This window comes from Paenibacillus xylanexedens, assembly GCF_017874615.1.
Lineage (GTDB): Bacteria > Bacillota > Bacilli > Paenibacillales > Paenibacillaceae > Paenibacillus > Paenibacillus xylanexedens.
The window spans coordinates 57,672-173,014 of the sequence record NZ_JAGIKV010000005.1; the positions used below are offsets into that span (position 1 = coordinate 57,672).

Annotated in this window: 83 protein-coding genes and 2 CRISPR repeat arrays (2 of these 85 cut by a window edge); of the genes, 21 read left to right on the top strand and 62 right to left on the bottom strand. The window is 46.9% G+C overall.

Annotation, left to right across the window (positions count from 1 at the left end; translation table 11 throughout):
- Window positions 1-313, bottom strand: the 5' portion of a protein-coding gene (locus J2Z28_RS08060) for an STM3941 family protein (protein ID WP_211081857.1). The gene continues 245 nt to the left of window position 1, outside the view; the window shows 313 of its 558 coding nt (coding positions 1-313); it begins with the start codon at window positions 311-313; the stop codon falls past the left edge of the window.
- A 391-nt stretch (window positions 314-704) separates the two neighbouring features.
- Between J2Z28_RS08060 and J2Z28_RS08065 the strand changes: the two genes are divergently transcribed.
- Window positions 705-2,714: a S9 family peptidase gene (locus J2Z28_RS08065; protein ID WP_211081858.1), complete on the top strand. Its 2,010-nt coding sequence runs from the start codon at window positions 705-707 to the stop codon at window positions 2,712-2,714.
- Window positions 2,715-2,844: 130 nt separating this feature from the next.
- On the opposite strand, the gene J2Z28_RS08070 is transcribed toward J2Z28_RS08065, so the two are convergent.
- The 12 genes from J2Z28_RS08070 to J2Z28_RS08125 all read right to left on the bottom strand — a co-directional run bounded on the left by J2Z28_RS08070 (window position 2,845) and on the right by J2Z28_RS08125 (window position 15,910).
- Window positions 2,845-3,537, bottom strand: coding sequence for a stalk domain-containing protein (locus J2Z28_RS08070; RefSeq protein ID WP_211081859.1), 693 nt, complete (start codon window positions 3,535-3,537; stop codon window positions 2,845-2,847).
- 436 nt (window positions 3,538-3,973) lie between these two features.
- Window positions 3,974-4,576: an ABC transporter ATP-binding protein gene (locus tag J2Z28_RS08075; RefSeq protein ID WP_211081860.1), complete on the bottom strand. Its 603-nt coding sequence runs from the start codon at window positions 4,574-4,576 to the stop codon at window positions 3,974-3,976.
- The gene (locus J2Z28_RS08080; RefSeq protein WP_211081861.1) at window positions 4,566-5,522 is read right to left on the bottom strand and encodes an ABC transporter ATP-binding protein; all 957 of its coding nucleotides are present in this window, start codon (window positions 5,520-5,522) and stop codon (window positions 4,566-4,568) included. Before J2Z28_RS08080 ends, J2Z28_RS08075 begins: the two co-directional genes overlap by 11 nt.
- 1 nt (window position 5,523) lies before the next feature.
- Window positions 5,524-6,531: an ABC transporter permease gene (locus tag J2Z28_RS08085; protein ID WP_211081862.1), complete on the bottom strand. Its 1,008-nt coding sequence runs from the start codon at window positions 6,529-6,531 to the stop codon at window positions 5,524-5,526.
- Window positions 6,528-7,523: an ABC transporter permease gene (locus J2Z28_RS08090; RefSeq protein ID WP_211081863.1), complete on the bottom strand. Its 996-nt coding sequence runs from the start codon at window positions 7,521-7,523 to the stop codon at window positions 6,528-6,530. The genes J2Z28_RS08085 and J2Z28_RS08090 overlap by 4 nt, the downstream gene beginning before the upstream one ends.
- A 42-nt stretch (window positions 7,524-7,565) precedes the next feature.
- Window positions 7,566-9,224, bottom strand: a complete 1,659-nt coding sequence (locus J2Z28_RS08095; RefSeq protein ID WP_211081864.1) for an ABC transporter substrate-binding protein — start codon at window positions 9,222-9,224, stop codon at window positions 7,566-7,568.
- A gap of 287 nt (window positions 9,225-9,511) precedes the next feature.
- Entirely contained in the window at window positions 9,512-10,048 is a 537-nt protein-coding gene (gene nikR / locus J2Z28_RS08100; RefSeq protein WP_211081865.1) for a nickel-responsive transcriptional regulator NikR, read from the bottom strand.
- A 52-nt stretch (window positions 10,049-10,100) separates the two neighbouring features.
- Window positions 10,101-11,126 (bottom strand): alpha/beta hydrolase, encoded by a 1,026-nt coding sequence (locus J2Z28_RS08105; RefSeq protein ID WP_211081866.1) that lies wholly within the window; start codon window positions 11,124-11,126, stop codon window positions 10,101-10,103.
- An 80-nt stretch (window positions 11,127-11,206) separates the two neighbouring features.
- Window positions 11,207-12,310, bottom strand: a complete 1,104-nt coding sequence (locus J2Z28_RS08110) for a hypothetical protein (protein ID WP_211081867.1) — start codon at window positions 12,308-12,310, stop codon at window positions 11,207-11,209.
- A gap of 286 nt (window positions 12,311-12,596) precedes the next feature.
- On the bottom strand, window positions 12,597-14,651 hold the full coding sequence (locus tag J2Z28_RS08115) for an ABC-2 transporter permease (RefSeq protein WP_211081868.1): 2,055 nt from the start codon (window positions 14,649-14,651) through the stop codon (window positions 12,597-12,599).
- Window positions 14,626-15,528, bottom strand: a complete 903-nt coding sequence (locus J2Z28_RS08120; protein ID WP_047841850.1) for an ABC transporter ATP-binding protein — start codon at window positions 15,526-15,528, stop codon at window positions 14,626-14,628. The genes J2Z28_RS08115 and J2Z28_RS08120 overlap by 26 nt, the downstream gene beginning before the upstream one ends.
- The gene (locus tag J2Z28_RS08125) at window positions 15,521-15,910 is read right to left on the bottom strand and encodes a GntR family transcriptional regulator (RefSeq protein ID WP_036606399.1); all 390 of its coding nucleotides are present in this window, start codon (window positions 15,908-15,910) and stop codon (window positions 15,521-15,523) included. Before J2Z28_RS08125 ends, J2Z28_RS08120 begins: the two co-directional genes overlap by 8 nt.
- Before the next feature lie 1,230 nt (window positions 15,911-17,140).
- On the opposite strand from J2Z28_RS08125, the gene J2Z28_RS08130 reads away from it, so the two are divergent.
- Both J2Z28_RS08130 and J2Z28_RS08135 read left to right on the top strand, forming a co-directional pair.
- On the top strand, window positions 17,141-18,046 hold the full coding sequence (locus J2Z28_RS08130; protein WP_211081869.1) for a futalosine hydrolase: 906 nt from the start codon (window positions 17,141-17,143) through the stop codon (window positions 18,044-18,046).
- A complete protein-coding gene (locus J2Z28_RS08135; protein WP_091015692.1) occupies window positions 18,043-18,885 on the top strand; it encodes a 1,4-dihydroxy-6-naphtoate synthase in 843 nt (280 codons plus the stop codon). Before J2Z28_RS08130 ends, J2Z28_RS08135 begins: the two co-directional genes overlap by 4 nt.
- A gap of 1,537 nt (window positions 18,886-20,422) precedes the next feature.
- Here the strand turns inward: J2Z28_RS08135 and J2Z28_RS08140 are convergent.
- On the bottom strand, window positions 20,423-21,046 hold the full coding sequence (locus J2Z28_RS08140) for a pyroglutamyl-peptidase I (protein ID WP_211081870.1): 624 nt from the start codon (window positions 21,044-21,046) through the stop codon (window positions 20,423-20,425).
- Window positions 21,047-21,067: 21 nt separating this feature from the next.
- Window positions 21,068-22,069: a Gfo/Idh/MocA family protein gene (locus J2Z28_RS08145; RefSeq protein ID WP_211081871.1), complete on the bottom strand. Its 1,002-nt coding sequence runs from the start codon at window positions 22,067-22,069 to the stop codon at window positions 21,068-21,070.
- A 489-nt stretch (window positions 22,070-22,558) separates the two neighbouring features.
- On the opposite strand from J2Z28_RS08145, the gene J2Z28_RS08150 reads away from it, so the two are divergent.
- The 7 genes from J2Z28_RS08150 (at window position 22,559) to J2Z28_RS08180 (ending at window position 32,064) form a co-directional block, all read left to right on the top strand.
- A complete protein-coding gene (locus tag J2Z28_RS08150) occupies window positions 22,559-24,289 on the top strand; it encodes an AraC family transcriptional regulator (protein WP_211081872.1) in 1,731 nt (576 codons plus the stop codon).
- Between the two features lie 99 nt (window positions 24,290-24,388).
- Complete coding sequence (locus J2Z28_RS08155; protein WP_081745833.1) at window positions 24,389-25,462, top strand: FecCD family ABC transporter permease; 1,074 nt, start codon at window positions 24,389-24,391, stop codon at window positions 25,460-25,462.
- Window positions 25,463-25,464: 2 nt separating this feature from the next.
- The gene (locus J2Z28_RS08160) at window positions 25,465-26,481 is read left to right on the top strand and encodes a FecCD family ABC transporter permease (RefSeq protein WP_211081873.1); all 1,017 of its coding nucleotides are present in this window, start codon (window positions 25,465-25,467) and stop codon (window positions 26,479-26,481) included.
- 60 nt (window positions 26,482-26,541) lie between these two features.
- Window positions 26,542-27,489: an iron-hydroxamate ABC transporter substrate-binding protein gene (locus J2Z28_RS08165; protein ID WP_211081874.1), complete on the top strand. Its 948-nt coding sequence runs from the start codon at window positions 26,542-26,544 to the stop codon at window positions 27,487-27,489.
- Window positions 27,490-27,936: 447 nt separating this feature from the next.
- Window positions 27,937-28,371: a MarR family winged helix-turn-helix transcriptional regulator gene (locus J2Z28_RS08170; protein WP_036672467.1), complete on the top strand. Its 435-nt coding sequence runs from the start codon at window positions 27,937-27,939 to the stop codon at window positions 28,369-28,371.
- An 83-nt stretch (window positions 28,372-28,454) separates the two neighbouring features.
- A complete protein-coding gene (locus tag J2Z28_RS08175; protein WP_211081875.1) occupies window positions 28,455-30,239 on the top strand; it encodes an ABC transporter ATP-binding protein in 1,785 nt (594 codons plus the stop codon).
- Window positions 30,223-32,064, top strand: a complete 1,842-nt coding sequence (locus tag J2Z28_RS08180; RefSeq protein ID WP_244988177.1) for an ABC transporter ATP-binding protein — start codon at window positions 30,223-30,225, stop codon at window positions 32,062-32,064. Before J2Z28_RS08175 ends, J2Z28_RS08180 begins: the two co-directional genes overlap by 17 nt.
- Window positions 32,065-32,741: 677 nt before the next feature.
- Here the strand turns inward: J2Z28_RS08180 and J2Z28_RS08185 are convergent.
- Window positions 32,742-34,313: an ATP-binding protein gene (locus tag J2Z28_RS08185; RefSeq protein WP_244988178.1), complete on the bottom strand. Its 1,572-nt coding sequence runs from the start codon at window positions 34,311-34,313 to the stop codon at window positions 32,742-32,744.
- Between the two features lie 258 nt (window positions 34,314-34,571).
- Between J2Z28_RS08185 and J2Z28_RS08190 the strand changes: the two genes are divergently transcribed.
- Window positions 34,572-34,907, top strand: coding sequence for a hypothetical protein (locus J2Z28_RS08190; RefSeq protein ID WP_017690325.1), 336 nt, complete (start codon window positions 34,572-34,574; stop codon window positions 34,905-34,907).
- A 280-nt stretch (window positions 34,908-35,187) separates the two neighbouring features.
- Here J2Z28_RS08190 and mglC read toward each other — a convergent pair whose 3' ends face one another.
- The 7 genes from mglC to J2Z28_RS08225 form a co-directional block, all read right to left on the bottom strand.
- A complete protein-coding gene (gene mglC, locus J2Z28_RS08195; protein ID WP_211081877.1) occupies window positions 35,188-36,207 on the bottom strand; it encodes a galactose/methyl galactoside ABC transporter permease MglC in 1,020 nt (339 codons plus the stop codon).
- Window positions 36,208-36,222: 15 nt separating this feature from the next.
- The gene (locus tag J2Z28_RS08200; RefSeq protein WP_211081878.1) at window positions 36,223-37,728 is read right to left on the bottom strand and encodes a sugar ABC transporter ATP-binding protein; all 1,506 of its coding nucleotides are present in this window, start codon (window positions 37,726-37,728) and stop codon (window positions 36,223-36,225) included.
- Window positions 37,729-37,803: 75 nt separating this feature from the next.
- A complete protein-coding gene (locus tag J2Z28_RS08205; RefSeq protein WP_211081879.1) occupies window positions 37,804-38,865 on the bottom strand; it encodes a galactose ABC transporter substrate-binding protein in 1,062 nt (353 codons plus the stop codon).
- A 174-nt stretch (window positions 38,866-39,039) separates the two neighbouring features.
- Window positions 39,040-40,212 (bottom strand): substrate-binding domain-containing protein, encoded by a 1,173-nt coding sequence (locus tag J2Z28_RS08210; protein ID WP_211081880.1) that lies wholly within the window; start codon window positions 40,210-40,212, stop codon window positions 39,040-39,042.
- Window positions 40,190-41,986: a cache domain-containing sensor histidine kinase gene (locus tag J2Z28_RS08215; RefSeq protein ID WP_211081881.1), complete on the bottom strand. Its 1,797-nt coding sequence runs from the start codon at window positions 41,984-41,986 to the stop codon at window positions 40,190-40,192. Before J2Z28_RS08215 ends, J2Z28_RS08210 begins: the two co-directional genes overlap by 23 nt.
- Before the next feature lie 26 nt (window positions 41,987-42,012).
- Complete coding sequence (locus J2Z28_RS08220; RefSeq protein ID WP_211081882.1) at window positions 42,013-43,620, bottom strand: response regulator; 1,608 nt, start codon at window positions 43,618-43,620, stop codon at window positions 42,013-42,015.
- A gap of 337 nt (window positions 43,621-43,957) precedes the next feature.
- Window positions 43,958-44,860 carry a tyrosine-type recombinase/integrase gene (locus tag J2Z28_RS08225; protein ID WP_211081883.1) on the bottom strand — a complete coding sequence of 301 codons (903 nt, stop codon included), beginning with the start codon at window positions 44,858-44,860 and terminating at the stop codon, window positions 43,958-43,960.
- Window positions 44,861-45,028: 168 nt separating this feature from the next.
- Here J2Z28_RS08225 and J2Z28_RS08230 point away from each other — a divergent pair, with 168 nt between their 5' ends.
- Complete coding sequence (locus J2Z28_RS08230; RefSeq protein WP_017690333.1) at window positions 45,029-45,229, top strand: cold-shock protein; 201 nt, start codon at window positions 45,029-45,031, stop codon at window positions 45,227-45,229.
- Between the two features lie 99 nt (window positions 45,230-45,328).
- The gene (locus J2Z28_RS08235) at window positions 45,329-45,601 is read left to right on the top strand and encodes an HU family DNA-binding protein (RefSeq protein WP_036606368.1); all 273 of its coding nucleotides are present in this window, start codon (window positions 45,329-45,331) and stop codon (window positions 45,599-45,601) included.
- Window positions 45,602-45,931: 330 nt separating this feature from the next.
- Here J2Z28_RS08235 and J2Z28_RS08240 read toward each other — a convergent pair whose 3' ends face one another.
- The 11 genes from J2Z28_RS08240 to J2Z28_RS08290 form a co-directional block, all read right to left on the bottom strand.
- A complete protein-coding gene (locus tag J2Z28_RS08240; RefSeq protein ID WP_211081884.1) occupies window positions 45,932-46,576 on the bottom strand; it encodes a Vat family streptogramin A O-acetyltransferase in 645 nt (214 codons plus the stop codon).
- A 201-nt stretch (window positions 46,577-46,777) separates the two neighbouring features.
- Window positions 46,778-48,775, bottom strand: coding sequence for a CotH kinase family protein (locus J2Z28_RS08245; RefSeq protein WP_211081885.1), 1,998 nt, complete (start codon window positions 48,773-48,775; stop codon window positions 46,778-46,780).
- Between the two features lie 137 nt (window positions 48,776-48,912).
- The gene (locus tag J2Z28_RS08250) at window positions 48,913-53,238 is read right to left on the bottom strand and encodes an alpha/beta hydrolase fold domain-containing protein (protein ID WP_211081886.1); all 4,326 of its coding nucleotides are present in this window, start codon (window positions 53,236-53,238) and stop codon (window positions 48,913-48,915) included.
- Window positions 53,239-53,334: 96 nt separating this feature from the next.
- Window positions 53,335-54,885 carry an extracellular solute-binding protein gene (locus J2Z28_RS08255; protein ID WP_211081887.1) on the bottom strand — a complete coding sequence of 517 codons (1,551 nt, stop codon included), beginning with the start codon at window positions 54,883-54,885 and terminating at the stop codon, window positions 53,335-53,337.
- A gap of 399 nt (window positions 54,886-55,284) precedes the next feature.
- Window positions 55,285-57,696 (bottom strand): DUF4962 domain-containing protein, encoded by a 2,412-nt coding sequence (locus J2Z28_RS08260; protein ID WP_211081888.1) that lies wholly within the window; start codon window positions 57,694-57,696, stop codon window positions 55,285-55,287.
- 34 nt (window positions 57,697-57,730) lie between these two features.
- Window positions 57,731-58,498 carry an SDR family NAD(P)-dependent oxidoreductase gene (locus J2Z28_RS08265; RefSeq protein ID WP_211081889.1) on the bottom strand — a complete coding sequence of 256 codons (768 nt, stop codon included), beginning with the start codon at window positions 58,496-58,498 and terminating at the stop codon, window positions 57,731-57,733.
- 31 nt (window positions 58,499-58,529) lie between these two features.
- Entirely contained in the window at window positions 58,530-60,368 is a 1,839-nt protein-coding gene (locus tag J2Z28_RS08270; protein ID WP_211081890.1) for a cache domain-containing sensor histidine kinase, read from the bottom strand.
- Window positions 60,365-61,402 (bottom strand): response regulator transcription factor, encoded by a 1,038-nt coding sequence (locus J2Z28_RS08275; RefSeq protein WP_211081891.1) that lies wholly within the window; start codon window positions 61,400-61,402, stop codon window positions 60,365-60,367. Before J2Z28_RS08275 ends, J2Z28_RS08270 begins: the two co-directional genes overlap by 4 nt.
- A 42-nt stretch (window positions 61,403-61,444) precedes the next feature.
- Window positions 61,445-62,323, bottom strand: coding sequence for a carbohydrate ABC transporter permease (locus tag J2Z28_RS08280; protein WP_036672498.1), 879 nt, complete (start codon window positions 62,321-62,323; stop codon window positions 61,445-61,447).
- Window positions 62,324-62,335: 12 nt separating this feature from the next.
- Window positions 62,336-63,253 (bottom strand): ABC transporter permease, encoded by a 918-nt coding sequence (locus J2Z28_RS08285; protein WP_237176915.1) that lies wholly within the window; start codon window positions 63,251-63,253, stop codon window positions 62,336-62,338.
- Between the two features lie 56 nt (window positions 63,254-63,309).
- The gene (locus tag J2Z28_RS08290) at window positions 63,310-63,519 is read right to left on the bottom strand and encodes a tautomerase family protein (protein ID WP_036672500.1); all 210 of its coding nucleotides are present in this window, start codon (window positions 63,517-63,519) and stop codon (window positions 63,310-63,312) included.
- A gap of 582 nt (window positions 63,520-64,101) precedes the next feature.
- Between J2Z28_RS08290 and J2Z28_RS08295 the strand changes: the two genes are divergently transcribed.
- The gene (locus tag J2Z28_RS08295) at window positions 64,102-65,838 is read left to right on the top strand and encodes a methyl-accepting chemotaxis protein (RefSeq protein WP_211082033.1); all 1,737 of its coding nucleotides are present in this window, start codon (window positions 64,102-64,104) and stop codon (window positions 65,836-65,838) included.
- Between the two features lie 259 nt (window positions 65,839-66,097).
- Window positions 66,098-68,980: direct repeats of the CRISPR family, unit length 33 nt; unit sequence ATTTCAATCCACGCACTCCATACAGAGTGCGAC.
- Between the two features lie 193 nt (window positions 68,981-69,173).
- Here the strand turns inward: J2Z28_RS08295 and cas2 are convergent.
- The 8 genes from cas2 to J2Z28_RS08335 form a co-directional block, all read right to left on the bottom strand.
- Window positions 69,174-69,464 carry a CRISPR-associated endonuclease Cas2 gene (cas2, locus tag J2Z28_RS08300; RefSeq protein WP_026081267.1) on the bottom strand — a complete coding sequence of 97 codons (291 nt, stop codon included), beginning with the start codon at window positions 69,462-69,464 and terminating at the stop codon, window positions 69,174-69,176.
- A 9-nt stretch (window positions 69,465-69,473) separates the two neighbouring features.
- Window positions 69,474-70,505, bottom strand: coding sequence for a type I-C CRISPR-associated endonuclease Cas1c (gene cas1c, locus J2Z28_RS08305; RefSeq protein ID WP_211081893.1), 1,032 nt, complete (start codon window positions 70,503-70,505; stop codon window positions 69,474-69,476).
- Window positions 70,502-71,161, bottom strand: coding sequence for a CRISPR-associated protein Cas4 (gene cas4 / locus J2Z28_RS08310; protein ID WP_211081894.1), 660 nt, complete (start codon window positions 71,159-71,161; stop codon window positions 70,502-70,504). The genes cas1c and cas4 overlap by 4 nt, the downstream gene beginning before the upstream one ends.
- A complete protein-coding gene (gene cas7c, locus J2Z28_RS08315; protein WP_211081895.1) occupies window positions 71,148-72,020 on the bottom strand; it encodes a type I-C CRISPR-associated protein Cas7/Csd2 in 873 nt (290 codons plus the stop codon). The genes cas4 and cas7c overlap by 14 nt, the downstream gene beginning before the upstream one ends.
- Window positions 72,021-72,032: 12 nt before the next feature.
- Entirely contained in the window at window positions 72,033-73,958 is a 1,926-nt protein-coding gene (cas8c, locus tag J2Z28_RS08320) for a type I-C CRISPR-associated protein Cas8c/Csd1 (protein WP_211081896.1), read from the bottom strand.
- A complete protein-coding gene (gene cas5c / locus J2Z28_RS08325; RefSeq protein WP_211081897.1) occupies window positions 73,955-74,677 on the bottom strand; it encodes a type I-C CRISPR-associated protein Cas5c in 723 nt (240 codons plus the stop codon). Before cas5c ends, cas8c begins: the two co-directional genes overlap by 4 nt.
- A gap of 229 nt (window positions 74,678-74,906) precedes the next feature.
- Window positions 74,907-77,348, bottom strand: a complete 2,442-nt coding sequence (gene cas3, locus J2Z28_RS08330) for a CRISPR-associated helicase Cas3' (RefSeq protein WP_211081898.1) — start codon at window positions 77,346-77,348, stop codon at window positions 74,907-74,909.
- 763 nt (window positions 77,349-78,111) lie between these two features.
- The gene (locus J2Z28_RS08335; protein ID WP_211081899.1) at window positions 78,112-78,462 is read right to left on the bottom strand and encodes a hypothetical protein; all 351 of its coding nucleotides are present in this window, start codon (window positions 78,460-78,462) and stop codon (window positions 78,112-78,114) included.
- A gap of 289 nt (window positions 78,463-78,751) precedes the next feature.
- Between J2Z28_RS08335 and J2Z28_RS08340 the strand changes: the two genes are divergently transcribed.
- Window positions 78,752-78,961: a helix-turn-helix domain-containing protein gene (locus J2Z28_RS08340; RefSeq protein WP_017690359.1), complete on the top strand. Its 210-nt coding sequence runs from the start codon at window positions 78,752-78,754 to the stop codon at window positions 78,959-78,961.
- A gap of 598 nt (window positions 78,962-79,559) precedes the next feature.
- Here the strand turns inward: J2Z28_RS08340 and J2Z28_RS08345 are convergent.
- Window positions 79,560-80,243, bottom strand: a complete 684-nt coding sequence (locus J2Z28_RS08345) for a hypothetical protein (protein WP_211081900.1) — start codon at window positions 80,241-80,243, stop codon at window positions 79,560-79,562.
- A gap of 278 nt (window positions 80,244-80,521) precedes the next feature.
- Window positions 80,522-83,327: direct repeats of the CRISPR family, unit length 33 nt; unit sequence ATTTCAATCCACGCACTCCATACGGAGTGCGAC.
- A gap of 343 nt (window positions 83,328-83,670) precedes the next feature.
- On the opposite strand from J2Z28_RS08345, the gene J2Z28_RS08350 reads away from it, so the two are divergent.
- Both J2Z28_RS08350 and J2Z28_RS08355 read left to right on the top strand, forming a co-directional pair.
- Window positions 83,671-84,249, top strand: coding sequence for a TetR/AcrR family transcriptional regulator (locus tag J2Z28_RS08350; RefSeq protein ID WP_211081901.1), 579 nt, complete (start codon window positions 83,671-83,673; stop codon window positions 84,247-84,249).
- 77 nt (window positions 84,250-84,326) lie between these two features.
- A complete protein-coding gene (locus tag J2Z28_RS08355) occupies window positions 84,327-86,513 on the top strand; it encodes a YhgE/Pip domain-containing protein (RefSeq protein WP_211082034.1) in 2,187 nt (728 codons plus the stop codon).
- Window positions 86,514-86,642: 129 nt separating this feature from the next.
- Here J2Z28_RS08355 and J2Z28_RS08360 read toward each other — a convergent pair whose 3' ends face one another.
- The 4 genes from J2Z28_RS08360 to J2Z28_RS08375 all read right to left on the bottom strand — a co-directional run bounded on the left by J2Z28_RS08360 (window position 86,643) and on the right by J2Z28_RS08375 (window position 89,878).
- Window positions 86,643-86,981 (bottom strand): DUF4190 domain-containing protein, encoded by a 339-nt coding sequence (locus J2Z28_RS08360; RefSeq protein WP_211081902.1) that lies wholly within the window; start codon window positions 86,979-86,981, stop codon window positions 86,643-86,645.
- Window positions 86,982-87,546: 565 nt separating this feature from the next.
- Window positions 87,547-88,302, bottom strand: coding sequence for an amino acid ABC transporter ATP-binding protein (locus J2Z28_RS08365; protein ID WP_211081903.1), 756 nt, complete (start codon window positions 88,300-88,302; stop codon window positions 87,547-87,549).
- 33 nt (window positions 88,303-88,335) lie between these two features.
- Complete coding sequence (locus J2Z28_RS08370; RefSeq protein ID WP_036672518.1) at window positions 88,336-88,995, bottom strand: amino acid ABC transporter permease; 660 nt, start codon at window positions 88,993-88,995, stop codon at window positions 88,336-88,338.
- Window positions 88,996-89,107: 112 nt separating this feature from the next.
- Window positions 89,108-89,878, bottom strand: coding sequence for an amino acid ABC transporter substrate-binding protein (locus J2Z28_RS08375; protein WP_211081904.1), 771 nt, complete (start codon window positions 89,876-89,878; stop codon window positions 89,108-89,110).
- Between the two features lie 418 nt (window positions 89,879-90,296).
- On the opposite strand from J2Z28_RS08375, the gene J2Z28_RS08380 reads away from it, so the two are divergent.
- On the top strand, window positions 90,297-90,719 hold the full coding sequence (locus J2Z28_RS08380; protein WP_211081905.1) for a hypothetical protein: 423 nt from the start codon (window positions 90,297-90,299) through the stop codon (window positions 90,717-90,719).
- 118 nt (window positions 90,720-90,837) lie between these two features.
- Here the strand turns inward: J2Z28_RS08380 and melA are convergent, their stop codons facing one another.
- Complete coding sequence (melA, locus tag J2Z28_RS08385) at window positions 90,838-92,343, bottom strand: alpha-glucosidase/alpha-galactosidase (protein ID WP_211081906.1); 1,506 nt, start codon at window positions 92,341-92,343, stop codon at window positions 90,838-90,840.
- Between the two features lie 187 nt (window positions 92,344-92,530).
- On the bottom strand, window positions 92,531-93,544 hold the full coding sequence (locus J2Z28_RS08390) for an AraC family transcriptional regulator (RefSeq protein ID WP_211081907.1): 1,014 nt from the start codon (window positions 93,542-93,544) through the stop codon (window positions 92,531-92,533).
- 181 nt (window positions 93,545-93,725) lie between these two features.
- On the opposite strand from J2Z28_RS08390, the gene J2Z28_RS08395 reads away from it, so the two are divergent.
- On the top strand, window positions 93,726-94,346 hold the full coding sequence (locus J2Z28_RS08395) for a histidine phosphatase family protein (protein WP_211081908.1): 621 nt from the start codon (window positions 93,726-93,728) through the stop codon (window positions 94,344-94,346).
- 218 nt (window positions 94,347-94,564) lie between these two features.
- On the opposite strand, the gene J2Z28_RS08400 is transcribed toward J2Z28_RS08395, so the two are convergent.
- The 8 genes from J2Z28_RS08400 to J2Z28_RS08435 all read right to left on the bottom strand — a co-directional run bounded on the left by J2Z28_RS08400 (window position 94,565) and on the right by J2Z28_RS08435 (window position 107,497).
- Window positions 94,565-96,901, bottom strand: coding sequence for a rhamnogalacturonan lyase (locus J2Z28_RS08400; protein ID WP_211082035.1), 2,337 nt, complete (start codon window positions 96,899-96,901; stop codon window positions 94,565-94,567).
- Between the two features lie 848 nt (window positions 96,902-97,749).
- Window positions 97,750-100,194 carry a glycoside hydrolase family 6 protein gene (locus J2Z28_RS08405; protein ID WP_211081909.1) on the bottom strand — a complete coding sequence of 815 codons (2,445 nt, stop codon included), beginning with the start codon at window positions 100,192-100,194 and terminating at the stop codon, window positions 97,750-97,752.
- 570 nt (window positions 100,195-100,764) lie between these two features.
- Window positions 100,765-101,841: an efflux RND transporter periplasmic adaptor subunit gene (locus J2Z28_RS08410; RefSeq protein ID WP_211081910.1), complete on the bottom strand. Its 1,077-nt coding sequence runs from the start codon at window positions 101,839-101,841 to the stop codon at window positions 100,765-100,767.
- Between the two features lie 28 nt (window positions 101,842-101,869).
- Entirely contained in the window at window positions 101,870-103,240 is a 1,371-nt protein-coding gene (locus J2Z28_RS08415) for an ABC transporter permease (protein WP_211081911.1), read from the bottom strand.
- A gap of 18 nt (window positions 103,241-103,258) precedes the next feature.
- Window positions 103,259-103,942: an ABC transporter ATP-binding protein gene (locus J2Z28_RS08420; protein WP_211081912.1), complete on the bottom strand. Its 684-nt coding sequence runs from the start codon at window positions 103,940-103,942 to the stop codon at window positions 103,259-103,261.
- A gap of 218 nt (window positions 103,943-104,160) precedes the next feature.
- Window positions 104,161-105,324, bottom strand: coding sequence for a hypothetical protein (locus J2Z28_RS08425; protein WP_211081913.1), 1,164 nt, complete (start codon window positions 105,322-105,324; stop codon window positions 104,161-104,163).
- Window positions 105,321-106,787 (bottom strand): sensor histidine kinase, encoded by a 1,467-nt coding sequence (locus J2Z28_RS08430; RefSeq protein WP_211081914.1) that lies wholly within the window; start codon window positions 106,785-106,787, stop codon window positions 105,321-105,323. Before J2Z28_RS08430 ends, J2Z28_RS08425 begins: the two co-directional genes overlap by 4 nt.
- The gene (locus tag J2Z28_RS08435) at window positions 106,784-107,497 is read right to left on the bottom strand and encodes a response regulator transcription factor (RefSeq protein WP_036606313.1); all 714 of its coding nucleotides are present in this window, start codon (window positions 107,495-107,497) and stop codon (window positions 106,784-106,786) included. The genes J2Z28_RS08430 and J2Z28_RS08435 overlap by 4 nt, the downstream gene beginning before the upstream one ends.
- 214 nt (window positions 107,498-107,711) lie before the next feature.
- Between J2Z28_RS08435 and J2Z28_RS08440 the strand changes: the two genes are divergently transcribed.
- Together J2Z28_RS08440 and J2Z28_RS08445 are read left to right on the top strand one after the other, a co-directional pair.
- A complete protein-coding gene (locus J2Z28_RS08440; protein WP_211081915.1) occupies window positions 107,712-108,188 on the top strand; it encodes an RNA polymerase sigma factor in 477 nt (158 codons plus the stop codon).
- Window positions 108,189-108,409: 221 nt separating this feature from the next.
- On the top strand, window positions 108,410-111,196 hold the full coding sequence (locus J2Z28_RS08445) for a DUF5689 domain-containing protein (protein WP_415841514.1): 2,787 nt from the start codon (window positions 108,410-108,412) through the stop codon (window positions 111,194-111,196).
- A gap of 96 nt (window positions 111,197-111,292) precedes the next feature.
- On the opposite strand, the gene J2Z28_RS08450 is transcribed toward J2Z28_RS08445, so the two are convergent.
- From J2Z28_RS08450 to J2Z28_RS08470, 5 genes are all read right to left on the bottom strand, one after another.
- Window positions 111,293-111,553, bottom strand: coding sequence for a hypothetical protein (locus J2Z28_RS08450; protein WP_211081917.1), 261 nt, complete (start codon window positions 111,551-111,553; stop codon window positions 111,293-111,295).
- A 319-nt stretch (window positions 111,554-111,872) separates the two neighbouring features.
- A complete protein-coding gene (phnE, locus tag J2Z28_RS08455) occupies window positions 111,873-112,679 on the bottom strand; it encodes a phosphonate ABC transporter, permease protein PhnE (protein ID WP_211081918.1) in 807 nt (268 codons plus the stop codon).
- Window positions 112,676-113,527, bottom strand: coding sequence for a phosphonate ABC transporter, permease protein PhnE (gene phnE / locus J2Z28_RS08460; RefSeq protein WP_244988179.1), 852 nt, complete (start codon window positions 113,525-113,527; stop codon window positions 112,676-112,678). The genes phnE (J2Z28_RS08455) and phnE (J2Z28_RS08460) overlap by 4 nt, the downstream gene beginning before the upstream one ends.
- Window positions 113,524-114,321, bottom strand: coding sequence for a phosphonate ABC transporter ATP-binding protein (gene phnC, locus J2Z28_RS08465; RefSeq protein WP_211081919.1), 798 nt, complete (start codon window positions 114,319-114,321; stop codon window positions 113,524-113,526). Before phnC ends, phnE (J2Z28_RS08460) begins: the two co-directional genes overlap by 4 nt.
- 177 nt (window positions 114,322-114,498) lie before the next feature.
- Window positions 114,499-115,343 carry the 3' portion of a phosphate/phosphite/phosphonate ABC transporter substrate-binding protein gene (locus tag J2Z28_RS08470; RefSeq protein ID WP_211082037.1) on the bottom strand. The gene runs 106 nt beyond the window's last position, so the window shows 845 of its 951 coding nt (coding positions 107-951); the start codon falls outside the window, past its right edge — the gene reads right to left on this strand; its stop codon occupies window positions 114,499-114,501.

Genomic DNA, 115,343 nt, shown 5'->3' on the forward strand with positions numbered 1-115,343 from the left:
AAATATTCTCAACGTCTCTCCAGGCCACGGCTCCTCCTGCGGTATAAGAAGATGCATCCACAAACCCATCCTCATCGATTACAAAAGAAGGTTCCTTCTTAATCATCTTTACCAGACTGTAGCAGAAACATAGCCCGAAAAACAAAATGGAAAGGAAACCAATCACACCCGAAAGGATGGAATCATTCGTAACTGAAGAACGATCAAAAATCAAAAAAAATCCGGCTGCCACAAAAAGTGCTGCCCCTGCCGTGAGCAACGCCATTCGTTTCCGGTTTGGATATTCCACATGCTGCTCATAGGATGTGCTCAACGTGACGTTCCTCCTCCATTGCGACTGAATCATACAAGTTCTATATAAACGAATGGCTATGAACCAATTACCTGAATGTAGAACAGGAATTGCATTGTACATTAAACCAAATTAACCAATGTTAAACATTGAATTAAGACCATTTTTCGTCATTTCTGCGCTTATTCAACATTAGGATTCGTCATCCTTCGAGCAAATCCTTTAACACACCTATATGAATTGAACAAAGAATATTTACATGGGTCACTCCGATGACAGAACAACCTTCCGATCGCTGTTATAAAACTCCCCTTCCATCCTTAGTCATATTGTCCTGTCACTAGCTTTCCGTTAATATAAATGGAAAGGTTAGGAAATTAACCGATTCTAATTCATGGTGGGAGGACAAACAATGATGAGTCAGCGCGGCATAACATCGGAAGATCTTTATCAGATTACATGGGTTAATGATCCAACTCCGTCCCCTCAAGGTGGACAACTGGTATATGTAAGCCGGAAAACGAATGAAGCACGTGACGGTTATTGTTCTCACCTGAGACTGCTGCATCTGGGGAGTCAGAAGGACAGGCCCTTTACCTCTGGTGAGAAGGATCATTCCCCTGCCTGGTCGCCCGATGGGTCTCAGCTTGCCTTTTTAAGAGAGGTTGATGGGAAATCCCAAGTGTGGATTATCGCATCAGATGGCGGAGAAGCACAGCAAATCAGTCACCTGAAACATGGCGTCAGTTCTCTGCTCTGGTCACCGGATGGTCATACCATACTTGCGAAATCATCCGTGGATATGAGCGGAAATGAAGAATCAGAACATACAGATCCTATAGACGATAAACCCAAACTGCTGCAAGAACATGTCGTAGACCGGATTCGCATGAAGTCAGATGCCAGTGGATTGTGGAACGGTCGACGTTCCCACCTTTTCGCTCTCGCACCGATCGATGCGGAAGCAATTCCTGTAACTACAGGTCATTATGACGTCGGAGACTACGCCTGGTCCCCGGACGGAACATCCATCGCTTGGATTGCGCAGATGCCTGAAGAAGGCGAGGACCATCATGATTACACCCTGACTAATCATGTGTACCTTGCCAAAGCAGACGGATCGGATGTGCAACAGTTGACCCCGGAAGGGTATACGTTCAGCCGAATGGCCTTTGCACCGGATGGACAATCCATTGCACTGCTCGCCAGTGACCGTTCCTATGGAAATGCCACGCTTGTGAAGTTGTACACCCTTCAGATATCAGGTGGTGAACTCGTATGTCTGAGCACGGATTGGGACGTACAGTTGAATCACAGCATTGTTGGCGACATGCGTTCACATCTGACAACCACGGGGCCAGTATTCAGCAGGGATGGTTCTTCAATCTTCTGTCTGGCGACCATCCATGGTAGTGTACGCATCGCCAAATTCGCTCGAGACGGCAGCAGCGCTAACTATATATGGCCTAACGAACGAGAGATTTATCAATTTGCCGAGTTGGAAAACGGGCAGATCGTTGCCGCTGTAGCCGATACACTAAATCCTGGTGATCTATATATATATGAACAACCAGAAGATCCTGAGGTAGAACCGATTCAGCTCACCCGCAGCAATCCACAGCTTGAGGATGAGATCCACCTTAGTACACCGGAAACCTTCTGGTTTAATTCCTCAGATGGCCTGCGGCTGCAAGGATGGATCATAAAACCTCATGGCATGGTTGACGGGGTCAAAATCCCGACCATTCTGGAGATTCATGGCGGCCCGCACATGATGTATGGTTTTACATTTATGCACGAGTTCCAAATTCTCGCCGCACAAGGCTACGCTGTTGTGTATATCAATCCACGCGGTGGCCTCGGATACGGGCAGCAGTTTGTAGACGCCTGTCGCGGAGATTATGGCGGTGGCGATTATCGCGATCTCATGGAGAGTGTGGATTATGCCCTGTCCCAGTATGAGTTTATCGATGAATCACGATTGGGCGTAACCGGGGGCAGTTATGGTGGCTTCATGACCAACTGGATTGTTGGACACACGGACCGCTTTAAGGCCGCTGTTACCCAGCGTTCCATCTCCAATTGGCTATCCTTCTACGGTGTAAGTGACATTGGATATTTCTTCACGGAAGACCAGATTGGCGGTAACGCGTGGGATGACACGGAAAAGCTGTGGAAACATTCCCCACTCGCTTATGTGGGCAACGTGAGTACTCCCCTGCTCATTTTGCATGGCGAACAGGATCTGCGGTGTCCAATTGAACAAGCCGAGCAGTTGTTCATTGCATTAAAACGGCGCAAGCAGACCACAAGACTTGTTCGTTTCCCAGGGGCAAACCACGAGTTGTCCCGTGGAGGTCACCCTCACTTGAGGGTACGCCGTTTGGAGCATATTGCCGGATGGTTCAACGAGTACCTGTAACGGACTAATATTTAGACTATTAATTCAGAGTATAGAACCAGATATGGATTCAACCCTAAAAGCCGTCCAATGAAATCTGTTATGATTTCAACGGGCGGCTTTTGCTGTTCACCTTTTATAGAAGGAAGGATTACTCTTCGCCCCACACTACGGTGATTTCATTCAGATCCTTATTGGTTGCAGACACCGAACCTGTGATTGTCACGGCATATTTGCCATCTTCACGACCCACGATGCTGAAGCCGTCTGCCTGGATATCCTGAGTGTTCTGACTCAAATTTTTGGTCTGGTAGTAGTCTTTGTAGGATGTTCCAACGGCTAGCAACGTTTCTTTGGTTGTGTACGTGAGCAATACTTTTTTGTCGTTGCCGCCTACATTACTCTCAATTAAGCTCGTTGCCTTGGCATCTTTTGGTAATGGGAAATCTGCTGGCAGATACTTGGATTTCACGCCTGCAGCCTGTGTGTTCGTGCCTGTAGATGGTGATGTCGATCCGCTGTTGCCGCTGGATGTTGACCCACCAGAGGAGCTTGAGGAGCCGATGCTTACTTTATTGTTCTGGGAATCATACTTCACTTCGGTCTTCAACGCATCGGCAATTGAACGAACGGGAAGATATGTACTGCCTTGATATGTAATTGGCGCAAGCTTTTTGCCCTGGTCACCTGTCGGTGTAAATTTCTGTCCGTTCACTTCGATGGCGAGCCCATGGTTCAGATAAGCTTTGATTGTCTCCAGTTGTGTACCTGCATATACACCTGCCGATCCGGTTAACACCATGCCAAACACACCCGCAGCAATCAACCACTTTTTGCTTTTCATCCTTAAACGCCTCCTGAGTTCAATGTCAGCCTTATGCATAATACGATTCAAGACGATCGCTCGATGTACGCGAAAGACTCATGTAGTTATGCTCATCATGTATGGGTACGAGCTTATTCGGATAACAGCCCGTTGTTCCACCAAATGTTAGCAATATAATAGCATCTGACGAGAGGTTGTAAACGATAAATGGACAAAACAGGACCAGGGGCGTACAAAAATAGTCTTTGTTGTATCTCCACTGTTCTTTGTCTCGTTAAGTTGTTCTTATATGAATAAAGTCACAAATTCCGGACCATACACTTGATTTCACCCATGCACATCATAGGGCTTGACCTGTACAGTTCGTTGAAAACAAAAGAGGGTGCTCCCATAGTCATGTCCATGATTTTTGTTCATGTTAGACTACCGAGACACCCTTTATCTCTTCATTAAACTATGTTGTTAGCATCGGTGTAATTCTGTCGCACAACCTGTCCAGCAAATCCCGGTCATGGCTTATGACCAGCATTCCAAGATCACGCTGGCGAGCCACTTCCATCACGGTATGCCAGATCTGTGCCTGAGTGATGGCATCCAGCATCGTTGTCATCTCATCTGCGATCACATAACGTGTCGCTGCACCGAGCGCTCGCGCTACACAGAAACGTTGCAGTTCTCCACCAGATAATTCACTCGGCCTACGATCCAACCAGGTTTGCTGAATACCCAAAGCTTCGAGCAACTGTTTATCCTGCACAGACGCCTCCTGCAACACGCGGCGCATTCGCCAGCGTGGATTCACAGCTTTCTCCGGATGCTGGAATACCAGCTGAACCGGACATACTCCTGTACGAGGGAGTGGTTTCCCATCCAAAAGGACTTGCCCTGCCACAGGTTCTGCATATCCTGCAAGGATGCGTCCAAGGCTTGTTTTTCCACAGCCACTTGGTCCCCACAAGCCAATGACTTCGCCTTGTTGCACCTGCATATTCATCTGTTGGAATACCCATGATTTCTGATCATAACGGTAACTCACGTCCCGTGCTTCAAGTGACATAGAAACACCTCACTTCTCCGCCCCGTACCTTACGAAGCTCTGGACGTTCGCGGGTACATACAGCGGTTGCTGCATTACATCGGGGAGCAAATGAACATCCTGTCGTAATCTCTTGACCCGCCAACGGCTGGGAGCCCGGAAGTGGCTGAAATCCGTTCTGTGGCAACGCATTCCAGAGTGCTTTCGTATACGGATGGCGCAGACGTTCCCCCGTTCCCGTAAAATCATCCACCTGCGCCGTCTCAACATTGGCACCCGCGTAAAATACAGCGACGCGATCAGCAGCCGTCAGGGCTGTCGTGACATCATGGGTGATCCACAGGATACCTACACCTTCATTAGCAAGTTCGCGAAATTGCTTCATCGTCTCGGCCAGTACTTCGGGATGAATGCCTGGTGTCGGCTCATCTGCAATGATCAGCTTGGGCTGACCTGAGGTCGCTGTAGCCATCAACACCCGCCTTGCCATACCTCCGGACAACTCAAACGGGTATTTTCCAGCTGTTCCTTGAGGAAGATGATAACGCTCCATTAGCTCCTGCTCCGTCTTTTTCATATGAGATCGAGTTATGAAGCCTCGTTTCCGTCCGGAATCTCGGGTTACCGGCTGAACTTGCCTTCCCACCCTCATCAGCGGGTCCAAATAACTAACGGATTGCGGAATCAACACCAGTTCGTCTCCACGCAGATGAACCTGCCGCTCTGGAGTCAAAGGCTCGCCATTATAGCTAATTCTACCTTCCAACTTGGCATTGGCAGGCAGAATGCCCATAATGGCTTGCGCCAGCACACTTTTACCCGATCCACTTGCGCCTACAACAGCCATGATCTCGCCCTCGTTTATGGAAAGATCCAGATTCTGAATGACATAAGTCTGTTCGTGCCCAAACCAACCGCGAGCGCGCCGAAATGACACCGACACTCCCTCAATATCAAGAAGAGCCATATTACCTCACCTCCCTTGAACTACCTGTACCCGTCAATGTCTTCAGACTGTTGCCCAATACATCAAACGCACGAACAACCACCAACAATGCCAGTCCCGGGAAAAAGGCGAGCCACCACATGCCAGCAGATAAATATCTCATCGACTCGGACAAAATAATTCCAATTGCCGGTTGTTGCGGGGACAACCCCAGCCCTAGAAACGTAATGGCTGCCTCATGCAGAATGGCATGGGGAAAGATTAGCAGTACGCCAACGAACAGCTGCGGGACCAGATGTGGCAGCATATGCTGCACCGCAATCTGTAACCGCGATTGACCCAACTTGTGTGAAATCTGAATGTACTCTGCGGATTTCAGTTGGATCATCTCCGCTCGTACAATCCGGGCCAGATTCGGCCAGTGTGTCAGCGCAATCGCTGCCGCAACTCCTGCCAAACCTCCACCGAATACAAAGGCCAACATAACCAGCGATACCAGATGAGGTACACTGAGGAACAAGTCGATAATCCATGAGATTACCCGGTCAGCAGCCTTGCTTGAAGCGGCAGCCAAACCCAATAGCAGTGCGATCAATCCGCCACCACATGCAGCAAGCAATCCCACTTGAATGCTGGTTGCCAATCCTTTTAACGTACGCATGAACATATCTCTTCCGAGCCAATCTGTGCCAAATGGGTGCGCCCAGGTTGGAGCCAAATTCCGATCCATTAGTGAAGTCAGCGTAGAACCAGCCGGAAGCAGCCTGCCCGTCAACCACACAACGGCAATCCAGATTACCGCGAGGCTTCCCCAGATCACCGCTCTTTGGCGAGGATTTCGGAAACGTTGATTGCTGGCAGCCGTATAATCTTTTCTCGTTGGGGGTGTTGTTCCTGTTCCTGTTCCAGTCTCAGCTTGTAGAGACCCCGTATTAACGTTGTACCGTACCTTTTGAGTCGCAGTTTTCACTTTCTGTACTTCGGCTATTTCTGCCGTCTGCTCGGAGGAGCGTTCTACCGTCTGCTTCATGACATCAGCTCCTCCTTCATCCGTGGATCGATCATACGATACAGAATGTCTGCAACCATATTACCTGTAAAAACAAAGATTGCACTGCACATCACAAGTCCGAGCAGCAGTGGAACATCTCCACGCAACCCCGCCTGAACCGTTGCCTGACCAAGGCCGGGGTATGAAAATACCTGTTCTGCAAGCACAGCCCCACCAAACAGTTCACTGAACGAAGCAAACTGCAGTGTTATGGCTGGCAAAACAACATGTCTGAACCCATGTCGACGGAACAGCTGAAATCCACGCTCACCCCGCGCTCTCGCAAACAGAATATAATCTGACTCAAGCACATCCGTGAGCTTCTGCCGGGTATGCAAAGCGATTGAAGCTACCCCAGTCAAACTGAGGGTCAACGCTGGCAGAATCATATGAATAGCCCGATCTCCCCAGGTCACCTGATCAGCTGACATTCCTGCGGGTACCCCAAGGCCAACTGGAAGCCATCCGAGCCACACCCCAAATACCATCAGCAGCAACAGCGCAATCCAGAATACCGGCGTGGAGGCCAGCGTATAACAATACCAACAGATCAGGCGATCCAGCTTCGAATTCCGTCTCATGGCAGCAACTACACCAAGAGTGAAACCAATGATGCCGGATAATATCCAAGCTACAGCCATAAGTGCGACAGAATTCATGAATCGTTCCTGGATAATATCCGCTACAGGTTGTCTGTAGATCATTGATGTCCCCAGATCTCCCTGAATCAGCGCTTGTCCCCAGGTCAGTAATCGTTCCACGGGAGATTCATTCAATCCCCAACGTTCTTCGATTAAACTGCGCTGTTCAGCGCTTACCCTGATCATGTCTCCACCAATGTAGGCTTCGATCGGATCAACAGGAGAGAATTGCATTAATATAAAAGACAACACACTGACTCCAACCAATAGAGATACAAGTCGCAACATTTTAAAACCAACAAATCTGGCCCATCCATTCCTGCCTGTCATCCAATCTCTCCCCAATTCAGGCTAAAGCTACCGGTACGTTTCCTACTTTGTACTGTTATCCCAGGACCATTCCTCCAGATTGGTTGTCACCGGCCAGCCGTGACCATGAGGATGGATCTGCTGCTCACCAATGTTCAGTCCATTCGTAACCAGATACAGATGATCTATATTTACGAGCCATGCCCATGGCGCATCACCCTGATAACTGAAACCTGTTGTTCCATCCCATTCCGCTTTCTGCCAGAACGGCAATGCCTCTTCTTCACTTGTTGCCTTAAGGGCTTTGTCCATCCAAGAATCCACGACAGGATTACTATACAGCCCCACATTGTAATACCCTTCTCCTTTGTGAGTACTGCTATAGAGGTTATAGGTTTCCAAAGGGTCATGACTGCCCCAACCAAATAATACAGCGTTGGAGTAAGCCATCTTTTTTGTCTCTTCACGGCTTTTGCCTTCAACATTGATTTTGATTCCCGCCTGGGCTACCATATCCGCAGCAGCCAGTGCCAGAGATTGTCTTGTTAAATCACCTGCAAAATAAAGCAGATTGAACTCGGCCTTAACGCCGTTTTTCTCGACGATACCATCACCATCCGCATCCACCCAGCCACCAGACGCTAGAATGCGCTTCGCTTCTTCTAGATTGGCATCTGTAAATACAGCTTCTGCATTGCTCCAAGGCAGATCATCACTGACGGAATACGCTGGACGACCGTATCCTTCCAGTACACCCTCAACCAAAGCCTCACGATCAATCACAACATTCACCGCTTGGCGAATCGCCAGATCAGATGTCACATCATTCCCTGCGGGAAGACCAGCGCCCGACTTGGCACCAGCAGGTTGCATGGGGAACATGATGCCCCGGTTATCTACGGTTTTCACGGCCTCTAATGTCATGCCATTCACCTGTTGTTTGCTAAACGCTGCCGGGATAGCAGCGATATCCACCGTACCTGCCTGCGCAGCGGCGTAGGCTGCATCTTCATCCAGATAGAGGAAGGTGAGTTTGTGGAAGGCAGACTTGTTACCATAATATTCTTCATTCGCTTCCACGATGGCCTGTTGTCCTTTGTCCCACTGAACCAGCTTGTACGGTCCCGAACCGACCGGATGTTCTGCATAATCGGCACCATAGGCGTGTTCAGGCACAATGCCAAGTGTCGTCAGCAGACTGATGAATGTAGACTGCGGCGACTTCAATGTGAATACAACCGTGCTATCATCAGGTGCCTGTACATCAGCCATATTGGTCAGATCAATCACGGACCCACTCTTGGCAGCTGTTTCAAACGTAAATTTTACATCCTCAGCCGTCAGGGGTTCCCCATCAGAGAATTTCACATCGTTCCGAAGCGTAACCGTCCAGGTCAGGCCATCTTCACTAACTGAGTATGCCGTAGCCAGATCGTTAACTAGTTGTAACTTGGCATCCCGCTTCAGCAAGGTACTCTGGAAAAGTGGTGACCCATATTGCCCCCATCCGGTTGTTGGATCAAACCCGCCTTCCGGCTCGGTGCCAACCGCCAGCACCAATTCGTCTTTGGTTGACGTTGTAACTGACTGTCCATTCTCTGCTGATGAAGCTATTGGCGCTGTGCTCTGTGCACAACCAGATAAACCAATGGAACATACAAGCAAAATGCCTAATCCTGTTCTACCTTTTCGTTTTCCCCATCTCCATGAAAATCTGCCCATTCTGGTCGTTCCCCCTCTAAATATGTGCTGCACTCCCTTTTATCGTGTTACTTTTTAGAGAAATTGTAGCACAAAACACAAATCATATGTCAACAAAGTTAACTTCATAATCCATATTTTTTCATATTTCAGAATTAATAAATAAAAAATTGTATAACCGAGCATTTGTAGCGCTCTATAAAGTCAGGTATTATAACAAACAAAAAAAACAGACGGTTGGCATCTAACCAATGGTCTGTTTTTTTAGATTTGCTATATTTTTTGGAAGATTACACTCTTATTTCATCTTAATCCGCAGAGCGATGATGATGGCTGTGACCATGCTGACCCGCACTGTGATTATGATCTGGACTTTGATCTGGATTGTGATCCTGACCGCTACTCTGAGCATGAGCCAGTTTGTTGAGTTCATCTACATAAGTCACGGAGAGCTCCGCATACAATACCCCTTTTTGCACCTGGATCTGTTGATGCAAATGACGCAATCGTCCCAGGTTACCCCGTACGGCAATTACCTCCAGGCATTGGTCATGGTTCAGGTGCACGTGCATATTGGAAATGATGTCATGATGCGCCTCATGCTGCAGCTCCATCAAACGAATGGGAAGATCACTGATATGGTGATCGTAGACCATCACAATGGTACCAGCCACATCCTGGTCGGATTGCAATGCAGAAGGTTGCAGTAATGTTTTGCGAACAAGATCACGGAAAGCCTCAGATCGGTTTTTGTATCCCTGTTCCTCAATATACTGGTCAAACTGCTCAATCAGAGGTGTAGGAAACGCCACCCCGAACCGGGTCAAATCTTCTTTGTCTGCCATACTTCTCCTCCTGCGCCCTCATTTGCTTCGAGTGTACCACAGACTTGTCTGCTCATCGACTATACTGTTGCATGAATCGTACTGCCGAATGTATCGCCTGTTGTCCAGCGTCACTCTCCAGATCAAATTGATAATCATGACCCAGCTTCTCTGACGAGTTCGAGAAAAACAAGGTTTCCACCTCAACATCAAGGCGCTTCAAGACTTGTGCCAGCTCAATCGATTGACTGGTCAACGGGTCATCATTGCCTGAGGTAATAAATGCAGGCGGGTACGCTGCTGTGGCCTGAAGCACGGTCGACATTTCATCCAGTCGTGGATAGTCTTCAAATGTTTTGACTCCCGTATATGACCAGAGAAATGTCCGTATGAGTGGAAAACCTGTATTGGCTACCGTACTTAGATTGTAAGGACCACAGAATAGAAGAACCCCACGCAGCTCTTCCGGCTGGGCGGCTGGTGTTATATTCATCAGTTTAGCCAGAGATGGATTGGTCACCACTGCCGCAGTCTGACTTGCAATCTGGGCACCTGCCGAATTGCCTGCGAGAAATATGTTTTCCGGGTCACCCTGATACTCACTGACATGGTTCTTCACGTAGGTCAAGGCCTTATTCGTCTGGATCACGGGAATGGGATATTTCGTATCCGGTGCAAGCGCATAATTCATACTGACGACAACGTAACCCTTTTTGACTAATTGTACGGCATAATCTGTGATGTCCTCTTTGTCACCCAAAACCCATCCACCACCATGAACCCACAGCACCACAGGCAAAGGTTCCGATGTTACGGAAGGATAATAGATATCCAGCGTACTGTCATTACGCCCTTCGTCTGCATAGGGTACATCCGCAACACGAGTTACGCCTTCCGAGATCATGCTGTCCTTGCTGTTCGTGTCTGGATTAGCAATCTCAATAAATGATTTTAATAAAAATACCGTTATTTTTGGTGTCCATTGTGTACCAATCCCAATAACACCTATGATCAAAATTAGTACAACGCTGGGAATCCAGTAACGTTTACGTTTAGAACCTTTTGCCCCCGTACGTTTCGTTTCCAACTTGGACTGCAATAGTTCCACCTCGTTCCATCATCATCGAAGTGTCTTTACATCTAAAGTTGTGTACGTTGCGAAGAGGACCAGGTTTCCTCTTATTTGAATCTTTTGGCAATTTCCTGTCTGACTTTCACATATGTAGTGGACACTTTTTGCTCCAGTGTATGAATATTTTGTTTTGAACCTGCCCACTTCTCTGCTGCAGAAGCCAAGGTGCTCAATGAGCTGAGTACACGTGACGTTTGGCCTTGCTTTGTATTCTGTTTGAACTGTTGTAGAGCGTTGGAATATCGTTCTTTTGCCAGACTCGCCTGTTTTTTAGCCGTTTGAATCTGTTTCTTCGCGGAGTCGGCCCCTGCTAGCATGGCTCGTAAACGTTTTACTTCCGTCGTCTTCCGTTTACGCGCTTCGGCAAGTTCCTTTTTCTTGATCCGGATGTCTTCTCTGGCAAGTTTCACAACGGGTCTCAACGTCTCTGCCTGAGTGCGGATCGCTGCACTCCATTCCTTATTTTTGATGGCTTTGGCTGCATCCAACTGTCTATTGACTGAACTGTATAGGGCAAATAGCGGTTCATATCGTGCTTGTGTTTGCTTCACCTTTTCAGCTAGAGCTGCGACCTTCGCATCATCGATTTGTCTTATTTCTACACGTAATCGCTCCAATTCCGCGGTATTGGCGGCATGAAGTGTCTTTATCTTTTGTTCCCAAGCCTGCTCTTGTGTCTTCCAGTTCCCCACTTTCTCGTACGCTTGCTTCAACGTTAACTTGGTTTGTGCGTCGGCTTTGTTCAAAACGGAATCCCATGCTTTTTGCGCGGTTACGCCAAGATCTACGCCCGCAGCCTCGACTGAAGAAGCAAAATAGATCGTGCCTGCACTGAACAGAATCACAAGCCCTATAAGCAGGCGTGATCCGAAAATAAGATGAGTCATCAATGGCAATTGACGATGCCGTACGTTACTTTGTTCCATCATGTGACTATGGCTACCTACTATTGGAGAAGGGAATAGAATGTCACTCGTCTCCATTAAAGCTATATCTTCTGTAGCTGTATCTTCGCTATGCTGTCGCCCCTTCTTTCCTTCTAATAAACCGTGATGTTCTATGAAGTTATGAGAGCTTGATCGTTCCAATAGGAAACAACACTCCATTGTCTCCTGTTCACTTACCGTTTCCTTCCATGCTTCTGTTTGCATCCGTCTCTACACCCTTTCTTCTAAAATATTTAGCAGAATAGCCAACGAAATCAGCGAACGACAAAAAAGCACCCGCAAGTCAGGCATTTGCCTGCTCTTACGGGTGCTTCCCTCATAAGCCGTTCCATATGAGATTCGATTGAACGAGTCGCTCGAACCTTTCCTTTTTCTAATATATTCCATTCACTGTGTCTGGTCAAGTAAATCTGGTTTCACTGGTTGAATAGAACTTTCAATCAACGGGAGAACCCTTCCCGCATATAGTTAACAACTGATACAACTCAGCTTATTGATTGACCAAAATAGCTTTCATTTCCTCGGTCAGATCCTCTTCTTTCAACATCATATAGATGTTCGGTCCCCTTACCGAGTTAAGCTTAATTTGGTAGACCGTATCCTGATCGGTGTAAAAACCGGTTCTTTGTCGCAGTAGCAGATCGCTGATTATTTTTTTATTTTTGGTAGCGACCTGTCTGTTACCATCGATATTTACATCCACAAAATTAGGCTCAGGATACACCATTCTGTATTTACCTGGATTATCAATCTCCTGTTTAACAAATTGGGCAGAAGCCATATCCTCAGCCGATACCGTAAGTTGATCATAGAGATTGTTCTGTTTGAGCCATTCCATCAAGCGGCCATAGCTTGCCTTGAACTGATAACTCACACTGTGGCTCGGTCGATCCAGATTTTCTTTGGAAGATGCTTCATCAAGATAATCCTGATAGACTTCTATCGAAGCGAACGATTCCCATGAGGATAGCTGGTCCTCATATGTCTGATTGAGTATTTCAGACTTCAAAAGTTCCTTGAATTCACGAATCAGCTTAGGATCGCTAATGAATACTTTACGCTCCGAGTTGAGACTGGATCGAATACCAATACTGCGAACATCTTCATCCAGTGCATAGGTGTCATAAGTCGTTGATTTATAATCTTCCCACTGTTTCACCTCTGCTAATTCCTGCCTGAATTCTTCTTCGGGAATCTGATACCTACGTGTCATCGTTTTCCCATTATTGAGTTGGTAGTCGATCAATACATATTCATCGTTGCTTCTGTTCTGACCGCTGTTCTGATTACGTACTCTTTCGAGCAAAGGCAGATCAGAGTGTACAATTTTCTGATGCAGTGCAAGCACAGCATCCACATAACCCGGGGTATCTGAATAAAATGGGCTATCATCCAGTTTTACACTTTTATCATTCACATAGATGTAATGGTCTCCTCCCAGTCGTACCATTTGTACATTTTCCTTTGAGGGCACATTATTAGCGTAACCGTTCCAATCGGCTACAGGGATATACAAAATTAATCCTACCACGATACCATATACTGCAAACCGGGGGAGTAACCTGCTGCTCCAGATGAGCCATGTTTTACGTATAATCATCTCAGCACCAATATAACCAACCACACCACCTAGCAGATAACCAAAGATACCCCATACACCTGATCCTTCAGGAGCAATTCTGGTAAAGTAGGCACCTCCTAATAATACCAATGTGAACATGAATCCAAAACGGAAGATGGGTTTGACGATCCTGAACGTAATTGCTTGTGTCGCCGACTCTACATGTCTTCTCGCATACAGCACATAACACAACACGAAGAGTATACAAGTTATAGCCGCATAAATTCCCAATTCCCCCCATTCTGGAGGATAATAACCCATAGAGCTCATTCGGAAGAGCAGGGATGTTTTTTCCATGTTAAAGTTACTCGAATTATTGTACGTAAAGCCAAGCAAATAACGTTGTAAATGAAGCTCATAAACTCCCCAAAAGATCACCGGAATTAATATTAGACCAAAAACTGTAAGTCCTTGCAGAATAGATTGGCCTATACACATTCCCACGGCAACCGTCAGGGTAAACATAAACAATGAGAAGATGCTCATCGTCACGCCCCACATCCAGATATCATGACCACTGAAAATATAGGATGGTTGATCGAGCACCGCCCATACCCACCCGGTAATCCCGGTGGTTATCCAGATCGGAAGCAGAATCATGACATATCCAGTCAACAGATTCATCGTTAACAGATGTTTACGCTGTAATGGCAGACTGTGGTATAAGTCCGCAGGTGCACCAGTTTGAATATAGCGGAAGAGTAGCAGAGCTATGGCGACAGGAAAGGTCAGCGCAAATACCAGATGAATTTCATTGGCCTGAAACAGACTGGTGATTTCCAGAGGCACTTCTATATATTGTGTTCCAATATATAAAGGTAACGAGAACAACAATGTGACGAGAAATAAAATGCCTATCCATCCATGCTGTCTGAAATTTTGGATCAGGATGCCCCGGTTACAGAACAATCGGTTGAATATCATACCCTGCGTCCTCCATTTCGTAAATAAAGATTTCTTCGAGCGTCAAAGGCAGTACATCCAGCAGATACGGATCATGTACACGGAATTGATCCGTTACCTGTTGTCGGTTGCCTTTGACAATGTACAGGGATACACTTCCCCGTTTCTCTTCATGCAAAATATCAATCTGCTCATCCATGGCTTTGGCATGGTCCGGGTGGCGGAATGCGACTTGGATTTTATGCGTATCGGCCTTCAGATCATCAAGATCCTTCTCTACAATAATTCGGCCTTTGTGCATAATCGCTACATGGTCACACAGATCTTCGATCTCACGTAAATTGTGAGACGAGATAACAATAGTTACTTGACGCTCAGCTGCTTCCTGGAAAAGCAAGTTTTTGATCTGCTGGCGCATGACCGGGTCAAGGCCGTCAATCGGCTCATCCATCAGCAGCACTTCAGGCATACAGCTAAGTCCCAGCCATACGGCTGCCTGACGGCGCATGCCTTTGGACATGCGATGTAACTTGCGTTTCACATCCAGTTTGAACACAGTAGCCAGTTGCTTGAATCGTTCCTCATTCCAGCGCGGATATACCGAACGATAAAATGCAGCCATCTGAGTTATTGAAGATTGCGGGAAAAAGTAGGGTGAATCTGCCATAAAAATTGTGCGGCCTTTGAGATCCATATTTTCATAAATCTCATTATCTTCGATACGAACAGTCCCGCTGTCCTGACGGTAAATACCAGCCATCATTTTGAGCAGCGATGTCTTGCCTGCCCCGTTGGAACCGAGCAAACCATAGATCGACCCCTTATGTATGTGCATCGTTACGCCATCCACTGCCTTTTCCTGTTCAAATGCTTTGACGACTTGATTCAGCTCAATCATGAGGCTCCTCCTTCTCTATACGGGCCATCGCTTCCTCAAACAAAAGCGTCATATCCGCTTTGGTCAAACCGGAATACGAAGCCTCTGCAATCAACTTCACCAGAGACTCTCTGATCTCATCTCTCATGGCTTCATTCGGATGTTCCACTGACGATGATACGAAGCTCCCTTTTCCCTGCAAAGAATAAATGTAACCTTCACGTTCAAGCTCACGATACGCTTTCTGAATCGTATTTGGATTCACGGTCAGCTGCGTGGATAATGCACGAACGGAAGGAAGCTGCTCGTCGGGCTTTAGAATACCGTATACGATCATTTCTTTGACTTTGTCCACTAGTTGCTCGTAGATCGCCTTACGGCTGCGTACATCTAATTCGAACATCCCGCACCTCCTTTCTGTAAATGTGTGAAATAACCCATGGGTTTTAAATGACTGTATCTGAGGTGTATGTGTAGTTATCTAAGTGTAAAAAGGTATTACCTAAGCTGTACAGCTGTACGTATTCAACTCTTAGGTGTATTAACTGTACTACTATTATTAATACAGTTAAAACGAATTGTCAACCGTTGACTTTGACTTCTTGTTTTATTGAGAGTACGTTAATAAAGATAGGTTATATGGTTTAAATGACATATATAATTTGGGAAGCAGGTCCATTCCGGCTTAGGACGGGGCACGATCAGGGTGGCGTTCACATGAAGTGAAGCAAAACGACTATCTGAAGCGATGTGGCTAGATGTGGCTACTCGAAGTGATACGGCTACCCGCAACCTTTGCTTGATTGCTTTTGACAGAATTACATGCAAAGGTTGTTCAGGTCTTTCCCCTTCCGTTATGATGGAGATGAAATATTGTTCAATAATCACTATATCTTTGTTACTTTTTGTGCGCGTTTAACCTGATTGATTGTTAGGTCTGTTATGCGTTAGTTGTGTTGTGTTGTGTTGTGTTGTGTTGTGTTGTCTCGCGTTATAGATCTATTGTCTGCACAAACGGTAGGCCGTACAGTAGCAGCTAAATTAGAGTTAGCGAGACTTTGTATTTGCTTTAAATTCGGGTTTGCACAAATAAGCTACTATGCAGTGGTCGAGTGTAGACTGGGCCCGTTATTCATTTGGCTTGTTGGTCTAAAATTCTAAGGCTATATATGATTCGCGTTGGATGGGTCGGGCAGACTCCAGCCTTTTTAATCGTTTATCTGTTCGTTTGGAGGGCCAACTCGTGCTGTCCGCACTGAGCATACATATTGTAGATATGTCTTTCAAAGGGTGGACACGGACATGAGAAAGCACTTCGGAATTGATATTCTACATATAGATCATTTTTAATTTTATATCCAAAAACATCTATATGTAGTGTTTCATATTCCTGGATGGATATAGTATCTTTTTAGAAAAAGTGTCCACTCTTTGAAAGACAAAATGAAGATAAATGTCCTTTTGTAGTGGACAAATATATCCCCGAATTCCATTTATATAAGCTGAACTATACATTTACAAGGAAATATAAAAGTCAGTAATAACCCTAAGAAGTGTAACTAGAAGCTTGCTGTAAGAAAGATACTATGGAAGCATATGTTACACTGCTAATACCTCACAAGGAGAATCCGAGATGAATGAACATAGACAGGATGAAGATCAGAATAATAAACCAAACGCATCATTCGAAAATAGTGGACACCACGGGGATTTAACTGGGGAAATAAACACTTCAGATACTAGTCCGGTACAAGCAAATTTATCACAACGTGTGTTAATTGTAACCGCGGTTGATGCGGAAAAAGATGCGGTCCTCCGTGGTTTGGGAGACATGGCCGCGGAACGATTTGACGTCATCGCTGCGGGCGTTGGCCCAGCCTCGGCCGCAGCAGGAACAGCCGCTACATTGGCATATGCCGTAGCGGCTGCGAGCACTAGGGCGTTGGCGCAGGGTTCCACTGCGCCAAGCCCATCCGATGTGGCACAGGCATCTGCCACATCTTCAAGGCCGGGGCCCCTTGCCGGGACCGGTAGTTCACCAGCCTACATGCTGGTGATCAGTGCCGGCATCGGCGGCGGGTTCCCCGGCCGGGCAGACGTCGGCTCCCTCGTGGTAGCCGACGCCATGGTTGCTGCCGATCTGGGCTCGCAGACGCCAGACGGCTTCCTTAGTGTGGACGAGCTCGGATTCGGCTCGTCCATTGTGGCGGCGGACGCAGAGCTTGCCGCTCGCCTGCGCCATGAACTGCAGCGGGCTGGGCTCGCTGTCAGCGGAGGCACTGCGGTCACCGTGTCCACGGCGACCGGAACAGCGGAGACGGCCGCGGAGCTATTGCGCCGTGTGCCCGATGCCGCCGCCGAAGGTATGGAAGGCTTCGGCGTGGCAACAGCTGCCCAGCAGTTCGGCGTGCCAGCACTCGAACTGCGGGCCATATCCAACGCGGTCGGTCCACGCGACCGCGACGCTTGGCGCATCAAGGATGCCCTCGATGCGCTACAGGCTGCAAGTTCCATTTTACGGGAGGTTATTACATCATGAAAATTGCATTTTCCCCTTGTCCAAATGATACATTTATCTTTCACGCGTGGGTACACGGTTTGATCCCGGGTGCACCTGAGCTGGATGTCCGTTATGCTGATATTGATATTACCAATGGTCTGGCCGCAAATCCAGATGGACCCGACACACCTGAAGTGATGAAAATATCTTATGCAGCACTGCCATACGTGTTGTCTGACTATGCTCTGCTTCCTGCTGGAGGCGCACTTGGCAGAGGATGTGGTCCTTTGGTTCTGACCGCAAACGGCACGACCGATCCAGCATATCTGTCTGGACGACGGGTCGCTGTACCAAGCGAGCGCTCGACAGCATATATGTTATTCCGTCTGTGGGCAGCGCAAAATGTTCCTGGCGGTGTAGGCGAGATTGTTGTTATGCCATTCGACCAGATCATGCCTGCTGTTCGTGACGGCAAAATCGATGCCGGACTTGTCATCCATGAAGCACGCTTCACGTACCAGAACTATGATCTCAAACTAATGACAGATCTCGGGAACTGGTGGGAAAGCGACACAGGCCTTCCGATCCCGCTTGGAGCGATCATCGCACGTCGCAACATGGACGCTCATGCCCTCGCTGGATGGGCACGCGCCTCCGTTGAATATGCATGGGCGCACCCGGATGAGTCGAGAGCATACGTTATGGAACATGCCCAAGAAATGGACCCTGACGTAGCTGCACAGCATATCGGCCTGTACGTTAATGAGTTCAGCGCCAACCTGGGCGATGATGGTTACGGTGCAATCACTGCACTGCTTGGTCGTGCCATGAAAGAAGGACTCGTTCCCGAGTTCGACCTTGATCTGTTGCGGATATAACATCTATATCTCTTCGCTCTATATCTAAAGAACACAGCGCATCTTATTTAGCCGAATAACGTGGTATGAGAATTCTAAAGAATCTCAGACACCGTATTCGGCTAGAATTCGTTCATATCGTCAACAAACTCGCCTAATTCCACACAATAACGCTTCTACGATTCGTTAGAAATTGGTATGTGCAGATTTTCCTAGAATAGCGTGTGCTCGGTTCGTTAGAGTCCGTTCCAAGGCGTTCTGAGGAGCAAGCTTTGTAGAAGCCTATTCGGGGATTCGAAATTTAAGTGGTTTGTAAAAGTAGACTTAGGGTGCTACAAATTCGCAGTTTTTTTCTCTTACGAACCCAGCGCACCTTATTTAGCCGAATATCATGCTACGAAAATTCTAACGAATCCCAGACACTCTATTTAGCTAAAAAGCGGCCATATCACCAACAAACTCGCTTCATTCCACACAATAACGATCCTACGATTCGTTAGAAATTGGTATGTGCAGATTTTCGGCGAATAGCGTGTGCTTGGTTCGTTAGAGTCCGTTCCAAGGCGTTCTGAGGAGCAAGCTTCGTAGAAGCCTATTCGGGGGATTCGAAATTTATATGGTTTGTAAAAGTAGACTTAGGGTGCTACAAATTTCGCAGGTTTTCCTCTTACGAACCCAACACACCTTATTTAGCCGAAAATCATGCTTCGAAAATTCTAACGAATCCCAAACACTTTATTCAGCTAGAAATCGGTCATATCGCCAACAAACTCGCTTCATTCCACACAATAACGCTTCTACGATTCGTTAGAAATTGGTGTGTGCGGATTTTCGGCGAATAGCGTGTGCTCGGTTCGTTAGAGTCCGTTCCAAGGCGTTCTGATGAGCAAGCTTTGTAGAAGTCTATTCGGGGTTTTCGTGGATACAAACCACTTAGCTAGCCAGGGTGATGGTGGTGTCCTTGCGTCTTGTTTCTTAAGAGCTTAGTTACTTAGGGGTAGTAAAGGTCGCATCCAGGAGGGCAACGAATCGGAGTCTGTCCTTTGACTGCCCCGTACCTGTTTTGCTGAATTCCTACCTTCCAGCAACAGTTATATAAGCCTTACCGGGTTTCGGGTTTCGGGTTTCGGGTTTCGGGTTTCGGGTTTGCGATTTGCGGTTTGCGGTTTGCGGTTTGCGGTTTTAGAGTCTATTTTTTACCTAGGCAAAAAACTTTCATCAAGATACTTGCTGCAAACTAGTGACCTCACTAACCATGTTGGACTACACTACCCATGACACGAAATAGAAAGAGCTGTCCCCTAACGTCAGACTTAAGACGATGGGATAGCTCTTTTTTCACTCTATGTTCAACTTCATATCTATACTCATATCTATCACTCTGCTCAACCCAAGATCGAAGCAGACAAAAACCATGCAACTCCACGCTCTCCACGTCATCTTGAACCCTACTGTAACCCTTCCCAACCCAATGCTCTCCCTCTCACAACGGTGGTCTACGAATTCAACCGTCGCCTACGATCTGCTGCAACCGCAGCCGAACGATCGCAACCATCTCCTACGAATCAGCCACAACCGTGCGGATCATGATTCGCAGAGCATCCAGCATCATGGGAATAGGCAGCGAAGGGACGGAAGGCTGCAACACCGCCATCTCTGTGGAGGCTGGAAAGTGTACAAATCCGGCACGGATCGGAAGCTGCCCTATACGAATATAATCCAGTACCCGGTACATCGTGTTGTTGCAGATATATGTACCTGCTGTATTGGACACGGCAGCGGAGATACCTGCTGCGGACATGTCATCCACCATGGCACGTATGGGCAAAGTGGAAAATAGGCCGTCTGGGCTGCCGTCTACAATTGGCTCGTCCACAGGACGTTGTCCTTGGTTATCCGCGTAGGAGCCTGGCGGAATGTCTTTGACATTCACGGCGATCCGCTCCGGTGTGATGCATGTTCTGCCCTTGGCCAGCCCACAGGCGATGACGACATCTGGCCGATAGGCTTCCATCTCTGCGATTAGCAGGTCTGCACATTCATCAAAGTGCACGGGCAACAGTACTGTTTTTAGCTCAGCACCCTCGATCACTTCGTTTGCAAGAGCCTCCATTAACGCCCCCGTCGGATTCACTGCATCCCCGCCAAAAGGTTCAAACCCGGATATCAGAATCTTCACCATCACACGTCAGCTCCTGTCTATTTACTCCGATTTGTAACGTAATCCCCACTGGCCCCGAATCGTGTCCATCAGCTTCATGATTTCCAAGGATTCGTCCAGTCTAATGGTGTTGCTCTCCGTCCGACCTTCGAGGATACAACGTCCCGCTTCTTCTGCCTCAAAAGCATAACCAATGCACGTTCGATCATCCGTGAACTTCTCAGGCTCGTCCTGACCATTCACATGCAGATAGGCTTCTTTGCCCGCCAGGAATAAAGGGAGACGAATCTTGCCTTCTGTACCGTATATGACCGCTTCATTGCTGAGGTTCAGACGAATGGCAGCACTCAGTGATGCAGAACGTCCCTCGGAATAGGACAACAATACGGAAAACTGCTCGTCCACACCCGTCTCACCGATATTGGCCGTACTCCATACATGCTGGGGCTGTTCGCCAAAGATCATCGACGCAAAGGAGATCGGGTACACCCCTGCATCCAGCAACGCTCCCCCACCCAGATCCGGATTAAGCAATCTTCCTTCCGGCTCCCAGCCGACACGGAATCCAAAATCTGCCTGAAGCAAACGCACTTCACCGATTCGTCCTTCTGCAATCCATGCTCTGGCTTGAGCGATCGGTGGCAAAAAGCGTGTCCACATTCCTTCCATCAGGAAAAGGTTGCGATCCCGTGCAGTCTCCACCAGTTGCTCCAACTGACGCGTATTCATGGTAAACGGCTTTTCACAGAGAACCGCCTTGCCTGCCTCCAGACAAGCCATTACATTCTCCTTATGTACAGGATGCGGTGTTGCCACATAGATAATATCTACCTCAGGATCTTGCAGCATCTCATCATACGAGCCGTAAGCGCGTGCAAAACCATATTCAGCTGCAAACTTCTCCGCGCTTCCCGCTGTCCGTGAACCTACTGCTGCTTTCACTGCGTTCCCGGCATGCTCCAAATCCCTTGCAAACTGGGATGCAATCCATCCCGTGCCCATAATGCCCCAGCGTACTTTGTCCCGTCCCACTACTTCTGTCATATTAAAGCCTCCCTACTGCAATTTGAGTTGAAAAGGTTCATGATTCAGATCAGGCCAACATGTTATCCCCTTTATTTTACCAAAAAGAAACGCTTGCGTCAGAAAACGATTTCGATTATGTGCTTTCAATAGACTTCAAGCTCATCAGGGCCTCGAACATATCTGTGTACATTTCAATTCTCCAGTAGATTTGCTAAGATTATCAGCAGACTAGGGCCAAGAAGTCTTGTCCGTAAACATACTTGTAACTAGCGACAATCTGGTTAAACTATCGATCACATCTGATAACGGGATCATATACCCTGTGCTATTCATAAAACATCTGACTTTACTGCAAACGCGCTTTTGACAAGACAGCCAGTAATCATAACATCATGCAAAACGCATCAATACACGTTCAAGAAAGACCTTCAGGTCCGAGAAAATATGGTACGTTCCAGATTCAATTATTACCTAAACTGTTCATAAGAGAGGAGGTCACATAGCAACATGACTACCATCCCCGGTACCGCCCACAGCAGCATGAATCCACACACGTTGCACCAGCAGACAAGTCCCAATTCAGAAAAGGAATCCTCCACCCGAGCAGACCTGGATGCATTCTTGAATGATACCCTGATCGAACTTCGTCAGGCAGAACATATTATAACCCGTGGGAAATGGCGCTGGTCCACAACTGAGCTAGCTCATCATACCTTCATATACATGCACAAATTCACAGGCCAACTGATCATAAATGGAACCAAATCTCACGTGGTTCGCAAATCAGCTTGTCTGTCCCTACCAGGAACTGCAATTGAACTGATTAGTGATGAAAACCATGATATTGAACTGTATATCATTCACTTTGATCTGTATCGGGCTACGGAGAAAACAAAAGCCAGACGAATCTACGAACGTGAGCTCAGTTCACCTGTTACAGGCTGGATTCAGGGCCCATTTTACGGTATACAACGCATTGCTGCACAGCTTACACAACTGACTAACGAAGGTTTGGAAACAGGCTTGAAGGCACAGCTCTTCCTGACGGAACTGTTACATATGCTCTGGCCTCAAGAAGACCAGACTGACGTAGGGGCTGGGCAGGATGAACCCGAACAGTGGCTCAGGTCCACCCTGCAATACATGCGCGAAAACTACATGCACGAGATCAAACTGGAAAAGCTGGCTGAACTGGCTGACATGCACCCGTCCTATTACTCACAGCTATTCAAGAGCCGCATGCAGAAAAATCCGATTGAATACATCACTCATCTGCGTATGAACCGAGCCAAGGAATTACTGCTTACTTCAGATCTGCGTATCCGTGATGTGGCTCGTGAAGTGGGTTACCGTGACGAATTTTATTTCAGCCGACGTTTCCGAAACCATGCCGGTTATGCGCCAACTTCCTATTCGAAGCAGGTCCACCGAAATATCGTGTCGCTCTCCTATCCATACACGGACCACCTGATGACACTTGGTATCACGCCATGCGCAGCTCAGATCCAAGGCCATCTTCCTCATATGCCCAAATCGCTGACGCTGCCCTTCCACGCCTATGAACCTTGGGAACAGGGACGTCAGGCTTTCCTTGATGTGAATCCTGAATTGATTCTGACCAAGGACAATGCAGCTGCCAAAGCGATGGAGCATATTGGCGATGTCGCCCCCATCATCACGATTCCCTGGAACCAGACAGACGTCTTTGGTCATCTGCATCAGATTGCATCCATTGTGGATCGTACCCAAGCAGCGACAGATTGGCTGGATCGACATGAACGCAAGGCAGAGCGTGCACGCAAAAAAATCAAGGAATTCGTCGGGGACATCACCGTTGCCGTTGGCACGTTAACGCCTAAAGGTCCACGGATGTACAGCCATCGGAACTTTGGACATGTCTTTTATCGAACCTTGCAATTGGCCGCTCCTCAGCGCATTCAGACCGAACTGGCTGGCAAATCTCCCGGCGTTGGATTCAACTGGCTGCCCTTCACACCAGGAGAATGGGACGGACTGGAGGCAGATGTGCTGGTACTGGCGATTAATTCTATGCATGAAAAGGCAACACTGTTGAAAGAGATGGCTTCGAATCCACTGTGGAACAGCCATCCTGCGGTAAAAAACGGACGTGTACATCTCATCGACTGGAACTCGTGGGTCGTATATGCTCCATATTCCATCAACATCCAGCTCGATGAAGCGCTCTCTATGTTGACGAACAAACCTTCACTTTTGTAATCTAAAAAATGTCCATCTCCAAAATCTTAATTTATGCCATGTACGGGCCTGAATTAAGATTCTATAATGATCACTAATTGATAATGATAATCAATAACAATGAAATACGTTGTTGGAACCAAAGGAGTGACCCGTATTCAACATCCGGGACTGCCACATCGTCCGTCTAATTCAAGAAAATCTGCAGTGACCGTTGGGCTGACGTTTTTGTCTGCCATAGCCATACTGCTGCTAAGTATGTTTGTCGCAATCTCTTTAGGTGCCAAAGGGTTAACGCTGGAAACCGTATGGGCTGCCATATTTCAGTACAACCCAGCTTTGACACCACATCAGATTATTCATGAGCTGCGGCTGCCTCGTGTCCTTGCCGCGGTGATCATCGGCGCTGCCTTTGCGGTTGCCGGAGCTTTAATGCAAGGCATTACGCGTAATCCGCTGGCAGACACGGGCATTCTGGGCATTAATGCTGGAGCCACTTTTGTCGTAGCACTGAGCTTTGCCTTTTGGCCCGGACTGCCATATGGCTGGATTATGTTTTTATCATTCGTGGGAGCTGTTCTGGGCACACTGCTTATCTTCCTGCTTGGAATGGCAGCACCTGGTGGTCTGAATTCCATCAGACTGACCGTTGCCGGGGCGGTTATTGCAGCCATGTTAACCTCGCTCAGCACAGGAGTTGCCATTTATTTTGACCTGAGTCAGGATCTGGCCTTCTGGTATGCGGGTGGTTTTGGCGGAATTGAATGGCGGCATCTGAAGTTAATTCTTCCCGTGCTGCTCGTGACGCTGGTGCTGATCATGCCACTCGCCCGGCGTGTATCGCTTATGTCACTCGGTGAAGAAGTAGCGATTAATCTCGGGATCAACTTGCGCTGGACGAGGTTTCTCGCCCTCGCAGCGGTTGTTGTGCTGGCTGGTGTGTCCGTGTCGGCAGTAGGCTCGATTGGATTTGTCGGACTTGTCATCCCTCATATCTCCCGCAAACTGGTGGGTGTGGATTATCGACTCATCATTCCGATGTCTTCTCTGCTTGGAGCGATTTTACTGGTGCTCGCCGATCTGGGCTCACGCATCGTGAACCCGCCCGAGGAGCTCGCGGTAGGCATTATGGTCGCTTTTGTCGGTGTACCGTTCTTCCTCTATCTGGCCCGCAAAGAAAGGAGGGCCTTGTAGCGATGAATTTTAATACACCTTCACGAGGTAAACGTTCGATAGTTGTCAGTATCACGCTGCTCTGCATCGCGATTGCCGTTATTGTGATCAGCCTGAACACGGGAACCATTCGTCTCTCCCCAGCGGCTGTGTTACAGACTTTGCTTGGTAATGGTAGTTCGGATGATCAGATTGTACTGTTTGATTACCGACTGCCTCGCATCCTGGTAACTGTACTGGCCGGAGCGGGACTTGGTATTGCCGGAGCAGCCTTGCAAGGGATCACCCGCAATCCATTGGCGGACCCGGGCATTCTGGGATTACATGCAGGGGCAGCATTTGGACTAATGGTGTTTGTTAGTCTCTCCTTTACGATGGATGGTTCTGTGGCCTTGCTGATTCCATTGTTTGCTTTTGCAGGCAGTGTGGCCGCCGCCCTGATCATCATGCTGTTATCTTACGATCGCCATAACGGCGTATCACCTATTAAGCTGATTCTGGTGGGAATCGCGGTAGCGGCCGGGTTCCATGCGTTAACACTCTATCTATCCCTGCGTCTGGATGAAGACACTTATTCCTTTGCCGCTCGCTGGCTGGCAGGAAGCGTCTGGGGCCGGGATTGGATTCATGTGCAAGCTTTGCTTCCTTGGGTGGTGTTATGTATCTCGTACATTTGGAGTCGATCCAAAACGCTCGATGCCTTCAATCTTGGAGATGCTGCCGCAACCAGTATCGGGACACCTGTCCGATCCCAGCGTATTATTTTGCTGCTCTGTGCCGTTTCTTTGTCTGCCGTTAGTGTATCGATGGCTGGTGGAATCGGCTTTATCGGTCTGGCGGCGCCGCATCTGGCGCGTAGACTTGTCGGTCCGATGCATCGGCATCTGATTCCAGCCGCCGGGCTTATCGGTATGGTTATTCTGGTGACCGCTGATACGATCGGGCGAACCATCTTTCAGCCTAATGCCATTCCGGCAGGCGTGGTGGTTGCTGCGATTGGTGCACCTTACTTTTTGTACCTTTTAGTACGAAGCAAGTGATCTTTTTTTCAAAAAACAATAAAGACATCCAAGAGATGTTCAAGGAGAATGTGACTACCCATGTTAAAGAAAAATCTTATGCTTGTCATGAGTATCTGTCTGGTGCTTGTGCTTGCAGCCTGTGGAACGGCCAATAATTCATCATCTGCTTCTGGTGGTTCGTCTACGGATACTTCAACCAAGAATCAAGACAACAGTGCAAATTCGGGAGAGCAACGCATTGCCTCCATGTCGATCCATCTGACCAATGATCTGCTGTCTCTCGGCATTACTCCGGTTGGTTCCGTTATCGGTGGCGAAGCCAAAGGCTTCCTGTCCCATGTTGCTGATCAACTTCAAAATACAACGCCACTTGGTCCGGTTAAAGACCCGGATATGGAAGCTTTGCTTGCCCTGAAACCCGATGTGATCTATCTGGACGAAGAATTTTCCGGTGGTGATATTGCCAAATTCGAAAAAATTGCTCCGGTGCATGTCTTCAATCTGGATGACGGTACATGGCGCGACCATCTGAAAGACATCGGCAAACTCGTGAATCGCGAGAAGGAAGCCGAGCAATATATTCAGGATTACGCGACCGAAACGGAAGAAGTGAAATCTCTGATTCATGACACGATTGGTGATGGTACTGTGATGGCGATCCGTGTTACTGCCAAAGAATTGCGTGTATTCAGTACACGCCGTCCCATGGGTCCCATTTTGTATGAGGATCTCGGTCTGACTCCTGCCAAAGGGATCACAGATATCGATTCGACTAAACCGTATCAAGTCGTCTCCCGTGAAATATTGCCGGACTATGATGCAGATGCGATCTTTGTAGTTGTGAATTCGGATGATGAAGCCCAGACCATGTTCAAGGAGCTGCAAAACAATCCGATCTGGCAAGGTCTGAAAGCCGTCAAAGCCGGCCACGTCTACCCGATTGGTGCACAACCTTGGCTCGATTACTCATCTATCGGTAATAAAATGGCCATGGATGAAGCCAAAGAAATGTTCTCCAAAAAATAATTTTCCTTACACTACACATAACGTGTCACAATACCAAAAAACCTCTCTTAGAGACCGGAACAGAGTTAGTTATCATACTCTCTTCCGCTCAAAGCAGAGGTTTTTGTTTTTTCTTATCTATTTTACTTGTTTACTTTCCAGCCAATCGACCTGGAAATACCTTTAATCCAAAATAAATGATCTTTATTCACTTGACGATATGTCAAATCGAACTTAAGATTTAGTTAGTCGACTAACTAAATCTGCGACTTCAAAAAGTCTGGTTTTAAGTACCGAGAAGATGGAATGAAGGTAGAAATGGAGTAGCGGAGCGTAGGCAAACTACGTGAGCAACGGACATTTCGGCTGAATTTTATATTCGATGCTGATGATGCCGCTAGGCATCATTCGTAATCAAAAGTGGACTTTTTGAACAACCTCTAAAAGGATACGAACGGAGCAGATGATATGAATCCAGTCCAAAACGATCGGTTAATGGGACAGCTATCCGAACTCGTGAAACTGAAACGTTACAAAGTTCATGAGAAACTTGTAAACCACCCAGAGTTATACCCGGGGCAACCCCCTTTGCTGTTCCAGCTTGAACGGGAAGATGGCCAATCCCAGAAAAACCTGGCCGAACAACTTCAGCGCAGTCCCGCAACGGTAACCGTCATGCTCAAGCGCATGGAATCATCCGGTTATGTGAGACGTGAAGCAGACCCGAAGGATCTGCGCAGTCTGCGGGTATACCTGACGGATCAGGGGCGCTCTGCGCTACAAGAATTGAGAGAAGTGATTCAGGAGTTGGAACAGCAGGCCCAGAAAGATTTTACACCAGAAGAATCCGAGATCATGTCTGCACTTGCACAGCGTATGCTCCAAAACCTGCGTGAATCCTGAGGTGATGCAGATTCGCGATTGAAGCAGCTAAAGGTATTATGAAATTGATTCACTTATGCTATGAAGATTGAGGTGATTCCCTATTGTGGACGTTAAAACGATTCTTGACCCCGTATAAGTCGGCGGCAATCGTCGCGCCGCTGCTCATGGTACTTGAGGTAACCATGGACCTGCTCCAGCCCAAGCTGATGTCCAGCATCGTGGATGATGGTGTACTTGCAGGGAATCTGCCCCATATCGTGACTACAGGTCTGATCATGCTACTTGTTGCGTTAATCGGCTGGGTTGGCGGCGCAGGCTGTACACTCTATTCAAGCAAAGCTGCCGTTGGATACGGCACGGATCTGCGCCAAGAACTGTTTGACCATATTCAAACCTTCTCTTTCCGCAATCTGGATACGTTTCAGGAAGGATCTCTGATCACTCGTCTGACCAGTGACATTACCCAGATGCAGACCTTTGTACAGATGCTGCTGCGGATGTTTATCCGTTCGCCGATGCTGATCATCGGTAGTATCATCATGGCGTTTACGATCAGTGTGAAGCTGGCTTTAATTCTTATTGCGACTGTACCGGTGCTGTTTATTATTTTATTTATTCTGATAAAAGCGTCCTATCCGCTGTTCGCCAGTGTGCAGAGCAAGCTTGATCAGGTCAACGCTGTGCTTCAGGAGAATCTTGCCGGCATTCGTGTCGTCAAGGCATTTGCACGTGCACGTCTGGAGAAAAAACGATTCAAGCAATCTAACGAAGATTACACTACAACCGCCGTCAAAGCATGGCGGATCGTCACACTGAATGCACCCGTGCTCAGCCTGATGTTGAACGCTACCATTGTAGCGGTGCTGTGGTTCGGGGGTTTCCAGGTAGTGGGAGGCGATATTGCTGCTGGAGATCTGATTGCTTTTATCAACTATGTCACGGTTGTACTCTCGTCCCTCACGTCCATCGGCATGATGATGATGAGTTTCTCCCGCGCCAAGGTATCTGCTGCACGGATCAACGAGGTGTTACATACACAGCCGGATATTCAATCGGGAACCGATAACTCCGGGAATGTACAGTCATCCCCGTCTACCCGTGATCAGAACTCATATCAACCATCTCTCCTTCCCTCCCACACAGGCGGTCAAGTGGAGTTCAGAGACGTATCTTTCCGTTATGACGGAGACCATGCACTCACTGACATTAACCTGAAGGCTCGCCCGGGTGAGAAAGTGGCCCTGATCGGTTCAACAGGTTCAGGCAAAACCTCGCTGGTGCAGCTGATTCCCCGTCTATACGATGCTTCGCAGGGTGAAGTGCTCGTGAATGGAGTGAACGTTCGCAACTGGGATCTTCAGGATCTTCGCAGCCGTGTATCCATTGTGCTACAGGAATCCATCCTGTTCAGCGGCAGCATCCGGGATAACATTTGCTTCGGCCGGCCCGGTGCAACGGATGCTGAATTGCGTGCTGCGGCACAAGCTGCGGCAGCGGATGATTTTATTATGAAATTGAAAGATGGGTATGACACGGAACTGGGTCAGCGCGGGGTCAATCTGTCCGGTGGACAGAAACAGCGTATATCCATTGCACGCGCCCTGCTCATGCGGCCAGAAGTGCTGATTCTGGATGATAGCACCAGTGCTGTGGATCTGCGTACGGAAGCGAGCATTCAGAAGGCTTTGCAATCTTTGATGAAAGACAGCACGACCTTTTTGATTGCACAGCGGATCTCCTCCGTGAAGGATGCAGACTGTATATATGTTATTGATGAAGGACAGATCGTTGCCAGGGGCACACATGATGACCTTATGGCTCATTCGTCTCACTATCAAGCCATCTATTATTCGCAGCAACGGAAGGAGGATGTTCAATTTGGTTAAACCTGCCTCTTCCTCCATACACCAAACCGTTGTGCCTCCCATCGGAAGACCCGGACCAGCAGGCAGAGGACCTGTTCCCAAAGTCAGAGCCAAAAATGCTCGCCATGCCCTGATTCGGGTATGGTCGTATATGGGACGTCATCGCAAAGGAGTTATCGCTGCATTGGTGCTGACGGCTCTTGGAACACTGCTTAATCTGGCAGGACCTTACCTTCTCGGCCGCGCCGTTAACGAACATATCGTCCCCAAAGTAACAGCGGGTTTGCTGAAGGAATGTCTTCTTTTGCTGAGTGTGTATGTCTTTGGCTCGCTCCTGATGTGGGCTCAATCCTATGTCATGATTGGTGTCTCCCAACTGACCGTTAAGGATCTGCGACATGCATTGTTCTCCCGACTGCAAGAGTTGCCTATCCATTTTTTTGATAAAAATCAAAGCGGGGACCTGATGAGCCGGGCCACCAATGATATTGATAACGTATCTACAACGCTGAATCAAAGCGTAACCCAATTGATGTCTAGTGCCATCCTGCTCGTTGGTTCCTTATCGATCATGTTTGCACTCGATGTCCGGCTTACCCTGCTCAGTCTGGTGACTGTACCGTTGATTACCATCGCCACTCGCCTGATCGCGTCAAGAACACGTAAACACTTCACCGCCCAGCAGAAATTACTTGGTGAGCTGAACGGTTATGCTCAAGAAACCATTGCTGGACAAAAAGTCGTAGCGGCTTATAACCGTCAGGATCAAGCACATCAACATTTTGAGAAATTGAACGAGAAACTGCGCACATCCAGCACACAGGCCCAGACCGTTTCGGGTTTGGTTGGACCTACGATGAACGTGATGAACAATATCGGGTTTGCCATACTGGCTTCTGTAGGTGGATGGATGGCTTATCATGAAATGACGTCCATTGGACTGATCGTCAGCTTTCTCGCTTACTCCCGCCAGATTGAGCGGCCACTCAACGATCTGGCCAATCAGTACAATCTGATTCAGGCTGCAATCGCGGGTGCTGAACGAGTGTTCCACATCATGGATACGCCTGGCGAATACGTGGAGGAACAGAAGAAACAACTGGACCAGATTCAAGGCAAAGTGGTATTTGAAGACGTCTCCTTCGGGTATAGTGCGGAGCGAGACATTTTGAAGAAGGTCAGTTTTACTGCAAAACCTGGTGAGATGATTGCACTTGTTGGACCCACCGGCGCAGGCAAAACGACCATTATCAACCTGTTGCCCCGTTTCTACGAGATTACAGGCGGACGGATTACCATTGATGGATGTGACATCTCGGAACTGGAGAAGGATCAACTCCGTCGACAACTCGGCATTGTACTTCAAGATGCCTACCTGTTCTCGGGTACCATTCGCGACAATCTCGCCTACGGCAAGCCAGACGCAACGGATGAACAGATTAGGCAAGCGGCTGAGCTGGCGAATGCACATTCGTTCATCCGCAAACTGCCACAGGGTTACCATACCCCCATCATTTCCGGGGGAAGCAACCTGAGTCAGGGACAACGACAACTGCTGACCATTGCCCGGGCAATTCTGGCTGATCCGGCCATTCTTATTCTGGATGAAGCAACGAGCAGCATTGATACGCGTACAGAGATGAAGATCCAGGAAGCGATGCGCACTTTAATGAAAGACCGCACCAGCTTTGTCATCGCCCACAGGCTGAGCACGATTCGTGAAGCCGATCAGATTCTCGTCATTGATGATGGACAGATTGCTGAACGGGGCAGCCATGACGAGTTGATGCAGCAACAAGGATTTTACTATCAGTTACATCAGGGGCAGCTCAATAAGTCGAACTAAAGCGTGTCTGCAAAGCTACTGCATGCCGAAGCGAACCTTAGCGCGTACGGAGCAAGCGAATGCGCTGTACCCTGAATGTGTGAGGACATGTCCTTCGCGTGCGAACAAGTGATCAATACGCCACAAAAGCGGGATTTTCTCCTTTCCAAATGAAAAGTTCCACTCCGTGCCGGGCGGGCTTTGAGGAGATCGTCCAGCCCTCGGTTGGAGCAGAGCAAGAGCGTAAGCTAACGAATCTGAGGCGTCTTATTCATGCTTTTAAAGCTCCCTCAGAAATCTAAAGAACCTGAGACACGTTATATCCAAATAAACAGCCATTTTCAGCGTTTTTTCATGGGATGTTGGGAAATAACGTGCCTGAAGTTTCTTACAAATTAAAGTAAGGACCTGAAGGCCAAATAAGACGTCCTATGTTCCTTAGAAAATCGACTACCCATTCGTCAGGATCAACCGGCTTGAGCTTCAGACTTTTATACGCTGACCTCCATCATCATATCGCTTACTTGAATTTGCAGACACACTCTTATATAGCTAAAATGATCTGAACCGATGTGGATTCTACACATTAGTTTAATCGAAATACTAAACGCCGCACGGGGTTCTTCAGGACCCATGCGGCGTTTTTATGTTTTTGTCTAATGACTATTTAATTGCTATCTCTGGGTCAGTTATATGATTTACGTCTCCATTGGCAGATGAAGCGTGAAGGTGGAACCAACCCCCATTTCGCTATGGACGGTAATTTTACCATTGTGATCCTGAACGATTTTCTGGCAGAGTGCAAGTCCAAGTCCCGTACCTTCTTCTTTGGTTGTATAAAATGGATTAAAGATGGTGGATAGCGAATTTTCCGGAATGCCGCTTCCTGTATCTGTAATTGAAATGAGTACTGCGTCTCCGTCCTGCAACAAATCCATATGGACCTCACCGGGGTCTGTCATTGCTTCAAAAGCGTTACGAATCAGATTGATCAATACCTGCACAATTTTATCTCGATCCATGATGATCACAACTGGCTCATTAGTCATTTCAAGCGTAATTTGATGCCCTCGGGATGCCGCATCTGACTCGGTCAAAGACATCACTCGTTCAAGGCAGTGACCCAAATGTTCAGGCTTCATGTGATTGGCATGTGGTTTGGAAAACTGCAAAAATTCAGCTGTCAGATCGGTTACTCTCGTTACCTCACCCATAATCACTTCATACCATGGCGCGATATTAAACGCTTGTCCACGGGACAGCTGCAGGAATCCCCGAATTGCAGTAAGCGGGTTCCGAATTTCGTGAGCCATACCCGCGGCCAGTTCACCTACGGCCCTTAGTCTTTCGGAACGAAATACTTCTTCTTCATTTTTCAGCCATTTGCTGCGCTGTTGTTGAAGCAGCCTATCCTCGGCTACCGTCATAAAGTGCTGCAACGAATCCGACATTTCCGGGTACAGAGAGATACTGTAGCTTACCTGGAGTCCTTGAAGCTCAACAGCTAGCAGTGACGACACTCGTTCTTCCACATCCTGTATCTCCGGCAAAACGACCGCAAATCGGTCTCCTGCATATCGGGATATGCCATAGGCCTCGGTGAAATGATTGCTGATCATCTGGCCTGTACCTGTGATTACCGTACACCAAGGATCTTCTGACTCTTTTTTAAAGCCGCTAAAGTTATTGACGTTCAAAAGAACAAGCAAAAAAGACCGTTGCTCTTCTACTGTCTTATGTAACACCTCCATGTAACCTTCGTAATTCAACAGTCCGGTAAGCGGATCATGCAGGGTCAGGAACCGATTTTTTTCCCGAAGCTTGCGCTTCTCGACCTCACTGTTGATTAAAGTATGGTACAAAAAAATGATAACAACCGAGGTTAACAGGTCAAATAACGAAACCAGCAAAGCATATGTATCTACAGGCACATAAGAAAGCCGAATCAACGTATATTGCAGCATAAGCAGCAACGAAATCGGCAAGGTCTGCGCCAACCTTGGTTTGTCCTGGATCATTGAAATAATGAGCATATAATACAGCATGTTGCACCAGTTCAGTTCACTGAAATAGTGGAATATCCCGAGAAAAATCCACTGAAATTTTCGCAGCGCAGGATATCGTCTCTCCCCATAAATACTTGCTACCAATAATGTCGCCGAAAGTGACATTATTGCCATATGAGGGGTAAGCCTGAGAACATAAGAGGACAGAATGACAAGCAGACAACCTAGCGGGAATATCACCATTTTCATCGTGTAACTAAGCAAACAGCCTCGCCCCCTTTGACATAAAACTCACATCATACAACTTATGTACATGTATTATATCGATTATGATTAGCTGATGTTGTCGATTAGTGGAGGCTCGTCAAATTCGCACGAATGTATAAATTATGAAGGCAATAGGACATATGATGTAATTGTAATCAACAAAAGTGAAACAATTCCTCTACGATGGTCATTATTATGTTACAATACATTAATGGATTAATTTAGGATAAATTCTGGGTATATGGAGGATGTCACATGACAACACAACGAAAACCACTGGGCTTCGGAACGCTATCTCTGCTCGTACTGACGATGGGTCTTGCCTTTAACTTTCCATGGGGCCAAGCAAATTTCATGATCAGTCATTACCTTTTTAACTTAATAAACATGCCTATTTATAGCAACGGAACTCAAGGACTTCACATTCCTTTTGTAGTAGCAGCCCTCTTCTGGATTCCAGCCTTCTTGATTGCCAAAAAATATCGTGCGCATTTCGGTACCAGTGTATCTTATAACGTCGCCGGATTTATGTTGCTCTTGTGCATGATGGGGCCATTTATCCCCGTTATCGATTGGATGGTCAATGGTTAAACAATTAAAGCCAGCTCTCTATATCCCGAGGGCTGGCTTCTTTGCTGCTTTTCCATATAAGATGAATGGAATTTTTACACCATAACGTAGAGTGCAGAACCAATCTGAAGAAGCGATAGCGTTCGCCTAAAGCTTTCTAGGAGAAAGCTACATCGGAAGCATACGCTTATCACCGGATTTTCCCCTATTAATATAGGGAATCAAGAAAATCAGGGGATAAGGGCGATCGGAAGATGGTACTGCACTCGGAGTACAACGGTGTAACCTTTTCACGTTAATCTTATTTTTTCGCCATATACTTACGGATATCAAAAGCCACCGCAGCAACAATGATCAATCCTTTGATAATCAACTGCCAGTATGGACTTACACCGATAAACGTCAGACCATAGTTAATAACCCCGAAGATCAGCACACCCGCCATAACCCCAGGTACCGTTCCAATACCACCCGCCGTTGATACGCCACCTACAACACATGCGGCAATTGCATCCAGCTCATACATGTTACCGTAATTGTTTGTTGCTCCACCTGTGCGTGCTGCCTCAAGTACACCACCCAGACCATACAGTGCACCGGCAATGGCATACAGGGCAACCAGGTTGCGTGCCACATGAATCCCGGATACATGCGCCGCCTGAATGTTGCCACCGATCGCGTACATGTTTTTGCCGAGACGTGTTTTGTTAAAGATTACCCAGCAGACTAATGCCACCGCAATAGCAATGAGGACAATATACGGGATGGAATAACCCCCGCCCAGATCAATGTATCCAGAGCCAATGACGGTAAAATCGGGTCGCAATCCTCCGATCGGCTGTGACTGGTTGGGTTCCGTATCAAAATAAATGGAGTTCAGTCCATACACGGCTACCATTGTACCCAGTGTTGCGATAAAAGGTGGCACATGTAATTTGGCGACAATGAGTCCATTCACCAATCCCACGAATAGACCCGCTGTAATCCCGACAAGGATCGGCAGACCCACCCATAACTGGGGCAGATCGGGGAAGAAGCGGTTCGCATACTCGTCAATTTGCAGCATCGATGCCGATACAACAGCCGTCAGACCAACCACCCGTCCAGCAGACAGATCAACCCCGCCCGTGACGAGGATAAAGGCTGCACCGAGCGCAATAATGGCCCGTGTGGAGGACTGCTGTAAGATGTCCCGCAGTGTGGAGAAGGCAAGAAAATTCGGATCGGCAATAGCAATACCAATGATGAGCAGGATCAGTACGATAAAGATGGCGCGTTGTGTTACATATTGTTTCACTTGATTGATCATCTGTGTGTTCATCTGTTTCCCTCCTGACTAAGCCATCCGCTGCTGCGCGGCCAGCCTCATAATATCCTGCTCGGTCGCCTCGGCTCCGTCCACGATTCCGGTGAGACGCCCTTCGCTCATCACCATAATGCGATCCGACATGCCCAGCAGTTCGGGCATCTCCGAGCTAATCATGATAATGCTTTTGCCCTGACGAGCCAGTTCCGTAATAATGGTGTAAATCTCGAACTTGGCCCCTACATCAATTCCACGTGTCGGTTCATCCAGCAGGAGTATCTCCGGGTCGGTCAATAACCAACGGGCCAGCAGAACCTTCTGTTGATTACCGCCAGACAGGTTTCGAATCAGCGTGTTAACTGAAGGCGTTTTGGTTCTGAACTTCTGCGTCTGCTCACGTGCCTCTTCCCGGCCCTTTTTCTCGTCCAGCAAGCCCACGCGATTTCGGTAGCGCCCCAGACTGGCAATGATCGTGTTCTCATACACCGACAACACAGGGAATATCCCTGTAACCCTTCTTTCTTCTGTGAGCAACGCAATGTTGTGACGCTTCGCTGATGCGGGGGAGTTAATCTTCACCTTACGCCCATGAATCGAAATCGTACCTGAAGCGAGTCCGCGCAGCCCAAACAAGGACTCAATCAGTTCTGTCCGCTGTGCTCCAACCAGGCCGCCAATGCCAAGCACTTCACCTTTTCGCAGCTCAAAGGATACATCACAAAACGATTTGGACTGATTCGATGTCAGACCCTCGGCTTTTAATATCACTTCACCGGGTACGTTCGTCCGTTCTGGGAAACGTTCGTCCAGATCACGGCCAACCATACGTGTAATGATCAGATCTGTTGTTAGATCAGCAGCATCCCATGTCCCGACAACAAAGCCATCACGCATGATCGTCACTTCATCCGAGATCGTTAGGATCTCCTCCATCTTGTGTGAAATGTAGATAATAGATACGCCGCGACTGCTCAGTTCATTAATAATGGCGAAGAGTTGTTCCACTTCCCTGCCTGTCAGGGAAGAAGTTGGCTCATCCATGACGATGACTTTGGATTGAAAAGAGACCGCCTTGGCGATTTCCATGGATTGAATCTTGGAGACAGACAGTGTTCCCGCCTGAGCCTTCGGATCAATATCCAGGTTCAAGTCCTTGAACAGGGCCAGCGTATCGGTATACATCCGTTTCTCGTCCACCAGTATTCCCCTCATCGGAAAACGACCCAGCCAGATATTCTCCATCACCGGACGATGCGGGACCGGATTCAGCTCCTGATGAATCATGGATATGCCTTGCTGAAGTGCCGCTTTGGAATTCGGAATATCCACATCCTTTCCTTCGATACGTATCGTTCCTTCATCCGGGCGATACATGCCGAATAGACATTTCATAAGTGTGGATTTCCCCGCTCCATTCTCTCCCATCAAGGCGTGAACCGTACCCGGCTTCACTTTCAAAGTGACCTGACTTAGTGCCTGCACACCCGGAAATGCTTTGGAAACTCCATTCATCTCCAGCAGGTAAGGTGACTCCATCTTGGTTCCTCCCTTCCATATGACCGGCAAAAAAAGGGACGCTACCCGAATGTCGGACGTCCCTGTCTCGTACTGTTATTGGGCGTCGGCGATGTTGTCTTTTGTAATCTTTTTGTATGCAATCCAGACGTATTTACCATCTGTAATGTCGTATTTGGTATTTTCCTTCGTTGGTGTCTCACCTTTGGCAAGTACAGAAGCCAGTGCCACCGTGGCTGCACCCTGATTCTTGGCATCATTAAGCACCGTGCCCAGCATCGTGCCATCTTGTAGAGCTTGAATGGCTGGAGCCGTTGCATCCACACCTACAACCGGCATCGATTTGCCATCCTTGAAGTATCCGGCTGCTTTCAATGCCTCAATGGCTCCAAGCGCCATGTCATCATTGTTTGCGAGAACAGCTTCGATCTTGTCACCATGGGAAGCCAGGAACGCCTGCATTTTCTCCTGACCTTTCACCCGATCCCACATCGCTGTGTCTTCCGCCAGTGCTTCCACTTCGATACCGGCATCCTGGATCGCCTGAACCGAATATTTGGTCCGAAGCTCTGCATCCTGGTGACCCGGTTCCCCTTTCAGCATGACGTATTGCAGTTTGCCATCGCCGTTTTTGTCCGCTTCCGGATGTGCTTTCCAGTAATCCACAATCAACTGTCCGGAGATCGTACCAGACTCCTCTGCTTTCGCTCCTACGTAGTACACTTTATCCCACTTGTTCATGTCTTCCGCCACTGGCTCACGGTTGAGGAATACCACTGGAATATTCGCTGCCTTAGCCTTGTCAATGATGACACCTGCCGCCGTGCGGTCTACCGGATTCACAGCCATTGCATTGTATTTCTTGGATACAAACAAATCGACTTTCTCATTCTGGGTCGGCTGTGCATTCTGGCTGTCCACGATATCCAGAGTCGCAACGCCTTCGGCTGCTGTGTTCATCGCATTACGTACGCCCGTCATGAATGTATCATCGAATTTGTAGATGGCAACACCAATCTTGGGCGTTTCCGTACCGGCTGCTGTCTGGCCTCCTGTATCTGTTCCCGTACTTCCACCTGCGCTGTCTCCGCCGCTACTACACCCCGCCGCCACAACCATACATGCCGTAATCAACAGCGTCATCCATGTTTTCTTCATATCCTAATGACCTCCCCCAAGTTCATTCGGCTTCACCGATGTCTTTATTATGAAAGGGTTTACATTAAATTCGAATACAATATCTTCACCTGTTCTATCGAAATCTTCCTCAAGTTAACAAACACCTTAATTTCTTCATTCAGCATTCGTTCCGGCATTCGTTCCAGCATTGGTTCATTGTACAAAAGGAAACAACAGCTTCTGGTTATCCATCCAGAACATATTGTCGGTACTAACCAGCTTGGTCTCAAGTAACACTCTCGCTTGCACCTGTTGATTGTTCAGCCGCGCAACGGCTTGATTCAATCCCAGATAACCTGCACTGTATCCATTCTGAACGATGAGATGATCAAAGACCCCTTCTTGCAATTGCTCCAGTTGTTGTTGTTCACTGCCGAATCCAACAATCCTTACCTTGTCCGCAGATTTGCGTCGATTCAATTCATCGGCTGCTCCCAGAGAAGCCGGTTCTTGAAGAGAAATGAAGCCATCCACCTCCTGCTGGTCCAGCAATTGCTTTGCAGTCTGCCAACATCCATCCCGTGTATTACATATCGATTTGGGTTCCACTTGAATATTAGGATACTGTACCAAGGCTTCCATAACTCCCTGCTCTCTCTGAATCAGACCAGAATTAAGAGGATCGGGGCCCAATAAGGCCACATGCCCTTTCCCTTCCAGAAGCTCCGCCATAGCCTGGCCAGCCTGCCTTCCCGCCTCAACATTATCCATCGAGATGAAACTAGTGATGCCTTTCACGGGAAATTCATCGTTAAGCACAATGACAGGAACAATGGTTCCATCGGAATTTGTTGTCTGTGCCTCCTGAATGATGTCACTAAGGGCCTTCTCACTTAGGGGATCAACCAATAGAGCTGATGCCCCCTGCTTCAGAGCCGATGCGGCGGCCTTCACTTGAGCCTGCTCTCGCGCACTGCGAGACAACGTTCCACGGTCCGCATTGGCCTGCTTCACCTGTATCTGACTACCCACGGAGTCCAGAATGGCAGGCGTGTACACATCACTATCGGAAGGGTATGCTTCCACGGTAATCAGTTCGGCTCCGTTCTCTTTGGCAGCCGCTTCGGCGCCAAGCCGGATAGCTTCCGCAAGTTCTCCTGTCCCAGCTGGCGTAATTAGCGCGATACGTAGCGGTACTGCCGTAGCATCGGGACTCGATAAGCCACAGGCGCTACATATGAGCAGACAGCAGCTTGCAGCTGTCAAGGTTACTAACCGACGTTTCCGAATTCCAGGGAAGCTCGCAGCAACCTTTTTCCAAAACGTACGGATATTCAATCCTTTACCTCTATGGGCATCGTTCCTATTCACTTGGTTGTCTGTCATCAGGCTCGCCCTCCTTCTGCTGCGATTGAATGGGGATCCGAATCCAGACCGTGGTTCCTTCTTCCAACTCACTTGCAAATTCAAGTCCGTAGCCCTCCCCATAATAGAGCCGGATTCGGTCATGGACGTTGCGTACCGCTACGCCGGAGCCTGCACCGCTTTTGACCACAGGACGACCACTTAGTAATCCCGACATCTGTTCTTCCGTCATGCCGACCCCATTATCTGTAATGCGAAACACCAGCTTGTTGTCCTCACGATAAACATCAACCTCAATACTTCCTTCGTCCATGTGGTACTCGATGCCATGAACAATGGCGTTCTCAATCAGGGGCTGGAGCACCAGCTTCAATGTCAGGCAATCCAGGAGCGTCTCATCTGCATTAATGGTAAAGTTGAATTTGCGTTTGAACCTCATCTGTTGAATCGTCAGATAGTGCTGCGCATGCTCCAGCTCTTCCCTGATCGTAATGATCGTTTTACCTTGACTAAGGCTGATGCGGAACAGGCGCGAGAGTGATGTAATCATCGTAATCACTTCTTCATTGCGGCTCATGCCTACCATGCGCACCACGGAATTCAGCGTATTGTATAGGAAATGTGGATTGATCTGGGCCTGCAAGGCTTCCAGCTCCAGACGCCGCTTCTGTTCCTGTTCATGGATGATCTCATCCATCAAGGTTCGGATTTTATTGACCATCAGGTTGAAGCGACGGGATAGTCGTTCCACCTCCAGCGGCCCTTCAATAGGCAACTCCACGTTGAAATCCCCGCGCTCCACGGCCTTCATCTTGCGCTCCATTCGCCGGATTGGGCGAGTGAGACTGGAGGATAAGAACAGCGAGACAAGAATGACCAGCACCAGTACAACGACCAATACACGAATGAGATATCCGTTCACTTCCTGACGCGTTGTCATAATCTCATCCAGATAGGCAACACCGACGATTTTCCACCCGATATTGGCAACGGACTTTACGGTATTCAGCCTTTTCTGCCCATCCGCTTCATCTTCGTAACTGCCGGAAGCCACCAAAGCCTGTTCGATATTCTCGCTTTTGAGTCCCATATACATCAATTGTTGCTGCGGATGGTACACGATATTGCCCGCACTCTCATCGATGATATACACATATCCCCGTTGCCCCAGACTGACCCGACGGCTCAGTTCATCCATCTGTTTGAAATTGATATCGACCAGCAGAATAACCTGCCGATCCTGACCATTTTGCCGTATCGTTATGCCTTTGCTCATGGAAACGACCCATTTATATGGGCCTGTGTACATGTTCTGAATATGAGGTAACGAGAAACTCAGGTGATCCGGCACACGAAGCGCAGACTGAAACCACCCTTGCTGTGTCACATGGGCACTCGGTTTTAATTCGGCTGTAGGTCGGTTCTTGAGCAATTTCCCCGTGGAATCAAGCAGAGTAATCGAGATGATATCCTCACGACTGCTGAGCAGTGTGTCAAGCTGTTTGTCCACCAGTTCCCCTTCCCATGTCCCGTCACGCAGCATGTGTTCCTCAATGGCACGGTACAGATGTGACATACTGCGGATGTAATCCTCCAGATTATAACTAACCTGATCCACAATCTGTCTCGTCGTCAGTTCCGCACTTCGCTCGGCAGCCTGCGTGAACTTGTCATGCAGAAGCATCGCCATGATGGTCAGCACCAAGACGATGAAGACGGAAAAGGACCATGTAATAATAAACCGGATACTGCTGACTCTGGACGAACGCAGACGAGAGCGTAATTGATGTCCCATGGACTTCACCCATCTGGAAAAGAACTTCATCGGATTGAACCTTCACTTGCCGCCTGGGAAGCCTGTTTACGGTATTCTTTCGGCGAGACACCAATATGTTTTTTGAAACAAAAACTGAAGTAATTGGGTTCGGCAAAGCCAACCTGCTCCGCAATCTCAAATGACTTCAGCTCTGTCGAGCGAAGCAGTTCACGCGCTGCCTCCATTCGGATCTGCATCAGGTACTGCAGGAAGGTAAGTTGCACTTCTTTTTTGAAAATGCCACAAAAATAACCGGAGCTGATATGCAAATGCCCGCACACCTTCTGAATAGATAGGTCCGGGTCGGCATAATGCTCTTTCGTGAAGACTAACGCCTGCTCGACAATATCTTTGTATACATGCTGGCGACCGCTGGCAATGCGATGTTGCACGAGTAGACAGACCTCCTGTACCTTCTTCTGTGCCTCAGTAAGTCCCGGCAGTCGGAACAAATCCGCATACAACTGGAACCCTGCACCAAATATGTCTTCCATCGCTTCTCCTGATGCCTGTGCTGCCTTCCATACTGTTGTTAATACTTCAATTAAATAGAGCTGAATATCACTTCGCCCGTGTTCCACTGTAATTTCCCGGAAAATGATCGCCAGTGCTTCCTCCAGCTCTGCTTGTGTCCCCGCCTTCAGGCAACGTGTCAGCGTCTGCTGCTTCAATTCGTCAAACCGCAGCTTGCCCGCCGTCTGTCGCTCCACGTCCGCAATGTATATGATTGAATCTGTCCCGGGCACAAGCCGATAATCCAACGCCAGCAGGGCATCTTCATAGGCATGATTCACATCCGCAAGTGTATCGACAATCTGACCAGATCCCACCGTAGCCGGGATACGTAAATAGTGGTTGATGCTGCGCATCACATTTTCCAATGCCTCCTGTTGCCGCTTCGCTCCATCTGTACCGCCCGAGCGATCCACATAGAGCAGGACAATCGTCTCCTGATGCATAAAGGCATGACCAGCCCCATGCTCCGCCCAGACTTCTGCCGCAATGTTAAGTGCAGCAAAGCGTTTCAGCTCAGCATCTCCTTCCATATGCAGTGTCAACACGGACACACCATAGCGTTCTCCTGTCAGATCCAATCCGCATTGTTTGGCTTTACTATGAATATATGTCGAGGATTTCTGCCGATGGAGCAAGGTCGCCATCAGATCTGCCTGTAATAAAGGCAAACTGGTATGATAGTGCTCACGCAACTGCTGTACACCTTCACGCTCAGCCACTTCAGCCGCCATCTGGGCGCGCAGTCTTGTGAGAAGTTCGGTGAGATGCCCTGCCGAGAACGGCTTCAGTAGATATTCATCCACACTTAACGAGATGGCTTGCCTCGCATAATCAAATTCATCATATCCAGTCAAAATGACCACCTTCACGAGTGGATTACGCTTCCTCAATCTTTGCGCGAGTTCCAGACCATTCATGAATGGCATGCTGATATCGGTCACCACAATATCCGGCTCCACCCGCTCCGCCATCTCCAATGCTTCCCGCCCATTCTCAGCCAAACCGACAATCCGCAGATCGAGCGCTTCCCAATCGACCTCTACAACAAGTCCTTCACGCACATCTTCTTCATCATCCACCAGCAGTACCCGGTACACGTTTGGATTCCTCCCTTTTGATGACGGCCTTATGCCCTATCAACGAATATATATGTAGCATTGTGAATCATTTGATTTCTTATTGCTCACCGAATTGAAGCAAAATGCATAGGCTCATGTTGATCTGTTCCAAGGTTGCCATCATAATATACAATATTACCAGGGATATGTAATCGCTTTCTTTATTAGAGGTAAGGCAACCCTGTCGGGCAGTGCCTAAGTGTAATGTGAAGGATCGTATATGAATGCTAAAGGTAGGTTAAAGTAATACAAACACGGAAAATTTCGAAGTACTTCTAATAAGAGGTGTTTTGATCGTGATTATAATTCAGATTCTTCATTCTTGTTCTCTACGATGATTCGTACTTAATGCTTTAACATAAATCATTGTTGTATCTGGGTTGGTGTGTCCCATTATCTCGGCCAAACGGTGCAGTGGCGTATGCTCAGCCATGGCGTAGCCAAAACGATGACGCAGGTCGTGTGAACTCAGTCCTTCCAGCCCTGCTGTTATCATTACTTTTTTAATCAGGTGGCGCAATGCTCTCTCCGTTAAACGATCGTTTGTCTTCTCTGAAGGAAAAAGGTACGCACGATCGGTAGCAAGATCAGATAAGTACTGATTCAACATGACAACACACTGTATATTCAAAGGGATCTTACGTTGCACGTTGCGTTTATCGGCTCTCACTGTCAGGTGACCGCTTCGTCTACCAAGTTCGATATCATGAGGTTTGAGGTTGCATACCTCCATCGTTCGCAAGCCTGTGTGAAACATAACGGTCAGGATGGTCTGATCACGAAGGGAATTACCATACTCCACTGCCTCGAGGAATGCCTGCTCTTCTTCAAATGTCATTCGGCGTGGACTTACTTTGTCTTCCGGAATGAATTTTAATGGTTTGGAAGGGTCATGACTGAGCCTGGATTCCAAGACAGCCCACTTGAAAAAACGCTTCAGCGTAATCAACCTCCGGTTAATGGTGGCTGGTTTCAATAACATAACTTTGTGAGCATCTTCACGATAACTGACTAAAGTGGATGTATCCACATCTTCAATTCGCAGTGAGAACTCTTCGCTGAGCATGGTGCTTTCCTTGTACCATTCGATAAAGTGTTTCAGATCACTTGTATATTCCTTCACGGTTTTGGGATGCAATTCTCCCTCATTAGCAAGCATATGTATGAATTCCTCTATCGTCGGTTCCCGCTGCACCGAAATCCCTGATGACTGATTCATTAGAAAATACCTCCAAATCTTGACTTATATTAGCGGACATGGTATTATCATATTAATCGATACATTAGCGGACATCAAGTTCGTGGTTTAAATGCACCAGGTGAGTGTCAATTTTAATTTATACTCGTCATAATGATCGGCTAAAAACTTATTTTTTGGAGGAATCACATGCAAACAGGTACAGTGAAATGGTTCAACGCGGATAAAGGATTCGGCTTTATCGAAACTGAAGAAGGAACAGATGTATTCGTTCATTTCAGTGCAATTCAAGGTGAAGGTTACAAATCTTTGGACGAAGGTCAACGCGTTCAATTTGAAGTAACTCAAGGTAACCGTGGACCACAAGCTGAGAACGTTACTAAACTTTAATTATATGAAAGCTGCCTTATTAATAAGGCAGCTTTTTATTTACACATATGTTGCACAGTAAAGATTTCACATCCCAAGAATGAAAGCGAGGTATTCCCCATGGATAAAGAACAATTGATCACAGAAGTAGCTAAGGCTGGCGGTTTCTCCAAGAAGAATGCTGAAAAAGCTGTAACCGTTGTACTGGACTCGATTCTCGAAGCTCTCAAAGAAGGCAAAGAAGTTCAACTGGTCGGATTCGGGAAATTTGAAGTGCAGAAGCGTGAGGCAAGAACGGGAAGAAGCCGGAAAACAGGCAAAGAAATTCAACTACCTGCAGGTAAAGTTCCTGTATTCACAGCAGGCTTAAGCATGAAAGAAGCTTTAAATTAAACAACGTAACAACTTATTGAAAAGAGGTTTTTATTCAAACACACAATGATAATATGGATTTAAATGTCGTGTTTACTACCGTTGATGATATCATTAACTTTTATTCAGGCAAACAGACAAACTCGGATCATGCAGAAAATCACACTCATTTGAAGCCCCCATCAGTACAGTCTGATTGCAACCTACGACCACCCACCCGTTAAATTAACATTTCATCTTGGACAACAAGAGGCCCTGATCCGCTCAAAACGGTCCAGGGCCTGATTTGCTTGGAAGCCGGCTCCGTCAGGAACCAGCTTATTTGTCTTTTATGCACAATGCACAACCATCCTATTTGCTGTTCAGAAGTTCGCGCAAGATCTGTAGATCATATGTAGAGACAAGACGTTCCAAATGCATATCCAGCCATTCCTCATCCTGATCCCACCACTTCAATTCCAGCAGCAGTGCAATCGTCTCTTCGTCAAAACGCTTTTTAACAGTCTTGGCTGGATTACCACCAACAATCGTATAGGGTTCAATGTCCTTAACAACGGTTGAATTGGAGGCAACGATTGCCCCGTCTCCAATCGTGATACCAGGCATGATCGTCACATTTTGTCCAAGCCATACATCGTTCCCCAGTACCGTGTCACCCTTATATGGAAGTTGTTCCAGTGTAGGTGTCACACGCTCCCATCCTCCACCAAAAATGTTGAACGGATACGTGGTCATACCCTCCATCCGATGATTCGCGCCATTCATAATGAATGTCACACCTTCCGCAATTGCACAGAAATTGCCGATGACCAGGCGATCACCAATAAAGTCATAATGATGCTGTATCCGGTCATAGAATTGCTCTGGCGGATTCGTGTTATCGCTATAATACGTATAATCACCGATGTCCACGTTAGAACGCGGAGGCAGGTTTTGAATGTAACATACCGTACGGATATTCTCATTCGGGAAAAGTTTGGTTTTATCAGGGGCCATATTGTAGTCCCTCCTTTTCCCTATTGTAACAGATATTAAATCTTAAATGGACTAAGTGAGGCCAGACATGGACGAGGCCGGATTTTGCTGGATGTTCGCTCCGTCTAACCTGACAAAGCAGAGCAAAAAGGGATTCGATCTGACCATCGAATCCCTTTTCTTATTCTCCATACAACAACGTTGATCTGCAGGAGATATCTCTTATTTGGATGTAAGGCTTACTTGTGCAGCGGTTTGATCCCAGTCCACGGTAAGTCCCAGTCCTTCTGAGATGAAGCGTACAGGCACAAGTGTGCGACTGTTTTGAATGATCGCTGGTGCATCAATTTCGAGTGTCTTTCCATTTACGGTTGCCGTGCTGCTTCCGATCTTGAGCACAAGGGTCTGATCATTCAGAACCGCTGTTACCGTCTTGGCCGTTTTGTCCCAAGTCACTTCTGCACCCATTGCTTCGAGGATTGCGTTCACAGGCACCATCACTCGGCCACTTTGCTGCAGCGGGTTCTGATCCGGGAATGTGATCGATTTACCATCGAGTGTTACGGTAATGGTTTTGTCGGTTGTTCCGGATGAAGTATTCGAACCGGTCTCTTCCGTAGTCTCAGGCAAAGGTGTTACTTCCCGTCCGAGTTGCTCTTGCAAATTGGCAAGACGGTTCAGGGCAAATGTCGTTAGTGAGCCGGATGCCATGGAGCCCATGCTCCAGCCTCCGCCAAAGTTGCCGCCAGGAGGTGTTTGGGCATTTCCTGTATTCGTTGTTGGATCTGTTGCACCATTTCCAGTTGTGACCCCCGGCTGAGTCGGAGGTGTTGCTCCATCTGGAGGTGTCATTCCTTCAAAACCTTCAGGCGGCATCATGCCTTCCATGCCCTCAGGTGGTGTCATTCCCTCAAATCCTTCTGGTAGTGTAAAGCCCATACCATCTGCTTCATCTGCATTTGCAGAATAAGCAATGTTGGATTCAAACTGTTCTGTCGTATAGAATTTCGTTGGATCTGCTTCTACATAAGGACGAATCTCATCGGCAAGGCCAGTAATACGATCCTGAATGCCTTCCATATAGTCCGTCAGTTCATTGACGTAGCTCAAATATTTTTCCTTATACTCCGGCACAGCAAGCAGATTGTTAATCATCGGTACATTTTCCATGCTAATACCCAGTACAGGCTCATCTACAGATACGTTCGTTGCATTGGTGTTGGTCGTGGTCGAACCGGTTGTTGTGCCACGTCCCCCTAGACCCGAGTACCCGTTGAAGGACATGTTGAAGTCCCAAGGAACAACCGTGAACTTGCCGTCGGCATCACTGTAGAGCATGTAGTTGTGTCCTTTGTCACCGTTATAGCTGTCATAGTTGCCGAAAACCATGTTGCCTGCAATATATTGAAGCGCCGAATCCACGTCCAGTACACTTTCAATGTCACCTTTTTTGCCTTCAGGCATATCATTCAGCGTTTTGATGAAGTTTTTGAGCTTGGTTTTGTTCTCGTCCGTACCCAAATCCTTTGTCAGCGTGCTGTATTCGCCTTTTTCTTCATATTGGAGATAAGTCTTCTCCTCGGTATCATAGAGAACACCATCCTCATAAGCTTCACCGTAGTTGCGTTCCAGGTAACTGTCATCTACTGCTTCAACGCCGGTGTAGAAACCAACCAGTTCGCCGTTCACATACAGATTAACATAGTTCGTCATCGGTACATCCATTCCAATGCTGCGCAGCGCTTCATAATGGAGAACTTCACGCATGAAGGATGGATCAGAATAGTTGTTGTTCAGAACCATTTTATCCAGACCAAGCAGGGTTTGTGTTTTGTCGTATTTGTCGAATTTCAATCTAAAGCTGTACCGGTCCGAATCTTTCATCGCGGATACAACTTTCAACGTCAGATTACCTTTGGTGGAGAAACCAACGTTGTCCAGCTTGTTGCCGTCCACTTCGACACTTACCTTCTTATAATCCTTATCTAGCGGGCTTTCGAGCATGCTCTTCCAGTCTGCATCATCAATCGTTACATTTACGTCAATGACGTTATCCGTCTGGAACAACGATTCATAAGCTTGCGTCACGCCTGCACTTGAGATTGTCGCTGTACTCTCTGCGGCATATGCCGCATTCGGACTTACAATCAAACCAAAAGATGTCGTTACCATGGTCACGGACAATGCCGTTACTGCAACTTTTCGTAATAAAATATTCAAGTGATGAATCCTCCTTCTTGGTTTCTCGGTTAAGCAACTGGGGCTTATGTAACCATGGTAGGGGACGAACCTTTAGTGAATCTTAAATTAAGGATTCATAACAAAAAGTAGCCCATCAGGCTACTTGTTCTGATCCTTTATAGCTCCGTAACGGTCACACCTGCTGCTTTGTAGTAGTCCTCATTCACATTGTTTAGAATGTTGGCCTTCATTAGAATGCCTACTCCGGCAAAGAGGCCGATCCCGTTCGTATTCCCTTCAATAAGATTATGTTCAATCCACACATTCTCAGGGTCCCCTTCGCCGACATTGCCTGCTCCGGCATCACCTTTGTCGCCCTCAAGCCTCACACCCCAGTAACCGCTCGCCGTATTGTTACGAATTACATTGCCGCGAATCACCGTGCCTGGTCCGTTCAACACTTTGATCCCTGCTGCCTCTGCAATCATAGTAGTATTCTCGATGAGATTATCCTCAATTAGGGTATCGGTGGTACCCATGGTTACCGAAATACCGATTCGGCTATTCGTGATTGTGTTGTCATGAATGTAGTTCCCTTTGCCAGACTTGCTGTGGTTGCTGGGCGCCGAACCCCCGGTATTGCCGAGTCCAATCCCTGCGCCTGTCAGCACATCCATAATGACATTGCCGGAGATTTCATTTAAATACTCCAGTTCACCATGAAGATCAATGGCATCAAGTTTTGTTCCGTTAAATGTATTGCCACGCAGTACGTTGTTATGGGCAACAAACTGGATCAACGCTCCATGTCTGAGATAAGGGCCCTCAAACGTACTATCCTCCACCACATTCCATATCGTATCATTGTCAAAGCCGAGCCGATCGGTCTTGGCCGTTCCCTGAATGGAAATTCCGTAGCCTGAACCTCCAGGGCCCAGATCTGTTGCATTGCGGAAGGTTGCATGCTTCACAACAACATCGCGACTGTGCTCAATGCGGATCGCCATTCGTTTGAACTTCTCCACAATTACGCCGTCAATCGTAATGTCGTACGATGGTGCCTCGCCATAATTGGCGATGTGGATTATGCTATCCGGGCCCCCTGCGGAGGGGTTATTGGATTGATGATCAGTCGTGTAGCTGCCGGACCAGGATGAAGTGATCGTCATATTGGATACGAGAATGCTGTGCTGAGCCGATGCTTTCAGGACAGCGCTGCCCGTCACCTGATCCAACGATGTCTTGAGCACGGTTCCTCCACTGCTCTCTCCTCTCAGGTTCACCCCGGATTTGAGCATCAGGTTGGTAGTTCTATCCGGCCCGGACAACAAATTGTACACTCCATTAGGCAAAAACACTTCATCACCAACGCTGGCCTCATCAATGGCAGCCTGTATAGCAGGACGGTCATCACTCACATTGTCGGCGGGATCTGCTCCATAATCCCGTACATCAATTGTACGTCCGGTCACGGCATGTGGAGCATGGACAGCATGTGGTGTGCCATCTGTTTCCGTCAGACCTGGGGCGATAAAGGGTATCGTCCCTTCAGGTGGCTGTGGCACGATGTATGGAATCAGAGCCACAGGTGTCCCTCCTCCTGCAAAAGGGGCATACAGATGCACATCGCTCAGACTTGTGTAAATACTTGAATCAGAATTGCCATATCCGGTGATCCGTACATAACGTGCAGAAGTGTCCGGGATATCAAATGCCTGCATTTCTGTTGTATCCCCGCTACTTTCGCCGCCATATACCTGAGTCCAATGATTACCGTCAACAGACGATTCCATCTCAAAAAATGTCTTTCGGATATCCCCTTTGTAAAAACCAATCCCAACATAACCCACTGGCTGTGCCTGCCCCAGATCAAATGTAATCCATTGCCCCTCTCCTGCAACAGACCAGCGTGTATAGCTGTTATTGTCGAGGGTATTGGTCGCCAGGTTGCCGTCGCTACCGCTTGCCGAGACGGAAGCCACAGGCAGGGACGATACCGGGACGGCAAGGGTGGTCATATCGGTTGATAGAGCACTACTGATATTGCCCGCCTCGTCAATCGCCCTCACTTGAAATGTATATGGCATTTCCGCTGCAAGTCCGCTGTCCCGGAATGACTGCTCACCTTGTTCGCTCAGCAGAACTCCATCACGATAAATTCGGTAGGCAGATACAGCCGTATCGTCACTGGCAGCAGGCCATCTCAGTTCCGCAAAATCCGTTCCCCAGTTGCGAATCTCCAGTTCAGCTCCCTGCTCCCATTCGGGTGACTGCGCGTCACTGCCTTCTTCGATTAAAGCAATGACAGATAACTGTGGACGCGGATTGCTCGTTCCGTTGGCTTCCTTGGTATAGACGTTAACGGAAACACCTGTTGATCCCGCATCCGCGAGCAAAAATGCAACCTGCCCGGCATCTGGACGACTCTTCACATAATCGGTTACATCCACTTCATAGACGGCCGGACTTCCATTCCGATCTGCCGTGACCTGGAATTTGCCAAGCAGCGAACTTTCGCTGAGACTTTGGACCGGAGCATTCGACCAGGTTAATGATGATTCGCTCCAGTCTGTTGCATTCAAACCGTATAGAGACAACTCTGTATCGATATTCGATGTGCCTTTCTTGGCGGCAATCCGCAGTCGATAACGATCTCCTTCCGGCTCATTTCCGGTCATATCAAATTTGAAATACACATATTTCTTGGTCGATGAAGTAGAAGAAATGCTTAGTAATCCGGTGCTGGAACCCGTGGCCTGATTGAAATTCAGGTCAGGCTTGCTGCTGTCAATCGCCGCATCGTCGCTTGGTAGCTTACCGGCGATGACCTTCTCCATCAACGGTCGTTCTTCTTCATCTTCGCCCTCACCAGATGAAGTATCTTCGGGATTGCTTTTGAAAATAATTGGCTCCGTAACGATCCGGTTCTTCACATGTTCATCCAGGAATGCCCATGCTTCCCCATTGGCATTCTCGGAAGCCGTACCTGTAAATCCATGGCCCTGACCGGGTACAATCTTCACATTCACCATCGGCACACCCGCAGATTGAAGCTGCTCTGCAAAAGTAACACTGTCCGTGTATGGAATGGTGGCGTCAGCATCCCCGTGGCGAATCCAGAACGGTGGATCATCCGGTGAAGCATACGTTCCTGGCATCGCAAGTCTGGCCTGTTCCGGTACATCCAATGCGCGATGACCGCCAAGCAGAGCCGTGACCGAGCTATAGTTATTGGCAAATGTCGTCGTAAAATCAGCGGGTCCGTACCAGTCGGCAACCGCCTGCACTTTGTCCGAATACTCAGGCCATCCACCAGAACCTTCGAGATCCGGTATCTCTACCGTGACTCCTGTATCAAGCACGACGGGATCACCAGTGACCAAGTCCCCCGTTGTGCCGAGTAATGCGGCCAGGTGACCGCCCGCAGATGATCCCCATACGCCGATACGACTTGGGTCCAGATTGTACTGGGCGGCATGGGCCCGCAAATATCGGATAGCTAGTTTGACATCCTGAATCTGGGCAGGGAAAGGCGCCTCAGGCGTCAGCCGGTAATCCAGAGATACACCGATGTAACCGCGTTTGAGTACATAATTGCATATGGAGTTCAATGCCTGCTTCCGGTCCCCGTGATTCCACCCACCTCCGTGAATATAGATCATGACTGGCATCGGTTCAGCTGCCGCTGTCTCGGGAACGGCAATGGATGAATACATCGCCCGCCCACCAGCCATGCCAATCTCCACATCCTCGTATAAAGTCACCCCTTGCGGTGGCGTAAACTCAGTATTCTCTCCTCCAGGCGGCACTGGGGAAGGGGCAGGCGTTATACCCGGAATGGCCTGACCGTAAATGGCAACATTGTCGATATACATGTTCGCCTGCATGACATCTCCTGTCCGAAATCGAATATTCACTGTACTGTTATTGTTCGCCTCCGCACCCAGCGTCCAGCTTTTTAAGGTATTGCCTTCCTTATTTTTCACATCTGGAGTGCCTGGGGGAAGTTGGAACGTCTCCAGCGTTGACCAGGAAATTCCACCATCCTTCGACCATTCAATAATCACGCTTCCGCTTATATAGGAGGAAGCTCTTGTGTAGTAGCTTAGCCGGATGTTTCCGTATCCGGTCAGATCAAGTGGCAGCGCGAGTGCATCGGTTCCGTCTATCTTGATCATGTTGGGTTGGGATGGTGCGGTTGTTGAAGAAGAGGTTTTGGCCTTACTCCCGCCCGCACCGTCTTGACGCCACGGTGCTTTCAATGCAATTCCGCCCGTAGAGCCAAAATTGTCGGGATCATCAAAGTTTTCCGCGTAAATCTCCAGCTCTGGACCCCCGGGTTCCGGGATATTTTCTTCTTGTGCAGCATTGATAACAGAATGAGGAATATCGTCTTCCATCGCCCAGGCTTCATGCACAGGAATGGCGATACCGCTAATGAGTATGAAAGATATGGCAACAAGTACAGCCCGCTTCGTCCACGTTTTGAACAAGTCTTTCATTTGTATCCCTCCGTATTCAGCTGACTTGCCACTCCGATGACAGAACAACCTTCCGATCGCTGTTATCGTGTAAAATGTATAGTTCGAATTATATCGTTAGCGACGCGGTGCTGACACGCCTTCACCCTTATTGAATTTCTCCGTAGCTTCTTTGATGGCCTGATCTCCACCCTTGGATTTCCATTCCTCAACCACTTTCGGCCAATCAGAGATCGGCTCCTTACCATAAACCATCTTGATCATGTGCGTGAGCAATACTTGAGGAGGTGTATCCGAATTGGGAGCAATCTCGGGATTCTGCACAAAGGCCTCCAATCGTGGATCAAAGTTGATGCCATCCCGGCCTTCTTTGGCTAAAATCGTATCGTAAATATTCATCAGCTTCTTGCCTTCTTCTGTCAACGATAACGAGCCTTTATTGTACGTTGTGTCCTGTACAAACCATAAGAACGACTGACGGTAACGCTCTTCGTCCACGCCAGCGGAATCCGTTGGAGCGGTGTACGAAATCACGCCATTATCCTCTGTGTAGGTTTCTCCTTCCGTGCCGTACGTGAAAAACGTCTCCGCTTCATCGGACACCATCCAGTTGAAAAAACGGATAATGGAAGCCGGATCAGCCGCATCCTTATTGATAAAGTAGGCACGTGTCACCGGACCGTACAGATAATAACCACCTTTACCGTCCGGGCCAACAGGGGAAGGGATAATTTCGATTTTGGCATCGGGAACCGACGCTTTAATCTGCTTCTCCCATTGAATCAATTCGTTGGCGTTCATGGACCACATGCCCGCCTTACCGGAGAGAATCGTATTTTTGAATACCGTCGAATTGATGGTCGCAAACTCTTTGTTAATTAGCCCTTCCTCGTACATCGTCTTATAGACCGTCAGGGCTTGCTGCATATTCTCGTTATCCATGAACTTGGGTACAATCTGGTCGCCCTGCTGCTCCATCATGGACAGGAACTGCTGCACATCATAGGCACCAAAGAAGGTGTCCGCATATTTGAAATCTTCACGCCCCATATATGGATTCTCCACGCCAAGCTTTTTAAAGGCGCGCAGCACTTCCAGTGTTTCATCCACCGTGGTAGGCACTGGCAATCCCGTTTGGTCCAGCAGATCCTTACGAATCCAGGTTGCCCGGCGGGATGGATTGGATAAATATTCGGGGATGGCATAGATCTGGCCGTCATGGGTGACCTGGTCCCAGGCTTCCTTCGGCACCGCTTTGAGCAAATCTTGCCCATACTGCTGCAACAGCTCATCCAGCGGCTGGAATACTCCGGCTTCGACCGAACCGGCCATCTCCTTGCCGTTGACGCCGCCATCACCCTGCACCACATCAGGAATATCGTTGGTGGCAAACATCTGGACCATTTTCTGCTCATATTCCTTATGAGGCACGAGCACGATTTTCAGATCGCTATTGGTCAGTTCCTCCAGCTTTTTCACCCATTTATCCTGGTTGATGTCCGGTGACTTCTCCACATACGTATACGCCAGCGTTCGCAGTGACATGGAGAACCTTGTCTTGCCGTCTCCCCCATTCTCACCGGATTCCGCCCCGCTTCCCTTGCTGCATCCCGCAATGAAGGTTGCCGCCAGCAATAGCGCCATGCCTGTGACCATCCACTTTTTCATGCTACCCCTCTTTTCATCCTGATTTAGGTTTAGGTATCGCTTATATGTGAAGCGCTTTCATGAAGATGATAAAACATCCCCACCGCCTGCAACAATGGGGATGTTTTAGATGAGATTGCGTTTTCTTTAGGTCATACTCAGCGTTCCACAGCATCCAGTCATATAGAGCACTATATAAACTGAACGTACAAACTTTACACTCAGCCACTGCGATTGCAGTACCCTCTTCCGATCGCTGTTATCCCCAGATTTTTTTGATTCCCTTTTCAGAGGGAAAAATCCGGGGATAAGCATATGCTTCCGATGTAGCTTTCTTACAGAAAGCTTTTAGCGCACACTTCGCTTCTTCAGATGGGTTCTGCACTCTTCGTTCTTGTGTAAATATTCAGTTCATCTTATCTAGTACGTCTTGGATACCTCGATCTTTTTTGTTACACCGTTGTCGGTAAAATAGAGATGGATACCGTGATCCTGGTCATCGATGAAATAGGGGACATACTTCGGCTCCTCGATCTTATATGGTACAAGCAGCGTAACAATTGTATGACTTGTGGCAGGCCGCGTTTCCGCGCTCAGATGATAATGTCTGTCCAGCCCTTCGTACTCTGCCGGGTCCACCTCTGCGAATTGATCCGTCTGGCTAAGCGCTAGCTCACCGGAGGAAGCATATACAAATGTCCCCTCAAGCCCCGCCTTAGTACCGTTCAGACGGAAGCTCTGCCCTTTCAGCTCTAGCGGGTGCAGTGCATGGAACAGCCATTGAACGCTGTCCGGTTTCTCCAGATCAATCTGGTCCACAATGACGAAGTAGGATGATTGCAGAAAATGAATCTCCCGTACAACACGCTTCACATGGGGGACGGTGCTGGCATAGGCATCGGTCGCTACCGCGCGCACATAACCATCGCCGTCCCGCCAATAGGCCTCTTCGATCTGCCCGGTTGCGGCCATATTCAGCACCTTATTGTTCTCGGCATACTGACCTGCTCCGCCAATCAACAGATTGTTTTTGGAGCGTGTCTGCCTGCGCCATTCCCGGTGGAAGGAGCTGCCGTGCGCGATATAATAGCCCGTATCCGCCGCGAGCGGCTCACCGAATGCATGCAGAGTAAAGCTGTTCTGATCCGCATGACTGTGGCTGATCGAGCCGTAACGGCTTGACTTGAGCAGCAGCATGATATGCTCATCCGGATCCTCCATCCGGTGATGCATGGCTACCCATCCCACATCACGGAACCACTTCAGCGGCTCGATGTCCACAGGCGACTCTGCCTCCACCTGCGGATAATCGTGGCGATATACCAGCTCGTCAAAGTGGAAGTCCCACCAACCGTAGTTATAAAAAGCACCCTCTGTCCCCGGATCGGATTGACGTACACGCTCAAAGTACCACTGGTACCAGCGGTTGCCTGTAACCCCCGCCAGTTGGCGGACAAGATAACCTGTTTTCAAGTTTACCGGATCACCCAGCGTAGACTGGTCCCCAAAGCTGGCGCGCCGAGCATCGGGCGGGTACACGTAGAAAGGAAAATCTCCGGTACGCTGGAAGAATGGTCGACGGAAAAAGTCGATGCCCGCATAGTTTCGCAGCAAATTCATCGCTTCGGTCACATAGGCCATGCCTGTTGTCCAATACATCGGACCTTCTGCCCAGCCTCCATCACTTCCTCCCCAAGGGGAGTACAGACAGGCATAATAATCGATTGCATAATCCAGCCACTGCGCAGCCTGCTGCTCCTCATGCAACAAGGACATACAGCAGGGCACAAGCACGGAGGATAATGAACGCACCGCATGACTGTCATAGGGCACATGATGAATCTTCGAGCGAACCATCACATGCTGGGCTACCTGTTCTGTCCGCCGCAGCAAACTGCGCCTTACCACTTCCTGCTCTTCACTGTTCAACTCATCATGCAGCCAGTCATAACCCCAAGCAAGCCCAGCGGCAACCCGAAAAGCCGCCTCGTCATTATAATCGCGGGAGGTCGTTCCCTCCGTATCCCAAGATGCCACATGCAACAGCCAAGTTTTCGCCGTTTCAAGCAGCCGTTCATCTCGAAGCACTCGCCCAGCGATACTCAGATGACGAATCGCATATAACACTTCCTGACAGTCAATATACATTTGCCTCCAGAGTGCGGCGACACGTTTATTCTCCGGGTAAGGCTGCGGTTCGCGAATGGGCTCACGGTTGGCCCACGGCTCCACGGAATTTGCCATAAATGCATCCCAGCCGCAATACGCGGAATCGGACGCAACACCATCGGCAAGTGCATTCAGCCCACGCTCACCAAGCCACAGCCGGGGGTGAGACATGTCTGTGGAATCGTATCGCTGCGCCCGGGAAGGTAGCGGTGTCTCGGGTAATCCCACTGGTACAGTGAACCGCCGCACCTCACTCCAAGCCGACATTTCCCCTTGCTTCCCTTGCGAGGCATGCCCTTCGGCTTCACTCCCTTGCTTCCCCTGTGAGACGCCGTCCGCTTCGGAATCGCTCCCTTGCTGCACTGGATGATCTACAAGCAGCGCATATCGCCAATAATAATCCCCGGGTTCAAACACCCGGTCTGGCGTGAAAAAGTTATACGGGAGCGGCGCAAAGGTCATCGTCTCTGCTTCCTGAAAAGAAGGGCTCGCCGACACTTGCAGCAGATAGGCATTCTCATCCTCCTGCTGTGCCGCCATCCAGGTAAACCTTGGCGGATTTTCTGCCAGAACGGTATGTTCATCAGGGGCGTAGTCCACATGGAACGGCCCGCTGATGGGTTGGTACAACGATCTTTCTGCAAGCTTTCGCTTCACTTCCATCGTTTTGTCCCCTCCTTATCACAATGTTGTATCATCAACGCATATACATGCCGCCATTGATTTCAAGCGTTTCTCCAGTTATAAAAGAACCCAGGTCGGAACACAGGTACAACGCCGCTCCTGCGACATCATCGGGAGTCCCTTCCCGTCCAAGCGGGATGCTACTTACCGCAGAAGACCGACCTTCTGCCGAGGTGAACGTAGCATGGAAAGCCGTCTGTCCGATGAAGCCCGGGGAGAGCGCATTCACCGTAATCCCGCCCGGGGCAAGCTCTTTGGCAAGCCCTTTGGTTAACGCCATGACAGCCGCCTTGGATGCTGCGTAAATCGCTGCACCCGGCCCGCCCCCATTATGGGCCGCTACGGAGGTCAGATTGATAATTCGTCCGCCACCAGCCGCCCTCATGCCAGGAATGACTGCTTTGGAGACAAAGACGGTGCTCTTCAGATTGACATCCATAATTCGGCTGTACAGCTCCTCACTCATCGTTTCAATGGGGCTCCGCTCCACCAGATGTCCCGCGTTGTTAACCAACAGGTCAATTGGACCGCCGAAACGGAGTGTAATCTCTTCAACCATCGCTCTGATCGCATCCGTATCCGTCACATCTGCCTGAAATGCCGCCGCTTCACCACCAGCATCCCGGATGGCAGTCACAACTTCCTCCGCCCGCTCCATATTATGCAGACCATTCACAGCGACCTTCGCCCCGCAACGAGCTAACGCTCCAGCAATAGCAGCACCAATCCCTCCACTGGAACCTGTTACCAATGCGATTTTGTTCTGTAAATTGATATTCATATTCTATCTTCCTCCTTGTTAATGGTTTGAATTAAATTCGCTTGCTGTGCTGGTCCGCCGGAAGGGCCATCGTAATGGTCGTTCCCATACCTTCCTCACTCTCCATCATCAAGCCGTATGTTTCTCCAAATACGAGCTGAATCCGGCGATGTACATTCATAAGTCCGATCCCGCCGCGATGATAAACATCATCGGTGTCTTCACCTGCCAGACGGTTCAGTTCCAGACGGCGACGCAGCTTCTCCAGACGTGCATTGCTCATGCCCATGCCATTATCCTGAACGATGACAAGAAATCGATCTTCCAGACGCCGAGCATCGATGCGGATGAAATGACCCGGTTCCATGCCACGTGGAAACGCATGTTGCAGCACATTTTCCACCAGAGGCTGGAGGGTGAGACGAACCATTTTTTCCAACAACAGATCCGGTGCAATGATGACCTCAACTTCAAGCTCCCGATCCATGCGATGTTTCATGATGGAAAGGTAGGCCAGCACATGCTTCAGCTCATTGGCAACCGTAATTTCCTCCAGATTGGTCTGAATGGAATAACGGAGCATATGAGCCATCGATTCCACCATCTGCGTAATTTCTTCGGAATCCTGTACAACGGCATAACATTTGATCGTCTCCAATGTGTTGTAGAGAAAATGCGGATTGATCTGCAACTGGAGCGCCTGAAATTCCGCACGGTGTCGTTCCAACGCTTCCTGCTGTAGCTCAATTTCCGACTTCTGGCGGTGCAGCTCCGACTCATATACACTCTCAATCATGTCCGACAAACGGCTGACCATCAGATTATAGCTGCGAATCAGCACTCCGATCTCATCGCGCCTTTCCTTCATCTCCACCTTGTTCCAGATTCCCTTCTCCGTCTGTCTCATTCCGTTCATCAGCACACGAATGGGTTCTACTTGAGATGCTCCGATCCGGTAGGCCACCACAAGCGCAGCGAGCAAGGTCCCTGCACCAACCCATAATGTAGCTGAGCGGATCGTTGCAATCGGCCTTTGAAGTTCCGACAACGGCACGGAAGCAACAAAGCGCCAGCCCGAATAGGCAGATAGCTCCGATATAAACAGCCGCTTGGTACCATCCGTGTTCTGTTCCAGAGACCCTGCCTCCATGTGCATAAGTCTATCCACGGTGCTGGACGACATCACGGTCTGCGCCTCCTCGTCCCCAGAAGTGTAGATAACATTTCCGTTCTGATCCATCACATACTGATAGCCCCCTTGACCGAGGTCGAGTTCTCCCCAGATGTTATCAAGTTCCAGCACATTCACTTCCATCGCCAGCACTCCGTTTGGTGTATAGGAGGACCCCCCCCTGATCCGGCGCGCAATCGTAATGACGTTTGCATTCTGTCCACTGCGAATACTGCGGGTGAGCAAAGTCGATTCGCCATTCGCAGGGGTTGCAGCGAGCAACTGCTTATACTGCTGTGCAGCATCGATATCGGGTATGCCCGCTGAATTCTGGTTGTCATCGATGACAACCCGCCCGTTCTCCCCGATAACATACAGGAACTTGATCTGTGGATATAACATAAAAACAGGCGGGAACACGTTTCTTTTAATCTGACGGCTATACTCGTAATAGGCATAACTGTCCTCCGAACTCATATCGAGGAGGTGCTTCACACTTCCATTTGAGAGGATGGAGTAAGTCGCGCGATCATAATTTTGCAAATACAGATCGGTCTGGTACGCCGTATTACGCATCGTTTGGGCGATGTTGTCCGCCAGCTGATCGTTCATCTCAGTTGAGGCATAGGTATAGGTGAATAAGCCAATGGCAGACAGGGACAACGTAATGACGATGGCAAAATGAAAGAACAGGCGGATCGACAGGCTGCGCTTCATCATTCAATGCCCAACTTACTGCGATATTCGGACGGGGTCAGTCCGGTAATTTTCTTGAATGTCTTGGTAAAATGGGGATGATCCGCATACCCCACTTCGTAGGATATATCCGTAATCCGGTTGCCCGGCTGTTCCAGCATGCGTTTGGCCAGTTCCATTTTGCTGCGTATCCGGTATTGGATAAAGGTCTGACCGGTCGTCTGCTTGAACAGTTGGCTGAAGTAGGATGGATTCAGCCCAAGCTTGGAAGCAATCTCGTCCAGTGACACTTCCCGGCGCAAGTGCTTCTCCAGATAAGCTTTTGCTTCTTCTACCGGATGCTTGCGCTTGCCGCTGCGTTTTTCCTTGATCCTATTCATCAACGTCTGGATTTCGTTGCCCAGAGCCTCAAAGCACTCTTTTGAGGAAGCGCTTACAATAATCTTACTGGACGTACTCATCGTTCCATTTCCCCGTGCATTCATTCGGGCCACAATCAATTCCAGCAATTCCTGAAAAAGCTCCGCTGTCTGCTCAGGCATCAGGGCATATGCCGGATAACGATTCGACCATGCTGCGAGCAGCTCCGTCACATCGGATTGCCTTAACTCCCATATAGCCTCTTCCAGACGCATGGCCCAATCATTCAGCTCCCTCACGGGTACAAGGGATACCGTAGGTTTGTCCTCTTCGGAGGCCAGCAATTTGAGCAGCAGTTCATGAAGCTCCTGTCGTCCCACTGGCTTGAGCAGATATCGCTTTACCCCATAATCCATACAGGCTCTTGCATATTCAAAGTCTGAATAACCGGAGACTACAATAATGCGCATCGTACTGCCTTGCTCGGATAAACGTCGGCACAACTCAATGCCATCCATCGTTGGCATGCGAATATCCGTGAACAGGATGTGTGGTCGAAAGTCCTTTACCACCTGAAGGGCCTCTTCCCCATGCGCCGCCTGCCGGATCTCACAATCAAACAGTCCTGCTTGCTTGATCATCTTCGCCAGACCCATCCGAATCATTGGCTCATCGTCCGTAATCAAGATTCTGAACATCGCCATTCCCCCGTTTCCGTCAGATCTGTATGCTGCTTGTAGTTAAGATTTGACGGAGCCGACCATGATTCCTTTTACAAAATGCTTTTGCAGGAAAGGGTATATGATAATGATTGGCAAGGTGGCGATGATAATGGTTGCCATTTTGATGCCTTCCGGCGATGTATGTGCAAGGGTGCTATAGACGGCAGAACCGGGATCGACGGAAATATCGTCACTCTCAAACAGCTTCTTGAGTGTGACCTGGATCGGCCACCAGGCCGGATCATTCAGATAATAAAGCGCGGTGGAATACGCATTCCAGTGGCCCACTGCATAGAAAATGCCGAGTGATGCCATCGCCGGTTTGGACAATGGAATAACGATACGCCAGATGATGCCAAACTCCCCACAGCCATCGATGCGGGCGGCGTCGATCAGTTCACCCGGCAGCTGTGAGAAGAACGAACGCATGACGAAAAAGTTAAAGGCGTTAATCGCTCCTGGCACAATCAGCACCAGTGGATTGTTGACTAGGTGTAACTCTTTCATCAGGATGAAGTTCGGAATGAGCGGTGCCGAGAATACAACGGTTATCAGGACAAACATAACGACCAGTGAACGCCCTTTGTACTCTGGACGGGACACGGGATACGCGAGTGATGCCGTTGCGGCGAGATTGACCAGCGTACCCACTAACGTTACCCCAACCGATACCGCAAAGGCCCGCCAGAAGGCAGCATCGCCGAATACATATTCGTAATTGATCCAGGTAAAAGCTACAGGCCAGAAGCTAACCTTTCCGCCCATGATCGCTTCCGAGCTGCTAAGTGACTGGGCCAGCACATTAATGAAAGGCAGAATCATCGTTAACGAGAGCAGCGTAAGAAAAACGAGATTTCCAATGCGAAATATACGGTAACGGACACTGGGGGTACGCATCCATCTCGCCTCCTAATACAGGCTTTCGCCGGTTGTTTTTTTGCTAAAGAAGTTACCGAGTAGAATAAGCATCAAGCCCACGACCGACTTGAACAATCCGATGGCTGTTGTATAGCTGTATTGCTGGGAGAGAAGCCCGGCTTTGTAGATGTACGTATCGAGAATCTCGCCAGATTCCAGATTGAGCGGATTCAGGAATACAAACACACGCTCAAAGCCCAGATCAAGGAACTTCCCGATGTGCAGTAGCAATAAAATCATAATCGTTGGCAGCAAGGATGGCAGAGTAATCGACCATATTTGCTTCAAACGTCCAGCTCCATCTACCTCTGCCGCCTCATACAGATCGGGATTGATGCCCGCAATGGCAGCCAGGAAAATAATCGTGCCGTACCCGGAGTCGCGCCAGATCCCGGAACCGATCAGAATGGAACGAATGTACGAGTCTTCTCCCAAGAAGTAGATCGGTTGCATGCCCAGAAATCCAAGTGCCTTGTTGACCACCCCGGCATCCATCGAGAAAATACCCATGAAGATACCGCTAATGACGACCCAGGACAGAAAGTGAGGCATGTATACAATCGTTTGCAGCAAACGCTTAAACACAATCATCCGCACTTCATTCAGCAGAATCGCCAGTAAGATCGGTACCGGGAATGCAATCACGAGATCATATAGTCCAAGCAGAAGTGTGTTATTAAGGATTCTTAAAAAATCATAATGGCTGAACATCTTCTGGAAATGCTCCAGGCCTACCCAATCACTTCCGGTGATGCCTTTGAAAATGTTGTAGTTCTGAAAGGCAATCACTGAACCGAATAAAGGTACATATTTGAAGAGGAAAAAATACAGGATACCCGGTAAGGAGAGCAGATATAATATCCGGTATCGCCACAGATAACGTCCCGCATCTCCGAGCCGAGCGCCCAGACTAGACGAGTGAAGTCCGGTTGCACCCCGGCTTGGTGGCACGATATCTGCCGGCTTCACGTCTTCTCCCCTCCCTGCTTCTGTGATTGCGCGCTTTTCAAGTTATCAGGAACGTTCTCGTCCCAAGGGATTTCATTGAACTCGATGGAGATGTAATCCGGCTCCCGGTCGATAATACGTGAGAGCTCGCGTGTAAACACCTCCACGATCTCCTGCTTTTGCTCATCCGTCCTGCCTTCATACAGCCTGATCGTAATTTCTGGCATCCGATTTAAGCTCCCTTCATTACGTGATGTAAACGCTTTAACAACTTCATCTTAGCGTTCCTGCGGAAGGGCAACAATGGACTGTCTTTTCATTCACTTGTGTTTTCTTTAGGTCATGACAAGTAAGCCCAAAAAGCCCGCTTACGAATGGGGACCTCTTGGAACATCTTATTTTTGGGATATATAGTAATTAATTTTATCTATCTCACTAGAACCTTGCATTAATAAACGTAATATTAAAGAAATAAAACGAAAAATACGTCCACGGAACCGGTACCTTAGAACTATTTTTGTTCATAAAGCTAATATTAATATGACTTTATAACGATATACTTTAGGAAGTAGCTTACCTGGGGGTCCTATAAGCGAAGTAGAAATTGAAGCAACGTAGGAAGTACCCTGAACCAATGAGAGAATGTCATGTAACAACAGCAGAATCCAGAATTATAGAAGTTGCACGATATCGATTCACTAGACATTCGTTAGATTACATAGCGTATAGCCTCCCCATCCAGGTATAGTACATTTTCACAATCGTAGAAGGAGTGAACCATCTTGTTTAATAAGCTTCGCTGGAGTACCATGCCTTTCTTCATCAAAAATTTGGTGATTTCATTCGGCAGCATCATGTTGATCGGTGTAATTCTGATTACTGCCGCGTATCAATTGCAAAAAAATATCTTGGTTGAACAGTTGCACGACCAAGCTACCGTCATCACCCAGAAATGGTACGATGATCTCGACACTGCCAAAGTGGCAGAAGCGGCTAAGGAAAAAAGCTATTCCGGTCCTGTACAGCTGGAAATGAAAGCTTATCTCGATTCCATCCATGAATTCTATCCAAACATCGCGCAAGCGTACATTTTTGGTTCAGAACTTGAGCAAGGAAACGGAACGTCCATCATCGCGATTCCAACGAATCTGTTGGAACCATTCGAGGAAGGTAACCTGCCCGCAGGTGCCATGTACCCGCTGCCTCAGAATAACGTCGTAGTACTGGAACAGATGAAAAAGGACGGAAAGCCTGCCTTCAGTGATTTCTACACGGATGAGTACGGAACCTGGACCACTCTGATCTATCCGATTAATAACGCAGATGGTTCCATGTACGCTGCTCTTTACTTCGATGTAGATGCAAGTGCCGTTCCAAAAGGTCTGAACAAACTGCTTACGTACGGTTTGATGTTCCTAATCGGTTTCCTGATCCTATTCATGGTGTTACAATTCATTTTGCTGAAAAGAACGTTGCTTCCGATCCGCAATCTGATGAAAGGTATCGAAGAAGTCAGCACGGGTAATCTGGACGTAACCATCGATACCGGGCGAGATGATCTGGGTATCATCAACGAGAAGTTTAATGCGATGATCCATCGCTTCAATACAACCATCTATAAAGTACAGAATGCTTCACATCACCTCTCGGAATCTTCCAAACAACTACTGGGCATTTCCGAGAAAAATAATGTGAACATTCAATCCATCAGCACCAATATTCGAGAAATATCTACTGGACTGGTGTCACAAGACAAAGCCACTGTGGAGAACGCACGTGCCATGACAGAGATGTCAACGGTAGTGCAGACGATCGCCAGCAGCTCAGCCGATGTGGCAGATGAAGCACTCAGCATGGAGCAGCGCTCCAGCACAGGTAATGTGGTGATGCAACAAGTCATTGAGCAGATGCGCCTGATCTCGGGTGCGGTCCAAAATACGTCAAATTCGATTCAGTCTTTGGAAAATAACTCGAACCAGATTAGCAACATTGTTAACGTGATTACGGAGATTGCTGGACAAACCAACTTGCTTGCACTTAACGCTTCAATTGAGGCAGCCCGCGCAGGTGAAGAAGGAAGAGGTTTTGCGGTGGTTGCAGGTGAGGTACGTAACCTTGCAGAGCAATCGCAGGAATCAGCGAAGCAAATTCGACAGTTAATTGAAGAAATTCAACGGGATATCATTCAGTCTTCCGAGGCGATGCAGTTGGGTTCCAAGGAAGTTACCAAAGGCTTGGAAGTTACCCAAGAGACTGGCGTATTTTTCGAGAATATTCTGACTGCTACGAATAAAGTTGCAAACCAGATTCAGGATATCTCCAGTTCTACTGAAGAGATCTCAGCAAGCACACAAGAAATGTCTGCCACAGCCGATGAACTGTCTGCCAATGTCAGCAAGGCAGCAAGCAGCAGTAAACAAATTGAGCAGTCAATTGATGAGCAGGAAGCCTCCATGGCTGCCATTGTGAGTGCCTCCGATGAACTCTCGGTTGTATCCGAGCAACTTCAAGAACTGATCTCATTCTTTAAAGTACGCGCAGAATAGAAGCAATAGGATACCGTAAAAACACCAGGGCTTATGAGTGATTTAACTCGAAGCCCTGGTGTTTTTTTAATGAAGCTTCATTTTTGGTGCATATATAATCCTCTTGGTCTCTTCACCAAAGCCGAGTTAAAAAGTGAAGGGGTACACATAAAAAAATCCCTGTCTCATTCTTCGCTTTTGGGTATACCTCATCGTGTGAATTCATTAGTGGTATTAGGAGCACAGTTAGATAACGAAGCAGTGCTCTACCTCTTACCCAATTTCAATTCACGCACTCCATACAGAGTGCGACTTACTGATCGTATTACAAACAACCGTATCCAATTGATTTCAATCCACGCGCTCCATACAGAGTGCAACTTTACCGTCTACGTAAAAGCGTATCTCCTTGCCGAGTTCATTTCAATCCACGCACTCCATACAGAGTGCGACGCGGACCGGAGTCAGTACGTGACGGCAACGTGGATATTTCAATCCACGCACTCCATACAGAGTGCGACTTGCGAGAGTATGGTAGTGTTTGGTCGGGCAGTTCTATTTCAATCCACGCACTCCATACAGAGTGCGACCCTAGAGAGTGCATATTGGGCAGGGATCTCATGATTTAAATCCACGCACTCCATACAGAGTGCGACTCGACCGTGAGAATACATCTACTGACTATACCGAAATTTCAATCCACGCACTCCATACAGAGTGCGACAGCACCTTTAACAAATTGATCGTATGTACCTTTATTTCAATCCACGCACTCCATACAGAGTGCGACTTTAGACGTATTCGAGTTGTGCCAGACATCAATCTATTTCAATCCACGCACTCCATACAGAGTGCGACCACGGAGGGGTCAACCCATGGAAAATATTGAATGGATTTCAATCCACGCACTCCATACAGAGTGCGACTAGGATCTGTAAATGTCATTAAAAATTAACCTCCTATTTCAATCCACGCACTCCATACAGAGTGCGACTAGCTCCATGGGACAGTCTGATAACACAGCCGAATTTCAATCCACGCACTCCATACAGAGTGCGACTCGGAGGTAACGATGCGACGCTGACCTCCATGGAATTTCAATCCACGCACTCCATACAGAGTGCGACTCATCGCGCTGCCTGGGAGGTTCGGCATCAAATATTTCAATCCACGCACTCCATACAGAGTGCGACCTGTCTGACCCGGCATTCTTGGTTGCGGCACTGGAGATTTCAATCCACGCACTCCATACAGAGTGCGACATCACACTCTAGGAGGAGGCCTTGCCTGATTATCTATTTCAATCCACGCACTCCATACAGAGTGCGACATACTCCTTCACCTGACGCTCCAAAATAGTGTATATTTCAATCCACGCACTCCATACAGAGTGCGACTCGTGACGGTATACTCAGTGTCGAATTGCAGATTCTATTTCAATCCACGCACTCCATACAGAGTGCGACCGTCCAATACGAAGTGGACACAAAGACTGATATCATTTCAATCCACGCACTCCATACAGAGTGCGACAAAACCCTCACCGATAGACTTTCCTCATATCAAGATATTTCAATCCACGCACTCCATACAGAGTGCGACAAGTGTGGACATTACAGGTACATTATACTTGAGAATTTCAATCCACGCACTCCATACAGAGTGCGACTTATCGCCTAGATGAATACATTGCTACTATTAAAAATTTCAATCCACGCACTCCATACAGAGTGCGACATCCACCATTGAAGACATGTCACCCAAAAAAGAGGATTTCAATCCACGCACTCCATACAGAGTGCGACCCACGCAGGGATTAACTACCGTGGAAGCGATCCAATTTCAATCCACGCACTCCATACAGAGTGCGACACTTAACAATGCAGGGTCTCCACTTGTTCCTTTTGGAATTTCAATCCACGCACTCCATACAGAGTGCGACGGTTAACTTGGATATTGCCAAAGGTGATCAATTGGATTTCAATCCACGCACTCCATACAGAGTGCGACAATCGAAACTTACGAAGAACACAATAGAGACTGACATTTCAATCCACGCACTCCATACAGAGTGCGACAATACAAGCGGCGTTGTACAATATTCAGGTGAGATATTTCAATCCACGCACTCCATACAGAGTGCGACGTATGATTTCTATCGTATTTGTGCAATGTTGGACAATTTCAATCCACGCACTCCATACAGAGTGCGACATGATTCAGAGGACGAAAGGTTCAGGGCATCAACTATTTCAATCCACGCACTCCATACAGAGTGCGACTTATGTATATCAAGATGCTGTCATTTACTTTGCTAATTTCAATCCACGCACTCCATACAGAGTGCGACTGCTTGGGTTTCTACCAAAACAAATGACAGTAGAAATTTCAATCCACGCACTCCATACAGAGTGCGACGCGTAGGATGGCGCCTATTGCACGTTAAACACACGATTTCAATCCACGCACTCCATACAGAGTGCGACTCCATCGTTGCACCTCTCGTATTACTAAGACCAATTTCAATCCACGCACTCCATACAGAGTGCGACAAGTTTGACTTCCAGATGCTATGGAAGGGTAAGCGATTTCAATCCACGCACTCCATACAGAGTGCGACCTATTGCTCCTCTTTTATGATTGTGCTCCTAATAGATTTCAATCCACGCACTCCATACAGAGTGCGACGGCTATTTGCGAGTCCTCCACAGCAAAATATTTTTATTTCAATCCACGCACTCCATACAGAGTGCGACTTACGCACGACTATTTCGTTAAGTATGCAGTACTTATTTCAATCCACGCACTCCATACAGAGTGCGACGTAGGGCGTGCGATTGATACCCTTACAGTGACAGATTTCAATCCACGCACTCCATACAGAGTGCGACATACATTGCTTCACCAATCGCCATACCGCCCAAAAATTTCAATCCACGCACTCCATACAGAGTGCGACGCGCTTCGAAAAAAAACGCTTGTGGATTTGCAGGCATTTCAATCCACGCACTCCATACAGAGTGCGACTTAAGGAGGTAAAATATGATTTCGATGTACTCAGATTTCAATCCACGCACTCCATACAGAGTGCGACCAAAACAATGCTGACTCACAACGGTTGATGCAGCAGATTTCAATCCACGCACTCCATACAGAGTGCGACAGCGAAAAGTGACGTAATAACTATGCTTGAAGAATAACTATTAACGTATTTTCGATAGTTCTACTTCTTTAAAACGGTTATCACAAATTTCCGATCATAAATCATTGCCAAAAGGTCACAATAAAGACCTTTTCGACAAATTCCGAGGTGCGAATCCCCCAGGGAAATCATGTGAGCTTGGCATTCGCACCTGCTAAAGTATTAACGGATCACCCATATCATAGGAATCTTTGGCACCCACATGTTGAACTTTACTTTTGTAATTATCACCTAAGTTATAGAATCGAAGACTATCTGTATCCTTATCAATTAATTCTTCCAGTTCGAATCTTAATCGTCTAAATTGGGCAGCATCCAGTATACATTCAAACACCGAGTTTTGTACTCGCTGACCGTGATCCACACACTTTTTCGCCACTTTAGATAGTCTTCTACGGCCTTCACTATCTATCGTGCTTACATCATACGTAATCAAAATAAGCAATCATCACACCTACTTCCACAGAAACGGAGGATATTCATCCAGATCACCCCGTATATACCTGGCCAATAGCAATGCTTGAGTATAGGGTACAAGCCCCCAAGGTATTTTTTCATTCAAATACGGATGCATAATCTTTTCCTGTTTGCGTTCTTGCCATGCTTTTAACACTTTCTTTCTCGTCTCATCTTCCATAATCACTGCGAGATTTTCTTTTACATAAAAGCCTTTATCGTTAACTACCTTTTTATTAATGAGAGAAAGTACAAATCGGTCTGCGTACACTCCCCGAAGTTCCTCCATCATATCCAGTGCAAGAGAAGCTCTGCCAGGACGATCCCTGTGCAAAAAACCAACGTATGCATCAAGTCCGACTGATTCAAGTGCAGACTTCATATCATTAGCGAGTAAGGTATAAGCAAATGATAATAGTGCATTCACTTTATCCAGCGGAGGTCGCCGGCTACGTCCATAAAAATAAAACGATTCTTTTTGCTGTAGAATCAGATCATCGAACACAGAGTTATATTGCACGGCAGCCGATCCTTCCAATCCGCGCAATATATCCAATTGCTCCACCTCGCGCAACAGCTTCATCGTTTCGCCTAGCGACTCCGTGACCTTCTTGATTCGTTCCGTGTCGATGCGTAGTGTATAATCCCGTGTGGCTCGTTCCAAAATCCACTTGTTGTTGTATAACTTGCCTGTAATCATATTACGAGCAACCCGCGCACTACGCACCTCATCGTCCGAGATACGATACTGTTCTTTGCGAAGAACCACATTTCCTCGATCCTCACCAATCACCCGTGCGAGGAATCGCCCCGTTCGTGTCATAAATGTCAAACTAACATTGCGTGACGCACAAGCCCCCATTAGTGCTGGACTTACTCCAGCATAGCCAAAGGTACAAACGGCCTCCAAATTATGTAGCGGATAGCGAGCAAGAATTTCTTCCTCCTGCTTCACCACAATGTTTTCCCCATCCAGTCCAAGGTATGTATCGGGTAATGTTACAAATAAGGTGTTCAGCAGCTTTTTCATTCATTCAACCTGCTTTCGATGTAACTTGAAACGGAGCGTTTGTTCAAGATATCAGGCACACATATATTGTTCAAAGAACAACTTAGGCAGTGTGGTCCTGCTTTGGCTTTGGGTGTATGGTTCCGTTCAAAATAATGTCTCATCTCTTGAATACTTGCCTTCACTCGTTCCCGATCTGCCGCAGTAATTATGACTTCAACCCTATGTTTGATCTCATCATAATAAAAATAGGCCTTGGGAATATCACATACGAGCATTTCTTCAAGACACATGACTTGTGCTACCAATTGGGAGTGATCGGAATCATTTCGTTTGGGCTTGCCGCGTTTGTATTCAACAGGATAAGGAAGGTATAACCCTTCCTCTCCCGCAAGTGGAACTCCAGATGGATCACGAATGAATTCAACGACATCACAGATGCCTGTGATCCCAAGTTCTCTCGATTGTACCGGAAGTGCACGAACAACTAGTTTATCGCCTCGTTTTTCACGAAGCGCTGGCTGATCTGCCTTTCGATGCAAATGATCCCCCTCAATGGTGCGCACGTTGTCTTCCCACTGCTGTTCGATATGAATTAATGCCCACTGCCTTCTGCAAAAGTTAAAATGCTGAATCCCCGAAAGCAGCAGATAATCCTCTTCGTTATAGTCCTTCATATTCTTGGACTTCTAATCCATCAAGTTGTTCTAGAGTGTATGTGTATCGAGCATGTGTGTTTTTTTCCTCTTCTGTTGCATCGGGATTTTCTTTAATTACCAGGGAACGATGCACCTTTGCAGAAGAATATTGACCAAGTTTGGATTTGTGTTCCCACCAATACACCTTATGAATCTCCATGCTACCTTCTGGTCTGGCCGAAGATAGGTCATTTTCGAAAAGAGTTATAAGTGACTGTTTAATTCTTTCAGCATCATCATTGGTGAAGCCAGTCTTTTCTGCCAATTGCGTATTGATACTTCCCTTGAAAACATATACGCCAAAGTCAACGCGATGCTTCATCCCCATTGTATCCGAACCCCGCTCTTTGCCAGGTTCCGAGCTTACGCTTTTGGTTATTTGCATACTTGTGATGTCGATAGGTTCGATACTTCGAGCTGTATGTATTGAGACTGGACCACGTACACCAACAGATACACCCCCACCGCTCCCTGCCCCCTTAAAGGCAAAAACTTGACCAAAACTACGTACATCAATCCATTCCTCACAAGCAACTTTAGCAAACTCTTCACTAGATAGATTCTTTGTCTTCATTATTTTGTTAAGATTCGCATTAGCGTCGGCTCGTTCCCGCAAACTTCCGTAAGCATCCACTTTACGGTCATTGGATTGAACAAAGATCGACCCTCCCATATCTTGAAGACGATTTCTGATTTTACGCTTCAGCGCGACATCCGATATTTCACCATAACCATCATAGTTTTGTCTTGGACGATTTCCATTTAGCGGGTCACCATTCGGGTTGGCATTGTGAACTGATAATACAACAGCAAAATCAATTTTATGATCCAAACTCATTCTACTCACTCCTTAGTTATTATTTTCTTTGTTCTCATCGGAATTATCTTTCTTTTTACTTTGATAGAGCGCATGTCTTTGACTATAAAATCCAAGCAAATATTTTCCTGATAATGGTGTATTGTTAAAATCTTCATATTTAAATCTAAAACCAATTTCATCAATAATCTTCGTCCAATACATAGCTTCTCTGCCCAATCTGGTCTGATAGGGTTGTATTGCCTGTTGAATCGTCGTCCATGTCCGCTCCGGATGTCTGGAAAATGCATTCATATAACGAATTGCATTGGTCGCCCGCTTCTCTTCCCCTAAAGCGCGCCGTTCCAGCACATCCGCCACCGCCAGCATACGCCCAAATAGATAACTCCGATCATCATTATGTTCATCAAGTGCCAATTCCATTTCCTCCTGTCTTTCGCTCAAATGTTTTTTGATTAACGAGCAAGCAATACTCAACGTTTTCTCCCACTCCCAAACTTCCAGAGCGACAGGGTTGGAAGCCCTGTTGGTGACACTTGAGATGATGTCCTGCGGAATCTTTGCACCATCAATAATACACGGAAGCATACGTTCCATAAGACTCTTAATCACTTTATCGCCTGCGCGAGGACCATGAGCAGCAAAGGCAATATCCCTTGGTGCAGGAGCTCCATAAAAAACAACATAGTCATTTTGATCATCTTTCCGATATCGATGCAACCAAGCGCAAGCCATATGCCAATAAGTGATCTTGTCCAAATAAAGGTCCTTATCCATATTGCGGAAGTATAGAACCGCCATTCTACCCGTTGTGGCTGAATCCAGTACCATGATATTTACATCGGACTGAGACAGCGTACCTTTACCGTCTGTTAGTTGATTTTTAACTCCGTCCAAAGCCTTACCGAATTCGCTCGCCCAAGCTTGATTGGTGTTTGATTTTAGCACTACAGTTGGCATCACTTCTGGATCGAGAGCGAAGGAGTCTTCCATCGGATCAGGTATATAAAGTGAATCGTTACCCCATGCAATAAATACCCGATCATCAATTGGTTTACCTTGACGGTTAATCAACCATTTCAACGCATTATGAGATTTTTGAGATGCCTCATAGCTGATACTTGCCGCATCCCTACTATGAACAAACCGCCCCCGAAACGTAAAACCACTAGTGTCATTTGACGAAATTAATTTGGCTTTGTCCGCGGAATTACGAATTTTATTGGCATGACGTTCTGTATTAGGGAGAATCTCCCCCGTTACGTAACAATAATCTTCATCGCCTAACTTTTCTTTATAATAATCAACAAAAGATCTATATACTTCCTGATCCTTCCAAACAGCAGTTAAGGGGCTAACAGGCGAATAAACGTTGAACCTTACAAAAGCACTGGTCTGATCTCCTGCTATTATTCCGAAAATAGATGGCTTCACAGGATATCGCCCTTCATACTTGTTGTCCCACTTATCAATCAAAAGATTGTTCTCGTCCACGACCAAGGTGTTATTGTAATTAACCAAATCATGAATTAATGCTCTTTTGCTGAGATAACGATAGATACTAATTACTTTAGGATGTGCATAAGGAGATTCAGCCCAATTTTGTAGTTCATGTATGTAGGTTTCATAAGGCTCTTCTCCTTTGATCTTACCGCCAAATGTCACAAAGTCCCCCGCTACATAGCTTAATTTGTCGTGCAATGGATAGGGGGCAATAGCCGAACCCGCTCTACTGGCAGATTTCTCTGTACAGGGAATCAACGTGCTTGTATCGCCTTTGTCAATGACTCTGGCGGAATGAAATGTACCTTCCTCCGTAACAAGCACTTCAATATGTGCATTTTGGGTTGTATGTGAGACAGGCAGTAGAGTAAACTCTCTTTCATTTCTCATTTCTACTTCTCCTACCCTGCCTATGTTAGATTCATAGGTTTCATACAGGTTGAACAGCCAACTCATCGTTCTACCTCCTCTCCCCAACTATTCAACAAATGTTCTGCTGATTCTACGTTGCTATTATCGAACCGTTTGCGATGCATCTCCGAAATAGTACGAACCTTTTCACATTCCTCTGGCTTCTTGAACTTTATAACTCCATTTTTCATTTCGGGCTCCCATAGCCGAACCTCCATCTGATCCCTGCCAGTCTCATCCGGATAATTGATACCATGTACCATCGTGCCAAAATGAATGTCGCCGTAATTTTGATAAAAACTGTCACCTTCACCAAACACACATGGTTCAACGTACCCCTGACATTCCCTTGTACCAAGAAAGATATCTCTACGTCCTCCAGCCTGAACGCATCTTTTCAAGATACTATGATGCTTATTTTCGTTGCGATCAAAAGCCATATCCGGCCGGTTCTCGTTAAATATAAAATGAGCCGCCACTTGATAATGAACGTCTTTAAGATAAGTATAATTAGCCAAAGTATTGCCACCGCCGTAGTCAATTGGGCGAATCCCTTTCGATTCCATGCGAATAGGATTCATAACTCGAATTGCATCGACAACCATGATCAACGTCGGTTTCCAGTAAATACTTTCCAGTATTCCCTTCATAGATTGATATGTAGGAATCTGATAACTAAGCTTCTCCCCGCCCAGTTTGGTCAATGGATCAGTAAAAAGTGCATAATCTCCATATACGGAGAACTCAACTGAATTTCGAACCATCCACATTCACCCCCTCTCCAATATTGGAATATATTTCCGAGATTCATCATAAACCTAAATCAAAAAAATGTAAATGAAATTCACTATACACTATATGAACAAAAATTATTTAAAAAAACATGATATACTATCTTAAGTTTTTGTCGTCTATTTTTATACGGACGTGGATTGAAAAATATAGTGTATGGTGTGAGAACCTATCTGAAATACTAGGTAGGTTTTTCATATTTTAAAAATAGAAGCCTCCAGTCCAGCTATCGTTTTCCAGATCGACCCCGTATTCTTCGTTGTAAGCTCCGTCTTTCAGAACCTTCACTTGCCCATCCAAACATATATCCAAACCTTTGTTAACATCTAGTTCCCTAATTTCATAGGGGAAAAGATTAACGGTATACTGTTGCGCTTTGCGCATCAATCTACTGAAATCTTCAATGCGTTCAGCACCATTTAGTTGGGCAATAATATTTTTGCCCTCCCCATAAGGTACAATTACGGAAGTCGTTTTATCTTCAATAACATGAAAGTGCTCTGCAGCCGTTCGATAACTATTAACGAGAAATAATGGTGGACTTTGCTTTATATTTTCAAAATAACTCTGGTAATAACGGTTATTCTCATAACCTGCAAACAATAAGTCTGTCATCGTTACATTTAATGCAGCAACGTTAAAATTTAGCGACGTACTTACATCCAGATAGAAACGTTGAAAATAGCCACGCATTGCTTGAAGCGACAGAAGGTGACCACCATGTACATTGGGGTTTAAACGCATATCTATGAGCATCTGTTTCGAGATTTCCTTGCCCTTCCTGACCTCATGCAAATGTTTCAGATCTTCTTGTGCATGATCAATCACGTAAACCTGCTGAATCTCTTCCTCGCCGTTTCTGTTGCACCTTCCTGCCGCTTGCGCAATAGAATCCAGCCCGGACAAAGAACGAATGACACATTGAAAACTGATATCTACCCCTGCCTCTATTAGAGGTGTACTTACACAAACCAATCTTTCTTTCCTATCAAGAAGATTCCTAATCTCATCCAAAATCTCCTTACGATGCGAAGCGCACATTGATGTACTTAAATGGTAAACTGGTATATCCAGTGTTGAACTCAATCGCTGATACAAATCCTTGACCACCGATTTAGTGTTTAAAACAACCATCATGTTTCGTTTGTCAGCTAGTTTTACCTGTATGAAATCCGTCAAGGATTCATTCGAATAGGACTTATGGGAGGCTTCATCCTTGATCTCAACCCTTTTAAATGAGGTAATGACCTGAGTCAGGTTTTGGATTATTTCCGCGTCAGGACTAATATGCAGACGATGCTCGACAAAGTCCAAAGCGGGTTGAGTCGCCGTACACAGAACCATAGTGGACTGTCCATAGTCTTTCAGAAAATTCAGAGCTTCATTAAATAGGGAAACACACGATACAGGAACTTTCTGCACTTCGTCAAAAATAATGACAGCTTCACAAAGATTGTGCATTCTACGGATATTTCTACTACCTTTGGCATAGATCACGTTTAAGAACTGTACCATGGTTGTAAAAATAATCGGTGAGTCCCAATTATCCTTCGCAAGCTTCAACTTCTGACGGACATTCTTAGTTCCTTCTTCTGTTTCATCCGTCTCATCATCTTGGTCGTCCTCAATGACATTTGAATGATGCTCCAAAATATGCGCATCATCCTCTAATATTCTTCTTACCTCTGCTGCGTTTTGTTCTATAATTGTTGTGTATGGCAACACATAAATAATCCGTTTTTTTCCAGAATCAAGAGCGTGCTTTAAAGCGTACCTGAGACTCGCCAGCGTTTTTCCTCCGCCAGTAGGAATAGACAACGTGTAGATACCAGTCGATCTTCTCGCAAATTGGTCACATTGTTCCGACATTTCCTGTCTTAGCTGATTAATATCTGATCTTGATTCTCTTCCCACGTTGGCCAAATGATTGATCTCTACCATCAACCTATCATAATAGGTTTGAAAAAGTCTTTTAGTACAAGGCGTCTTTTCATCTTCCTCTGTAATTCCTTCTTCAAAACGTCTGGTATCTGTGCGATCTGCATCAACTAATGCACTAAATACGAACTTCGTAAGAAACATGCATTTCTTTTCTCTAGTAAACGTAGAAGGAATATCTAAAAACCGTTTCAGTTCATTAACTGCCTCATTTACATATTGTTGAAACTCGTCTTCGCTCATTACAGATTTAAAAAATAGTTGTACGCTTTTATCAAAATCAATAACTTCTTGCTTATCTCTGACTCTGTATAGATATGGCGACTTCAATTCAGGGTCCATATAATCGTGCAGATAAGAATGATGAGAAATAATTGCGTTTCCTACAATTTCAGCCAAAATCCCTTTTTCCCGTAAAATTTTCCCTGTGTGAAAAAAATGATACAATAGCCTACCGCCTGCTGTAGAATGATCAATTTTTTTAGCCTTTCGAGAAATTTCAGGATGATGTACTGCTTCAATAATATATTCCAAAAAAGCTGTCGTAAATTTACCCATATCGTGCAACATACCAGCAAGACCAGTAATATGACGGATCTTCAGTTTGTTTCCGAAAGTTTCAGATAACTTTTGTACCCCAAGTAAATGCACTTCGACCCACTGATTTTCAAAATCACTTTCTCGTATATGAGCTATATATTTCAACCATCTATCCCCAATCACCAATATAGTTCTTATGTCACACAAAAAAAATGTAACTACCCGCATAATTTCCTATCTTCAGACTTCTATAGACCTATTCGAAATACCTGCTAAAAATCCACATATTTCTTCCTTTTTTGATAATTAAAATAAAAAAATGCACTCCTTTCAAAGAGTGCACCTTCGATCTTGACGGTTACGTTTTTTATTCATACTTCGTGTACAACAGGAGTACAACACGAATGCAGTTTTAATCACTTCCTCCGTAAAGAGTGCGACCTCTTCCTTAACCTCGGCACCCTTGCCTTTCATATTTCAGTCCACGCACTCATATAGAGTGCGACGGCACCCTCGCTAACTTTACCACTGCCCTCAACAATTTCAATCCACGCACTCATATAGAGTGCGACAGCAGAAAACAACGTATATTCGTTTCAAAAAAAGTTTCTAACGTTATTCTGCCATTTAGTAGATGATAATAAATTCATCTTAATACAAATAATCCAGTTAATTCAAGAACGATGTTGCCAAAAAGGGACAATAATAGCTTATTCGACAATTTTCGAGGTGCGAATCTCCCAGAGATTTTATGTGAGCTTAACATTCGCACCATTAAAGTAGCGCTTTTTACAGGTCTTATCTTTGTTGCTTTAGAAATCTTATATTTTCATATATCGACACCTAAAGAACCAAAAAATCTTCAATGTATTTGATCTCATTCTATAATGCTACTATGACCATGGTATCGTTATAGAATATCATTTTCTTATTGAAATCGATCAAGCTTCAAGTTCATATCAACACGTTCTGGTGTCCACAAAAGGACATCCGTGAGAAAAGTCAACGCATCCATTCCGCACAACCTATCCACGATTGACTCTATCAGTTCTTTTACATTTCCTTGGGGTTGCTCAGCGAGAATTATTCCTCCGGTATCTCCATTAATATATAGGTGATCTACGTGAGCAACTTTGTGTACATGCCGCAGCCATAGCGTACCTTCGTCAAGGAAAAAGATATAACTTTCATTCATAACATATCCTTGGTAAATATAAAAATCCTGAACGTCATCAAAAGGACCTATCACTACAGAAGCTAATTTAATACGATCTGACATACTCAGGAGCACCTCTTTTCATTAGATCGTTATCAAAATCTCATATTATCTACTTAAATCAAAAATCATTTTTCATGCATAGTAATCCTTCGTTCTGAGATATCGCCTCCATATTACAAAAATAATTAAACTCTTTATAATGAACTAAAAGTTCGATTTATTATACATATAGTACAACAAGTGATATTTTTATTCAACACTAATTTATACATAAAGTACGACTTCTTGTATTTATAGTCCATATTCAATAAAATACACGTATATATACAATTTTTCTTGGAGGTTAATGATGGCATTAAAACCTAGCTATAAACCAATGGAGATTACTCTAATTAAAAAGGACAAGAATAAAACTTACCTGCGTACTCAACTAGGTATTTCACCTTCTACTCTAGCCAAAATGTCTAATGGAGAGTTTGTTGCGTTAAGTGTGATTGCACGTATTTGCGAAGACCTACAATGTCGTATTGAAGAAGTTGTTGAATTTATAGAGGAGTAAATTTAAGTGGATATCTCAAATCTATACGATGCGAGTGACTATACGTTGTAGTGGATTTGAAAAAGGAGTTTTGTTTGTGCAGATTTACTTTATAGAGAGAAACTTGCCTACATTTCATTTTGATCTACGATATTTAAAATCACAACCGATGCTCCTTTCCAATAAAATTTGATGTTCATGCTACACGAGTTCTCATAATTACTTTTTGAATAACGGCACGTTCAGGTACATCCATTGTGTCCTTCAATTTCAATGTGTGCATTTTGATCCCCTTGCATATTTTCCATTTCCCTCTCAATCTATGTACTAAAAATGTGACCAGTTCAATCTACGTACTGGCTCCGGCACCGTCCGCATTATCAATTCACACACTCCATACGAAGTGACGGTATATGATTAGATGCTTACTCAGACTTAGTTAAGAATATTCATTATTGGTCTTGCTTGGACAAAAAAGCCACCCATCCAAGACTGGGACAGCTAATCAAGAAACATCTTTTGTTTATCTTCAAACCTACAAGGTAAAATGCAACGCGTCTAAGTAATTCATTCCCATTACAGTATCTTTTTCTCAACCTAGACCATCATATAATTTTAATTAAGTATGACTCAAAGAACAATTTAATAATACGCTTATAGCTTGGGCATTCCTTCCAATTCGTCCATAATACATCGCCAGTTCGTAGCTGAATTTTAGATAATATGAGGCATCTATATCTGAAATGTTCTTCCAGTCAATGACCTTTATATTTTCTTCAAATATACTTTCTAATTTTTTTATAGGCAACCCGCTTAACCGGTTGGCTTCTAGTAGCGTTAAGAGCCCAGAAATAAACTCGTCCTTATTTTGAAGTATAAATGATAAATATTCATCTAAAACCTCTGTTTTCCCTTCCAATAAATCCAATACCATCAAATTAACTTTAGAGATCTCTGCATAATATTTAACTTCATCTATCGATTTTTCATCTTTGATTCTTAACCATTTAAAATCGCCATAACTTTCAATACATTCCCGTGCCTTACCAAATTCCAATAACTTTTGATGAGCTATTCCCTGCATCAACAGAGCATAACCTATATAATAAATAGGCACACGATCTGTATGTATTTCTACGATGTGTGTGTCTCCAACTAACATATTTAAATTGTAAATTCTAATGGACTCCTCATATAACATTTCGCCTAGTCTAATCATTTCGCTCCAATTATTCAAGCTATAAGCCATTCTGAGTAGTGTCACAGTCGAGTCTAATCCATATCCATCATTATACCTCGACATACCCTCCCTCCTTATTTTACAATTAATAACATTATATTGTTTTTTATACCATAGATCAAATCTATTGTTTAACAAAACATCTTAAATAAGGTGCATTTAATACGATATTTCAGTTTTCGGAATTATCATCTATATTTATTATTTTAATTCTCTGAAATGAAAAAGTCTTACCCACTTATTCACGCTTAGCATAAGAAAGGTAAGACTTTTTTAGGGATTCGATTTGCATTCCATACGGAGTGACCACTTCCAACTCTCCGTAGGCTGATCCGAAAGGTATTTCAATCCACGCACTCCATACGGAGTGCGACATCGCTGCTCTCAATCATCATAACTTCAAATACATTTCAATCCACGCACTCCATACGGAGTGCGACTTCAAAAATTGGTTTTGTCGGACCTGTCATTAAAGATTTCAATCCACGCACTCCATACGGAGTGCGACGACATTTCATGCTTAAATGGACGCATAGGTATATAATTTCAATCCACGCACTCCATACGGAGTGCGACCTCAATAAAATTAACGTCTTTCTCCAGGTTAAACAATTTCAATCCACGCACTCCATACGGAGTGCGACCTGGACAGCCTATGCAGGCCGTTGTACATGGCGAGATTTCAATTCACGCACTCCATACGGAGTGCGACCTTCTTACGTAACGCACTCTCAATAGTTTGATACAGATTTCAATCCACGTACTCCATACGGAGTGCGACTGCTATTGATGCACAGTAACGAGATAGAGCCATGGATTTCAATCCACGTACTCCATACGGAGTGCGACTTGCGTAGGCGCAACGCTCATTACGATATCCGTCGTATTTCAATCCACGCACTCCATACGGAGTGCGACTTGAATTTGATTATGCAGGGCGTACAGGCGCTTGTATTTCAATCCACGCACTCCATACGGAGTGCGACCCAATGCCGTTCAGCTCGCTTCCCAGGTGTGCAGAATTTCAATCCACGCACTCCATACGGAGTGCGACCATTTCTCCCATGGGTGCGGTCCGCATGACACAGCATTTCAATCCACGCACTCCATACGGAGTGCGACACCAATCGTGGTTGGCCAAGAAGTACGGCAAGCTATTTCAATCCACGCACTCCATACGGAGTGCGACAGCAAAATCCCACGGAACGAATTTCGTAGATTCTCATTTCAATCCACGCACTCCATACGGAGTGCGACCAATTGTGATTTCTTCAGCGATCGTTTTTACAACTGATTTCAATCCACGCACTCCATACGGAGTGCGACGGCTTCAGCAGCTTGGCACCTCCACCAACAACAAAATTTCAATCCACGCACTCCATACGGAGTGCGACTGAGAAACAAAACGAATCTCAAACGTGATGAGCTATTTCAATCCACGCACTCCATACGGAGTGCGACGGCCGAAGGACTCCGAGACGACCGAAATACTAAGCATTTCAATCCACGCACTCCATACGGAGTGCGACCACACTACAGTCGCAATACATTGATCCAAAAACAATTTCAATCCACGCACTCCATATGGAGTGCGACTGAAACAAAATTGATTTAATGTAAGGAGTTCAAGGTATTTCAATCCACGCACTCCATACGGAGTGCGACGGAGCGATACCTTTCACTGCATGTTCTTTCAGGATTTCAATCCACGCACTCCATACGGAGTGCGACCATGGTACACAGTTGGGTCTGGAGTGGATCAAGCGATTTCAATCCACGCACTCCATACGGAGTGCGACTTTTAACCTAGAAGAGCTCACGCTTGAAATTATTTCAATCCACGCACTCCATACGGAGTGCGACTTGCGAGTTGGTGGTGGTTCTATTGAACATAGATTATTTCAATCCACGCACTCCATACGGAGTGCGACGTTATGGTTATTAACGTCGCTGTACATTTATTAGATTTCAATCCACGCACTCCATACGGAGTGCGACATCCAATTGGTTCATGGGGTAAATTTCAATAATTATTTCAATCCACGCACTCCATACGGAGTGCGACGTAAGTCCCATCCTGTTATTAGTTGGTTGTTTGATATTTCAATCCACGCACTCCATACGGAGTGCGACGAAGTCCCATCCTGTTATTAGTTGGTTGTTTGATATTTCAATCCACGCACTCCATACGGAGTGCGACTAAAGAGATATTTGCTTTTTTGTCTACACCTACGGATTTCAATCCACGCACTCCATACGGAGTGCGACACGTTGTCCTATATGTAAAAGATTCATGAGAAAAATTTCAATCCACGCACTCCATACGGAGTGCGACTACCAGGTGTCCTGATCTTGGGGATGTCATTAGGAATTTCAATCCACGCACTCCATACGGAGTGCGACTGCGATAAAAAAATACAAAATTAGCGATTGCTAATTTCAATCCACGCACTCCATACGGAGTGCGACGTGGATTTGCAGGCGAAACTCAAGCTTGGTAGCCTATTTCAATCCACGCACTCCATACGGAGTGCGACGATCCGGATCTCCTGCAGGAGTAAATTGTTAACAATTTCAATCCACGCACTCCATACGGAGTGCGACTATTTTTTGGGCGTTAAAGGCATTAGGCTGTTGATATTTCAATCCACGCACTCCATACGGAGTGCGACTTGGGGATAATCATTTTCTTTTACAACATCTACTGATTTCAATCCACGCACTCCATACGGAGTGCGACACTTAACAAAATAATCATGCGTAACCGTAAAATAAATTTCAATCCACGCACTCCATACGGAGTGCGACGATCTGTGACTTGGACATTCGTACCTTGCCCGATGATTTCAATCCACGCACTCCATACGGAGTGCGACTTGTTGTTGATGCACACTAATGAGATTGAGTCATGGATTTCAATCCACGCACTCCATACGGAGTGCGACGAGATCAGCAGAAAGCACCTGAAGCGCCTATCAGAATTTCAATCCACGCACTCCATACGGAGTGCGACCGATTTTTGCAGTTGTTACTAAAGCAGTCTAATATTTCAATCCACGCACTCCATACGGAGTGCGACCAAGGATACGCTGATCTATGCAAGATCGTTAACGTATTTCAATCCACGCACTCCATACGGAGTGCGACAGCGAAAAAGTACGTATTTTAACGATTTGACCCATCAAAAACACGTATTTTCACTATTATTCTATGACTTTCCATATCATTATTCAATCAAATTATGCCTACATGTTGCCTTAAGGTAACAATTTTGCCCATTTCGACAAATTCTGAGGTGCGAATCCCCCAGGGTTTTCATGTGAGCATCACATTCGCACCTGTCCTATCCGTTTATGACAAAGATCACATCCACCTTCCCTGCTCAAGTGCTACAGTTGTTAACGACCAACTGACCATAATAGTAAATTGGTCAAAAAATAGGGTTTACCTTACCCATTATCCTTTCAACCTACAAGGAGGTGTATATGCGATGAAAACGATAGATCGAAGGCAACAGGTGATGGATTCTGCCGAGAAATCCTTTGCCCTGTTTGGCTACAAGGCCACAACGATGGAGCAGGTTGCGAGACTTGCCAATGTGGGCAAGGGAACGATCTATACTTTTTTCGATAATAAAGAAGAACTGTTTAGCGAGATTCTGCGCTCGATCATTGCGGATATGAGACAGATTACAGAGCAGACCGTGAAGGAAGAGAACTCCTTTCTGGATAACGTGCATATGAGTATGGATTCTTTGCTGGAGTATCGAGAGGAACATGAGCTGTTAATCAAGCTCTTTCAGGAGGTTAACGAGTTCGGTACACCGCAAGCCAAGGAAGGTTTGCAAAAAGTGGAGACAGCCATTCTCGAATATCTGGAGCGTCAGGTCAGCCGTGCCATGGAGTTAGAGCAGATTCGGAGGGATGATCCCAAGCTGGTTTCTTTTGTCCTGCTGAAGCTGTATGTCACCTTAACCTCGGATTGGAACAAAGCGCATCCTACGCTGCATAAGGATCAGATCAAGGATTTTGTGGGCCTCTTTCTCAAGAATGGCTTATCCCCCACTTAGAGAAGAGCGTGCCAATAGCTTCAGAACATAATAGAGATAGAACAAACGGATTAGCGTAAGGATAGGGAGAGAACATGATGAAATCATTCCACGTATTTGGGCAGGATCTGAAGTCCGCCTTCAAAAAACCAAAAGTATTTATTCCAATTCTCGTTGTACTGTTCATTCCGGTGCTGTATAGCGGCCTGTTCCTGAACGCATTCTGGGACCCCTATGGCAAAATGAATGAATTACCTGTAGCCGTGGTCAACACAGATCAGGGTGCAGTCTACAATGACAAATCACTGGAGGTCGGTCAGAATCTGGTCGATGAATTGAAAAAAAGCAACGATTTCAACTGGCAATTCGTGACTCGTGAACAAGCAGAAAAAGGTATGCAAGACAACACATATTATATGACGATTGTGATTCCCGAGGATTTTTCAGCAAAAGCTACCACTCTGATGGAAGATCACCCGCAATCAGCGGAGCTGATCTATGAGCCCAATGAAGGATACAACTTCCTCGCGGGTCAGATTGGTGGAACTGCGGTCAAACAGATCAAATCCAAAGTCTCCGCCAAAGTAACTGAATCGTATACCGAAACGTTACTGGATCAGGTGGAGAAGATCTCTAGCGGTTTATCGGATGCCGGAGATGGTGCTGGCAAGATCAACGAGGGCGCAGCCAAGCTGGATAATGGTGCCTCTACTTTGAAAAAGAACCTGTCCAAACTGGCGGATGGAACCGACAAATTGGAAACAGGTATGGCACCATTAAAAGAGGGTACAGCTACCTTGGCACAAGGAATCGGTACGCTTCATGCAGGAGCCAGCTCCCTGTCGGATGGATTGTCCCAATTGGCGGCAGCAGGCGCGAAACTGGGTAACGGTGCATTGCAGGCTGAAACGGGCGGCAAACAGTTACAGGCAGGTATTCAGTCCGCTCAAGAAGGCGCGGCTAAGTTGGATGCTGGACTGGAAGCTTCCGAACAAGGAAGTGCGAAGCTGGTAGCCGGATTGCAAACCTCAGTGGAAGGCAGCAGCAAAGTAAGTGAAGGTGCCAAGGCCGTTGCGCAAGGTCTTGCCCAATTAGCCGAAGCAAGTCCCGAGCTTGCCGCGAGCCCTGCTGTTCAGCAATTACTGGCAGCAAGTCAGGCCGTTGCCGCTGGCAGCGAACAGGTCTATCAAGGTGGACAGCAATTAGTGGAAGGCAGCAAAAGCCTTCAGGCTGCGCAACAGCAACTGCATCAAGGCAGCAGTCAGCTAGTGCAGGCTGAACAGCAACTTTTACAAGGAGCAACACAATTATCAACCGGACATATGCAGCTTGCAACGGGCCTTCAACAATTTAACACCAAGTTGACCGAAGCAGCAGCCGGAGGAGCCAAACTTGCAGAAGGTTCGAGTCAGTTAAATACAGGTGCAGGCCAATTGGTTACGGGTATGAACCAGCTTTCAGACGGAATCACCACCATTGCCGAAGGTTCCCGCAAGCTGGATGATGGTGCGGAAACATTAAAAGAAGGCACTACCAAATTAACCGACGGCTCTAGCGAACTTGCCACCAAGTTAAATGAAGCGGCAGCTGAAACGAGCAGTGTGAAAAAGACGGATGAACTTGTGAAGATGTATGCACAGCCCGTTCAGGTGGAAGAGCATAAACATAATGAAGTGCCCAACTACGGTACAGGATTCTCGCCATACTTCCTGTCATTGGGGCTGTTTGTCGGCGCATTGATTGCAACGCTAGTTGTACCCACACGCGGCAGTACGGTTACCGATGCGAGTAGCTGGAATCGTTTTGTGAGCAGAACCCTTGCTTTCACGATCATGAGTGCTGTCCAGTCCCTTCTCGCTTCCTGGCTCGTATTGTCCGTATTGGGTCTGGAGGTTCAGAGCGTTCCATTGTTCCTCTTGTTCAGCTTTGTTACCAGTCTAAGCTTCATGTACATCATTCAGGCTTTGGTGACTTGGCTGGAGAATCCGGGTCGTTTCCTCGCGATTCTGATGTTGATCTTCCAGCTAACCACCAGCGCAGGCACCTTCCCGCTCGAACTGATTCCAAATTGGCTGAAAGTGTTTAATCCATGGCTGCCTATGACCTATTCGGTAACAGGTTATAAAGCTGTCATTTCGAGTGGACAGTTCGGTGTAATCTGGGATCAGATCGGAATTCTGTGCATCTTCGCCGTGATGGGTCTTGGAGGAACCTTAACGTATTTCCTGATGCATCGCACCACGGAGAACGCAAACGTCAGCAGTGAAGTCGCACTTCACCTGTAAATTCGTAAATTAAAAAGCAAAGGCGTGTACCTAAGCCCCCCTCTTATGGACAACAGAGGTGTTGGCTAAGGTACGCCTTTGCTTTTCTAGTTTTAGATCCAACCTAAGTTTGCTAACTTCATATTTCTATTATGTAGAGTAAATTTCAGAACTTGAGATAGCGAAATTAAACAATAGTACAAGCAAAATAAGTAATACATAAATGGCTGTACCTATGATTCCACAGACAAGGCCAGCAATCGCTAACCCTTTTCCTTGCTCCATGCGAACTCTGATCTCTTTGAAGGCCAAAGATGCAAATATAATCGCAACGATGCCGATTACAATACCCACGTAAGGAATGGTGACGGACAGAATCCCCAAAACTAGTGATACAATCGACTTACTATTGGTCTTTGGCACTACATAAGGCGGTGGTGGCAATGTGTCGTTATAATAACGATCCACATCATTTTCGCGATGTTCCAAGGTCAATCCTCCCTGTTCTTTAAGTATGTTCATTATAATTGATTAATAGGAATAATAATATCCATATTGTGTTAATTATAAGTTACCATTAGATTTATTTTATTTCCATCATCCCCGTACACACATATAAATCCATAAGCTTATACTTCAAGGATTTGAAATTAAGAACCGTTTATCCGTGTGATGATATAAATCAAGAATACCTCTAACATATAGATATTATTATAGTCGTAATACTTTTCTGAATATCTTTGGGGGATCACTACGATGAAAATCGATAAAGTCATGAATATACTTATGATTGTGATACTTCTACTTATTGCTCTTTATCGAAATAATGTAGCTGTATTATGTTTTAGTATTGTTTTGTTTGGAATCATGAGTTATACGACATTTAGAATTCGAACCCATTGGAATGTAGCAACTTATATCTTGTTGACCCTTGTACTGATTATCTGGAACATATACCTCTGGATATAAACTATTATTTTCAAACAAAAGAACGCAATCCCTTATTACTCATAGGATTGCGTTCTTTCAACATTTCTTAGATTTGAAGTTTCTTCTATCCTTCCACTTTCACCCGCTGCAAAAACGTCCGGGTACGTGCGAGCCTCGGATTGCCGAAGATCTGTTCTGGTGGACCTGCCTCTGCGATCTCCCCGTTATCCATGAAAAATACACGATCCGCAACGTCACGGGCGAAGCCCATCTCATGCGTGACAATCATCATGGTCATGTTTTCCTGCGCAAGTTGTTTGATTACGCGTAACACTTCTCCCGTCAGTTCGGGATCGAGTGCCGATGTCGGCTCATCGAACAGCAGAATGTCGGGCTGCATCATGAGTGCGCGAGCAATGGCCACACGCTGTTTCTGTCCACCGGACAGATTGGCTGGATAGGCATCAGCCTTGTCCGACAGCCCTACTTTGCCGAGTAAGTCCAGACTGCGGTACCGAATGACGCTTGAGCTTTCTTTTTTCAAAGCCTTCGGTGCGAGTTCCAGATTAGCCTGTACGGTCAGATGCGGGAACAAGTTGAAATGCTGGAATACCATACCCATACGATCCGTCATCTTGCGAATATCTGCGGCACCCACGTAACGACCATTATCAACCAACGTCTGATCCTGAATGCGAATCGTTCCGCCCGAAATATCCTCCAGATGAATCAGGCTGCGCAGCATCGTACTTTTCCCCGAACCCGAAGGCCCGATCACGGCAATCACTTCGCCTGGTTCCACGTTGAAGGATACCTGCTTCAGCACATCAAGTGTGCCGAATGATTTTCTCAACTGATTTACTTCTATTATATGTGTCATATGCAGACAGTCCTTTGATTGATCAGATTTAATTTATTCAAATGAAAACCGCTTCTCAAGTAGCTTGAACAGCACGGTGAGTACAAGTGTCATGAGCAGATACATAACCGCCGCCACGAAGAAAGGTGTCAGCTGTAAGTCGCGATTTACCGCCGCTTGGGCGTAATACAACAGCTCAGGTACAGCCACGGCATAGAGCAGTGCCGTATCCTTGATGAGCGTAATGGATTCATTGGCCGTTGCGGGCAATACTACACGAATCATCTGAGGAATAATGACTTTAGTCATCGTTTGCCACTTTGTTAACCCCAGTACCTTCGCTGCCTCATGTTGCCCTTTATCAATGGAAAGCAGTCCGCCCCTGAAGATTTCAGCGAAGTACGCCGCATAGTTCAGGATGAACGCAATCCCCGCTGCAACAAAACGATCAAACACCAGATACTCTCCAATCACCGGAAGCAACGGTAAACCGAAGCAGAAGAATAGAATTTGGAGCAGTAGCGGTGTTCCTCGCATCACGTATACATACGTATGGGCAATCCACGCCAGCAGTTTAATCTGGCTTCTCATCGCAAGCGTGACCGCAAATCCGAGCGGTACAGATAACACGATCGCTAGCAAGAACATGAAAATGGTGGTCTGCGCCCCCTCTAGCATAGGTTTTAAAATGGTCGATAGATAATCCCAACTCATTGTTTTGTCTCCTCTAATCTGTTAACCCCGCATTCCTCTGGGGCATAAATCGCTCCAGCATGGAATACGGGGTCCGTTTTGTTTCTAACTATATATCAGGTGAATAACCTGTCTATTTCAAAACCTTATCTTCACCCAACCATTGAGTGGAGATCTTAGCCGCTGTTCCGTCTGCATTCAGCTCATCCAACGCTTTTTGCAGCTGATTCAGAAGCTCTTCATTGCCTTTTTTGATACCAATGCCATATTGTTCCGGTGCAAGAGATTCATCCAGCAGTTTGAATGTTCCCTCTTCTTTGGACATGTAGTATCTCGCTACCACTTCATCAATGATGACCGCATCCAGACGTTTTGTCTTCAGATCCGTCAGTGCAAGCACGTTATCCTTAAATTCGGAAGCTTTCACTTTATCCTTCAGGGGACTTGCTGCCAGTGAATCTGCCGCGGAGGACAGCGCCTGCAATCCCACATTTTTACCATCCAGTTCATCCAGCTTTGTAATTGGCGAGTCTGCCAATGTAATAGCTACTTGACTGTTTTCCAGATACGGCTTCGTGAAGAGCACTTTCTCTTTACGCTCATCCGTAATGGTGTACCCGTTCCAGATCATGTCGATCCGGCCACTGTTCAGCTCTGACTCTTTGGAAGACCAGTCGATTGGCTGGAATGTGATTTCTTTACCCATTTTCTCCGCTGCAGCTCTTGCGTAATCAATATCAAAACCAACAATTTCATTCTGCTCGTCCCGGAAACCCATTGGAGCAAACTTGTCATCAATTCCTACAACAATCGTGTTATCGTCTTTGCTTGCGGAACTGGAACAACCCGCCACAATCAATACACATATACTAATGAATAATAGTAGAATCGCTTTTTTTCTCATCTCTCGAACCCCTCCATGTCTATAACCAAAACCCAAACGCTTTAGTTCGTTACCACGTTATCAGAGATTTATAATAACATAGCATGGGAGAAGAGTCGAGTATGTTGCCTATTTCCTTCTATTTCATGCAGCTTAATTGTCAACAATCTGTGAAAAAAACTCTTTCACTTGTGCCGATTCCACCAGCTTCTCACATATTGAAAATCCCAATTTAGTTCCTGTATCCCCTTCAACTCCGTACCCACTCATTGATTAGCAACATTCCTCTCTTGCTTTTCGTCTGGAAAATATTAGGGAGGTGGATGAAATAAAATTCTTCAATACTACAAGAACATTGACCACATTGGTATTTTTTTTAATTTTGCTGATATTATCCGGCTGTAATCCTACTCCAAGTCATAGTACAAAGGAAGTCGAAATGGGATCAAAACAGGTTCAGGAACCGGAGTCCAACTTACCTCAGAAACTGCCTACTCCAACTATTCAGAGCGAAAGCGGCATCTCTATTCCTGCTATACAGGGCAGTTATTGCTGGGGAGGCACCTGCGTTGATTACGCTAGCCTAATTTTTGAAGACAACAGTACGGTGCACGTTTTTGCCGGTGAGGATTTATCCATAGACATGGGTACAGATGTCCCCCCGGATGAGATAAGTATTTCTGAATATGTGGACAACCGCAATGCATCCGTTACTTCTACGGATGGGACCTTCCAACTTCCCAAGGAACCAGGAACACATTATTATGGAGCATTTGTCCGCTGGTCTTCCCCTCAAGATTCACAGATCAGCCTGGGAGATACTTCTTTTACGTTTGTGGTTCGTGTCGTTGAGAAAAAATAGAATCAAACAGAGCCCCTCCAATACTGGAGAGGGCCCCGTCTACTCTTTATATTTCTTATTCATTTTTCTTAATTTTCATATTCCGTTTATATTTCGTTGTTGTACATCCTGCCTTTATCTATTGCTGCACTTTCTCGCGATCTTTCCCTTTATCGGATTCACCCGCGTTTTTGTTCGCGGCATCGCGATCCTGTTTCATTTCTTCCACCGTTTTCACCTTCAGACGTGCTGCACCTTCATATTCCTTTGTTGGAATAAGGTCACCAGCAGCAAGTCTTGCTTCTGCGGCTGCAATCGCATCCCCGTACTGTGGCAACCACTGGGCCTGTGCAACGAGCATCTCGTTGACCATCTGCCAGATCTCTTTTGGATTACATACGGCACCCACGAGCGGGTCCATCATGAACGCCTGACGAAGTAATTTATCATCTCCGTTGACCGCTGCTTCAACCGCAAGACGTTGCACGGAAATACTCACATTACATACCGCAGCCGGGCCAAGGGGCAGATCGCCTACATGTGGCATCGAGATCCCGTTGCGGTCCACATATCCCGGTGCCTCAATAATCGCATCGTCCGGCAGGTTCGAGATCACCCCGTTATTAATGGTATTGAAATGTCCACGATAGACACGTCCCGTCTCCAGCCCTTCAATAATGTACGAACCGTGCTCCTCGCCCCGTTTTTCCGGAATGAATTGCATCGGTTCATCCTTCATCCAGTTAGGAAAATCAGTCTCAAACCAGTTGCGCCCCTCGGTACATACCCGCAGATATCCACCCGTCTCTCCGTTGATCCAGTTGCCCAGGTCGATCCATTCGTTGATCTCTTCCGGACGTTTGCGGTACCACGGCACATATTCACTCAGATGACCATTCGATTCTGTACTGTAATATCCAAAGCGGCGCAGCATATCGATCCGCACTTTCTCGGTGCGGCTGTACTCCGGATGTTTCTCGAAGGCTTCGAGCAGATCACCTGTAAGATCCTTACCTTCATGAGACGCCTGAATGTACCAGGTCTGATGGTTGATGCCGGCACAGACAATATCCACTTCACTCTTTTTCAAGCCAAAAGCTTCCGCAATCTGATGATGACCATGCTGTACGCCATGACACAGTCCGATCGTCCGCACACCGCCGTACTTGTTGCAAGCCCATGTGAGCATCGCCATCGGATTGGAATAGTTCAAGAGCAGCACGTCAGGTGCGCTATGTTCACGAATATCCTTACAGATATCCAACATCTCAGCGATTCCGCGTTGTCCATACATAATGCCACCTGCACACAACGTGTCACCGACACATTGATCTACCCCATATTTCAGTGGAATATCCACATCGGTTGCAAATGCTTCCAGTCCCCCAACACGAATCGTACACAGTACATACTTCGCATCTTTCAACGCTTCTTTCCGATCCGTTGTTGGCTGAATCTGAATATTCAATCCATTCTCACGGATATCCCGCTGACACAGCTCAGTCACCATGTCCAGATTGTGCTGGCTAATATCGCAGAACGCAATCTCGATGTTGTTAAACTCGGGTACCGTGAGCAAATCCCTTAACAATCCCCGTGTAAATCCGATACTTCCTGCCCCGATAAACGCCACTTTAAACGACATGTCTATGTCCTCCCCTAATCCGAATCTTTCGCTTCGGTTAATGACTCTCTTCATGAAATCATTGTACCAACGGCAAAAGGGGAAGCGTTATCAAAATCATGACCTGTTCAAGATCTTGTTGTCAAAAATCCTAACTTTTACGCACTAGCTCCAATAATCCAGTTGTATTCGAAATAACTGCAATCGCTCATTCATCGGACGGGTACTGACTGACATGTCGTTCCATAGAGGAGCGAAATTCAACCGGAGTCATACCCGTCGTCTTCTTGAACAACATATGAAAATACTGACGACTGCCTACTCCAACATAGTCGGAGATCTCCGAAATCGGGATATTCGTCTGCTGAAGCAGCATCTTGGCCTTCTCCATGCGAAGCATCGTCAGGTAGTCGGTAGGTGTCCGCTGCGTGTGCTGACGAAAAATGCGATGTAAATAGCCCGGATGCAGATTGACGGCTGCCGCGATATCCTTCATCTGAATGTTGCGATCCATATTGTGATGCATGAATTCAATGGTTCGTTTGACATACAGCTCCGCCTGATCTGGTGCACTACGACTCATTTCTCCGCGCAGACGCGCAACACGAACCAGCAACTGGATGAACAATGTACGCACCAGCATGCCCTGTTCCGGGGACGTTAGATTCCGGGCTTCGCGGTGCTGCAACCTTTCCTCTGGCGGAATGATCTTCATCGGCATGTTCGATCTTCCTTGCTCCAGCAGACCCCGCTGATCGAGTTCCAGCACCAGACTTTTCATAATGTGATACACTTCTTCCGGGTCAGGCAGTACCAGATATGGCGATGCATTAGTGAGTAGAGTATAGACTTCCTCCTCTTCCAACGCGAGCTGACGGATCGATAGCTGTCCAGAAGGTGAGCCTGAGAATCCAAACTCCACATTGAGCATCCGGCAAGGCACGCTATCTTCCACCAGCAAACGGTGCGGGACACCTGCATCGAGCATAATGAACTGCCCTTTTTTCAAAACGGCCTGCTCCGAACTCCCATCCGGCATCTGCACATCCACCCGGCACATTCCCGAAATAATATACATGATCTCTGTGGAATCATGATTGTGATAGGACATACGATAGTTGTCCCATTGCTTGTAGTAGTACGCGTAAAAACGCGGTCCGCAATCCTCTGTTCGCAATGCCTCCTGATATAGACTTCCTGTCCAGCGCTTCGCGATGCTCATATCCATACCTCCATTCCGACAACGATCGATCCTCACTTTTCTCTATTGTAGCAATTCTATAGGTTGAATATAAACTGTCTTCATTAAAACCATCATTGCATTATGTGATTAGATAAATATATAATTAGTATATTATCTAATCCTTTATGTGAACTGTCTATAATTAAGGAGGTTTCCACTCATGAATACCACCTTTCATCTGGTGAGACACGGTCTTAAAGAACGACAAATCGGTGATGTCTCCCTCACTGCCGAAGGGGTTTTACAAGCCGAAGCCACAGCACTTCATTTTGCCAAAGCCACCTCTCCCGTTACTATAATCCTTACCAGCCCACTTCGACGGGCCCGAGAGACCGCAAGTATGATTGCCCGCCACACCCATTCCCATATAACCGAAGATCCTCGCCTGCGCGAACGTGCCAATTGGGGCGATTGCCCGGATCAGTCATTCGAAGAATTCATTGCGATGTGGGATCGATGTACGTCTGACCCAGATTACATTCCACCCGTGGGTGACTCGGCCAAACAGGCTGGTGAACGGCTGGCCTCCCTCCTAACCGAATTGGCTAATGAAGAGCCGGAGAATAGTAACATTATTGTGGTTGCACATGGTGGACTCATTACTGATTTTCTGGTGCAAACCTTTACCGAGCGCGAGCTTAACGTCTGGCATTCCGATTTTATAACTAGTCAGAACCAACTTATCCCGGAGTGCTCCATCACCACTTTGATTCATGATCAAGGTAACTACACCATTGAAGCGTTCGCTTCTACTCAGCATCTAGACTCCAACAATATGTAAAAGAATGACGTAACATGGACGCCGGGAACACGCCAAGTTTTGCCCGCAGATCCTTATGTAAAAAAGCTCTGAAACCTCCATGTGCCGAGACACATGGGGATTCCAGAGCTTCCAAGCTTCGATGCCAACTCTTAAAACTAATGACGCTGCGTTACGTTACACCCTGATCATGAACACATGTTATGTTGCTATTGCTAGCTATTATTACTCCGGCCTGCTTACTTTCCGCCCTTACCTGGCGTGTAGAACTTAGGCAGCGTTACTTTGGACCAGTCCATATCCGATGCCATGTAGAAGGACGGATAGGACGGCTGATTGTATCCACTGTTCTGTCCGGCAATACCCACACGATACATCGCATCATGCATCAGCGTGTACAGCTTGCGGTCTGTCTTCTCGGTACTCAGATAGATACGAATCGCTGAACTGTCGGTGGTTCTCACCAGCATCTCTTCCCGCCAATCCCCGAAGATATCAGCTACGAGAGAAGGTGTACCTTTGGTGTGATTGTTGGTCAATGTGCCTGTTGCCGTCAGCAACGTGCCACGATTCCAGTCTTTGATGGTTGGTGTAACATCAATCGCACCATCAACGATCTGTGTGGTCATATCACCAGCCCAACGGATATTCATATTTGTTCCCGGCGCCTGATCACTGATTTTCTCACCCTTAGCTGTCCACAACCCTACAGCCCATGTCTCCAGCCCACGGCGAGTCGGATCAACATCACCCACCATGCCGCGACCGGTATCTTTCCCCGTGTACCCACCATAGATTACTTCTCCGGTCTTCGCATCACGCAGGGAATAGCCGTATGGCGCCCACGGACCACCCTCGTGAACCATGAAAATCTCCAGTCCCGGACGATCCGGGTCGATATCTGCCACATGAAGTGCGTCCCCATGACCCAGACGAGCAATGGTTCCCGGTGCAGCACTCTCGGCAGGCATCAGGTCTGTGGAGCTGTACAGCACGCTGCCGTCATGATCAATTGTAGCGGAGCCATAGATAATCTCCTGTTTGCCATCTCCATCTACATCCGCCACACTGAAATAGTGCGCTCCCTGAGTTGTAATGGAGCCGTACTGCGGATCTGTACCATCTACGCCGTGCGGTCCGTCATTGAATGGGTTCTTCATCGGCGTCCAACCGCTGTCCACTTTCCATTCCTTTTTCAGTTTCTTGCCGTCCCAATTGTAGGCAACCATCGTCGAACGTGTGTAGTATCCGCGTGCAAAGATTGCAGACGGCTTCTTGCCGTCCAGATACGCCACGCCTGCCAAGAAACGGTCTACCCGATTCCCGGGTTCGATCCGTGCCATCGCATAATCGCCCCACATCAGGCCATCATCATGACGCTCAGGTTCATATGGAATGGTTTCCAGCTCTTTGCCTGATTTACCTTCAAATACCGTAACATACTCAGGTCCATCCACGATAAAACCTTCAAACTTGCGCAGCTCATTTCGGTTGCTGCGTTCTACCGCGTACACATCAATGAAGTAGTCGGCCAGACTCTCGGCATCCTGCTGAGATAATGGGTAATTATATTTTTTCTCCATTCCAAAAGCCTCTTCCAATGTCGCAGGCCAGTTCCCCTTAACAACCTCATCGTGCTTATGCCAGTTTTTGAACATATCCACCACGTGATCGTAGTAACCATCCGCACTTAAACGATAATCATCTTCGTTCGAGTACCCTGCCTTGCGATCCTGCTTCGGAAGTGTGATGTACTTCTCGGAGGTCACTTTTCCTTTTTTGTTATATTTGATAATCTTCGTGCCCGGAGCGGTCTTGAACATCATCTCAGCCTTGCCATCCCCGTCAAAATCGTAAACGAGCATCTGTGTATAATGAGCACCTGCACGGATGTTGACCCCAAGATCGATCCGGTACAACAACTGACCGTCCAAGGTGTATGCATCAATGTAGGTTTTACCGGTGTATCCTTTTTGCGATACGTCCTTGGCGTTGGAAGGGTCCCATTTGACGAAAAACTCATATTGGCCATCCCCATCCACATCACCCACGCTCATGTCATTGGCGGAATACGTATAAGCTTCTCCGGCCGGAGTCACGCCATCGGCGGGTTTTTGCAGTGGAATGTCCACATAGCCGTTCGCCCAAGGTTTGACGGATGCACTGCGTTTACTCTCCTTGCCCTTCTTGTTCACCGCCGCCACTTCATAACGGGAAGACGATTTACCCGTGGCATCTACATAGTTGGTGCTGTCGGTGACAGCAGCGATCTTTTTACCATCACGATAGACGTTAAAGTCCGTACCTGTCAGCCCTTTGTCACTATACCCTGTTGCTTCATCACCAAGCAATCTCCAACTGAGAAACACACCTTCAGATGTTGACGCAGCCACCAGACCACGATCCAGATATTCCAGTTGAATCTCTTTCATGTGACTGCCTCCCTTATGTGATTGCAGGCCAGCCTCCGTCGCCCCATTACCGTTGGAAGCTTCCGCTCCGGTAATCCCCGCTGTTCCCCCAACAAGCAAAGCTACGCTGAGTGCCGAAGAGAGCACCTTGGCTGCAAGTGGCATACGTGCCTTCCTGCGACCGGATTGCTGACCTGAAGCCGATCCCTTATGTACCGGCGTTGTTGTTTCTGAGTTCATCCACCTTCACGCTCCTTGAGTCAGAATAGGTGACGCATATACACATCGATGATAATTGGACGTTCGATAATTCATACAGGCCTTCTTCGACGGACGTTCCCAATCCATAATGATTACGCTTACAAAATTAAAAAAGAGAAATCAGCTTGCCCGACTACCGGAGTGCGGTCCCCCTTCCATTCTCTTTCCAATCCGAGCGAGGTGATCCCGCCCATCGGGTTCTATTATAGACATCCTGTCTGCCAGACCCTAGGCAAATATCCGTCCAAAACGATTAATAATCAGTGTTTTTAGGAGTCATTTGGAAAATCAACCCGATGACGCTTCGGTCGGAAGGGTGATTTAAGCTCACCGCCAAGTTTTTCTAACGAATCTCACACACCCTATTGGGGCGTTAAACTCCAACAACGAATCCTAACGAATCTCAGCAACCTTATTTGGACCAAATCGGGTCTAAACGGGGCAAAATCCATCCAAATTAACTGAATAGCGTGTCTACGATTCGTTAGAATTTTCAACTGTATCAATTCAACTAGATAGCGTGCCCTCTGTTCGTTAGAAAAGAAATAGGGCTGTCCCTTGATCATTTTCATGACCAGAGGACAGCCCAGCTTAATACATCCGCTCTCACATCCTAATTTCGGATCTTCAAGCGATTCTAAATACATTTTGATGTGAGAACTTCAATCTAGAATGACACTTGTAATGCATAGCAAAAAACCGCAATCCTCTAACACACTGAGGATCGCGGTTAAGACAGTTACAAGTAAAGTTTAAGGCTCAATACCCCATACCAGGTTTCCACCTTGGTAGAGTGTTACCTTGTTCCAATCCTGGTAGGATGTTTTCGTTGGATCGAAGGAATAGTCATTAGTCTCGTCAAAGTTGGACCAGTCTGTTTTGTACATGCGAAGCTGGATGTCTCCAGTCTGTCCACCAGCCTGAATGCTGCCAGCGCCAGATGTGAAGCTCAGCTCAACATACGAGTCTGTGAAGGTCCGCTGGATATTAGCTCCGCCAACTTGAGCGTAATCGATGGCAGAATCCATCGCAGCTGAGCCTTCTTTGGAGAAGTAATACCGGATCTTCAGATCACTCAGATTCACAGCAGTACTACCCAGATTTTTGATGTTTAAATACGGTTTGATCTGGCTATCTTGAGCATTGGTATCCCCAGCACGATATTGCACGACAAGATCACTCGTTGGTACAACGACACTTTGAGGTGTCGCGGAAGCTACAGCGGAATCGGCACTTTGCCCTGCTGCATTCACTGCACTTACCACATAATGATACGTCGTACCGTTCGTGAGGGCCGTGTTCGTGTAGGACGTACCACTCACATTCGCGGCGATCGTTGTGAACGGACCTGTTGCACTCAGTGCGCGTTTCACATTATAATTTGTCGCACCTGTAGAAGCGGTCCACGTCAGGCTCACCTGCGCATTGCCTGCAGTTGCTGTGAGAGCAGTCGGTGCAGCTGGCGCCGTTACACCTGCAACGGGTGTAGCTGTTGCTGTTGCAGAGTTAACACTTTCACCTACTGCATTTGTTGCCGTTACCACATAATAATAGGTTGTACCATTGATCAGGCCGGTGTTGCTGTAAGATGTTCCACTCACGTTAGCTGCAATCGTTGTGAATGGACCTGATGCACTCAGTGCCCGCTTCACGCTATAACTTGTAGCCCCTGTGGAAGCAGTCCACATCAAGGAGACTTGAGCGTTACCGGCAGAAGCTGTCAATGCTGCTGGTGCTGCCGGAGCTGTTGTTCCGCCCGGAGGGTTGCCTCCACCGTTACTGGCAGGCAGTACAGGGAATGAGTTTTTCACTAGTGCCACGAATTGATCATGGAACCAGTGACCCGATACCGGGGCATTAGGCAATGCACCTGTTAATACACCATCCCGAGTTGTGAAGGTTGGATCACACATCCGGTCAAAACCTTTGCCTTCGTTATTCGGAATTTCGGAGCTAGAGCCATCGGATTCACCCGGAGGTTTCACCCATACATAAGCATCCAGATGCGCTGGTCCTGGTGCAGCCTTAGGTGCTTCACCCATACCTGCGCCACTGGCATTACACCAGTTCCCCCGATGCTCCCGGCGATCTACACGTCCGGAATTCACATAATCGTTGATGTTGCTACCCGTAGCAGATGCTGGACGGTTTACCCCGCCCCACCCATTCCGGCTAGTATCAATCAGGAAACCTGTGCTGCTTGGCCAGCCAGCTTGTACGAAATCGGCATACAGCGCAGCGGTGAAATCGGTTTCGTCAAAATAAGGATTCCACTCATAAAACTTGGCAGATTTAATCGGTTGTCCACCGATATTGAGATCAGGGTTAGACAGGTTCGGCTCCCCCAGCGGTGTAGTGTTCGCTGTATTTGTAATGAAGCCATCTGCACTGTTCAGACCCGCGGCTGTCCCTTGCACAACACTTGTATACAGCGCGACTGCTGCAGAACGGTTGTTATCCCATCCAAGCCAGCCGGAGTGGCCGATATCCAGATAGTTGTACACATTTGGAATGGCGTGCAGCTTGTCCAATGCATACTTCACACCCGCCTCATAGATACCTGTTGAGCTGGCTTGACCACAAGCTGGTGTACTCAGGTTGGTCACAAGGTTAGGCAGACTGTCCGGTTCAATGACAGCAATAATGCGAATATCCTGATACTTCGGATCTGCGAAGATATCTGCGAGCACATCAATATAATCCGTTTTATAGGTCTGCAGTGCTGCCTGTGTTAGTGGAAGTTCACCATTCGATGCAAGTGCATGACAGTCCCGTCCGGGCAGATTGTAAATAACAAATGAAGCGGTGATCGGTGTACCCGGTTTCTTTTGAGCGAGAACGGCATCAAGATGTTGCTCTACACTTTTGCGACCAGCGTTGTCCGTGCCGCCATAGATTGCAGCAATCCGGTCAACCCATACTGCGGTTGGATACGATTTGACGGTCTCCATCTTGGCCTTCAACGACGCATCGTTGGTCAGTGCAATGGACGTATCCACGAGAGCTGAATAGTCCTGATTCAGATAGGCCGTTGCCCCTACAAATGGATTATTCACATGGGCTTCGGCCGCCTGAGCCAAGCCTGGAGACAGTCCAGGGAAAATCCCCGCCGCGAGCAGCGTTGCTGCCAGCATTTGCTTTACACCTTTGCGCAGGATCTTCTTACCTCTCGATTTGGTTTTCAATTTAGTCTTCATAGTTCCACCTTTCCTTTAGTTAGATTGGGTTGTACTCATGTCTGATCCTCTGTGTCATTATGATGCTTAGCACGAAGAGAACGTTCGGATGAGTTGGTTGTATCACCTCCAAAAGAAATGGTTGTATGATTGGAATCTTGAGCAAACAAATGGTGTGTGAGGGCGAATCATGTGAATGAGTATAATATGGTGGGTGTGGTTGAACGTGTGTTAGACATGAAGAAGTGTGAAAAATGACTTATGGGATGTCTGAATCCTAAATTGGGTAAGCGCTTTCTTCAAACGGTTAAAAAAAAGGCCTTCGCCTATCCATCTACAAACATGATGTTCGGTGTCACCTCCTTATGTTATGATTATACGACATGCAAATTTTACTGTAAATTGAATTATATAAATTTAATTATATTTTTTTCCATAATTCAGGCAGGAATCTGGACATCCCTTGCTCCAAAAGACACACGAGGTCCATCGTGGCAATCTGCCACAATGAACCTCGTGTTTTTCAATGCCGAATTAATCGTTCGTCTAGCTAGTCATTACATATAATGTCTTGTTCTTATATTCCTACATCTAAGGCAAAACGACAATATCTCCCGGTTTCAAGCCACTAACTACTTCTGTCTTGTCCCCCGATTCCATTCCAGCCTGGATCGTCAGCGGCTCGGTCTGTCCATTGCCTTTGTCTAACAGTACGTAAGGCTCGGTCTGATCCCGCATGATCGCGAGGCTGGACACTACCGTCACTTTATCCTTCCGCATTGTCTCGATATCGCCTTCCAGACTCACGCCTCCATACATTCTGGCGTCCGGCTTCAGATCAATGACCAAGTCAAACTGTGAAGCTTGCTTGAGGTCGGTATCGGTACTCTTGCGGGCAAATTTGGACACCTTACTCACCTTCCCAGTGAATTGCAGGTCTTTCTGCGCTGTCATTCGCACCTTAACTGGCATACCCACCTTGAGCCTGAACATTTCTTCCTCACCAACAATCGTCATAAATTTCAGTTTGCTGATGTTTGTAATGGACCCGATTAGCTGTCCTTCCGTCACCGCACGTGTCTTGCTATCCTCTTCATTCATCTGAAATATACCGGAAGCGGAAGCATACACAACAGACTTACTTATTACTGCCTGCTTTTTCTGTATCTCCTTCTCCTTGAGGACCAACGCTTTTTGATTCAATTTATTCGTCAGGCGTTTACCTTCCCGATCTGCAAATGCCTTCTTGCGCTCCTCTTCCGTCACGCCAAGCGTCTCACTCATATTCGCCTGATCCAGGGTAACCTGATTCATCTTGTTTTCCAGCTGGGCTTTCTCCAGATCACTCTGCAACTGTTCTACTTCCGTTTGTAACGTAGAAGTATCGAGGGTAAACAGGATATCGCCTTTGCTCACCTGCTCACCACTTTTCACGTGCCACTGCTTAATGTTGGAAGCATACGGAGCAAAGATATCCGTCTGATCGGTGTATACGGATTTCCCCTTCACCTGTATCGTTTGCGTCATCGTTTCCTGTGTCACATCAAAGGTAATCGGGGGCGGAATCTCTACAGGCGCCTCCGGTTTTGGCTTGTACTTTTCATACAACCAGTACCCCACACCTGCCAAAAGTACAACGGTGATGATGATTTTAATCCATTTCTTCATGTGCCCAATTTCCCTTTCGCTGATAAAATTACATCGATTTGATCACAGTTAATGCATTGGTCCGAGATGCGCTGATTGCCGGATATATACCGGATACAATGCCAACCAGAACGGCAAAAACGATGCCCAGTGGCAGAGCCGACTGCTGAATAACCACCGTCATCGGGCCATTGACCTGATCTGCCATCTGACTCGCCAGCAGACCGTTCACCCCGCCGAGGGCAGCAAAGGCAATCCCCACACCAGCCACGCCACCCATTAATCCAAGCATCGCTGCTTCCGTAATAAACATCTGGCGGATCTGCCACAGATTTGCGCCCAGCACCTTCATCACACCAATCTGTTTACGCCGCTGATGCGTGGACATAATCATCGCTACAATAATGGATAATGAGGCCAGTAACATGATAAAACCACCGATCCCCAATGCCGCTTTTTGGTACATCGCCAATTGACCTGCCATCGCTTCCTCCTGGAACAGATTACTCTGTGTGTTTAAAGTCAGCTTTTTAATCTGTTCTTCCACCTGGGATACATAACGTTTGTCCTCAACCTTGACCAGAGCCGAGTTAAGATGCTTGGCCGCACTGCTGTCGGCCTGCTGTAATCCAAGCTCATCCTGCAATGCACGAGCTGTATCGAGCGGCAGATATACTTTTTTATCGTTTTGAGCACTCATCTCATCCATGTTGGAAGGCTTCGTCAACTCTCCAGACACGCGTATAGAACCACTCATTTTGGTTTTGCTCGCATTCGCATAATCTTCATATCGAAACTGAACCAGCTGCTGAACCAGCTGATCCTGCTTCGCAGACATTTCCGTAAACTGTTCCAAAAGCTCGTTGTTATATGGATCAGCATTCAACTGCTCAAATAACTTCTGAGTTACTTTGGGGTCCACGAGTCCGAATGCAGCCCCATAACTGGTTACCGCCATACGACCATCCTCTGCCCCACGTCCCTCAGCATACTTGTATCCAAACCCGCCCAGGGTCTCCAGCTGGGTACCGATGACCTCAACATACGTGCTGCGACCATCCGGAAGCACCATTTCCAGCGAATCCAGCTTTAACATGGGAGCCACGGCAACCACATGGGGAAGTCTTTGGATAATCTGAATCTTTTCCAACGTCAATGCTCCCCGTTCAAACTTCGATGTCTGACCATTCCCCTTGCCGTTGCCGGTACGAATGCCCTCATTAGGCGTAATCGTAATTTCATCCATCTTGTAATTGTCGTTCAATGTTTTCTCGCTATAGGTCTGTACGGACTGCCCCACGCTAAGTGCAATGATCATGGCGGCAGAGCCGATGGACAGCCCCATCATACACAGCAGTGTGACCATTTTTCTGCGAATGATCTGTCCCCAGGCCATACGTGCTACATCCCGTATTCTCACAATTCCTCTCCTTTTGCCTCAAACTTCCCTTACGGTCTCTTCGACCAGTATTCCATGTTGCAGTGTCAACACAACTTGCATCTGCTCGGCGACCTCTGCTTCGTGTGTCACAATGACAAAGGTCGTATTCATATCCCGGTTAAGTTGCTGCAAAATCGCAATAATCTCTTCCTCCGTCTCGGTATCCAGATTCCCGGTAGGCTCATCGGCAAAGATCACCGAGGGTTCAGTAATGAGCGAACGTGCAATACTGACACGTTGTTGTTGACCGCCCGACAACTGGGACGGGAACAAGTTTGCTTTTCCACCCAGTCCAACCTGTTCCAACAGCTTCAACGCTTTTGCTTTGCGTTTCGAAGGGCTTATCCCCATAAACACCAAGGGTAATTCTACATTTTCCCGGATCGTAAGATTGGACAGCAGTTCATAGGATTGAAAAATAAACCCGATATGACTGCGCCTGAACTCAGCCAGGCGATTTTCACTGAAACGTACAATATCTTGTCCCGCAATTAGAATCTTGCCCTGATCCGGTTTCATCAGCCCCGCCATCAGATTCAGCAGTGTGGACTTACCCGAACCAGAACTGCCCAGCAGGGCTACCATCTCGCCTTCTCCAATCGTCAGATTGATATCTTGAAGCACCGGCACGGTTCCCTGGCCATTGCGGAACGAGTGGGATAATTGTTCAACTTGAAGCATTGCTACATGTCTTCCTTTCTTCTTGCTGCATATGTATAGAGGTTGTTACGTATAGATTCGCGTAGCACATTCTCTTTTCATTATAGGGTGGAGATGTATCCGGGCTGGCCGGAGTTGTATCCAACTTGTAAAATATCAAAACAAAAAGACCTTGTCTGCAGAGTAGCTATCGCCAGCTCTATCAGACCAAGGTCTTATGTTCGTATACTTTCCGCAGCTTACCAAGCTCTGAAACTAAAGCGGTACATTTCACTTTTATCCACTGAGCTGCTTACAGCAAATAATTCATCGTCATTCCATTTCAGACTGATGAAGTTATCAATATTGCGATAGATCACCGTATCCGACGAAATCTTGCTGTCATTCAGGTAGGCAACATGCAACTCATTCTTCTGATTCTGAATATCCATTGGATAAAAGTAAGCGATTCGCGATTCATCTGCATCCAGTTCGAAGTTCCAGATGAAACCTTGTAATACCAAATCATACTGCTCCTCCGATGCGTGATACCGATACAGCCCCTGAACCTTATTCATCGTTCCCTGGATGAGCATGTCACCATTTTTCAGCAACTTGTACTGTTGAATATCTTCCATTGCAGCATACGCCTTCACTTCATGCTCGTCCTCAAGCGATACACGATAGATGGCATAATTGTCTTTGAGCATCACCAGCATATAAATCTGCTTCAGATCTTCACTGACCTGCAACACATCCATCACGATAAACGTATCGTTCGAGCCTTTGCCTTGTCTTGTTCCTGTGAACATGCCCATCAGTTCATCATACGTGTAGATGACTTGACTCGTCCCCTGGCTCAGATCGACTTGTTTAAATAAAAGATCATCCTGACCGATGTAGGATTCATTCCCTGTAAACACTCGATAATACGAGTTGTCGTTCGGAAGCTTGCGACGTTCCCCGCTCTGAATCATATACTCATACGTTGTCTTCTGCGTCTGTCCTGACCGATACTGAGAGTAAATGATCTTCTTGTGGTCCGGGCTGATCGTTATGCCGTAATCCGTATTAGCCGCAATGTTCTTCACTTCCTTATCATCCAGATGCAGGAGAGACAGCTTGAGTCCTGAATAGGAAAATTCCGGTTGATTTAATATAATCGTGTTCCGGTCTACCACTTCAAAATCAAAGATCGCAAAGTCATTTGGAATCTTGGTAGCCGACTCGATCTGAATCGTACTGCTCGGTGGTGGCGCCAGACGGCTGTTGAATTGCTCACTTGGCAAAATCACTGTTCTAGGCTTGAGATTTCCGAGACTGAACAGGCTCCCAATCCCGAAAATTCCGCTGACAAATGCGATCAGCAACCCTGACAGCATCAATCTATCACGGTTTTTACGCCAAAATCCAGAATGTCTCATGCGTTCATTTCCCCCGGAAGACTGATATTCACTTGTGTCCCTTCCCGCATGATGCTCTTCATCTCCACTGTTCCTCCATGACGCTCAACGATGTTCTTCACAATAGACAAACCAAGCCCGGCACTGCCTTTCTCGGCCCTGTTGATTCCTTTATCCTGGTAAAAGGGTTCAAATACATGTTGGAGCGCTTCAGCACCGATTCCTTCCCCCTGATCACGGATCACAATAGCAATGGACTCACCTAACCGGAAAGATTGCACTTCGATAATGGAGTTCACATCACTGTACTTGACCGAATTATCCAGGATGTTGAGGAAGACCTCCTTCAACTTATCCCGATCTCCCTGTAAATACTGATGTTCCTCCAGCTCATAGTGAATGCCTATATTGTATTTGCCCGCCTTAATCGACATGTCCTCACAAGCCTCACGAATAATATCTGATATATCGATACGTTCGAACCGGTATGCCTGAATGACCGCAGAGGAGACCGAGACTTCCAGAATATCTGCAACCATCGTGTTGAGACGCTGGCTTTCCTTGATGATATAATTCATGCCTTTGTCGAAAAAGTCCTGGTCGGTAAATCCGTTATCCCGTAAAATCTGGGCGTATCCCAGAATCGTCGTTAAGGGTGTCTTCAATTCATGCGTCACATTGTCAAAAAAAACTTTGCTTCGCGCCTGTACTTGCTTCACTTCGTCCCGCTCTCGCTCAATCACATCAATCTGCTCCCGTACCCGATCAATCATGATGGTGAAGCTTGAAGCCAGTTCACCGATCTCATCCTTGGTCGTAATCTGAATGCCCGCATTCAGACTCCCCTGGGCCACTTCCGCAGAACGTTTCGTGAGTACACGGATAGGTTGTGTAATTTTCCGGGAAATAAAGATAGATGCGATAAATACAAATACGAAAATAACTGCTGCAAAAAACTTGATCGTATTTTGAAAACGAAGGTTGCGTTTGAACAACTCCGTATAATCCTTCTTCATCTGTATGATTCCAATCAATTGTTGATCCATCTGGAGCGGGAAGGACAGACTGGCTGTGACATGGCCCTTATCCACAACTGTGGTGTAAGCAATCCGGGAATGTATGGCTGCCTCCACATCAGGATGGTCAGACCGCTTAGCGACGTTAACCTCGCTGCCAACAGATCCGTATGGCGAAGCATCGGGGCGATATACTATAATCTCCCCGCCAACGGCTGATCCAATCTGCTCCGCGAGCTCGCGACTCCTTGCTTCGAGCGAGTCTCTGCTCATGCGTTTGTTATGTATCAGGAAGTACTGATTCAGCGCGATGTCCAGATTTCTTTTGGATTGCACCATATCCTCATGCACTTCCCGGTACATATTCTCCTGAGCTACCTTATTGGACAGAATCAGCAGGACGGAGAATCCGATAAAGACGATGACCGAGAATAGCACCACCATTTTGAACTGGATCGTCCACCTCATGTCTGTACCTGAATATTCAGCTTGTACCCCACACCGAATACCGTTTCAATCATCGAAATGCCTTGCACACCACTATCCAGTTTCTTGCGAATCCGTTGCACGTGAATGTCCACCGTTCGGGTATCCCCTGCAAAATCAAATCCCCATACCTTGTCCAGCAGTTCAGAACGTGTATGCACCTTGCGATGATGGGTCACGAGAAATAACAACAGATCATATTCCTTATTCGTGAGTCCTGCCCGTTCCCCGTCTTTCCATACTTCTCGTTCATCCTTGCGGATCTCAATATGCTTGCCTAGCCTTACTACCTCATAGGACTGATTCTCCAGTGTCTCGCTGATGAGATCAATCCGGCGAAAAATCGCCCGAATGCGCGCAACCACCTCACGGATATCAAAAGGCTTCGTGATATAATCATCCGCCCCAAGCTCCATGCCTAGTACCTTGTCCAGCATGTCCGACTTCGCCGTGATCATGATGACAGGTATCTTGGAGTTCACAGATAGTTGCCTGCACACATCAAAACCGCTCATATCCGGCAGCATCAGATCCAGCAGGATCAGATCCGGCTTCGAATCCCGAAGCAGATCCAGACCCTCTTTTCCCGTAGCTGCTTCCTTGATCTCAAATCCTTCCTTACGTAACGAATAGGACAAAATATCGCGAATGGACTCCTCGTCCTCAATAATTAAAATCTCTTTTTGTCTCATGATACCTTCGTAATCTCCCTGCTCTATGAATTTCCTTCATCTGCCTATATTTTGTATCCCAAGCCGTATGCTTGAATAGAGGGAAGCACGAAATGTTACAACTCCGATACAACTCTGAACCTTTTGGAAACAACCTCCCGATATACTTGGATCATAAGAGACTCATACCAGACCGGACCCAAGCCTGATCTGTATCAAGGGGGATTCACATCATATGAACAGCACACAAATTAATGATGCTTATGTCAACTATAAATTAGAAATCACAAGGTATCTATCCCATATCGTCAAACAACCGCAAGATGCAGAAGATCTGGCACAGGATTGTTTCATCCGACTAATGAACGTTACCGTGGATATCCCTGAAGATCGCATTCTCTATTATCTCAAACGCATTGCCCGTAACCTGGCGATGGATAGCTTCCGCAGGCGGACCCGTACACTCAGACGAAACAGCCGTCTGGAGGTACCTACCCACCACGTCGATACTTCCCACCTTGAAATTAGCGAAGGTGTTCATGATCTTGTTTCCCATATTAACAACACCGAACATCGTAAAATATTAGAACTTCGCCTCATCCATGGATACTCCATTAAGGAAACGGCGGAGCTGGTGAATCGCAGTGAAGGCATGATTAAATCCTCCGTCTTCCATGCCGTCAATCGAATTCGGGCCAAAGTCATCTCATAAGAGATGGCTTTTTTTATGCCGAAAGCAATATACGAGGGTAGATTGGATAAATGAAGACGGACCGAAATGCCTATCGATATGTCAAAAGACCCAATTTTACAAATATCGAGTTAATTTTTACAAATTGTTATGACTATGTGAGATTTTCATGTGGTAGAATATGGACGAACTCATGAATCAACTACTATTTGGGAGGGATTTGGTTGGGTAAATTAACAGGTATGCGAGGAGTATTCTTAAAATCACTCCTGGCATTGTCCATGGCTTTGCCGCTTCAGGTCGGATTATGGAACGGAGATGCATCGGTTCATGCGGAAGGACCGACAGACCCGGCACCGTTCATCCAGGCAAAGGTTGTGAACCAAAATGCAGGTAAAAAAGTATTGTTCGACAACTCTCACGGCCAAACGGCTGGAGCTGCAGACTGGGTCATTGATGGAGGTTTCTCCGACTTCGGGAATGCACTCGCGAATGATGGTTACTATGTCAAAGAACTTCGCAAGACAACTCCATTTACCTATGATGATCTGAAAGAGTATAACGTATTCGTTATTGCAGAGCCTCAAATTCCTTTCAAAACATCCGAACAAGCAGCACTGAAACAATATGTTGAAACGGGCGGCAGCATCTTCTTTGTTGGAGATCACTATAATGCAGACCGTAATAAAAACCGCTGGGATGGCTCTGAAGTCATCAACGGCTATCGTCGGGGAGCATTCGAAGATCCGGCCAAAGGTATGAGCACCGATGAGCGTAATTCTGAAGCGATGCAAAATGTAACCGGCTCGGACTGGTTGTCCGATAACTTCGGCGTACGTTTCCGCTATAACGCACTTGGCGATATCAACGCCAATATCGTTGTACCGGCAGATCAAGCCTTTGGCATCACAGAAGGGGTATCGGCTGTAGCCATGCACGCCGGTTCAACACTTGCAATCACCGATCCGGAAAAGGCAAAAGGTATTGTGTACCTGCCAAAAACCAACGCAAAATGGAATAATGCGGTGGACCAAGGTGTCTACAACGGTGGCGGGATTGAAGAAGGTCCTTACGTGGCTGTATCCAAGCTGGGCGCAGGTAAAGCTGCCTTCATCGGTGACTCCTCTCCAGTAGAAGATGCATCACCTAAATACTTGCGTGAAGAGACCGGCACACGCAAAACAACTTATGACGGTTTTAAAGAAGCCGATGATGCCGTGTTGCTCGTGAACACTGTAAACTGGCTTGCTACACAAGAGAACTACACAAGCCTAACTGAAGTGAACGGACTTGAACTGGACACAGCTACAGCGCTGCTGCCATTCGAAGAGCCGGCTGCTTCCACAGAACCACAGGCTGAACCTTGGTCCGCACCTGCTGCCGGATACAAGTGGTACGATCGTTCCACGTTCAAGGCTGGTTCTTACGGTGGACCTGCATCCAGCGCGAACGCTGCTTACAGCTTCGTGAAACAGGATACTCTTCCCAATGCAGAAGACTTCCAGATTCGTGTAGTTGTGGAGAACATGGCTCCAAACACAACCGTATCCGGTTATAGTGCCGGTATCTATCTGACTGGCGGAACACAGGTCGCCATGATCCAGAATGAAAGTGGTACTTGGCCAACTTCGTACGGGTATAGCTCCACATTCAGTGTAACCTCGGACAGCCAAGGTCGCGGGATCAAAGATCTGAATGTCCGCATCAAACCAGGTACAACTGGCGCTGCGAGCTTGCGTCTGCGTCTGAATGGCAGCAACCTGATCACCAATGCCGTGACTGTTGGCAATGTGCCAGCAGAACAGCTTCCGGAAGAAGAAGGACCGATTCCAGCAGCTATCACAGTTGCTGAAGCACGCACCAAAGCTGCTGGCACTACCGTAACCATCGAAGGTGTTGTGACGACAGAGCCAGGTGCATTTGGTGGACAAGCCTTCTATCTTCAAGATGAAACTGCTGGAATCTACGTATTCCAGCACACTAGCGGCTTCCATGCTGGTGACAAGGTGAAAGTAACAGCAGCAACAACCATCTATAACAGCGAGTTCGAGCTTACCGATATCGTTGCGATTGAGAAAACAGGTACGGCTTCCGTACCTGCTCCAATCGAGGTTACTGCAATTACAGATGCGAACCAAGGTCAACTGGTTCAATTGAAAAATGTAACGATTGAGAATATCATCAGTGCTACACCAGTTGGATCTTTTGAATTCGACGCGGTAGCAGCAGATGGAACGAGCACACATATCCGTGTAGACACCCGTACAGGTGTGACGGAGACTTCCTTCCCTTATGCTGCTGGTGACAAAATCGATATCACAGGCGTTTCCGCTATTTTCAAAGATGTATATCAATTGAAACCTAGAAGTTTGAATGATTTTGTACCTGCTGAAGAGCAAGGTGGCGGCGAAGTGCCTTCCACTCCAGCTGCAGGAGCACCGGGTAAACCGGTGCTTTCTTCTGATAATGGATATACCACTGGCCTGTTCGAAGGTTCGTATAACGTAAACATGAACCTCTGGTGGGGCGAAAATGGTTCTGAGTACAAACTGTATGAGAATGGCGTTCTGATCGATACACAGAAGTTGACTGCGGCTTCACCATCGGCTCAGTCTTCCAAAACCGCTATTACAGGTAAAGCCAACGGTACGTATACCTACGTAGCCGAGTTGACCAATGACAAAGGCACAACACGCAGTGACGTGCTGACGGTACAAGTAACCAATGCCGCTCCAGGCAAAGCTACGTTGTCCCAAAACAACTGGGATGGTGACGGCAACTACAACGTATCCATGAACCTCTGGTGGGGTACAAATGCAACCGAATACCGTCTCTATGAGAATGATGTATTGATTGATACACAATCTTTGAACGCGGCAACACCAGCTTTCCAAAGTGCTACAACTGAATTGTCGGGTCGCGCTAACGGAACGTATACGTATCGTGCTGAGCTGATCAACGCTGCAGGGGTAACAAGCACAGAGACAATTACGGTTCAAGTAACCAAAGCATTGCCCTTGGCTAGCTAAGTCTCAGTTAAAGAAGCCTAACGTTTAACCAAGCAACTAAAAAACCGAAACCACATTGCCTGATTCACAGGGCAACATGGTTTCGGTTTTTTTCATTCATTTCAAACGTTCGGGCTCATATCCATTTCTAACAAATAGAATGCTGTTCCATACAGCAAAATAAGCGGCGACGGCGATGACACTAATGACAAAAATCAAGTTCATCTGTGTAAACGTATAACCGCTTCCCGTGAAAATGATCAGGATTGCACTGAGTCCAATATTTTCTCTGTTATGTTTTTTAAACTTCTGAAAGATCATTCTGTATAATAGTAGGAGTACCATAAACCCAATCCATATATATTGAAATAATTCCATAGGTCACCTTCCTTTTGAAAACTCACTTCTTAATATGGATATCTAAGAGGAGTATTGATTAATATCCTTAATTCCCTTTATATAGAAACCTATTAATCTTACATGTAAATGGAAAATAATTCAATCATCTTTATACATATTCTTGGAATTCTCTTATTCCTCAACGGTTAGCTGAGCAACAAGAACGCACCGTTGTTTATTTGCAGACACAAAAAAAAGACTATCCCTGCCCATATTCTGGCACCGAATAGCCCTCTCTTCTTACGCTATCAACTTATCTTAATTTTTCATCTGATATATTCGTAGCACCACATTAATCCTACACCAGCTTCTTACGAATATACCCCGAGATCAAGTCAATAATCGTGATCATCACGATAATACCCAGCAGGATTATACCTACTCGCGGCCAGTTTCGGGTGCTCAATGCAAAGATCAGCGGTGTACCAATCCCCCCTGCTCCAATTACACCCAGTATAGTTGCGGAACGTACATTGATCTCAAAACGATACAATGTATAGTTCAGGAAGCCAGGCATAACCTGTGGCAGGATGGCAAACCACAACTGCTGCATCCGATTGGCTCCGGAGGCAAGCAGCGCCTCAGATGGGCCGTAGTCGATATTTTCAACTTCATCTGCGTACAATTTGCCTAACATGCCGATGGAGTGTAATCCAAGGGCGAGTACCCCTGCAAAAGATCCGGGACCTACTGCCTTAATGAACAACAAGGCCATGATAATCTCAGGGAACGTACGGATGAAGCTAAGTACCATTTTACCTGCACCCGAGATGGAACGATGACCACTCATGTTACGGGCAGACCAAAAGGCAAACGGAATACAGAGTACAGCCGAGATCACGGTACCCAACACAGAGATCGCCAGTGTATCCAGCAGTCCTCGCAGCAGGTCTTCTCCCTCAGGCAAATATACAAACTCCCAGTCCGGTGAGAAAATCCCGGCTACAATAGCCTTCATAATCTGAGCGGCGGTTTCCTTGAAACCAGTAAATGGTACACCGGCAAGCGCCCAGACATACACAAGGATCAGCAGTAACACAATGACCCAGCGAAACGGGTTCTTCCGTGGTTTAGGCCGGATGCGGCTTGTTTCATTTTTCATCATAGCAATTTCTCCCGCAGCTTAGTACTTACATAATCAATGACCAGAACAATGACGAGGGTAAACAGAATGATTACGCTGGTCTTGTCATACTCCAGGAATCCAAGTGTGGCCTCATAGTAGAGTCCAATTCCTCCGGCTCCCACCAGTCCCAGAATGGCAGCGGCACGTATATTAATTTCGAAGGCATACAGCACATAGGATGTGAACTGGGCAGCCAGTTGCGGCACCACGCCATATACAATGAGCTGAATCCGGTTCATACCAACAGCCGTCATCGCTTCCAGTGGCCCCTGATCAATGGTTTCCAGCGTCTCATAGGTCAACTTCGCAATCAGACCTATCGAGAATACAGCCAGTGCCAAGATTCCGGGGATTGGCCCCAGACCAAACACAGCAACGAACAAAGCAGCAAGCAGCAGATCCGGCACTGTCCGAATCAGGTTCAGCAGAAAACGCGCCGGATAGTAAATCCAGCGACTTGGCATCAGGTTACCGGCACAGATGATCGAGACCGGAATCGCAATAATTGCACCAATGGTTGTCCCAATCAGGGCCATTCGAATCGTTTCCAGCATGCCTTGCACGATATTATCAAAGTAACTCCACCGGGGGGGAAACATCTCTTTCAGCAGATCCAACATGTTGGGAAAACCTTCAAACAACTCCGTAAAGCTGGCATCCGTCTGCTTGGCACTGGCCCACAGAAGGAGCAGAATGATCACTAAGGTGAGCAAATGTTTCGTACGCCCAGGCGGTTTCGGGCGACTCACAACTTGAGCGGGGCTGGAACCAGGTTCCTTCCCCACTCCTCCTGAATTCTGAAGTGGAACGTTGGACTGCCCTTTCATACCACAACTTCTCCCTGCTCATGCACAGCCTGCTTGTCCAGCAATTCGTCAGCCAGAATCGGTCTGCCGTATATCTCTGCAAAGCGCTCATCCGTTGCCTCTTCCACCGGACCGTCGAATACGACCTCGCCTGCTCGCAATCCGACAATACGGGTCGCATACTCTCTCGCCAGATCAATAAAGTGAAGGTTAACGATGGTGGTAATCCCAAGGTCTTGATTGATGCGTTTCAGGTCATCCATGACCTGTTTTGTTGTAAGCGGGTCGAGTGAAGCAACCGGTTCGTCGGCCAGAATGATTTTCGCTTCCTGTGCCAGTACACGGGCAATAGCCACACGCTGTTGCTGTCCACCCGATAGCTGATCTGCACGGGAATAGGCTTTCTCCGAGATATTTACGCGGTCCAGAGCGCCGAATGCCAGTTCAATATCCTCTTTTGGAAAACGACCCAGAATGGTACGCATGGTGGAATGATATCCAACCCGTCCAGCGAGTACGTTACGGAGTACACTGGACCGTTTCACCAGATTGAAACTCTGGAAAATCATGCCGATGTCACGTCTGATCATGCGTAGCCGTTTGCCTTGTGCCTTCGTGATGGAACTTCCGTTAATCAGAATCTCGCCCTCACTAATGTCGTGCAGTCGGTTAATGGAGCGTAAGAGCGTTGATTTACCCGCACCGGACAGACCCACAACAGCAATGAATTCACCCTGCTCAAATTTCAGATTAATATTATCCAGGCCCTTGGTGCCGTTAGCGTAAGTTTTGGTAACGTTATGAAGCTCAATCATGACAATATCCTTCTTTCATTCATAATGATCAACCATACATGAGTCCTTGCTATAATGGCACAAGCCAGCGCAGCGTAGATCACGCTGAACTGGCCTGTCCATTGCTACGATTAAGCTGTTCCCATCCAAGAAAGCTACTACAAAGTGAACAGATCCCGAACTACTGTTGGATCAGAATTATTCACCTTTCACTTTTTCGCCATACTGACGAACGATCTCAAACTTGCTATCATCGGACTCTACATAACCTTCATGCGTATAGATTTCTTTGATGATCTGGTGACCTTCAGTATCTTTACCGATATCGATGAAGGCTTGTTTGATCTTCGCAGTCCAATCTGCATTCATGTCTGTACGAACGGCAATGGTATCGTTAGGAATAGGCTCAGTGAACGCCAGTACACGTGTATCTTCAAATACAGTCGGATAGTCTTTGGCTACCGTGTTGCGGGCATCTTGGAAAATAGCTGCTGCATCAACGTCACCGTTCAATACAGCGATAACACCTTGGTCATGACCTTTCAACGTTACAGGTGTTACATCTTTTAATGGATCAATTCCTCTGTCCAGCAACAGACCTGCTGGCCATACATAACCTGCGGAAGACGTTACGTTTTGGTAAGCGACTTTTTTACCTTTAAGGTCCTCGATGGATTGAATCGGCGAATCTTTTTTCACAATGAACATGGATTTATATGAATCTGCCAGTTGCTCTGTAGGAGCTCCAGTCTCATCATTTACACCAAAACGTTGTGCTTGCAGAATAACTTGTGCAGCGCCTTTTTCTTTAGCCAGTACATAAGCTGTCGGAGGCAAGAAACCTACGTCTACTTTGTTGGAAGCCATTGCTTCAATAATTGTGTTGTAGTCCGTGGATACGCTGACTTTTACCGGAATGCCCAGTTTGTCACCAAGCAGCTTCTCCAGCGGTTTCGCTTTGGCTTCAAGCGTATCTGCGTTCTGGGAAGGAACAAATTGAACCGTCAATTCAGTTGGCACATAACCTTCGACAGCTTTCTCTG

Bases quoted from the DNA above. Each gene is read 5' to 3' on its own strand.
- J2Z28_RS08365 (WP_211081903.1), bottom strand. From the start codon at position 88,302: ATGACACATATAATAGAAGTAAATCAGTTGAGAAAATCATTCGGCACA.
- J2Z28_RS08205 (WP_211081879.1), bottom strand. From the start codon at position 38,865: ATGAAGAAAACATGGATGACGCTGTTGATTACGGCATGTATGGTTGTG.
- J2Z28_RS08120 (WP_047841850.1), bottom strand. From the start codon at position 15,528: ATGATTGAGCTGAATCAAGTCGTCAAAGCATTTGAACAGGAAAAGGCA.
- J2Z28_RS08275 (WP_211081891.1), bottom strand. From the start codon at position 61,402: ATGTTCAGAATCTTGATTACGGACGATGAGCCAATGATTCGGATGGGT.
- J2Z28_RS08140 (WP_211081870.1), bottom strand. From the start codon at position 21,046: ATGGTGAAGATTCTGATATCCGGGTTTGAACCTTTTGGCGGGGATGCA.
- mglC (WP_211081877.1), bottom strand. From the start codon at position 36,207: ATGAACACACAGATGATCAATCAAGTGAAACAATATGTAACACAACGC.
- J2Z28_RS08355 (WP_211082034.1), top strand. From the start codon at position 84,327: ATGAAATCATTCCACGTATTTGGGCAGGATCTGAAGTCCGCCTTCAAA.
- J2Z28_RS08260 (WP_211081888.1), bottom strand. From the start codon at position 57,696: ATGGAAGTGAAGCGAAAGCTTGCAGAAAGATCGTTGTACCAACCCATC.
- J2Z28_RS08280 (WP_036672498.1), bottom strand. From the start codon at position 62,323: ATGCGTACCCCCAGTGTCCGTTACCGTATATTTCGCATTGGAAATCTC.
- J2Z28_RS08215 (WP_211081881.1), bottom strand. From the start codon at position 41,986: ATGGGACATCAATTACGCTCTCGTCTGCGTTCGTCCAGAGTCAGCAGT.
- J2Z28_RS08265 (WP_211081889.1), bottom strand. From the start codon at position 58,498: ATGAATATCAATTTACAGAACAAAATCGCATTGGTAACAGGTTCCAGT.
- cas8c (WP_211081896.1), bottom strand. From the start codon at position 73,958: ATGAGTTGGCTGTTCAACCTGTATGAAACCTATGAATCTAACATAGGC.
- J2Z28_RS08380 (WP_211081905.1), top strand. From the start codon at position 90,297: ATGGGATCAAAACAGGTTCAGGAACCGGAGTCCAACTTACCTCAGAAA.
- J2Z28_RS08250 (WP_211081886.1), bottom strand. From the start codon at position 53,238: ATGAAAGACTTGTTCAAAACGTGGACGAAGCGGGCTGTACTTGTTGCC.
- J2Z28_RS08340 (WP_017690359.1), top strand. From the start codon at position 78,752: ATGGCATTAAAACCTAGCTATAAACCAATGGAGATTACTCTAATTAAA.
- J2Z28_RS08155 (WP_081745833.1), top strand. From the start codon at position 24,389: ATGAAATACGTTGTTGGAACCAAAGGAGTGACCCGTATTCAACATCCG.
- J2Z28_RS08180 (WP_244988177.1), top strand. From the start codon at position 30,223: ATGTTCAATTTGGTTAAACCTGCCTCTTCCTCCATACACCAAACCGTT.
- J2Z28_RS08170 (WP_036672467.1), top strand. From the start codon at position 27,937: ATGAATCCAGTCCAAAACGATCGGTTAATGGGACAGCTATCCGAACTC.
- J2Z28_RS08090 (WP_211081863.1), bottom strand. From the start codon at position 7,523: ATGACAGGCAGGAATGGATGGGCCAGATTTGTTGGTTTTAAAATGTTG.
- cas7c (WP_211081895.1), bottom strand. From the start codon at position 72,020: ATGAGTTTGGATCATAAAATTGATTTTGCTGTTGTATTATCAGTTCAC.
- J2Z28_RS08110 (WP_211081867.1), bottom strand. From the start codon at position 12,310: ATGCAAACAGAAGCATGGAAGGAAACGGTAAGTGAACAGGAGACAATG.
- J2Z28_RS08085 (WP_211081862.1), bottom strand. From the start codon at position 6,531: ATGAAGCAGACGGTAGAACGCTCCTCCGAGCAGACGGCAGAAATAGCC.
- J2Z28_RS08240 (WP_211081884.1), bottom strand. From the start codon at position 46,576: ATGGCCCCTGATAAAACCAAACTTTTCCCGAATGAGAATATCCGTACG.
- J2Z28_RS08430 (WP_211081914.1), bottom strand. From the start codon at position 106,787: ATGAGGTGGACGATCCAGTTCAAAATGGTGGTGCTATTCTCGGTCATC.
- J2Z28_RS08450 (WP_211081917.1), bottom strand. From the start codon at position 111,553: ATGGAATTATTTCAATATATATGGATTGGGTTTATGGTACTCCTACTA.
- J2Z28_RS08440 (WP_211081915.1), top strand. From the start codon at position 107,712: ATGAACAGCACACAAATTAATGATGCTTATGTCAACTATAAATTAGAA.
- nikR (WP_211081865.1), bottom strand. From the start codon at position 10,048: ATGGCAGACAAAGAAGATTTGACCCGGTTCGGGGTGGCGTTTCCTACA.
- cas1c (WP_211081893.1), bottom strand. From the start codon at position 70,505: ATGAAAAAGCTGCTGAACACCTTATTTGTAACATTACCCGATACATAC.
- cas4 (WP_211081894.1), bottom strand. From the start codon at position 71,161: ATGAAGGACTATAACGAAGAGGATTATCTGCTGCTTTCGGGGATTCAG.
- J2Z28_RS08405 (WP_211081909.1), bottom strand. From the start codon at position 100,194: ATGAAGACTAAATTGAAAACCAAATCGAGAGGTAAGAAGATCCTGCGC.
- J2Z28_RS08425 (WP_211081913.1), bottom strand. From the start codon at position 105,324: ATGAGACATTCTGGATTTTGGCGTAAAAACCGTGATAGATTGATGCTG.
- J2Z28_RS08400 (WP_211082035.1), bottom strand. From the start codon at position 96,901: ATGCCACTTGCAGCCAAGGTGCTCTCTTCGGCACTCAGCGTAGCTTTG.
- J2Z28_RS08395 (WP_211081908.1), top strand. From the start codon at position 93,726: ATGAATACCACCTTTCATCTGGTGAGACACGGTCTTAAAGAACGACAA.
- J2Z28_RS08075 (WP_211081860.1), bottom strand. From the start codon at position 4,576: ATGTCACTTGAAGCACGGGACGTGAGTTACCGTTATGATCAGAAATCA.
- phnC (WP_211081919.1), bottom strand. From the start codon at position 114,321: ATGATTGAGCTTCATAACGTTACCAAAACTTACGCTAACGGCACCAAG.
- J2Z28_RS08230 (WP_017690333.1), top strand. From the start codon at position 45,029: ATGCAAACAGGTACAGTGAAATGGTTCAACGCGGATAAAGGATTCGGC.
- phnE (WP_244988179.1), bottom strand. From the start codon at position 113,527: ATGAAAGGGCAGTCCAACGTTCCACTTCAGAATTCAGGAGGAGTGGGG.
- J2Z28_RS08070 (WP_211081859.1), bottom strand. From the start codon at position 3,537: ATGAAAAGCAAAAAGTGGTTGATTGCTGCGGGTGTGTTTGGCATGGTG.
- cas5c (WP_211081897.1), bottom strand. From the start codon at position 74,677: ATGGTTCGAAATTCAGTTGAGTTCTCCGTATATGGAGATTATGCACTT.
- J2Z28_RS08150 (WP_211081872.1), top strand. From the start codon at position 22,559: ATGACTACCATCCCCGGTACCGCCCACAGCAGCATGAATCCACACACG.
- J2Z28_RS08410 (WP_211081910.1), bottom strand. From the start codon at position 101,841: ATGAAGAAATGGATTAAAATCATCATCACCGTTGTACTTTTGGCAGGT.
- J2Z28_RS08235 (WP_036606368.1), top strand. From the start codon at position 45,329: ATGGATAAAGAACAATTGATCACAGAAGTAGCTAAGGCTGGCGGTTTC.
- J2Z28_RS08080 (WP_211081861.1), bottom strand. From the start codon at position 5,522: ATGGCTCTTCTTGATATTGAGGGAGTGTCGGTGTCATTTCGGCGCGCT.
- J2Z28_RS08145 (WP_211081871.1), bottom strand. From the start codon at position 22,069: ATGACAGAAGTAGTGGGACGGGACAAAGTACGCTGGGGCATTATGGGC.
- J2Z28_RS08435 (WP_036606313.1), bottom strand. From the start codon at position 107,497: ATGAGACAAAAAGAGATTTTAATTATTGAGGACGAGGAGTCCATTCGC.
- J2Z28_RS08375 (WP_211081904.1), bottom strand. From the start codon at position 89,878: ATGAGAAAAAAAGCGATTCTACTATTATTCATTAGTATATGTGTATTG.
- J2Z28_RS08370 (WP_036672518.1), bottom strand. From the start codon at position 88,995: ATGAGTTGGGATTATCTATCGACCATTTTAAAACCTATGCTAGAGGGG.
- J2Z28_RS08210 (WP_211081880.1), bottom strand. From the start codon at position 40,212: ATGACAGACAACCAAGTGAATAGGAACGATGCCCATAGAGGTAAAGGA.
- J2Z28_RS08190 (WP_017690325.1), top strand. From the start codon at position 34,572: ATGACAACACAACGAAAACCACTGGGCTTCGGAACGCTATCTCTGCTC.
- J2Z28_RS08420 (WP_211081912.1), bottom strand. From the start codon at position 103,942: ATGCTTCAAGTTGAACAATTATCCCACTCGTTCCGCAATGGCCAGGGA.
- J2Z28_RS08390 (WP_211081907.1), bottom strand. From the start codon at position 93,544: ATGAGCATCGCGAAGCGCTGGACAGGAAGTCTATATCAGGAGGCATTG.
- J2Z28_RS08115 (WP_211081868.1), bottom strand. From the start codon at position 14,651: ATGATATTCAACCGATTGTTCTGTAACCGGGGCATCCTGATCCAAAAT.
- J2Z28_RS08200 (WP_211081878.1), bottom strand. From the start codon at position 37,728: ATGGAGTCACCTTACCTGCTGGAGATGAATGGAGTTTCCAAAGCATTT.
- J2Z28_RS08130 (WP_211081869.1), top strand. From the start codon at position 17,141: ATGAATGAACATAGACAGGATGAAGATCAGAATAATAAACCAAACGCA.
- J2Z28_RS08295 (WP_211082033.1), top strand. From the start codon at position 64,102: ATGCCTTTCTTCATCAAAAATTTGGTGATTTCATTCGGCAGCATCATG.
- J2Z28_RS08255 (WP_211081887.1), bottom strand. From the start codon at position 54,885: ATGAAAAAGTGGATGGTCACAGGCATGGCGCTATTGCTGGCGGCAACC.
- J2Z28_RS08445 (WP_415841514.1), top strand. From the start codon at position 108,410: ATGCGAGGAGTATTCTTAAAATCACTCCTGGCATTGTCCATGGCTTTG.
- J2Z28_RS08345 (WP_211081900.1), bottom strand. From the start codon at position 80,243: ATGTCGAGGTATAATGATGGATATGGATTAGACTCGACTGTGACACTA.
- J2Z28_RS08095 (WP_211081864.1), bottom strand. From the start codon at position 9,224: ATGGGCAGATTTTCATGGAGATGGGGAAAACGAAAAGGTAGAACAGGA.
- J2Z28_RS08135 (WP_091015692.1), top strand. From the start codon at position 18,043: ATGAAAATTGCATTTTCCCCTTGTCCAAATGATACATTTATCTTTCAC.
- J2Z28_RS08125 (WP_036606399.1), bottom strand. From the start codon at position 15,910: ATGTTCGAATTAGATGTACGCAGCCGTAAGGCGATCTACGAGCAACTA.
- J2Z28_RS08270 (WP_211081890.1), bottom strand. From the start codon at position 60,368: ATGATGAAGCGCAGCCTGTCGATCCGCCTGTTCTTTCATTTTGCCATC.
- J2Z28_RS08225 (WP_211081883.1), bottom strand. From the start codon at position 44,860: ATGAATCAGTCATCAGGGATTTCGGTGCAGCGGGAACCGACGATAGAG.
- J2Z28_RS08335 (WP_211081899.1), bottom strand. From the start codon at position 78,462: ATGTCAGATCGTATTAAATTAGCTTCTGTAGTGATAGGTCCTTTTGAT.
- J2Z28_RS08350 (WP_211081901.1), top strand. From the start codon at position 83,671: ATGAAAACGATAGATCGAAGGCAACAGGTGATGGATTCTGCCGAGAAA.
- J2Z28_RS08065 (WP_211081858.1), top strand. From the start codon at position 705: ATGATGAGTCAGCGCGGCATAACATCGGAAGATCTTTATCAGATTACA.
- J2Z28_RS08290 (WP_036672500.1), bottom strand. From the start codon at position 63,519: ATGCCAGAAATTACGATCAGGCTGTATGAAGGCAGGACGGATGAGCAA.
- melA (WP_211081906.1), bottom strand. From the start codon at position 92,343: ATGTCGTTTAAAGTGGCGTTTATCGGGGCAGGAAGTATCGGATTTACA.
- phnE (WP_211081918.1), bottom strand. From the start codon at position 112,679: ATGATGAAAAATGAAACAAGCCGCATCCGGCCTAAACCACGGAAGAAC.
- J2Z28_RS08160 (WP_211081873.1), top strand. From the start codon at position 25,465: ATGAATTTTAATACACCTTCACGAGGTAAACGTTCGATAGTTGTCAGT.
- J2Z28_RS08165 (WP_211081874.1), top strand. From the start codon at position 26,542: ATGTTAAAGAAAAATCTTATGCTTGTCATGAGTATCTGTCTGGTGCTT.